General features: G+C 69.6%; 103 protein-coding genes, 2 tRNA genes and 4 pseudogenes (1 of these 109 cut by a window edge). 55 read left to right on the top strand and 54 right to left on the bottom strand.

Features of this window, described 5'->3' with window-relative positions; genetic code table 11:
- The 15 genes and pseudogenes from FVA80_RS00790 to FVA80_RS00720 all read left to right on the top strand — a co-directional run.
- A protein-coding gene (locus tag FVA80_RS00790; RefSeq protein ID WP_147908231.1) for a hypothetical protein crosses the window boundary here: on the top strand, positions 1-130 show its 3' portion. 242 nt of this gene lie to the left of the window's left edge; only the last 130 of its 372 coding nucleotides appear in the window; its start codon lies beyond the left edge, outside the window; the stop codon is at positions 128-130.
- 177 nt (positions 131-307) lie between these two features.
- A complete protein-coding gene (rplU, locus tag FVA80_RS00785) occupies positions 308-622 on the top strand; it encodes a 50S ribosomal protein L21 (protein ID WP_147854182.1) in 315 nt (104 codons plus the stop codon).
- Positions 623-686: 64 nt separating this feature from the next.
- Positions 687-953, top strand: a complete 267-nt coding sequence (gene rpmA, locus FVA80_RS00780; RefSeq protein WP_147908232.1) for a 50S ribosomal protein L27 — start codon at positions 687-689, stop codon at positions 951-953.
- Between the two features lie 185 nt (positions 954-1,138).
- A complete protein-coding gene (locus tag FVA80_RS00775) occupies positions 1,139-1,744 on the top strand; it encodes a GNAT family N-acetyltransferase (RefSeq protein ID WP_147908233.1) in 606 nt (201 codons plus the stop codon).
- A gap of 121 nt (positions 1,745-1,865) precedes the next feature.
- Complete coding sequence (gene obgE, locus FVA80_RS00770; protein ID WP_147854180.1) at positions 1,866-2,900, top strand: GTPase ObgE; 1,035 nt, start codon at positions 1,866-1,868, stop codon at positions 2,898-2,900.
- Between the two features lie 343 nt (positions 2,901-3,243).
- Entirely contained in the window at positions 3,244-4,359 is a 1,116-nt protein-coding gene (proB, locus tag FVA80_RS00765) for a glutamate 5-kinase (RefSeq protein WP_147908234.1), read from the top strand.
- Positions 4,360-4,521: 162 nt separating this feature from the next.
- Positions 4,522-5,818, top strand: a pseudogene (locus tag FVA80_RS00760) (glutamate-5-semialdehyde dehydrogenase).
- Positions 5,819-5,885: 67 nt separating this feature from the next.
- On the top strand, positions 5,886-6,527 hold the full coding sequence (locus FVA80_RS00755; RefSeq protein WP_246692483.1) for a nicotinate-nucleotide adenylyltransferase: 642 nt from the start codon (positions 5,886-5,888) through the stop codon (positions 6,525-6,527).
- Between the two features lie 147 nt (positions 6,528-6,674).
- The gene (gene rsfS, locus FVA80_RS00750; protein WP_348644653.1) at positions 6,675-6,974 is read left to right on the top strand and encodes a ribosome silencing factor; all 300 of its coding nucleotides are present in this window, start codon (positions 6,675-6,677) and stop codon (positions 6,972-6,974) included.
- 222 nt (positions 6,975-7,196) lie between these two features.
- Positions 7,197-7,693: pseudogene (gene rlmH, locus FVA80_RS00745) on the top strand (23S rRNA (pseudouridine(1915)-N(3))-methyltransferase RlmH).
- A gap of 69 nt (positions 7,694-7,762) precedes the next feature.
- Positions 7,763-9,067, top strand: coding sequence for a peptidoglycan DD-metalloendopeptidase family protein (locus FVA80_RS00740; RefSeq protein ID WP_147908251.1), 1,305 nt, complete (start codon positions 7,763-7,765; stop codon positions 9,065-9,067).
- Positions 9,067-10,407, top strand: coding sequence for a S41 family peptidase (locus FVA80_RS00735; protein WP_147908238.1), 1,341 nt, complete (start codon positions 9,067-9,069; stop codon positions 10,405-10,407). Before FVA80_RS00740 ends, FVA80_RS00735 begins: the two co-directional genes overlap by 1 nt.
- Positions 10,408-10,578: 171 nt before the next feature.
- Positions 10,579-11,814, top strand: coding sequence for a divergent polysaccharide deacetylase family protein (locus FVA80_RS00730; RefSeq protein ID WP_147908239.1), 1,236 nt, complete (start codon positions 10,579-10,581; stop codon positions 11,812-11,814).
- Positions 11,815-11,886: 72 nt separating this feature from the next.
- Complete coding sequence (locus FVA80_RS00725; RefSeq protein ID WP_147908240.1) at positions 11,887-12,453, top strand: RNA pyrophosphohydrolase; 567 nt, start codon at positions 11,887-11,889, stop codon at positions 12,451-12,453.
- 21 nt (positions 12,454-12,474) lie between these two features.
- A complete protein-coding gene (locus tag FVA80_RS00720; protein WP_147908241.1) occupies positions 12,475-13,107 on the top strand; it encodes a DUF2939 domain-containing protein in 633 nt (210 codons plus the stop codon).
- Positions 13,108-13,291: 184 nt separating this feature from the next.
- Here FVA80_RS00720 and FVA80_RS00715 read toward each other — a convergent pair whose 3' ends face one another.
- On the bottom strand, positions 13,292-13,687 hold the full coding sequence (locus FVA80_RS00715) for a photosystem reaction center subunit H (RefSeq protein WP_147908242.1): 396 nt from the start codon (positions 13,685-13,687) through the stop codon (positions 13,292-13,294).
- 21 nt (positions 13,688-13,708) lie between these two features.
- On the bottom strand, positions 13,709-14,143 hold the full coding sequence (locus tag FVA80_RS00710) for a response regulator (protein ID WP_147908243.1): 435 nt from the start codon (positions 14,141-14,143) through the stop codon (positions 13,709-13,711).
- A 207-nt stretch (positions 14,144-14,350) separates the two neighbouring features.
- Between FVA80_RS00710 and FVA80_RS00705 the strand changes: the two genes are divergently transcribed.
- The 4 genes from FVA80_RS00705 to FVA80_RS00690 all read left to right on the top strand — a co-directional run bounded on the left by FVA80_RS00705 (position 14,351) and on the right by FVA80_RS00690 (position 17,991).
- Entirely contained in the window at positions 14,351-15,025 is a 675-nt protein-coding gene (locus tag FVA80_RS00705; protein ID WP_147908244.1) for a YoaK family protein, read from the top strand.
- Positions 15,022-16,035 (top strand): WD40 repeat domain-containing protein, encoded by a 1,014-nt coding sequence (locus tag FVA80_RS00700; RefSeq protein ID WP_147908245.1) that lies wholly within the window; start codon positions 15,022-15,024, stop codon positions 16,033-16,035. Before FVA80_RS00705 ends, FVA80_RS00700 begins: the two co-directional genes overlap by 4 nt.
- Before the next feature lie 83 nt (positions 16,036-16,118).
- Positions 16,119-16,643 (top strand): DUF2937 family protein, encoded by a 525-nt coding sequence (locus FVA80_RS00695; RefSeq protein WP_147908246.1) that lies wholly within the window; start codon positions 16,119-16,121, stop codon positions 16,641-16,643.
- A gap of 115 nt (positions 16,644-16,758) precedes the next feature.
- On the top strand, positions 16,759-17,991 hold the full coding sequence (locus tag FVA80_RS00690) for a peptide ABC transporter permease (protein ID WP_147908247.1): 1,233 nt from the start codon (positions 16,759-16,761) through the stop codon (positions 17,989-17,991).
- Between the two features lie 8 nt (positions 17,992-17,999).
- Here FVA80_RS00690 and FVA80_RS00685 read toward each other — a convergent pair whose 3' ends face one another.
- Complete coding sequence (locus FVA80_RS00685; protein ID WP_147908248.1) at positions 18,000-19,004, bottom strand: alpha/beta hydrolase; 1,005 nt, start codon at positions 19,002-19,004, stop codon at positions 18,000-18,002.
- 130 nt (positions 19,005-19,134) lie between these two features.
- Entirely contained in the window at positions 19,135-20,445 is a 1,311-nt protein-coding gene (locus tag FVA80_RS00680; protein ID WP_187193560.1) for an RsmB/NOP family class I SAM-dependent RNA methyltransferase, read from the bottom strand.
- 206 nt (positions 20,446-20,651) lie between these two features.
- Between FVA80_RS00680 and FVA80_RS00675 the strand changes: the two genes are divergently transcribed.
- Entirely contained in the window at positions 20,652-20,837 is a 186-nt protein-coding gene (locus tag FVA80_RS00675) for a hypothetical protein (RefSeq protein ID WP_147957769.1), read from the top strand.
- A 188-nt stretch (positions 20,838-21,025) separates the two neighbouring features.
- On the opposite strand, the gene panE is transcribed toward FVA80_RS00675, so the two are convergent.
- The 3 genes from panE to FVA80_RS00660 form a co-directional block, all read right to left on the bottom strand.
- Positions 21,026-21,970, bottom strand: a complete 945-nt coding sequence (gene panE / locus FVA80_RS00670) for a 2-dehydropantoate 2-reductase (protein WP_147909780.1) — start codon at positions 21,968-21,970, stop codon at positions 21,026-21,028.
- A gap of 176 nt (positions 21,971-22,146) precedes the next feature.
- Complete coding sequence (guaB, locus tag FVA80_RS00665; protein WP_147909779.1) at positions 22,147-23,640, bottom strand: IMP dehydrogenase; 1,494 nt, start codon at positions 23,638-23,640, stop codon at positions 22,147-22,149.
- 162 nt (positions 23,641-23,802) lie between these two features.
- Entirely contained in the window at positions 23,803-24,693 is an 891-nt protein-coding gene (locus FVA80_RS00660; RefSeq protein ID WP_147909778.1) for a DUF3313 domain-containing protein, read from the bottom strand.
- Between the two features lie 206 nt (positions 24,694-24,899).
- On the opposite strand from FVA80_RS00660, the gene FVA80_RS00655 reads away from it, so the two are divergent.
- Entirely contained in the window at positions 24,900-26,348 is a 1,449-nt protein-coding gene (locus FVA80_RS00655) for an MFS transporter (RefSeq protein WP_147909777.1), read from the top strand.
- Between the two features lie 5 nt (positions 26,349-26,353).
- Here FVA80_RS00655 and FVA80_RS00650 read toward each other — a convergent pair whose 3' ends face one another.
- The 4 genes from FVA80_RS00650 to FVA80_RS00635 all read right to left on the bottom strand — a co-directional run bounded on the left by FVA80_RS00650 (position 26,354) and on the right by FVA80_RS00635 (position 30,140).
- The gene (locus tag FVA80_RS00650) at positions 26,354-26,884 is read right to left on the bottom strand and encodes a DoxX family protein (protein WP_147909776.1); all 531 of its coding nucleotides are present in this window, start codon (positions 26,882-26,884) and stop codon (positions 26,354-26,356) included.
- A 75-nt stretch (positions 26,885-26,959) separates the two neighbouring features.
- Positions 26,960-28,231 carry a multidrug effflux MFS transporter gene (locus FVA80_RS00645; protein ID WP_187193559.1) on the bottom strand — a complete coding sequence of 424 codons (1,272 nt, stop codon included), beginning with the start codon at positions 28,229-28,231 and terminating at the stop codon, positions 26,960-26,962.
- Between the two features lie 87 nt (positions 28,232-28,318).
- Positions 28,319-29,617 carry an MFS transporter gene (locus tag FVA80_RS00640; RefSeq protein WP_147909775.1) on the bottom strand — a complete coding sequence of 433 codons (1,299 nt, stop codon included), beginning with the start codon at positions 29,615-29,617 and terminating at the stop codon, positions 28,319-28,321.
- Positions 29,618-29,654: 37 nt separating this feature from the next.
- Entirely contained in the window at positions 29,655-30,140 is a 486-nt protein-coding gene (locus tag FVA80_RS00635; protein ID WP_246692217.1) for a MarR family winged helix-turn-helix transcriptional regulator, read from the bottom strand.
- Between the two features lie 92 nt (positions 30,141-30,232).
- Between FVA80_RS00635 and FVA80_RS00630 the strand changes: the two genes are divergently transcribed.
- Positions 30,233-35,077: an NAD-glutamate dehydrogenase gene (locus FVA80_RS00630; RefSeq protein WP_147909774.1), complete on the top strand. Its 4,845-nt coding sequence runs from the start codon at positions 30,233-30,235 to the stop codon at positions 35,075-35,077.
- Positions 35,078-35,092: 15 nt separating this feature from the next.
- Here the strand turns inward: FVA80_RS00630 and FVA80_RS00625 are convergent, their stop codons facing one another.
- The 3 genes from FVA80_RS00625 to FVA80_RS00615 all read right to left on the bottom strand — a co-directional run bounded on the left by FVA80_RS00625 (position 35,093) and on the right by FVA80_RS00615 (position 38,028).
- Complete coding sequence (locus tag FVA80_RS00625) at positions 35,093-36,268, bottom strand: MFS transporter (protein WP_147909773.1); 1,176 nt, start codon at positions 36,266-36,268, stop codon at positions 35,093-35,095.
- A gap of 145 nt (positions 36,269-36,413) precedes the next feature.
- Positions 36,414-37,412: a LacI family DNA-binding transcriptional regulator gene (locus FVA80_RS00620; protein WP_147909772.1), complete on the bottom strand. Its 999-nt coding sequence runs from the start codon at positions 37,410-37,412 to the stop codon at positions 36,414-36,416.
- Between the two features lie 112 nt (positions 37,413-37,524).
- Positions 37,525-38,028 (bottom strand): MucR family transcriptional regulator, encoded by a 504-nt coding sequence (locus tag FVA80_RS00615; RefSeq protein WP_147909771.1) that lies wholly within the window; start codon positions 38,026-38,028, stop codon positions 37,525-37,527.
- A gap of 332 nt (positions 38,029-38,360) precedes the next feature.
- Between FVA80_RS00615 and FVA80_RS00610 the strand changes: the two genes are divergently transcribed.
- Positions 38,361-40,133, top strand: coding sequence for an outer membrane beta-barrel protein (locus FVA80_RS00610; protein ID WP_147909782.1), 1,773 nt, complete (start codon positions 38,361-38,363; stop codon positions 40,131-40,133).
- 7 nt (positions 40,134-40,140) lie between these two features.
- Here the strand turns inward: FVA80_RS00610 and FVA80_RS00605 are convergent, their stop codons facing one another.
- Positions 40,141-40,845: an SDR family NAD(P)-dependent oxidoreductase gene (locus tag FVA80_RS00605; RefSeq protein ID WP_147909770.1), complete on the bottom strand. Its 705-nt coding sequence runs from the start codon at positions 40,843-40,845 to the stop codon at positions 40,141-40,143.
- 74 nt (positions 40,846-40,919) lie between these two features.
- The gene (locus FVA80_RS00600) at positions 40,920-41,393 is read right to left on the bottom strand and encodes a nucleoside deaminase (RefSeq protein WP_147909781.1); all 474 of its coding nucleotides are present in this window, start codon (positions 41,391-41,393) and stop codon (positions 40,920-40,922) included.
- Between the two features lie 164 nt (positions 41,394-41,557).
- Here FVA80_RS00600 and FVA80_RS00595 point away from each other — a divergent pair, with 164 nt between their 5' ends.
- The 4 genes and pseudogenes from FVA80_RS00595 to rsmD all read left to right on the top strand — a co-directional run bounded on the left by FVA80_RS00595 (position 41,558) and on the right by rsmD (position 44,659).
- Positions 41,558-41,749 carry a CsbD family protein gene (locus FVA80_RS00595; RefSeq protein ID WP_147857530.1) on the top strand — a complete coding sequence of 64 codons (192 nt, stop codon included), beginning with the start codon at positions 41,558-41,560 and terminating at the stop codon, positions 41,747-41,749.
- Positions 41,750-41,864: 115 nt separating this feature from the next.
- The gene (locus tag FVA80_RS00590; protein WP_007558816.1) at positions 41,865-42,041 is read left to right on the top strand and encodes a DUF1328 domain-containing protein; all 177 of its coding nucleotides are present in this window, start codon (positions 41,865-41,867) and stop codon (positions 42,039-42,041) included.
- A 143-nt stretch (positions 42,042-42,184) separates the two neighbouring features.
- A pseudogene (locus FVA80_RS00585) lies at positions 42,185-44,105 on the top strand (pseudouridine synthase).
- Entirely contained in the window at positions 44,102-44,659 is a 558-nt protein-coding gene (gene rsmD, locus FVA80_RS32100) for a 16S rRNA (guanine(966)-N(2))-methyltransferase RsmD (RefSeq protein WP_147908484.1), read from the top strand. The pseudogene FVA80_RS00585 and the gene rsmD overlap by 4 nt, the downstream one beginning before the upstream one ends.
- A gap of 440 nt (positions 44,660-45,099) precedes the next feature.
- On the opposite strand, the gene FVA80_RS00570 is transcribed toward rsmD, so the two are convergent.
- The 3 genes from FVA80_RS00570 to FVA80_RS00560 form a co-directional block, all read right to left on the bottom strand.
- Positions 45,100-45,552 (bottom strand): helix-turn-helix domain-containing protein, encoded by a 453-nt coding sequence (locus tag FVA80_RS00570; RefSeq protein ID WP_147908485.1) that lies wholly within the window; start codon positions 45,550-45,552, stop codon positions 45,100-45,102.
- A 386-nt stretch (positions 45,553-45,938) separates the two neighbouring features.
- Entirely contained in the window at positions 45,939-46,883 is a 945-nt protein-coding gene (locus FVA80_RS00565; RefSeq protein WP_246692216.1) for an alpha/beta hydrolase, read from the bottom strand.
- Positions 46,880-47,422, bottom strand: a complete 543-nt coding sequence (locus tag FVA80_RS00560; protein WP_147908486.1) for a phasin family protein — start codon at positions 47,420-47,422, stop codon at positions 46,880-46,882. The genes FVA80_RS00565 and FVA80_RS00560 overlap by 4 nt, the downstream gene beginning before the upstream one ends.
- A gap of 251 nt (positions 47,423-47,673) precedes the next feature.
- On the opposite strand from FVA80_RS00560, the gene FVA80_RS00555 reads away from it, so the two are divergent.
- Complete coding sequence (locus tag FVA80_RS00555) at positions 47,674-49,338, top strand: AMP-binding protein (RefSeq protein WP_147908487.1); 1,665 nt, start codon at positions 47,674-47,676, stop codon at positions 49,336-49,338.
- 165 nt (positions 49,339-49,503) lie between these two features.
- Here FVA80_RS00555 and FVA80_RS00550 read toward each other — a convergent pair whose 3' ends face one another.
- From FVA80_RS00550 to FVA80_RS00495, 12 genes are all read right to left on the bottom strand, one after another.
- Positions 49,504-49,836 (bottom strand): DUF6285 domain-containing protein, encoded by a 333-nt coding sequence (locus FVA80_RS00550; protein WP_147908488.1) that lies wholly within the window; start codon positions 49,834-49,836, stop codon positions 49,504-49,506.
- A 2-nt stretch (positions 49,837-49,838) separates the two neighbouring features.
- Complete coding sequence (locus FVA80_RS00545) at positions 49,839-50,849, bottom strand: phosphotransferase family protein (RefSeq protein ID WP_147908489.1); 1,011 nt, start codon at positions 50,847-50,849, stop codon at positions 49,839-49,841.
- Between the two features lie 3 nt (positions 50,850-50,852).
- On the bottom strand, positions 50,853-51,620 hold the full coding sequence (locus FVA80_RS00540; RefSeq protein WP_147908490.1) for an SDR family NAD(P)-dependent oxidoreductase: 768 nt from the start codon (positions 51,618-51,620) through the stop codon (positions 50,853-50,855).
- A gap of 1 nt (position 51,621) precedes the next feature.
- Positions 51,622-52,800: a beta-ketothiolase BktB gene (gene bktB / locus FVA80_RS00535; protein WP_147908491.1), complete on the bottom strand. Its 1,179-nt coding sequence runs from the start codon at positions 52,798-52,800 to the stop codon at positions 51,622-51,624.
- A 261-nt stretch (positions 52,801-53,061) separates the two neighbouring features.
- Positions 53,062-54,267, bottom strand: coding sequence for an acyl-CoA dehydrogenase family protein (locus tag FVA80_RS00530; protein ID WP_147908492.1), 1,206 nt, complete (start codon positions 54,265-54,267; stop codon positions 53,062-53,064).
- Between the two features lie 36 nt (positions 54,268-54,303).
- Positions 54,304-56,283 (bottom strand): DNA mismatch repair endonuclease MutL, encoded by a 1,980-nt coding sequence (mutL, locus tag FVA80_RS00525; RefSeq protein ID WP_147908493.1) that lies wholly within the window; start codon positions 56,281-56,283, stop codon positions 54,304-54,306.
- Between the two features lie 78 nt (positions 56,284-56,361).
- Complete coding sequence (locus FVA80_RS00520) at positions 56,362-56,715, bottom strand: hypothetical protein (protein ID WP_147855164.1); 354 nt, start codon at positions 56,713-56,715, stop codon at positions 56,362-56,364.
- A gap of 80 nt (positions 56,716-56,795) precedes the next feature.
- On the bottom strand, positions 56,796-57,782 hold the full coding sequence (locus FVA80_RS00515; RefSeq protein WP_147908494.1) for a branched-chain amino acid ABC transporter permease: 987 nt from the start codon (positions 57,780-57,782) through the stop codon (positions 56,796-56,798).
- A 23-nt stretch (positions 57,783-57,805) separates the two neighbouring features.
- Positions 57,806-58,693, bottom strand: a complete 888-nt coding sequence (locus FVA80_RS00510) for a branched-chain amino acid ABC transporter permease (RefSeq protein WP_147855162.1) — start codon at positions 58,691-58,693, stop codon at positions 57,806-57,808.
- Positions 58,694-58,721: 28 nt separating this feature from the next.
- Positions 58,722-59,939: an ABC transporter substrate-binding protein gene (locus tag FVA80_RS00505; protein ID WP_147908520.1), complete on the bottom strand. Its 1,218-nt coding sequence runs from the start codon at positions 59,937-59,939 to the stop codon at positions 58,722-58,724.
- A 94-nt stretch (positions 59,940-60,033) separates the two neighbouring features.
- Positions 60,034-60,777, bottom strand: a complete 744-nt coding sequence (locus FVA80_RS00500; protein ID WP_147908495.1) for an ABC transporter ATP-binding protein — start codon at positions 60,775-60,777, stop codon at positions 60,034-60,036.
- Complete coding sequence (locus tag FVA80_RS00495; RefSeq protein WP_147908496.1) at positions 60,770-61,528, bottom strand: ABC transporter ATP-binding protein; 759 nt, start codon at positions 61,526-61,528, stop codon at positions 60,770-60,772. The genes FVA80_RS00500 and FVA80_RS00495 overlap by 8 nt, the downstream gene beginning before the upstream one ends.
- A gap of 272 nt (positions 61,529-61,800) precedes the next feature.
- Between FVA80_RS00495 and FVA80_RS00490 the strand changes: the two genes are divergently transcribed.
- From FVA80_RS00490 to FVA80_RS00480, 3 genes are all read left to right on the top strand, one after another.
- On the top strand, positions 61,801-62,691 hold the full coding sequence (locus FVA80_RS00490) for a 2-dehydro-3-deoxygalactonokinase (protein ID WP_147908497.1): 891 nt from the start codon (positions 61,801-61,803) through the stop codon (positions 62,689-62,691).
- Positions 62,688-63,323, top strand: coding sequence for a 2-dehydro-3-deoxy-6-phosphogalactonate aldolase (locus FVA80_RS00485; protein WP_147908498.1), 636 nt, complete (start codon positions 62,688-62,690; stop codon positions 63,321-63,323). Before FVA80_RS00490 ends, FVA80_RS00485 begins: the two co-directional genes overlap by 4 nt.
- 124 nt (positions 63,324-63,447) lie before the next feature.
- Positions 63,448-64,608 (top strand): alanine racemase, encoded by a 1,161-nt coding sequence (locus tag FVA80_RS00480; protein ID WP_147908499.1) that lies wholly within the window; start codon positions 63,448-63,450, stop codon positions 64,606-64,608.
- Positions 64,609-64,617: 9 nt separating this feature from the next.
- Here FVA80_RS00480 and FVA80_RS00475 read toward each other — a convergent pair whose 3' ends face one another.
- The 5 genes from FVA80_RS00475 to FVA80_RS00460 all read right to left on the bottom strand — a co-directional run bounded on the left by FVA80_RS00475 (position 64,618) and on the right by FVA80_RS00460 (position 67,544).
- A complete protein-coding gene (locus FVA80_RS00475; protein WP_147908500.1) occupies positions 64,618-64,860 on the bottom strand; it encodes a hypothetical protein in 243 nt (80 codons plus the stop codon).
- A 179-nt stretch (positions 64,861-65,039) separates the two neighbouring features.
- Positions 65,040-65,213 carry a hypothetical protein gene (locus FVA80_RS30255; protein ID WP_187193556.1) on the bottom strand — a complete coding sequence of 58 codons (174 nt, stop codon included), beginning with the start codon at positions 65,211-65,213 and terminating at the stop codon, positions 65,040-65,042.
- Between the two features lie 182 nt (positions 65,214-65,395).
- Positions 65,396-66,313 carry a histone deacetylase gene (locus FVA80_RS00470; protein ID WP_147908521.1) on the bottom strand — a complete coding sequence of 306 codons (918 nt, stop codon included), beginning with the start codon at positions 66,311-66,313 and terminating at the stop codon, positions 65,396-65,398.
- Complete coding sequence (locus FVA80_RS00465; protein ID WP_246692215.1) at positions 66,313-67,254, bottom strand: FAD-dependent oxidoreductase; 942 nt, start codon at positions 67,252-67,254, stop codon at positions 66,313-66,315. Before FVA80_RS00465 ends, FVA80_RS00470 begins: the two co-directional genes overlap by 1 nt.
- A gap of 205 nt (positions 67,255-67,459) precedes the next feature.
- A tRNA-Leu gene (locus tag FVA80_RS00460) sits at positions 67,460-67,544 on the bottom strand.
- 137 nt (positions 67,545-67,681) lie between these two features.
- Between FVA80_RS00460 and FVA80_RS00455 the strand changes: the two genes are divergently transcribed.
- Positions 67,682-68,263 carry a YqaA family protein gene (locus tag FVA80_RS00455; RefSeq protein ID WP_147853841.1) on the top strand — a complete coding sequence of 194 codons (582 nt, stop codon included), beginning with the start codon at positions 67,682-67,684 and terminating at the stop codon, positions 68,261-68,263.
- Between the two features lie 2 nt (positions 68,264-68,265).
- A complete protein-coding gene (locus FVA80_RS00450; RefSeq protein ID WP_147908502.1) occupies positions 68,266-68,754 on the top strand; it encodes a disulfide bond formation protein B in 489 nt (162 codons plus the stop codon).
- Between the two features lie 21 nt (positions 68,755-68,775).
- Here the strand turns inward: FVA80_RS00450 and FVA80_RS00445 are convergent, their stop codons facing one another.
- From FVA80_RS00445 to FVA80_RS00430, 4 genes are all read right to left on the bottom strand, one after another.
- Entirely contained in the window at positions 68,776-69,231 is a 456-nt protein-coding gene (locus FVA80_RS00445) for a DUF1178 family protein (protein WP_147908503.1), read from the bottom strand.
- Between the two features lie 8 nt (positions 69,232-69,239).
- Entirely contained in the window at positions 69,240-70,097 is an 858-nt protein-coding gene (locus tag FVA80_RS00440) for a carbon-nitrogen hydrolase family protein (protein ID WP_147908504.1), read from the bottom strand.
- A complete protein-coding gene (gene grxC, locus FVA80_RS00435; RefSeq protein ID WP_147908522.1) occupies positions 70,090-70,359 on the bottom strand; it encodes a glutaredoxin 3 in 270 nt (89 codons plus the stop codon). The genes FVA80_RS00440 and grxC overlap by 8 nt, the downstream gene beginning before the upstream one ends.
- A 133-nt stretch (positions 70,360-70,492) precedes the next feature.
- Positions 70,493-70,849, bottom strand: coding sequence for a response regulator (locus tag FVA80_RS00430; protein ID WP_007558883.1), 357 nt, complete (start codon positions 70,847-70,849; stop codon positions 70,493-70,495).
- Between the two features lie 209 nt (positions 70,850-71,058).
- Between FVA80_RS00430 and FVA80_RS00425 the strand changes: the two genes are divergently transcribed.
- On the top strand, positions 71,059-71,961 hold the full coding sequence (locus tag FVA80_RS00425) for an N-formylglutamate amidohydrolase (protein WP_147908505.1): 903 nt from the start codon (positions 71,059-71,061) through the stop codon (positions 71,959-71,961).
- Positions 71,962-72,295: 334 nt separating this feature from the next.
- Here the strand turns inward: FVA80_RS00425 and galU are convergent, their stop codons facing one another.
- Complete coding sequence (gene galU, locus FVA80_RS00420; protein WP_147908523.1) at positions 72,296-73,162, bottom strand: UTP--glucose-1-phosphate uridylyltransferase GalU; 867 nt, start codon at positions 73,160-73,162, stop codon at positions 72,296-72,298.
- 275 nt (positions 73,163-73,437) lie between these two features.
- On the opposite strand from galU, the gene FVA80_RS30250 reads away from it, so the two are divergent.
- The 3 genes from FVA80_RS30250 (at position 73,438) to FVA80_RS00410 (ending at position 76,342) form a co-directional block, all read left to right on the top strand.
- Entirely contained in the window at positions 73,438-73,602 is a 165-nt protein-coding gene (locus FVA80_RS30250; protein ID WP_187193555.1) for a hypothetical protein, read from the top strand.
- Between the two features lie 4 nt (positions 73,603-73,606).
- Complete coding sequence (locus FVA80_RS00415) at positions 73,607-74,812, top strand: lytic murein transglycosylase (protein WP_147908506.1); 1,206 nt, start codon at positions 73,607-73,609, stop codon at positions 74,810-74,812.
- A gap of 99 nt (positions 74,813-74,911) precedes the next feature.
- Positions 74,912-76,342, top strand: coding sequence for an SGNH family hydrolase (locus tag FVA80_RS00410; protein WP_147908507.1), 1,431 nt, complete (start codon positions 74,912-74,914; stop codon positions 76,340-76,342).
- A 50-nt stretch (positions 76,343-76,392) separates the two neighbouring features.
- On the opposite strand, the gene FVA80_RS00405 is transcribed toward FVA80_RS00410, so the two are convergent.
- On the bottom strand, positions 76,393-77,826 hold the full coding sequence (locus tag FVA80_RS00405) for a glutamate synthase subunit beta (protein ID WP_147908508.1): 1,434 nt from the start codon (positions 77,824-77,826) through the stop codon (positions 76,393-76,395).
- 101 nt (positions 77,827-77,927) lie between these two features.
- Positions 77,928-82,643 carry a glutamate synthase large subunit gene (gene gltB / locus FVA80_RS00400; RefSeq protein WP_147908509.1) on the bottom strand — a complete coding sequence of 1,572 codons (4,716 nt, stop codon included), beginning with the start codon at positions 82,641-82,643 and terminating at the stop codon, positions 77,928-77,930.
- A 614-nt stretch (positions 82,644-83,257) separates the two neighbouring features.
- On the opposite strand from gltB, the gene FVA80_RS00395 reads away from it, so the two are divergent.
- The gene (locus FVA80_RS00395; RefSeq protein WP_246692214.1) at positions 83,258-84,040 is read left to right on the top strand and encodes a hypothetical protein; all 783 of its coding nucleotides are present in this window, start codon (positions 83,258-83,260) and stop codon (positions 84,038-84,040) included.
- A 108-nt stretch (positions 84,041-84,148) separates the two neighbouring features.
- Here the strand turns inward: FVA80_RS00395 and fdhD are convergent, their stop codons facing one another.
- Positions 84,149-84,931, bottom strand: coding sequence for a formate dehydrogenase accessory sulfurtransferase FdhD (gene fdhD / locus FVA80_RS00390; protein ID WP_246692482.1), 783 nt, complete (start codon positions 84,929-84,931; stop codon positions 84,149-84,151).
- 358 nt (positions 84,932-85,289) lie between these two features.
- Here fdhD and coxB point away from each other — a divergent pair, with 358 nt between their 5' ends.
- The 10 genes and pseudogenes from coxB (at position 85,290) to FVA80_RS00345 (ending at position 94,662) form a co-directional block, all read left to right on the top strand.
- Positions 85,290-86,129, top strand: coding sequence for a cytochrome c oxidase subunit II (gene coxB / locus FVA80_RS00385; RefSeq protein ID WP_147908512.1), 840 nt, complete (start codon positions 85,290-85,292; stop codon positions 86,127-86,129).
- 50 nt (positions 86,130-86,179) lie between these two features.
- Complete coding sequence (ctaD, locus tag FVA80_RS00380; protein WP_147908513.1) at positions 86,180-87,808, top strand: cytochrome c oxidase subunit I; 1,629 nt, start codon at positions 86,180-86,182, stop codon at positions 87,806-87,808.
- A 202-nt stretch (positions 87,809-88,010) separates the two neighbouring features.
- Positions 88,011-88,961, top strand: a complete 951-nt coding sequence (locus FVA80_RS00375) for a heme o synthase (RefSeq protein ID WP_147908514.1) — start codon at positions 88,011-88,013, stop codon at positions 88,959-88,961.
- Between the two features lie 5 nt (positions 88,962-88,966).
- Positions 88,967-89,131 (top strand): hypothetical protein, encoded by a 165-nt coding sequence (locus FVA80_RS30245; RefSeq protein WP_187193554.1) that lies wholly within the window; start codon positions 88,967-88,969, stop codon positions 89,129-89,131.
- A gap of 8 nt (positions 89,132-89,139) precedes the next feature.
- A complete protein-coding gene (locus FVA80_RS00370; protein ID WP_147908515.1) occupies positions 89,140-89,748 on the top strand; it encodes a cytochrome c oxidase assembly protein in 609 nt (202 codons plus the stop codon).
- A gap of 141 nt (positions 89,749-89,889) precedes the next feature.
- Positions 89,890-90,750, top strand: coding sequence for a cytochrome c oxidase subunit 3 (locus tag FVA80_RS00365; protein WP_147908516.1), 861 nt, complete (start codon positions 89,890-89,892; stop codon positions 90,748-90,750).
- Positions 90,751-90,899: 149 nt separating this feature from the next.
- Complete coding sequence (locus FVA80_RS00360) at positions 90,900-91,274, top strand: DUF983 domain-containing protein (protein WP_187193553.1); 375 nt, start codon at positions 90,900-90,902, stop codon at positions 91,272-91,274.
- Positions 91,271-92,035 (top strand): SURF1 family protein, encoded by a 765-nt coding sequence (locus FVA80_RS00355; RefSeq protein WP_147908517.1) that lies wholly within the window; start codon positions 91,271-91,273, stop codon positions 92,033-92,035. The genes FVA80_RS00360 and FVA80_RS00355 overlap by 4 nt, the downstream gene beginning before the upstream one ends.
- A 212-nt stretch (positions 92,036-92,247) precedes the next feature.
- Positions 92,248-93,360: a dimethylsulfone monooxygenase SfnG gene (gene sfnG, locus FVA80_RS00350; RefSeq protein ID WP_147908518.1), complete on the top strand. Its 1,113-nt coding sequence runs from the start codon at positions 92,248-92,250 to the stop codon at positions 93,358-93,360.
- A 46-nt stretch (positions 93,361-93,406) separates the two neighbouring features.
- A pseudogene (locus FVA80_RS00345) lies at positions 93,407-94,662 on the top strand (SfnB family sulfur acquisition oxidoreductase).
- Positions 94,663-94,773: 111 nt separating this feature from the next.
- Here the strand turns inward: FVA80_RS00345 and FVA80_RS00340 are convergent.
- From FVA80_RS00340 to FVA80_RS00330, 3 genes are all read right to left on the bottom strand, one after another.
- Positions 94,774-95,661: a cation diffusion facilitator family transporter gene (locus FVA80_RS00340; RefSeq protein WP_147910702.1), complete on the bottom strand. Its 888-nt coding sequence runs from the start codon at positions 95,659-95,661 to the stop codon at positions 94,774-94,776.
- Between the two features lie 97 nt (positions 95,662-95,758).
- Positions 95,759-95,980 carry a hypothetical protein gene (locus FVA80_RS00335; protein ID WP_147910703.1) on the bottom strand — a complete coding sequence of 74 codons (222 nt, stop codon included), beginning with the start codon at positions 95,978-95,980 and terminating at the stop codon, positions 95,759-95,761.
- A gap of 5 nt (positions 95,981-95,985) precedes the next feature.
- Positions 95,986-96,234 carry a hypothetical protein gene (locus FVA80_RS00330; RefSeq protein ID WP_147910704.1) on the bottom strand — a complete coding sequence of 83 codons (249 nt, stop codon included), beginning with the start codon at positions 96,232-96,234 and terminating at the stop codon, positions 95,986-95,988.
- 98 nt (positions 96,235-96,332) lie between these two features.
- On the opposite strand from FVA80_RS00330, the gene queA reads away from it, so the two are divergent.
- Together queA and tgt are read left to right on the top strand one after the other, a co-directional pair.
- Positions 96,333-97,397 (top strand): tRNA preQ1(34) S-adenosylmethionine ribosyltransferase-isomerase QueA, encoded by a 1,065-nt coding sequence (queA, locus tag FVA80_RS00325; protein ID WP_147910705.1) that lies wholly within the window; start codon positions 96,333-96,335, stop codon positions 97,395-97,397.
- The gene (gene tgt / locus FVA80_RS00320) at positions 97,394-98,533 is read left to right on the top strand and encodes a tRNA guanosine(34) transglycosylase Tgt (RefSeq protein WP_147910706.1); all 1,140 of its coding nucleotides are present in this window, start codon (positions 97,394-97,396) and stop codon (positions 98,531-98,533) included. Before queA ends, tgt begins: the two co-directional genes overlap by 4 nt.
- A 9-nt stretch (positions 98,534-98,542) precedes the next feature.
- On the opposite strand, the gene FVA80_RS00315 is transcribed toward tgt, so the two are convergent.
- The 3 genes from FVA80_RS00315 to FVA80_RS00305 form a co-directional block, all read right to left on the bottom strand.
- Entirely contained in the window at positions 98,543-99,598 is a 1,056-nt protein-coding gene (locus tag FVA80_RS00315; RefSeq protein WP_246692212.1) for a hypothetical protein, read from the bottom strand.
- 193 nt (positions 99,599-99,791) lie between these two features.
- Positions 99,792-99,868: transfer RNA gene (locus FVA80_RS00310), tRNA-Pro, on the bottom strand.
- A gap of 82 nt (positions 99,869-99,950) precedes the next feature.
- Positions 99,951-100,541, bottom strand: coding sequence for a 4'-phosphopantetheinyl transferase superfamily protein (locus tag FVA80_RS00305; protein ID WP_246692211.1), 591 nt, complete (start codon positions 100,539-100,541; stop codon positions 99,951-99,953).
- 261 nt (positions 100,542-100,802) lie between these two features.
- Between FVA80_RS00305 and FVA80_RS00300 the strand changes: the two genes are divergently transcribed.
- From FVA80_RS00300 to FVA80_RS00285, 4 genes are all read left to right on the top strand, one after another.
- Positions 100,803-102,059, top strand: a complete 1,257-nt coding sequence (locus FVA80_RS00300) for an MFS transporter (protein ID WP_246692210.1) — start codon at positions 100,803-100,805, stop codon at positions 102,057-102,059.
- 65 nt (positions 102,060-102,124) lie between these two features.
- Entirely contained in the window at positions 102,125-104,566 is a 2,442-nt protein-coding gene (gene ligA, locus FVA80_RS00295; RefSeq protein WP_147907125.1) for an NAD-dependent DNA ligase LigA, read from the top strand.
- 70 nt (positions 104,567-104,636) lie between these two features.
- Positions 104,637-105,506, top strand: a complete 870-nt coding sequence (locus tag FVA80_RS00290; protein ID WP_147907124.1) for a 3'-5' exonuclease — start codon at positions 104,637-104,639, stop codon at positions 105,504-105,506.
- Positions 105,507-105,596: 90 nt separating this feature from the next.
- Positions 105,597-106,292, top strand: a complete 696-nt coding sequence (locus tag FVA80_RS00285; RefSeq protein WP_147907134.1) for an aspartate/glutamate racemase family protein — start codon at positions 105,597-105,599, stop codon at positions 106,290-106,292.
- Positions 106,293-106,489: 197 nt separating this feature from the next.
- On the opposite strand, the gene FVA80_RS00280 is transcribed toward FVA80_RS00285, so the two are convergent.
- Positions 106,490-108,688 (bottom strand): 3-hydroxyacyl-CoA dehydrogenase NAD-binding domain-containing protein, encoded by a 2,199-nt coding sequence (locus FVA80_RS00280; RefSeq protein WP_147907123.1) that lies wholly within the window; start codon positions 108,686-108,688, stop codon positions 106,490-106,492.
- 113 nt (positions 108,689-108,801) lie between these two features.
- Here FVA80_RS00280 and FVA80_RS00275 point away from each other — a divergent pair, with 113 nt between their 5' ends.
- The gene (locus tag FVA80_RS00275; RefSeq protein WP_147907122.1) at positions 108,802-109,581 is read left to right on the top strand and encodes an EAL domain-containing protein; all 780 of its coding nucleotides are present in this window, start codon (positions 108,802-108,804) and stop codon (positions 109,579-109,581) included.
- A gap of 33 nt (positions 109,582-109,614) precedes the next feature.
- On the opposite strand, the gene FVA80_RS00270 is transcribed toward FVA80_RS00275, so the two are convergent.
- The 3 genes from FVA80_RS00270 to dnaA all read right to left on the bottom strand — a co-directional run bounded on the left by FVA80_RS00270 (position 109,615) and on the right by dnaA (position 113,167).
- Positions 109,615-110,124: a hypothetical protein gene (locus FVA80_RS00270; protein WP_147907121.1), complete on the bottom strand. Its 510-nt coding sequence runs from the start codon at positions 110,122-110,124 to the stop codon at positions 109,615-109,617.
- Positions 110,125-110,245: 121 nt separating this feature from the next.
- Positions 110,246-111,454 carry an acetyl-CoA C-acetyltransferase gene (locus FVA80_RS00265; protein ID WP_147907120.1) on the bottom strand — a complete coding sequence of 403 codons (1,209 nt, stop codon included), beginning with the start codon at positions 111,452-111,454 and terminating at the stop codon, positions 110,246-110,248.
- Positions 111,455-111,673: 219 nt separating this feature from the next.
- Complete coding sequence (dnaA, locus tag FVA80_RS00260; protein WP_147907119.1) at positions 111,674-113,167, bottom strand: chromosomal replication initiator protein DnaA; 1,494 nt, start codon at positions 113,165-113,167, stop codon at positions 111,674-111,676.

The raw sequence follows: 113,167 nt of genomic DNA, 5'->3' as shown, positions 1-113,167 counted from the left end.
GGCCACGCAGGTCCGGCAGCAACTCGCCGCGGACGGGCGAGAGGCGTGGTGCACGCAGGCGCTGGCCGCGTTCGGCCCCCAGGGCAGCGTCGCCAAGGGCATTCTCGCGACCGGCGCGCTGATCCGCTGATCCCGTCCAGGATTGACACGGAGCCACCCCGCCCCTACTGACCCGGCATGGCGCGCGGCCTCCTCGACGAGGTCCGCGCGTTTCGCGTTGTCCGGGTCCGCCCGTGCAATGACTTCAAACAAGAAGCCGGTCCAGGGGCAGCCGCCCCGGAGGCCGTTCGAGAACACGAGAGCAACGATGTTCGCAGTCATCAAGACGGGCGGCAAGCAGTACCGCGTCGCCGCCAACGACACCATCACCATCGCCACCCTGCCTGGCGAAGCCGGTGAAACCGTGACCTTCGGTGAGGTCCTCCTGTTCGCTGACGGTGCGGGCGCGACGCAAGTCGGTGCGCCGACCCTGTCGGGCATCAGCGTCACGGGCGAGATCGTGAGCCACGGTCGCGACAAGAAGGTCATCGCCTTCAAGAAGCGCCGCCGCCAGAACTCGCGCCGCAAGCGCGGTCACCGCCAGCACCACACCGTGGTGCGTATCACCGCCATCTCCGCGTGATCGAGCGCGGGCCTCCGGCGAGGCCCGCGATCCGCGCGACCCACACGCATTCGGAGCAGATCCCATGGCACACAAGAAAGCAGGCGGCTCGTCCCGCAACGGCCGCGACTCGGCCGGCCGTCGTCTCGGCGTCAAGAAGTTCGGCTCGGAAGCCGTGATTCCGGGCAACATCATCGTGCGCCAGCGCGGCACGAAATGGCATCCCGGCAGCAATGTCGGCATGGGCAAGGACCACACGCTGTTCGCGCTGGTCCCGGGCCATGTCCGCTTCGAGACGCGCCGCGGGCGCGAGTTCGTAGCCGTAACCCCGCTGGCCCAGGCCGCGGAATAACAGGCGGGCGCCCGAGCGGCGAAGCTGGCGTCCCGCCCGGTGTCCCACACCGGACCGGAGACGTCGATGCCGAGCCCCTGACGGGACGGATCGGACGGAACACCGGGGAGGATGGGGCACCATCCTCCCCTTCGTCGTCTTGAGGCGGTGCCCCGGAACCGGGAACGCCGCCCTGCGAGGGCACGATGTTCCCCGATCTCACCCGCGACGACGTTTTCCGGATCGAGACGCGCAGGCTCTGGCTGCGCTGGCCGACCGCCAAGGACAGGGACGCGGTCCTGACGCTGGCGGGCGACCGCTCCGTGGCCGAGATGACCGCCCGGATCCCGCATCCGCTCGACCGGCACGCCGTCGATGCGTTCCTGCTCGAGACGCGGGTCGCCAACACGGCCGGCCGCGGCCTGACGCTGGCGCTGACCGAGCGGTCGGCCCCGGCCAAGCTGATCGGCCTGGTCGGGATCTCGGGTGGTGGTACGCCGGCGCATCTGGGCTATTGGCTCGGCCGGCCCTGGTGGGGCAACGGCCTGATGGGCGAGGCCGCGCGGGCCCTGGTCCATGCCTATTTCGCCTATGCGGGCGGGGGCCGGATCGAAGCTTCGGCGCTGCCGGCGAACCCGGCCTCCCGGCGTGTCTTGGAGAAGGTCGGTTTCCGGGTGATCGGGCGTGGCCCGCGCGCCTGCCCGGCCCGTGGCGGCGACCGGGAGGTCGACCTGTTCGGCCTCGACCGCAACGACTGGGTGGCCCATGTGGATGCTTCCGATTCCCCAGCGGAACTCGCAGCGGCGTCCTGAATCACAGCGTTCCGGCCTCCCCGAATGGAGGGGCCGGGCGCGGCGTCGAACAGTCCGACGCACCCACTCTATGCCGCGACGACTCCCGGGTTGCCGAGGCTAGCCAGCGACGAGATGCACCGTGAAATTCCTCGACGAAGCCAAGGTCTATGTCCGCTCCGGTGACGGCGGTCCCGGCTGCGTCTCGTTCCGGCGGGAGAAGTTCATCGAGTTCGGCGGCCCGAACGGCGGCGACGGCGGCCGGGGCGGCGACGTCTGGGTCGAGTGCGTCGAGGGGCTCAACACCCTGATCGACTACCGCTACCAGCAGCACTTCAAGGCCAAGAAGGGCGAGCACGGCATGGGCTCGAACTGCCACGGCGCCAATGGCTCCGATGTGGTTCTGAAGGTCCCGGCCGGCACGCAGATCTTCGCCGAGGACGGCGAGATCCTGATCGCGGACCTCACCGAGGTCGGCCAGAAGATCCGGCTCGCAAAGGGCGGGAACGGTGGCTTCGGCAACGCCTACTTCACCACCTCCACGAACCGCGCGCCCAAGCACGCCAATCCAGGCCTCGAGGGCCAGGAGATGTGGATCTGGCTGCGGCTCAAGCTGATCGCCGATGCCGGCCTCGTCGGCCTGCCCAACGCCGGCAAGTCGACCTTCCTGGCGAGCGTCACCGCGGCCAAGCCGAAGATCGCCGATTATCCGTTCACCACGCTGCATCCGGGCCTGGGCGTCGTCCGCTCGGACAACCGCGAATTCGTGCTCGCCGACATTCCGGGCCTGATCGAGGGCGCCCACGAAGGCGTCGGGCTCGGCGACAAGTTCCTCGCCCATGTCGAGCGCTGTCGCGTGCTCCTGCACCTGGTCGACGGCACCACCGAGCATGCCGGCAAGACCTACAAGCTGGTCCGCGGCGAGATCGAGGCCTATGGCAATGGCCTGGCCGACAAGCCCGAGATCGTGGCGCTCTCGAAGGCCGACGCCCTCGATGCGGAGACGCTCAAGAGTCAGGTCGCCAAGCTGAAGCGCGCTGCCGGCCGGGCGCCGCTGGTCCTGTCTTCGGCCAGCCGCAAGGGCGTCCCGGAGGCGCTTCGGGCGATCCAGACCGAGATCGATGCGCGCATGGCTGAGGAGGCGAATGCCCGGCCCGTCGTCGCTTGGGAGCCGTGAGTGACGGGGCGGCACGCGCGCGTTCGTGGCGTACCGGTACCTTCGACGACGGGGAGCGGCTCCGTTAGTCTCCCAGGCCCGACTCGGACCGGGCAGATGCACGAAGCCCTGATCTTTGCCTACGCTTGCCGATCTGCACGGAACGCCGTTCGATAGGCCCGTGATCGACGCGCTGCCGGGCCGCCGTCTCAACGTTCGATGAGGCGCAGTCCAGCGTAGCGCGCAAGCTGAGCATGCCGGATGTGCCCGCGGTCGTGACATACTCGCGGTCGCGTCCCGGCCGCTGTTCATTCGCAAAAACATCGTCCAAACCGCATCCCGTGCCTCGTCTCTGCGAAGAATTATGATCCCGGCCCTCGAAGAATTCCGCCGCGTCGTCATCAAGGTCGGGTCGGCCCTGCTGGTTGATCGCAATGCCGGCCGGCTGCGCCATGCCTGGTTGGCGGCTCTGGCCGAGGACATCGCGGAGTTGCATGCGCGCGGCGTCGACGTGCTGGTCGTCTCCTCGGGCAGCATTGCGCTCGGTCGGACGGTGCTGGGCCTGCCGCCGGGGATCCTGCGGCTGGAGGAGAGCCAGGGCGCAGCCTCCGTGGGGCAGATTACCCTCGCCAGGCACTGGGCCGAGGCGCTCGGGCATCACGGCATCGTGGCGGGCCAGATCCTGGTGACCCCGCAGGACACCGAGGAGCGACGCCGCTACCTCAACGCCCGGGCCACCGTACTGAAGCTCCTGGAGATGCGCGCCGTCCCGGTGGTCAACGAGAACGACACGGTGGCGACCTCCGAGATCCGCTACGGCGACAACGACCGGCTGGCCGCCCGGGTCGCCACGATGATCGACGCCGACGTGCTGGTCCTGTTCTCGGACATCGACGGCCTCTACACCGCGCCGCCCCTGTCGGATCCCGATGCGCGGCACCTGCCCGTGGTCGAGCGCATCACCCCGGAGATCGAGGCGATGGCCGGCGGCCCGGCCTCGGAGCTGTCCCGGGGCGGCATGCGCACGAAGGTCGAGGCGGCCAAGATCGCGGCCTCAGGGGGCACCCACCTGGTCATCGCGGACGGACGGGGCAAGAACCCCCTGAAGGCGGTGCGGGAGGGCGCGCGTTGCACGTGGTTCCTATCCGGCTCCACCCCGACCGCGGCACGCAAGACGTGGATCGCCGGCTCCCTGGAGCCGCGCGGGACGCTGACCATCGATGCCGGGGCCGCCAAGGCGCTGCTCGGCGGGGCCAGCCTGCTGCCGGTGGGCGTCCGGGCGATCGAGGGCAGTTTCTCCCGGGGCGACGCGGTGCTGATCCGGGATCCGGACGGGCGCGTTCTGGGCCGCGGCCTCGTGGCCTACGACAGCGCCGAGGCGGCGCTGATCATCGGCCATCCGAGTGCGCGCATACCGGATTTGCTCAACTATCCCGGCCGCGCCTGGATGGTGCACCGCGATGATCTGGCTCTGTTTTGAATTGAACTGACTCAGATCAATTATTCGCGTGCGGTCGATGGTGTGAACCCTGTCACGATTGCCGTGCCGACACACTTGTAGGCCCATCGCCCGATGTGCAAATACGACACTCTCCCCCTGTCGGGCCGGTTTTCGCGGCCCTCGAACACTGAGGACGCCAGCGTGCCCGTCCTGAACTTGAGATCGGATTTCGCCGAGGCCGAGGCGCTGCCGGAGCAGATGGCGGCGATCGGTCGGCGGGCGCGCGTCGCCGGCCGGCGCATGGCGCTCGCCTCGGCCCAGACCAGGACAGGGCTCTCCGGCTGATCGCCGAGCGCCTGCGGCCAACGCCGCGGAGATCCTGCGGGAGAACGCCCGCGATGTCGCCGCCGCCCGCCAGGCCGGCCAGAGCCCGGCCCTGATCGACCGGCTCGCCCTCGATGCCGCCCGCGTCGCGGCGATCGCGGATTCCGTCGACAAGGTCGGCTCCCTGGCCGATCCGGTCGGGCGCCAGCTCGCCGCGATCGAGCGGCCGAACGGCCTGCTGATCGAGCGCATCGCGGTGCCGCTCGGCGTGATCGGCGTGATCTTCGAGAGCCGCCCCAACGTCACCGCGGATGCCGGCGCGCTCTGCCTCAAGGCCGGCAACGCCGCGATCCTGCGCGCCGGCTCCGACAGCCATCGCAGCGCCATGGCCATCGCCAAGGCGATGAGCGAAGGCCTGGCCGAGGCCGGCCTGCCGGCCGACGCGATCCAGCTGGTCCCGACCCGGGACCGCGCCGCAGTCGGGCTTATGCTCGGCGGCCTCGACGGCTGCATCGACGTGATCGTGCCCCGGGGCGGGCGCGGCCTCGTGGAGCGCGTCCAGGCCGAGGCGCGGGTGCCGGTCTTCGCCCATCTCGACGGCGTCAACCACGTCTACGTCGCGGCCGGGGCGGATCTCGACATGGCACTGGCCGTGGTGCTCAACAGCAAGATGCGCCGGACCAGCGTCTGCGGCGCGGCTGAAACGCTGCTGGTCGATCGGGCCTGTGCGGCGACCCACCTCGCGCCCCTCATCCGCACCCTGCTCGATGTCGGTTGCGCGGTGCGCGGGGATGCCGAGGTTCAATTGGCGGATTCCCGGGTGACGGCGGTCTCGGAGGATGACTGGCACACCGAGTATCTCGACGCGATCATCGCGGCCCGCGTGGTCGATGGGATCGACGCGGCGATCGAGCATATCGAGACCTACGGCTCGCATCACACCGACGCGATCATCACGGGTGACCGCGCCGAGGCCACGCGCTTTTTGGCGGAGGTCGATTCGGCGATCGTCACCCACAACGCTTCGACCCAGTTCGCCGACGGCGGCGAATTCGGCTTCGGGTCCGAGATCGGCATCGCCACCGGTCGGATGCATGCCCGCGGCCCGGTGGGCGTGGAGCAGCTGACCACGTTCAAGTACCGGGTCCACGGCAGCGGCCAGATCCGCCCGTGATCCCGTTCGAGGCGTTCGCCCCAGAAGACCCGGCGTGCGGCTGACCCTGCCGCCGAGCGCGCCCGGTATGCGGATCGGCCTCTACGGCGGATCCTTCAATCCCGCCCATAACGGACACCGCCACGTCACCGTGACGGCGTTGCGGCGCCTCGGGCTGGACCGGGTCTGGTGGTTGGTCAGCCCGGGCAACCCGCTCAAGAGCCGGATCGCCCTGCCATCCGTGGAGGCACGCTGCGCGCAGGCCCGCGATATCGCCCGGCACCCGCGCATCGCGGTGACCGGGATCGAGGCGGCCCTCGGCGTACGATTCACGGTCCAGACCCTGCGCCACCTCACCCGGCGCTGCCGCGGTGTGCACTTCGTCTGGATCATGGGCGCGGATTCGCTCGCCACCTTCCACCGCTGGAAGGGCTTTGCGGAGATCGCGCGGCTCGTCCCCATCGCGATCATCGACCGGCCAGGCTACACCATGACGCCTCTGAGCGCCCGGGCGGCCCATCGGCTGGCGCAGGCCCGGGTGCCGGAGGCGGCGGCGCACACCCTGCCGGTGCGCCCGCCGCCGGCCTGGACGTTCCTCCACGGACCCCGATCGCCCCTGTCGTCGACCGAGATCCGCAATGGCCGCGGGGGGACTCGGGGACCTCCGTACGCGACGCAGTTGCAATCGCCGCACGTTACCGCCAATTTCATACCGGTTCGCGTGCCCTGAGAGGGCTGCGCGGCAACACGAGGAATCAGGACGCTGCCCGAGACTATTCGCACGGAGACCATCCGCACCAATGCCCCCGTTCCGGAAGAGCCCGGGATGGCGCGCTCGGACGACCTGAAGGCGCTCGCCCTCTCGTGCCTCGACGAGATGAAGGCCGAGGAGACCATCGCGATCGACCTGGCGGGAAAGACCTCTCTCGCCGACACGATGATCATCGCGTCCGGCCGGTCGCAGCGCCATGTCGGCTCGATTGCCGACAAGTTCATCCAGGAAATGAAGAATCGCGGCTACGGCAACGCCCGGGTCGAGGGCATGCCGGCCTGCGACTGGGTGCTGATCGACGCCGGAGACGTGCTCGTGCACATCTTCCGTCCCGAGGTGCGCGGCTTCTACAATCTGGAGAAGATGTGGGGCGCCGACCGCCCGCTGGGTCTGGCAGCGGATTAATTTCAGGGGGGCTGACGCTCGTCAAAACCGTCTCCGTCATTCCGGGACCGCGCAGCAAAGCGCGGAAGCCGGAGCCGCCGAGGAGTCGGACGCGATCGTCCCGCATGGCCCCATTGGTTTGGTGATTCTCAATTCCGCGCTCTCGCCCGCGGCGAGCCCCGGAACGAGGTGTCATCGGGCCAACATCGCCTCGACAGCCGACACAACAAGAGATCCCGCCCCGTGCGCCTCGTCCTGGCAGCGATCGGCCGTCTGAAGGCCGGACCGGAGCGAGAGCTCGCGTCCCGGTATCGCGACCGTGCCGCCCAGCTCGGCCGCGGCCTCGGCTTCCCCGCCTGCGACGGCGTCGAGATCGTGGAATCCCGGGCCCGCCGGGCCCCGGACCGCTGCGCCGAGGAGGCGTCCGCCCTGCTCGCCCACCTGCCGCCCGGCGGCGGGTGCTGGTGGCCTACGACGAGCGCGGCCGCTCGGACGTCGCCAGCGAAGCCCTGGCCGAGCGGATCGCCGGATGGCGCGACGCCGCCCGGCCGGCCCTGATGGTGGCGATCGGCGGGCCGGACGGCCTCGATGCCTCAATTCGGACGAAGGCGGAGCTGATCCTGTCCTTCGGGGCCGCCACACTGCCCCACGGACTCGTGCGCGTGCTCGCCCTGGAACAGATCTATCGCAGCCTGACCATTCTGGCGGGTCACCCGTATCACCGCGGCGAGCCGGGCTAGGGCGCTGTGCGGATCGATGATGGTGCCAAGAGCGGTGTCCTCCAGCGGTCGGCCCTGCGCGCCGCCCTGATGCTCGCCCTGGCCTGCGTGGCGGTCCCGTCGCGGGCCCAGGAGCCAGCCACGACCGCGGAATCCGAAAAGATCCAGCGTACCAACGAGGAGCGCGACCGGCGGGCCGAGAATCTCAAGCGCGTTCAGGATGCGCTCGCCGCCAGCGCGGGCCAGCGCACGCAGTTCGAGGGCGAGATCGCCGCCATCGGCTCGGACCGTGCCAAGCTCGACAGCGCCCTTTTGGACGCCGGACGCCAGGCGCAGGCGACCGAGGACCGGCTGAGCCGCCTGGAAGACCGCCTGAAGGCGATGACCGAGAGCGAGGCCGCGATCCGCCGGTCCCTGCACGCCCGCCGCGGCATCGTCGCCGAGATCCTGGCAGCGCTCCAGCGGATGGGCCGCCGCCCGCCGCCGGCCGTCCTGGTGAGCCCGGAGGACGTGCTGGCGGTCATCCGCACGTCGATGCTGCTCGGCGCCGTGGTGCCGGAGCTGCGCGGCGAGGTCGACACCCTGGCCGCCGACCTCGCCGAGATGATCCGCCTGCGCGGCTTGATCGCGCAGGACAAGGAGGGGCTGGCCAACGATCTCGCCGGCTGGGCCCGGGAACAGCAGCGCCTGCAGGCTCTGCTCACCGCCCGGCGCGCCCGGCAGGCGGAGGTCGAGGGCGGCCTGACCGCGGAGCGCAAGCGCGCGGTCGAACTCGGCGCCCAGGCGAAATCCCTCAAGGACCTGCTCGACCGCACGGAGGCCGAGGTCGCGGCGACCCGGCGCTCTGCCGACGAGGCCAAGGCGGCCGCCGAGCGCGAGGCCCGGGTGACGCAGGAACGTTTCGCCGCGGCCGGGGTCCGGGATCCGGCGCGCCTGGCTCCGAAGGTGCATTTCGCGGAGGCGCGGGGCGAAGTGCCGCGGCCGGTGAGCGGGCGGCTGGCGCGGGGCTTCAACCAGCCCGATGGCAACGGCGGGATTACCCGGGGCGTCTCCTTCACGACGCGGCCGAAGGCGCTGGTCGCCTCCCCGGCCGACGGATGGGTCAAGTTCGCGGGGCCGTTCCGGTCCTATGGGCGTCTCTTGATCATCGATGCGGGCGACGGCTACTATCTTCTGCTGGCGGGGATGGATCAGATTAGCGTAGAGGTCGGCCAGTTCGTTCTCGCGGGTGAACCGGTGGGCAGCATGGGCGAGGGCGGCGCGGGCCCGTCGGGGTCCGAAGGCGATCCATCGCTGTACGTCGAGTTCAAGAAGGACGGCGGCTCCGTCGATCCGGAGCCGTGGTGGGCGAAGAGCCCCAGTGACAAGATACTTGGCGAGAAGGTTCGCGGCTGATGCGCAAGACGTCCCTGATCATGCTCGGCGCCTTCCTGGGTGCCGGCACCTCCATGGTGGCGACCCAGACCGACTTCCTGTCGGGACCGCGGGCCGTGGCCGCTTCCGCCGAGACCTATCGCCAGCTGAGCCTGTTCGGCGACGTCTTCGAGAAGGTCCGCACCGACTACGTCGAGAAGCCCGACGAGTCGAAGATGATCGAGGCGGCCGTCAACGGCATGCTGACCTCCCTCGATCCGCATTCGAGCTACATGGACGCCAAGGCGTTCCGTGACATGCAGACCACCACCCGCGGCGAGTTCGGCGGGCTGGGCATCGAGGTCACGATGGAGGACGGCCTGATCAAGGTCGTCACCCCGATCGACGACACTCCCGCCGCCAAGGCGGGCCTGCTGGCCAACGACATCATCACCCAGATCGACGACGACCAGGTCCAGGGCCTGACCCTGAACCAGGCGGTCGACAAGATGCGCGGCCCGGTGAACTCGGCCGTGAAGCTCAAGATCTCCCGTAAGGAGTCGAAGGACCCGATCGACGTCACGCTCACGCGCGACGTGATCAAGATCAAGCCGGTGCGCTCCAAGGTGGAGGGCGGCGACGTCGCCTACATCCGCCTGACCCAGTTCAACGAGCAGACCTTCGACGGTATGCGCGCGGCGATCGAGAAGCTCTCCGGCGAGATCGGGGCCGACAAGCTCAAGGGCTACGTGGTCGACCTGCGCAACAACCCGGGTGGCCTGCTCGACCAGGCCGTGATGGTCTCGGACGGCTTCCTCGATCGTGGTGAGATCGTCTCCACCCGCGGCCGTAACCCGGACGAGACCCAGCGGTTCTCGGCCAAGGCCGGCGACCTGACCAAGGGCAAGCCCGTGGTCGTTCTGGTCAACGGCGGCTCGGCCTCGGCATCCGAGATCGTGGCCGGCGCCCTGCAGGATCACAAGCGCGCGACCATCATGGGCACGCGCTCCTTCGGCAAGGGCTCGGTGCAGTCGATCATCCCGCTCGGCGGCTCCGGCGCGCTGCGGCTGACCACGGCGCGTTATTACACGCCGTCGGGCCGCTCGATCCAGGCAAAGGGTATCGAGCCCGACATCGAGGTGCTGCAGGACGTGCCCGACGAGCTGAAGGGTAAGGACGAGACCAAGGGTGAGGCCGGTCTGAAGGGCCACCTGAAGCAGAAGGATACCGACGAGCGCGGCGGCTCCTCCGCCTACATCCCGCCGGATCCCGCCAAGGACAAGCAGCTCCTGTCGGCCATCGACTTCCTGCACGGTATCCAGAAGGGCGCCGCCAACAGCGGCACCCCCGCCCAGCAGCAGAAGCCCAGCCTGCCGAACTGATTTCTTTCCACCCACCGAAAATAAATCACCCCGTCCGGCAGGCCTGCCGGGCGGGGTTTTTCGTTCCAAACAGTGATGTTAGCAAAAGATTAACCATACCGACCGGCAATACGTGATGGGATACGCGCCGCTGCTATCGGGCGTGGGACGCGATTCCGCATCGAGTGCCGCTTGACCGAGTCCACCGACGATATCCTCACGCGCCCCCTAGGGGTGCCGGAGGCGCAGGCGCCGGAGCGGCCCCAAGGTCGGTTCGCACGCTTCGTCGCGCCGCTGCGCCGGCCGAGGATCGCCGCGGGGGCGCTCGCCGGCGCCATGCTGTTGGCCTGCGGGCTCGTGCTCGCCTTGGGGGATCCCCGTGGCGGCGAGCCGCGCGTCGAAGTCGCGATCACGGTGCGCGAACCGGCCTCCCGGCCGGTGGTCGCCCCGGTTGCGGCCGCCCCGGAACCGCAGGGCGTGGTGGTGGTCAACGCGGGCGGCGCACAGCAGCGCACCGCCGAGGAGATCGAGACCGCGTCGGGCGTGACGGTGGTGCGACCGCCGGGCTCCAGCCCGAGCGAGGCCGTCGTGATCCGCGTCCCGCCGCCGAGCGCGCCGCGGCTCGCGCCGGCGCCGGATGCGCGCATCAGCGAGCAAGGCCGCCACGGCACGATGCCCAAGCTCGGCGACGGCCGAACCCGCGCCCTCGACGTCTATGCCCGGGCCGAGGAGCCCGGCACCGGGCCTCGCATCGCGGTCCTGGTCACGGGCCTCGGTGTCGGGCAGGCCGCCACGGCTGGCGCCACCGTGCGCCTGCCGACCGCAATCAGCCTCGCGTTCCTGCCCTACGGCGGCGAGGCGGAGCGCGCCGCCGCCCGGGCGCGGGATGCCGGCCACGAGGTCTTCCTCCAGCTGCCCATGGAGCCGTTCGACTATCCCGACAGCGATCCCGGGCCCCAGACGCTGCTCACCGCCCTCAAGGGGGTCGAGAATGCCGACCGTCTCGCCTGGTCGCTGGCCCGCTTCCCCGGCTATGTCGGCGTCGCGAACTACATGGGCGCGAAGATGATGGCCGACCCGGCCTTCGACCCGATCCTGCGTGAGATCGGTGCCCGCGGCCTTGGCTTCCTTGACGACGGGACCGGGCCGAAGCCGAGCTTCGCCAACAAGAGCCGCACCCCGGTCGCCCGGGCGGAGATCGTCCTCGACGCCGTTCCGCGGGCCGACGCCATCGATGCGGCGCTCGGCCAGGCGGAGGCGCGAGCCCGCGCGACCGGATTCGCCCTCGTGACGGCCAGCGGCTCGGCGCTCGGCGTCGACCGGATCGCGCGCTGGGCGCGGGACCTCGATACCCGCGGCATCCGGCTGGTGCCGGCGAGCGTGGCGCTGCGCGGGGCGGTGGAGAAGCGAGTCAGCACGGCGAATTGACGGCCTCCCGGCCGCGCTTTTGCCGCCGCCGCCGTTGCCGCGTGACTTGCGCCTGACCTATGGTCGCCCGCGATGACCACAGATTCCGACTCAGGCGCTGCGCTGCCCTACCGCCCCTGCGTGGGCGTCGCGTTGATCGCGCCCTCGGGCGGCGTCTTCGTTGGCCGCCGGACGAAGGATGCCGGACCGGAGCACGTCGCCGGCCCGTACATGTGGCAGATGCCGCAGGGCGGCATCGATCCCGGCGAGGATCCCGAGGCGGCCGCCCGCCGGGAGCTCTACGAGGAGACCAACGTACCACCCGATGCGATCCGCCTGCTCGGCGAGATCCCGGACTGGCTCGCCTACGACCTGCCGCCGGCGGTGATGAAGCAGGCCTGGAAGGGGCGCTATCGCGGCCAGACCCAGAAGTGGTTCGCCTACGGCTTCCTCGGCAGCGAGGACCTGATCGACGTGCTGACCCCCGGTGGCGGCGCCCACAAGGCCGAGTTCGACGCCTGGCGCTGGGCGCGGTTCTCCGAGCTGCCGAACCTGATCGTGCCGTTCAAGCGCCCGGTCTACGAGGGTGTGGTCGCTGCTTTCTCGGGGCTCGACGGCTGGGCGGCCGAGACCGGTGCGACCGCGCCGGCGCAGCCGTGACGTCCCGGGGGGGATCGTAGGGTGGTACGCTGGCTCGCGATTCCGCTCGCGCTCGCGCTGGCGTGGCTCGCCTTCACGGTGAGCCCGCTCTGGTCGCTCTACGACCTGGCTCAGGCCGTGCGCCGGCATGACGTGGCCTATATGGAGGGCCACGTGAACTTCCGGACCCTTCGGCTGTCCCTGGTCCGCCAGATCACCGCGGCGGTGCGCACCGCCTCCGACACCGACCTGGATCTGGAGCCCCGCGACCGGCAACGCCTCAACGACGTCGCGTACGGCCTGGCGCTGGCGCTGGCCGAGACCCTGGTCACACCCGAGACGGTGATGGACCTGCTCGACAACGGCTGGCCCGACAAGCTGGACATCGAGCGCCCCGCCAGCTTGAAGCCGGAGGGTTTGGCGATCCGGAATGCAGGACGACTCCTGCCCTATTACGCCGCCCTGGAGATGCGCGGGTTCCGGGCGGTGGTCATTCCGGTCCCGCCCGAGGGGCCCCGGGCCGAGCGCAACCGTATCCGGCTCCGTCTGCGCGGCTTCAGCTGGCGGCTGGTGGACATCGAGATGGCCGACATCCTGCGCGCGCAGATCGCCGCCAAGCTCGGCCGTGCGCTGGCCCGCGCCAAGGCCGGCGCGAGTGCTGCGGAGGAGCGGTAGGAGTCCGTCTCCGGTGTGTTGCGCCGCCGCCCTAATCCGGCGGCGAGATAGTTACACCAAACCTTCCGGACCCCAGCCACCCGTGAAACCCCCAAAGGCCACGTTCGAGGCTTTGTAGCGCTCCGGGGTGTGGTCGGTCGTCGGAGGAAGCGTCGATCGCTGCTGCGCGGGGTGACTCCCGGCTTCAATTCGCCTTGGGAGCCGTCTTCGGAGCCGCTGCCTTCTCGTCCGCCGGTGTCTTCGCCTTGGGCTCGCGCGCCTCGACCAGGCTCTCGGCCTCGTCCTCGTCGGTGTTGCCGCCCTGCACGATCGTCTTGTCGGGATTGGAGAGCAGCGACTTGGCGATGCCGAGCAGCACCTCGCACTCGCCCGGGAATTTGTAGGTCTCCAGCACGATCGCCGCGTCGCGCAGCGTGCGCAGGTCGCGCACCGTCTGAGCGTTGGCGTCCTCGCGCAGTTCCTTCTTGGCCGCGATTCCCTCCTCGATCTGCGCGCCCTTCACGTCGCACGCGGCCCGGGCCGGCACGGCGACGGCCGCGAGGGCGAAGGCGAGACCGGTGGCGAAGAGGGGGGGCCGCATGGCGGGATTCCTTGGGGTGGGTCAGGCGTGATGGGGATGGTGCGCGGCGCGCAGGATGTCGTTCGTGAGCGCAACGAGCTGGCTGGGGCGGTACGGCTTCGGAACGAACACCGATTCGGAGACGGCGTCGGCGGGCGACAGGCAGGCACGCCCGCCGGACGTGTAGATGACGGGCAGGTCCGGGCAGACGCTGCGGGCCCGGCGTGCCAGCGCCAGCCCGTTCGTGTTGCGGGCGAGGTCGATATCAGTGAAGAGCATGTCGACGCTCTCCCGTGCCAGGATCGCTTCGGCCTCCCAGGCATCCGCGGCGGTGAGCACCCGATATCCCTCTTCGAGAAGCGCTTCGGCCGCGAGCTCGCAGACGGTCGGCTCGTCCTCGACCACCAGGATGGTGGCGGCGGCCGAATCCAGGGCGGGCATGGACGGGCAGGCGAAGGCGGCGACGAACGGCATCATGACGCAACTCCCACTCACCCGGCGGGGGCGCTGGAGCCCCGTGCCGGATCGAAGGAGCAACGGGCCCCTGCGCCCCGGCGTTCGCCGTGATTGCATCGAATTGCCCGGACTTGGTGCACGGCCCGTTAACCCCGCCCCTGCGCAGATGAACGGAGTGGCCGAAATGGTTAATGGCTCGTTACCGGGATGCTGCGGGAGGCTTGATCCGTGAACCGCTCCTGGCAATTGGGCACCGGCCTGCTCCTCACGGGGCTGGCGGGATACGTCGATGCGCTGGGCTTCGTGCGGCTGGGCGGCCTGTACACCTCGTTCATGAGCGGCAACACCACGCAATTCGCGGTCTTCGGCGCCGAAGCGAAGCTGCAGAAGATGGTGATGCCGGCGATTCTGATCGCGGCGTTCCTGACCGGCTCGGTCCTGGGCAGCGGCCTGGCGATCCTGGTGCCGTCGCGCTGGAGCACCCCGGTGGTGCTCGCCTACGAATCGCTGCTGATCCTGGGCGGCCTGGCGCTCGGTCTCGCTTCCCCCGAGCTGGGCCTTGCCGCGTTCTTCGTAGCCGTGGCCATGGGCGCGCAGAACGCCGTGCTGGCGCAGGTGCAGGGTTTCCGGGCTGGTACCACCTTCGTCACCGGAGCCCTGTTCAGCCTGGGCCAGAAGATCGCCCGGGCGCTGACACGCACGGGCGACCCGCTCGGCTGGATCGGCGACGGGCTGGTCTGGTTGTCCCTGTTGCTGGGCGCCTTCCTGGGGGCGCTGGCCTACGATGCGTTCGCCCTCTACGCCCTGATCGCGCCGGCGGCGGTCTCGGGGGTGCTCGCGCTGATCACCGCGTTCCTGGTCCTGCGCGCCGGCCAGAGGACCACGAAGGTCGAGTTTCCATGAGCGATTCCGTCAGCCATCCGTCCCTCACCGAACACGTCGCGCCGCTGGAGGCGGGCGCCCACGTGGTCGCGGCGCAGTTCCTGAAGGACGCCCCCGCCCTGGCGCTCGGCGACGGCACCGTGGCCCTCATGCAGGGGGATGCGCTGACCCGGATCGCCGCCCATCCCGACAGCGGGATCCTGGTGGCGGCCGGGAGCAGCGACCGCCTCGTCACGGGCGGCGACGACGGCCGGGTCGTCGAGATCCGGGCCGGTGGCGCCGTACAGGAGCTCGGCGCGGCCAAGGGCGGTGTCTGGATCGACGCTCTGGCGCTGCATCCGGACGGCGCCGTGGCCTGGTCGGCCGGTCGCGCGGTCGTCGCCCGGGATGCCAAGGGCCGGGAGCGCAGCTTCACGGCGCCCTCGACGGCCCGGGGGCTGGTCTTCGCCCCGAAGGGCTACCGTCTCGGCGTCGCCCACTACAACGGCGTCAGCCTCTGGTTCCCGAATCTCGAGACGCCCGCCGAGGTCGTGAGCTGGAAGGGCTCGCATATCGACGTCACGTGGTCACCGGACGGCCGCTTCGTGGTCTCGACCATGCAGGAGAACGCGCTGCACGGTTGGCGCCTGCAGCCGGATCGCGGCCACATGCGGATGTCGGGTTATCCTGCCAAGGTCCGCTCCGTGTCCTGGTCTTCCGATGGGCACTGGCTTGCCACCGGAGGCGCCGAGGCTGCGATCGTCTGGCCGTTCGATTCGAAGGAAGGCCCCACCGGTAAGGCGCCGCGGGAATGCGGCGTCCGCCCCGCCCGGGTGACGCGGGTCGCGTTCCACCCCAAGGCGCCGGTCCTGGGAGTGGGCTACGAGGATGGCTGCATCCTGCTGGTGCGCTTCACCGACGCCTCGGAGCTGCTGGTGCGGCGCGCCGTGCCGGGCAGCGGGATCACGGCACTCGCCTGGGACGCACGCGGCAACCGCATGCTGTTCGGCTGCGCCGACGGCCAGGCCGGACTGCTGACCCTGCCAGCGTGATCTGCCGGTGCCCCGTTCTTTTGGTTATCGGCCGAAGCCATGCTTTTTAGGCCGCGTCCTGTCTCCGACCCGGAGGGTCTGACGTGTTCCGCGTGTTCCGCACTCTCGGCCTCGCCCTCGGCCTGCTCGGCGGCTTGATAGCCGCCCAGGCCCCCGAATTCGCGCAGCAATACGCGCAGCGCCTCGGTGGCGCGGTGGACGAACTGCGCCGTCAGGTGGCGGTGCTCGAATCGGACGCGCAGGCCTCCGGCACCACCCGCGACGGCGCGGTCGACCGGCTGCGCACCAACCCCGACCAGCTGGTGGCCCGGCGCGGCGAGGCCGCACAGGCCGACATCTCTCGGCTGGCAAGATTGAGCGCGCAGGAGCAGGCCCTCGCCTCGGCGACGAGCCCGCTCGGCAAGGTGGTGGCGATGCTGCGCGACCCCGACCTGCCGGTAGCGCAGGCCGCCTACCAGGATTTCAGCCCGGCTGTGCCGACCAATGCCGACGGCCTCGCCGCCGGTCTGATCGGGTTCCTGACCGCCTGGGGCGGCTGGCGCGTGCTCTCGGATGTCGGCCTGCGGTTCGCCCGCAAGCGCCCGCGAACGGCGACCCGGACGGCCTGATCCGCCACCGGCGCGACGCGCTGACCCGGGAGTGTTGCTCAGGGTCTACAGCGGCTTGCGCGGAGCTTGCGTATCGAGCGTGATCCGGCCATCTGGGTCCGAGAGAAGGCGCAAGATGCCGCGGGCGTCGAACTCCCCCACGATCGATCCGGCGCTCGACGCCGCCGCCCTGCTGCGGCGCGTCGGCTTCTTCGGCCTGTTCGTCATCCTGCCGGTGCTGGCGCAGGTCGCCCGCCGCGCCACCGTGATCCTGGCGCCGATCGCCGTGGTGCTGCTGATCATCGCCAGCGCGATCGACCGGCGCCAGCGGCCGGTCCGGCCGGGCGTGTCCCGGTTGCTCACGGCGCCGGCCTTCCTGGCCGGCATGCTGGTGGTGCTGTGGTCGGTGCTGTCGCTGACCTGGACGCCGTTCCTCGGCCCGGCCGTGGAGCGTCTGGCCAACCTCGCGGCGACGATCGGGTTGGCGCTGCTCGGCTATTTCGCCCTGCCGGACCGGATGCGCTCGGCCAATCTCTACCTGCTGCCGTTGGGACTTGTCGCGGGCGCGATCGTTGCGATCGTGCTGGGGCTGTTCGGGGCGCACATGGCGCCGCCCGGCATCGACGACGACGGAGCCCTCGATCGCGGCTTGATCCTGCTGATTCTTCTGGTCTGGCCGGGGCTCGCCTGGCTGCGATCACGGCGGCGTGACCGCGAGGCGCTCGGACTCGCCCTGCTGGTCGCCCTGGCGCTGACGGTCCAGCCGGACGCCACCCAGATCGCTGCGCTGGCGGTCGGCGCGCTGGCCTTCGCGGTGACGAGCTACCGGCCGAAGCTCGGCGTGATGCTGACCGCGACCCTGTCGGCCGCGCTGCTCGCCGTGGCGCCGCTGCTGCCGTTCCTGGCCCGGCCGATCGGCGCGGTGTTGTTCGGGCCGCTCTCGCCCGCGGTGCTGTCATTGAAGAGCTGGCAGAAGGTGGTGACCACCGATCCGGTGCGGCTGATCACCGGCCATGGCTTCGAGACGGCACTGCGCGGGCGCCTGGTCGGTATGCTGCCGCTGAACGCGCCGACCACGGCCCTGTTCGAGTTCTGGTACGAACTCGGGATCGTGGGCGCGCTGTCCGCCGCCTTCGCGCTCTACGCCTCGATCCGCCGGGCCGGCCGGGACATCCCGGCCCTGATCCCGGGAGCGATGGGGTGCTTCTCCGCCGCCTTCACGGTCGCCTGCCTGGGTGTCGGCCTCACGGCGATCTGGTGGCTCAGCATCGTCGCCATCGTCATCGTGGTGTTCGTGGCGGTCGAGCGCGGCCAGTTCCGCACCAACCGCCCCAAGGTCGCCAAGCTTCCCCGGCTGCGCGCGGACTGATCCTCGGCTCACCGGTTCAGGAAGCCGTGCAGGCGGATCCAGGCCAGGAACAGGCCCGGCCACGCGGCAGCCGGCGTACCCGGGGCGCCCAGGCCGAAACCGTGCCCACCGCGCTCGAACAGGTGCAGTTCGGCCGGCACCCGCGCCCTCCGCAAAGCGGCGAACATCAGCAGCGGATGGTCGGCCACCGCCACCGGGTCGTCGATCGCCTGGACCAGGAAGGTTGGGGGCGTCTGCGGCCCGACCTGCAGGTCCACCGAGTAGGTCTTCATCTCGAGCGGGGTGACCTCGTCGCCGACCAGGATCCGTCGCGTCGCGGTGCCGTCGAACGGCTTGCCCATGGTGATGACCGGGTAGATCAACCCTGCCAAGACAGGCCGAACCGGCTGCGCGTCGGCCTCGTCCACCGGGGTGTAGAGGTCGCTCGCGGTGCCGACCGCGGTCTCGCCCATCAGGTGGCCGCCCGCGGAAAAGCCCAGTACGCCGACCCGGGCGGGGTCGATCCCGTATTCCGCGCCCCTCGCCCGGACCAGCCGCAGCGCCCGCTGCGCATCCTGCCGCGGCGCGTCGGGGCCCGCGCCCCAGCCCTCCGCGGGCAGGCGGTAGACCAGCAGGAAGACTGTGATCCCCGCTGCGTTGAGGACGCGCCCGACCGGCACGCCCTCGTTGCCGAGCGCGATGAACTGGTAGCCGCCGCCGGCCGCCACGATGATCGCCGCGCCGTTGGGATTGGCCGGCCGCATCGCCAGCAGGCATGGCTTGGCCACCCGGGTGACGTCGCCCGAGCGGCCCTCGACATAGCGGTAGCCGTCCGGATCGGGCCCGCTGCCGCCCCCCGGAGGCTGGCCGGGCCACAGATCGATCACCTGCAGGTCCGCCCCGGGCAGCGAGCGTGGCAGCGCGCGGATCGCCTCGTGGGGCGCCGGCTCCGGCGGCTTTTCCTGCGCCTTTGCCGCGCGCAGGCCGAAAGCGGTGGTCAAGCCTGCGAGCAGCAGGCGGCGGTCGAGATTCATGGACCGGTCCCGGGGGCCGCTCAGGACAGGGCCCGGATGGCGGGACGGGCGGACTCGGGCATGGCGCTCTCCTGAAACATTCCTCGCCCAACGTCGTGGGACGCGGGGACGGTTCCGGAGAGGCGCGTCCTCAGGCGCGCCGGGTGATCACGGATACGTAGAAGCCATCGGTGCCGGTCCGCAGCGGGGTCATCTGCAGGCCGTGTTCCGTCTTGCGAACAGAGGATGCGAGGCTTGGCGGTCCCGCCGCCAGCACGGTCTCGGCCGGCACGGCATCGAAGCGGCCACGCCAGCGGGACAGCAGCCCGGCCACCGCCGCGTCGTTCTCCGCGGGCAGGAGCGAGCAGGTGATGTAGACGATCCGCCCGCCGGGCCGGACCAGCTTGGCTGCGCGGTCGAGGACCTGGGACTGCTCGGCGATGCGCAGGGCCAGGCTGCCGGGCCGCAGCCGCCACTTGGCATCCGGGTTGCGCCGCCAAGTCCCGGAGCCGGTGCAGGGTGCGTCGACCAGCACCCGGTCGATCTGGCCGTCCAGATCCTCCAGCACGTCGGCGCGGGCTTTGCCACTGCGCGGTGTCCGGACTTCGGCCGCGGCCCCGGAGCGGCGCAGGCGCTCGTGGATCGGCGCGAGCCGGCGCGGATCGCCGTCCGTGGCGATCAGGCGGGCGCCGTTACGGGTCTGGGAGGCCAGCGCCAGGGTCTTGCCGCCACCGCCGGCGCAGAGGTCGACGAGGGTCTCGCCCGCGTGCGGATCCACCAGGAGGGCGGCGAGCTGCGAGCCTTCGTCCTGGATCTCATACCAGCCGTCCAGGAACTCGGCCTCGACGTGGAGCGCCGGGCCGCGGCCGTCAGCGCCGATCGGGATCCGGACGCCGAGTGGTGCGTGCGGGGTCGGGGCGGCATCGAAGCCGCTCAGCGCAGGCATCAGGTCGTCACGGCTGCCCCGTAGGGCGTTGACCCGGATATCCAGGGGCGCGCGCCGGGCGAGCGCCTTCAATTCGGGGATCAGGTCGTCGCCCAGCGCGGCCTCCAGCTCGGGCAGCACGAAGGCCGGGGCATCGCCGGCCACTTCGGGCGGGGCTTCGTCCAACGTGCCGGATTCGAGGCGCGCGCGCTCGTCGTCGCTCAGCGGCTCGGGGGCGAAGCGCTCGCCGGAGAACAGCGCGGCCACAGACGCGGCGGCGAGCCCCTGCTGCAGCCGCAGGGAGCCAATCAGCACGGCGCGCGGCGCCTCGGAATCCATGATCCAGGCGGCGGAAGCCCGCCGGCGCAGGGCGTCGTAGACCAGACTGGCGATTCCGGCCCGGTCGCCGGAGCCGGCGAAACGGTGGGCGAGGCCCCAATCCTTCAGCGCGTCGGCGGCGGGGCGGCGGCGCTCCGCGATATCGGTCAGGACTTCGATGGCGGCGGAGCAGCGGGCGGCGGGGGTCAGGGTCGACATCCTTTAAAACGGCGCTCGGCCGACGCGAAACGGCCACGCTTGGCCCACGATGCCGCCGCGGTGCGGCCGAGCTTCCAGCACGATCCCGGCTCAGACCGGGTCGCGGGCGGTCCCGCGATGCGGGCCAGCCCCGTGTCGTATGGCATCCTCCCGCCGCGGACCAGTGCGTTCCGCGGACGGAGGTCTGTCCGGGAGTGCCTCAGATCATGTCTTCCCTCGTTCGCGTAACCCGCTCCGTGACCCTCGCCGGATTCGCCGCCGCCGCCCTCGCCGCCTGTGCGAGCGCCCCGGCCGCCCCCGATCTCACCCCGCCGCCGCGCCGGCCGCTGGATGCCAAGACGCAGCTCGAATACGGCAACCCGCCTCCGCCGCCTCCGCCCGGCCGCTACTGAGAAGCGACGACTCGCCCATCCCCACCTCATCCCGGTGTGACGGAGCGAAGCGGAGGCCTTGGGGGAGGCCTCCGGCCGGCAGCGCGAAAGCCGGAAGCGCCCTTCCAGGGTTGCCGTCGCAGACATCCGGGACCAGCGGATCTCTCGATCGTGTCGCTGGATAAAACCGGACGGTTGCGGCGCGCGCCTCAGGCCGCCTCCCTAGCTCGCCGGGCCTCATAGGCCTTCAAGCCGGCATAAACCTGACCGAGCAGCGGGAAGGCCGCCTCCGGACTGAGGCGGCCACCCCGGGCGATCAGGTCGCCGATCACGTGGTCTGCCTCGATCCGGCCGCTGTTCTCGATGTCGCGCAGCATCGAGGCCGTGAAGGTCGAGCCCTCCGCGGTGAGCTGCGCCCGAGCCCGCTCGGCGACGACTCCGCGCGGCTCGAACCCACTCGCCGCGGCCACCGCCGTGCATTCGGCGTGAAGGGCGGCGATGAAGGCCGTGCCGCCGGGCGCAGCCACGATGTCGCCGACCGCGGCCCGCATCAGCGTCGTCGCGCCCGCGAGCGTCGCCAGGAACACCCATTTCTCCCACATCTCCTGCAGGATCACGTCGCTGAGGCGCGCCTGGAACTTCAAGCCGCGCATCAGGTCATCGACGGCCTCGATGCGGGCCGAGCGCGACCCGTCGCGCTCGCCGTAGGTGATGCTGCACAGCTCGCTCATGTGCCGGATCGCGCCGTCCGGCGCGAGGGTCGCCGCGATGGCGCAGGAGCCGCCCAGCACCCGCGCAGCGCCGAACTTGGCGTCGAGCGCGTCGAGATGGGACATCCCGTTCAGCAGCGGCAGGATCGCGGTGCCCCCGCCTATGGCAGGCGCGAGGTCGGCGAGGGCGCTGTCGAGGTCGTAGGCCTTGCAGGAGAGCAGCACGAGGTCGAACGCGCCCGCCTGGGCCAGCGTGTCGGCCGTGACGGTGGGCGGCGCGGGCAGATGCAGGTCGCCCAGTGGCGAGTGCAGCACCAGCCCGTTCACCGCCAGTTTCTCGGCCCGGGCCGGCCGGACCAGGAAGGTCACGTCCGACCCCGATTCCGCGAGCCGCGCCCCGTAATAGCCGCCGGTCGCCCCGGCTCCGACGATCAGCGTGCGCATTGGGTCTCTCCGGGGCGAGATCGTTGTCGGCCGCATCGGTCCGTGCCGGCCCAGCCATCGGAGGTCGCCCACCGGATCGAGTCAAGGCGGTGATGATCGGTGGGCCTAGGCTGACGTGCCTGTCCCCTCGCCGCCGCGGGCGAGGGGACGCTTCGTGGCCAAATCGAACGTGGGCGTCAGGTCCGCGACGGGTAGTTCGGGCTCTCGCGGGTGATGGTCACGTCGTGGACGTGGCTCTCGCGGAGGCCGGCATTGGTGATGCGGATGAACTGCGCCCGCTCCTGGAAATCCGGGATGGTCGCGCCGCCGACATAGCCCATGGCGGCGCGCAGGCCGCCGGCGAGCTGGTGCAGGACGTTGCCGACCGGGCCCTTGTAGGGGACCTGGCCCTCGATACCCTCCGGCACGAGCTTGTGGGTGTCGTTGACTTCGGCCTGGAAGTAGCGGTCGGCCGAGCCGCGGGCCATGGCGCCCACTGAGCCCATGCCCCGGTACGACTTGTACGAGCGGCCCTGGTACAGAAACACCTCGCCGGGCGCCTCGTCGGTGCCGGCCAGCAGAGAGCCGAGCATCGCCACCGAGGCGCCGGCCGCGATCGCCTTGGCGAGGTCGCCGGAATACTTGATGCCGCCGTCGGCGATGACCGGGATGTCGGCCTCGCCGGCGGCCTCCACGGCCTCCAGCAGGGCGGTGAGCTGGGGCACGCCCACGCCCGCCACGATGCGGGTGGTGCAGATCGAGCCCGGGCCGATGCCGACCTTGATGGCGTCCGCACCCGCGTCGATCAGCGCCTTGGTGCCCTCGCGGGTGGCGACGTTGCCGGCGATCACCTGGACGGCGTTGGAGAGCTGCTTCACCCGGGCGACGGCGTCGAGCACCTTGATCGAATGGCCGTGGGCGGTGTCGACCACGATCACGTCGCAGCCGGCGTCGATCAGGCGCTCGGCCCGCTCGAAGCCGCTGTCGCCCGTGGTGGTCGCGGCGGCGACCCGCAGCCGGCCCTGCTCGTCCTTGACGGCGAACGGGTAGGTCACGCGCTTCTCGATGTCCTTGACGGTGATCAGGCCGATGCAGCGGTAATGGTCGTCGACCACCAGCAGCTTCTCGATGCGGAACTGGTGCAGGAGGCGCTTGGCCTCGTCCTGGGTCACGCCCTCGCGGACGGTGATCAGCCGATCCCGGGTCATCAGCTCGGCAACCGGCTGTGCGGGGTTCGTCGCGAAGCGGACGTCGCGGTTGGTCAGGATGCCGACCAGCTTGCCCCGGGAGCCGTTGGGCCCGCGCTCCACCACCGGGATCCCGGAGATGCGGTTGCGCTTCATCACCTCGAAGGCGTCGGCCAGGGTCTCGTCGGGATGGATGGTGATGGGGTTCATCACCATGCCGGACTCGTACTTCTTGACGAGACGGACTTGCTCGGCCTGCTCTGCGGGCTCCAGGTTGCGATGGATCACCCCCATGCCGCCGTTGGCCGCCATGGCGATGGCCATCGGCGCCTCGGTGACCGTGTCCATGGCGGAGGCGAGGATCGGCAGGTTCAGCGGGATCGAGCGGGTCAGCCGCGAAGCGACGTTGACCTCGGTCGGCATCACCGAGGAGGCGGCGGGCCGCAGGAGCACGTCGTCGAAGGTCAGGCCTTCGATGATCGTGGCGGAATCGACTCGGGCCATGTGCCAACTTTCCTCGGACGGCCGCGCTTTGAGGGGGTGCGCAGCGGGATCGGGTTGGCAAGTGCCAGTATCATGGGGTCCGCGGCCGCGCCAATGCGCCGTCGCGGCGCCGCAGCGGGAAATCGCGCATGGCTCCCCCGCTTTTTTGTACCGGCGGTCGGGTCAGCGTGTTGCCGGAACGGCAGCGCCCCTGTCGGTGTATTCGGGCGGCAGGCCGATATAGTCGCCCAGGATGCCGTCGATGCCCGGCGCCCGGCCGTAGGCCTCGCAATCGGGGTCGAGCGGTGCCTCGCCGAGCGTGGTGATCCGGATGCGGTCCCAGGTCGGCAGGGTGTTGGGGGCGTTGAACGGGTCGTCGCCGGTGGCCAGCATGAAGCCGAAATCCTGGCCGAACTCGCCGGCGAGGTCGTAGGCGTCGCTGGCGCGCGAGAAGCGCGGCTGGCTCGTGAACGAGTTCGCGGCCCCGCCCCAGACCATCGCGGCGCGCTGCTCGCGACGACGATCCAACGCCTCGGCCTCGACCGTGAGGCTGCCGAGCCCGATCGGGATGCGCGGGATCGGGATGCGGCCGATACCCTCGACGGCGCTAAGCCCCACCTGCGAGGCCACCGTCACGCCGGCCGAGCCCGCGATGGTCGCGCCCGCGCCGAGCAGGTCTGTTGGCTCGACCCGGGTGACCTGCGCCCGCACGGTGAGATCGGCGTCGCGACCGGTCACCACGTCGTAGCGCAGCGACAGGTCGTAACAGAGCGCGCGGTCGGCCGCGTTGGCGATCAGGCGGCGTTCCGCCTGAGTGAGCGGCGCGGCGCCCGCGACGTCGGCGTGGAACGCGGTCGGGATGATCCGCACGGTGCGGGCCTTGGCCAGGGCCGGCCGGTCCACGTAGAGCCGCGAGGCCGAGGCGACGGCGCTGCTCGCCTGCAGCCGATCGTAGCGGGTGAGCGAACCGCGGTCGTTGAGCAGCACGGTGCCGCAGGCCGTGACCGTCGACAGGAGCGCGACGGCGGCGGCGAGCCGCGACAGGGAACGGCGCTTGCTCGGACTGGGCTGCATCGAGTGTCTCGTGGCCGGCACCGCGCCGGTATCGACGGCCGGAAGACCGCTCGCGCTAAACGTAGCCATTGGATCACGCGCACAAAAGGTGGTGTTCGGTCACGACGCAACCCCTGTTGCGTTGCGGATACAGGCGCGAAACACGACCGTGCGAGTTCGCGGCCCCGCCGTGCAACCGTCTCGGCACGACACGCGTCTGCTGTCCGATGCCTGCCTCGACCCAAAGACCGCTCTGGATCGTCCCCCTGACGGTGGCCACCGCCCTGTTCATGGAGAACACCGATTCCACGGTGATCGCCACGGCGCTGCCCAGCATTGCGGCAAGCCTCGGCGAGGATCCGATCGCCCTGAAGCTGGCGCTGACTTCCTATCTGGTCAGCCTGGCGATCTTCATCCCGGTGAGCGGATGGATGGCCGACCGCTATGGCTCGCGCACGGTCTTCCGGGCCGCGCTCGTCGTGTTCATGCTGGGATCGCTCGCCTGCGCGGCGGCTAACGGGCTGGCGTGGTTCGTCGCGGCGCGGTTCCTCCAGGGCATGGGCGGGGCCATGATGGTGCCGGTCGGGCGCCTCGTTGTGCTGCGCAGCGTGCCGAAGTCGCAGCTGGTGACCGCCCTGGCCTACCTGACCTTCCCGGCGCTGGTCGGCCCGGTGATCGGACCGCCGCTGGGTGGGCTGATCACCACCTGGTTCGACTGGCGCTGGATCTTCTTCATCAACCTGCCGATCGGCGTCGCCGGAATCGTGCTGGCGAGCCTGTACTTCGAGGATGTGCGCGAGCCGGAGCGTCCGCCCCTCGACCTGATCGGCTTCTTCGTGCTCGGCACCGGCCTCGCCGCCCTGATGCTGGGGCTGGCCTCGATGGGACGCCATCTGCTCCCGGCCTCGGTCTCCTGGGGATGCCTGGCCGCGGGGGCGATCCTTCTTCCGCTCTACGTCGCGCATGCGCGGCGGGCCGCCCACCCGATCGTGCGGCTTGACCTGATGAACCGCCCGACTTTCCGGGTCGCGATCCTGGGCGGCAGCCTGTTCCGGGTCGGGACCGGCGCGATCCCGTTCCTGCTGCCGCTGATGCTGCAGGTCGGGTTCGGGCTCGACGCCCTGCATTCAGGATTGATCACCTTCGCGGCGGCGGCCGGCGCGATGTTCGTGAAGACCCTCGCGCCCAAGATCCTGCGCCGCCTGGGATTCCGCGCCGTGATGGTCTTCAATGCCGTGCTGGCTTCGGCCTTCCTGGCGGTGAACGGGATCTACACCGCCGACACGCCGCACTGGATCATGATCGCGCTGCTGTTCCTGGGCGGCTGCTCGCGCTCGGTGCAGTTCACCTGCGTCAATGCCATCGCGTATGCCGACCTCGAATCCCGTGAGATGAGCGCGGCCACGAGCTTCGCCAGCGTCTGCCAGCAGCTGTCGCTGAGCCTCGGCGTGACCCTCGGCGCGCTGGCGCTCGAGGGCGCCGCCGGCTTCCACGGTCGAACGCAAATCGAGGCCGGCGATTTCGGCCCGGCTTTCTTTGCCGTGGCTGTGCTCTCGGCGGCCTCGGTGCTGGCCTTCCGCAAGCTGACGCCGGATGCCGGGGCCGAGATCTCCGGCCGCAGGATTGTCGCGGCGACCCCGCCGGCGTCGGCCGAGATGAAGCCGCGGGCGAACTGACCCGATCAGGCCGCGGCGCGGGCCGGCGCGCGACCGCCAGATTTCTTGCTGGCGCCGCCCCGCGCCGCAGAGATCTTGGTCGGTGCCTTGGTGGGCGCGCGCTTCGGAGCCGGCCGCTCCGTCGCGAGGCCAGCGCGCCAGCCCTGCCAGCTAAAGGCGCCGGGACCGGTCAGGGCGTAGATCAGGAACCCGCCCGCGAGGCCGAGATCGGCCAGCATCAGCGTCCGCTCGGCGACCGCCGCCGGCCCGACATATTGCCAGAACGCGTGCAGCATCACGGCCGTCACCGCCGCGAAGACCGCGAGGGCCAGCCCTGTCAGGCGCGGCAGCACACCGAGGATCAGGGCCAGCGGGCCGAACACCTGCACCACCACGGCGGCAGTCGCAACCGCGTTCGGGAATGGCATGCCGCTGCCGGCGAGGGTCAGCGCGAAGCCCGAGACGTTCAGCGCCCGCGCGATTCCGGTTGGCAGGAGTGCGGCGGCCAGGAGCAGGCGCGCGGCGAGAAGGGTTCCGTCCTGGGCGCGGGCGATCATGGTCGAGTCCGGTCGGCTGTTAGGGCTGACCGGAGGGTGCCGTATTGGTTTGAAGGCTGGGTTAAGTCCGAACGCTCAACCCGCCACCCCGCCCCGGAACAACCGGCCGCGCTCGGTCCAGAGCACCACCAGCAGCGCCAGGCCCCCGAGGGTAGCGTAGCCGATCCCGACCGGCAGCACGGTCCCGTCGAAGGCCTGGCCGATCACGTAACCCGAGAACGCCCCCAGCATCGTGGTGTAGAACCCGACGAACGACGAGGCCGTGCCCGCGATGGCGCCGAGCGGCTCTAGCGCCAGGGCGTTAAAGTTCGGCAGCGCGAAGCTCATCAGGAACTGGTTGGCCGCCAGGATCGACAGGAACGCCGCGAGCGGCGGGTGGCCGTGATAGGCGAGCCCGACGCCGACCTGGGCCAGGGCCACCAGCGTGAAGGCGATGATGCCGGCATGCGAGAGCGCCCGCATCCCGAGCCGCCGGACGATCCGGGCGTTGATCAGCGTCGCCGCCCCCATGGCGCCGGCCACCAGCCCGAAGGCCAGGGGGAACAGCGGCCCGAGATGGTACAGCCCGGTGTCGAACACCTGCTGGGCCGATCCGACATAGCCCATGATGCAGCCGGTGAGCAGGCCGAGCGCCGTGGCGTAGCCGATGGAGACCCGGGTCGTCACCGTGGTGCGCACCGCGTCCCAGGTCGCCCCGAGGGAGAGCGGGCGACGATATTCCGGGTGCAGGGTCTCCGGCATCCGCAGCGAGAACCAGGCGGTCAGCCAGAAGGCCAAAGCCAGCATCGAGACGAACACGTAGACCCACGACCCCAGCGCCAGCATCAGGCCGCCGATCGCCGGGGCGATCATGGGGACGATCAGGAAAACCATCATGGTGAGCGACATCACGCTCGCCATCTCGCGTCCGGCGAACCGGTCGCGCACGATCGCCACCGAGAGCACGCGCCCACCCGCTGCGCCGATGCCCTGGATGACCCGGGCCGCCAGCAGCCAGCCGAAGCTCGGCGCCACCATGGCGAGCCCGCAGCCCACGACGTAGATCGCAAGGCTCGCCAGGAGGACCTTCCGGCGCCCGAAGGTGTCCGAGATCGGCCCGTAGGCGAGCTGGGCGATTCCGAATCCCGCCATGAACACGTAAACGAGGAGCTGCAGCCGGTTCGGATCGGGCACGGAGAACCGGGCCTCGATCGCCGGGAAGGCCGGCAGCAGGTTGTCGATGGAGATGGCGGTGACCGCCATCATCAGCGCGATGATGGCGACGAACTCGGTGAAGCCCGGTCCCGACCGGGTCTGCGCGGCAGGAACGTCCTGGACCGGCGGGTTAGGCCGGATCGCGATTGTCACAATACGCCCTCGTGCTGCGAAGGAATCGCCCGACGGAGGCGCCCCCTTCGCGGCACGCTTATGGCCGACGTGCCTGCGCGGTGCAGCTCAGGCCGGCAGCGGGCGCAGGGCCGGCTCCCGGGGGTTGCGCCCGACGAAGCCCGCCATCAGGGCAGCGACCAGGCAGAGCAAGCCGGCCGACACGAAGGCGCCGAGATAGGTCCCGGTATCGGTCCGGACCATGCCGGCGAGCCAGGCGGCCGAGGCGGCGCCGATCTGGTGGGCGGCTGCGATCCAGCCGAACATCAGCGCGGCATTCTCCTCGCCGAAGGACTTTCCGGCGAGCTGCACGGTGGGCGGCACGGTGGCGATCCAGTCGAGCCCGTAGAACACCGCGAACAGGGATAGGCCGTAGAAGCTGAGGTCGAACGAGTAGGGCAGGAAGATCAGCGACAGGCCGCGCAGGCCGTAATACCAGGCCAAGAGCTTGCGGGAATCGAACCGGTCGGTGAGCCAGCCCGAGGCCGTGGTGCCGATCAGGTCGCAGATACCCATCACCGCGAGCAGGCCCGCGGCCGTGACCTCGGCGATCCCGTGATCGATGCAGGCCGGAATCAGGTGGGTGCCGATCAGCCCGTTGGTCGAGGCGCCGCAGATGAAGAACGTGCCCGAGAGCAGCCAGAAATCCTTCGATTTGAGGCCGGTCCGCAGACCGCGAAGGGCACGCACCGCTGGGTTCTCGGTGAGCACCGGGGTCGGCGTGATCGTGGTCTCGCCGTAGCGGGGCAGGCCGAGATCGGCCGGCCGGTCGCGCAGCAGCAGGGCCGCCAGCGGGATCAGCAGCAGGGTCACGGCCGCAACCAGAAGCGAGACCGAGCGCCAGCCCGATCCGACGGCCAGCGAAGCCAGCATCGGCAGGAAGATCAGCTGCCCGGTGGCGCTGCTGGCGGTGAGCAACCCGACAACGAGGCCGCGCCGCTTGCCGAACCAGCGGCCCGCCACGGTGGCGCCGAGCACGTTGGCGACCATGCCGGAGCCCGATCCGACCACGATGCCCCAGAGCAGCACCATCTGCCACGGCGCCGTCATCAGGCTGGTGGCGGCCGTGCCGACGGCCAGGACGAAGAGCGAGCAGCACACTGCGGTGCGCAGGCCGAAGCGCTCGATGATCGCCACCGCGAACGGCCCGATCATGCCGTACAGGAAAATGTTGAGCGCGATGCCGACGCTGATCGTGGCGGCCGTCCAGCCGAATTCCCGCTCCCACGGAACGATCAGCACGCTCGGCGTCGCGCGCACCCCCGCCCCGATCAGCAGCACCAGGAAGGTCACCGCGACCACGATCCAGGCATAGTGGAGGCGCGGCACGGGGGGCGGCGCGGGCAGCGTCTCGACGGGAACGGGCATGTTCGGGCTCCGGGGTGTTGAGACGGCCGGCGGCGTGTCAGGGGGCGGCTGTGAGGGCTTCGGTCAGAGCCGCGACGGCGGCGGGTTCGATTCGCGCGTTGATGCGCCCTTGCGCGACCCGCCAATGGGGGATTGCCGCCGCCAGGGCGGCGCGTCCGGCGTCCGTCAGCGAGACCACGCGAGCGCGCGCATCCGCTTCGCCGGCTTCGATCCGCACGAGGCCGCGCCGCTCCAACGGATCGAGGTTGCGGCCCATCGTGGTGCGTTCCAGGGCGGCTTCAGCGGCGAGCCGCGTCACCGGGCTGGGACCCAGACGGTCGAGCAGGCGTAGGATCGCGAATTGGGTGACGCGCAGCCCGCAGGGACGCAGCGCCTCGTCATAGATCGTGGTCACCGCCCGCGTGGCACGGCGCAGAGCGGAACAGGTGCAGGGCTCGCTCGGACGATCCGTCATCACGATGCGTGTATATGCACGGATATGCCGCGCGACAAGCCGGCCCTGACGGTTCGGCCGGTTCGACATGCAGCGATAGGGAAATCCGTCACGCTGTCATCGACACGGCGGATCTCCCTGATAACGCTGCGCCGGCAGGCTCCCGGTTCGTGAGAGGCGCGATGACACTCGAAACTTCCACGGCGTTGTCGTCCTCGGAACAGAAATCGGCCCGGTCCGGACTCATCGAGGCTGCGGCCGAGATCGTGGCACAGAGGGGCGGCCCCGGCGGCTTCGTCCGCGACCTGTTCGGGCGCGTGACCCCCGAGGACGTGGCCCCCTACCCGGGCGATTCCTTGGCCGAGCTCGCGGTCCGCGCCCGCGCGTTCCTGTCAGAGCCGCGCAAGCCCGGCGATCCGGCCCGACTGCGCCTGAGCGACACCGAGCTTGTTCGGGACGGCCGGTCGCGCGAGGTGACGATCATCGAGGTCATCAACGACAACCGGCCGTTCCTGTTGGATTCGACCCTGGCCGAGCTGACCGAGCAGGGCCTGACGCCGGATCTCGTCGCCCACCCGATCCTCGGGGTCGAGCGCGACGCGTCCGGGGCGCTGGTGCGCGTGGTCGGCGAGACGACCGCGGATGCCCATGGCAGCCTGGCGCGCGAAAGCTTCATCCACCTCCATCTCGGCCGCCTCGACGGCGAGGCCCGGGCGCGGCTGGAGGAGGCCCTCGCTCAGGTCTATCGGGACGTGGCCCTGGCGGGCGACGACCACGACGCGATGCTAGCCCGCATCTCCGCACTGTCCGAAAGTCTGGGCCGCGCCCCCTCCCCGCTGCCGGAGGCCGAGGTCGCCGAGGCGCGCGCCTTCCTCGACTGGCTGACGGACGGGCAGTTCCTGGTGCTGGGCATGCGCCAGCACGGTATCGAGGGTGACGGCCATCCGCTGATCGAGGGCTCCAGCCTCGGGGTGCTGCGCGATCCGGGCGCCACGCCGCTGCGCCGGGGCCGGACGCCGGTCGACTACACGCCCGAGATCCTCGCCTTCCTGGAAGAGCCGCAGGCGCTGATCATCACCAAGGCGAGCGCGAAGTCCCGGGTCCACCGGGTCTCCTATCTCGACTATGTCGGCGTGAAGCTGTTCTCGAACACCGGCAAGCTGTCGGGCGAGGTGCGGATCGTCGGCCTGTTCACGGCCGCGGCCTATACCAGCCCGGCGCGCGAGGTGCCGGTCCTGCGCCGCAAGGTCGAGGCGGTGGCCGAGCGGGCCGGCCTGGACCCGACCAGCCATGCCGGGCGCAGCCTCCTGGCGGTCCTGGAGACCTATCCGCGGGACGAGCTATTTCAGATCGATATAGACCGGCTGTACCGGTTCACCCTGGCGATCGCCAACCTCGCCGACCGGCCGCGGCTGCGCGTGCTGTCGCGCCCGGACCGGTTCGGCCGCTTCGTCTCGCTGCTGGTGTTCGTGCCGAAAGACCGGTTCGACTCGACGGTGAGCGCCCGGATCGGCGCCTACCTGGCCGAGGCCTATGGCGGCCGCCCGAGCGCGGCCTACTCGGAACTGCCCGAAGGCCCGCTGGCCCGGACCCACTACATCATCGGTCTGCCGGAGGAGGGCATGCCCGAGCAGGACCCCGCGGCGCTGGAGGCCGGAATCGCCGCCCTGGTCCGCACCTGGGGCGACGCCCTCAGTGCGGCCCTGGCGGAGGCCCACGACGGCGGCCGGGCTCGCCGGCTCGCGTCGCGCTACGCGGAGGCGTTCACGGCGGCCTACCGGGACAACTTCCAGTCCGGTGCGGCGGTCGCCGACATCGCCATCCTGGAGGCACTGAGCGACGTGCAGCCGCGTGCGGTGCATCTCGCCCGCCGGGCGGGCGATTCGGATGCGCAGGTCCGCCTAAAGGTGTTCTCCCGCGGCACCGCGATCGCCCTCTCCGACCGCGTGCCGGTGCTGGAGAACCTCGGCTTCCGCGTCATCGATGAGCGAACCTACCAGGTCCGCCCGGCCGGGCTCGACGAATCCGCCCGGGTCTGGCTGCACGACATGCGGATCGAGCGGGCCAGCGGCGCCGCGATCGACCTTGCTACGCTGGAGCAGCCCCTTGAGGAGGCGATGCTGGCGCTGGCCGACGGTGCGGCGGAATCGGACGGCTACAACCGGCTGGTGCTGGAAGCCGCCCTGCCCTGGCGCGATGCCGCCCTGCTTCGGTCGCTCGGGCGCTACCTGCGCCAGCTGCGCATCCGCTACGGCCAGGACTACATGGCCGGAACGCTGAGCCGGCATCCCGGGATCGCCCGGGCGATCGTCAGCCTGTTCCGGACACGCTTCGATCCGCTGATCGACGGCGACCGGGCCGCACGCGAAGCCGAGACCCGTGCCCTGATCGAGGAGGCGCTCGGCGACGTCACCAGTCTGGACGACGACCGGATCCTGCGCCGGTTCGTCAATCTGGTCGAGGCCGCGGTGCGGACCAACTTCTTCCAGAAGGCCGAGGGTGATCGCCCCCGGGAGACGATCAGCTTCAAGTTCGCCTGCGCCAAGGTGACGGCGATGCCGCTGCCGCGGCCGTTCTTCGAGATCTTCGTCTATTCGCCCCGGGTCGAGGGCGTGCACCTGCGCTTCGGCTACGTCGCCCGCGGCGGCCTGCGCTGGTCCGACCGGCCGGAGGATTTCCGCACCGAGATCCTGGGCCTGGTGAAGGCGCAGCAGGTCAAGAACGCCGTCATCGTGCCTGTGGGCGCCAAGGGCGGCTTCTTCCCCAAGCGCCTGCCCCCGGCCTCGGACCGGGCGGCCTGGATGCAGGAGGGCACCGAGAGCTACCGGCTGTTCATCCGCACCCTGCTCGAACTCACCGACAACATCGTGGATCAGGCGATCGTGCCGCCGCCGGACACTGTGCGGCACGACCCCGACGACGCCTACCTGGTGGTGGCGGCCGACAAGGGCACCGCCACCTTCTCGGACATCGCCAACGCGCTTTCCCTGGAGAAGGGCCATTGGCTCGGCGACGCCTTCGCGTCCGGCGGCAGCCAGGGCTACGACCACAAAGGCATGGGCATCACCGCCCGGGGTGCCTGGGAGGCGGTGCGCCGCCACTTCCGCGAGATCGACGTCGACGTCCAGGCCGACCCGATCACCGTGGTCGGAGTCGGCGACATGTCCGGCGACGTGTTCGGCAACGGCATGCTGCTGTCCGAGAGCATCCGCCTGGTGGCGGCCTTCGACCACCGCGACATCTTCCTCGACCCGAACCCCGACGCGGCGAAGAGCTTCGCCGAGCGCAGGCGCCTGTTCGACCTCGGCCGCTCGTCCTGGGCGGATTACGACACGGCGCTGATCTCACAGGGCGGCGGCGTGTTCGCGCGCAGCCTCAAGACCGTGCCGCTTTCTCCGGCCGTCCAAGCCGCCCTGGGGTTCGACCGGGCCGAGGCGACGCCGACCGAGCTGATGCAGGCAATCCTGAAGGCGCCGGCCGACCTGCTCTGGTTCGGCGGCATCGGCACCTACGTCCGCGCCACCACCGAGACCGACGAGGATGCCGGCGACCGCGCCAACGACGCCGTGCGCATCACCGGGCCGGAGCTGCGGGTGAAGGCTGTCGGCGAGGGGGCCAATCTCGGCCTCACCCAACGCGGGCGTATCGAGGCGGCCCGGGCCGGGATCCGGCTCAACACCGACGCGATCGACAATTCCGCCGGCGTGAACACCTCCGACGTCGAGGTGAACATCAAGATCGCCCTCATGGTCCCCGAGCGGGATGGGCGGCTCGACTATGCGGCGCGCAACACATTGCTTGCCACGATGACCGACGAGGTCGGACGGTTGGTCCTGCGCAACAACGAATTGCAGACCCTCGCCCTGTCGCTCGCCCAGCGCGGCGGCCTCGGCGAGACCGGCTTCGCGATGCGCACCATGCAGGCGCTGGAGGCCGAAGGGCGCCTCGACCGCGCCGTGGAATACCTGCCCGACGATGCGACGATCACCGAGCGGATGCGCCGCGGCGAGGGGCTGACCCGGCCGGAATACGCCGTGCTGCTCGCCTACGCGAAGCTGTCGCTGTACGACGCGATCCTGGCCAGCACGGTGCCGAACGACCCGTATTTCGATCGCGAATTGCAGCGCTACTTCCCGAAGGCGCTCCGCGAGCAGTTCCCCGATGCCGTGAAGGGCCACCGGCTGCGCCGCGAGATCATCTCGACGGCGCTCGCCAACATCATCGTCAACCGCGGCGGCCCGTCCCTGGTCACCCGGCTGATCGACGGCACCGGGGCGGACGCCGCGACCATCGCCAAGGCCTACGCGATCACCCGCGACGCCTTCGGGCTGATGGAGTTGAACCTCGCTATCGACGGTTTGGGCGGCGGCCTGTCCGGACAGGACCAGCTCGGCCTCTATGCCGAGGTGCAGGGCCTGCTTACCAACCGGATCGTCTGGTTCATTCGCAACCTCGACTTGACCGGGGGTCTCGCCCCCCTGGTTGCGCGCTACCGCGACGGCGTGGCGGCCGTGGAGGCGGCGTTGCCGAAGGTGCTCGACGCCCAGGCGCTCACCGCCATCGGCAACCGCGCGTCGGAGCTCGAAGGCCACGGCATGGCCCGGCAGCAGGCCCGGCGGCTCGCCTCCCTCGACGCCCTGATATCCGCGCCCGACATCGTGCGCGTCGCCGAGGCCAGCGGCCGCCCGGTCGAGGAGGTGGCGGCGACGCATTTCGCCCTGGAACACGCGTTCCGCCTCGACGAGCTCGCCGCCGCGGCGCGAACCGTGCCGGTGGCCGATACGTTCGACCGGGTCGCGCTGGAGCGCGCGGTGGCCGGCATCGCCGCCGCGCACCGCAAGCTCACGGCCGAGGTGGTGGCCGATCTCGGCGCCGGGCCCGAGGCGGTCGAGGCCTGGGCCAAGGCCCGGGGCGCGCCGCTGGTCCGCATCCGTGATGCTGTCGACGCGATCAGCGCCTCGGGCCTCACTGTCTCAAAGGCCACGGTGGCGGCGAGCCTGCTCGGCGATCTGGTCCGGGCGGATTGAAGGGTCGCCCGGTGGTCAGGCGCCCGGCGTCGAGGCGGAGAAAATCCGGCGGCCGCTTCGGCTGACGGCGGTGACCGTCAGGCCGAGGCCCAGGATCGAGACGGCGGCTGCGAGCAAGGGAAGCTGGCCGTAGCCCGCCCCGAACGTCAGGGCGGTGCCGCCGATCCAGGCGCCGGTGGCGTTGCCGAGGTTGAACGCACCCTGATTCAGCGTAGAGGCAAGGTTCGGCGCGTCGCTGGCGGCCTCGACCACCCAGATCTGCAGCGGCGAGACCAGCGCGAAGGCGAGGCCGGACCACAGGACCAGCACGGCGACGGTCGGGATGGCGTGGTGGGCGACCGCCGCCAGGACCAGCAGCACCGCGACGATGCCGATGAACCCGCCGATGATCGTGGCCATCAGGCCCCGATCGGCGAAGTGGCCGCCCGCGAGGTTGCCGACCGTGAGGCCGATACCGGCGGCGAACAATACCCCGGTGACGCCCTGCGACGAGAACCCGGTCACGCCGGTGAGGAACGGCGTGATGTAGGTGAACACCGTGAAGAAGCTGACCGAGGAGAGGGTCGAGATCAGCATCGGCCGCAGCACCGGCCAGCGCCCCAGCGCCCGGAACTCCTTGACCAGGCCGCCGCGGGTACCGGGCAGGCCGGCGGGCACGAACAGCTGGATCGCCAGCCCGGCCAGCAGGCCGATCACCACCACGGCCCAGAAAGTCGAGCGCCATCCGGTGACCTGACCCAGGGCCGTTCCCAACGGCACACCGAGGACGTTGGCCAGGGTCAGCCCGGCGAACATCAGCGAAACCGCCTGGGTCCGCTTCTCGCGCGGCACCAGATCGCGCGCCACCACGGCGCCGATGCCGAAGAACGCCCCGTGCGCGAAGGCGGTGACGATCCGGGCCGCCATCAGCAGGCCGTAGCTCGGCGCCAAGGCGCAGCCGACGTTGCCGATCAGGAAGACCGCCATCAGGGCGAGGAGGGCCGTCTTCCGGGGCAAGCCCGCGGTGGCGATCGCCACGATCGGCGCGCCGACAACGACGCCCATGGCGTAGCCGGACACGAGGTAGCCGGCCTGTGGGATGGTGACACCGAAGCCGTGCGCCACCTCTGGCAGCAGGCCCATGATGACGAATTCGGTGGTGCCGATGCCGAATGAAGCGACGGCAAGGGCGAGGATCGGCAGGGACAGCACGTCGGCTTCCTTCGTTCAGACGGCGGGCGTCGCTTTGTGCAACGCAGCATGATGAAGGATGGAGCAGCGCGCGCTTTTGCATAGCGATGCACACGCGACGCACGGTTGCGCCGCGCGCAAGGTGCCGGCCGTCGATCCCCGGCGATCAGGCCCGGGTGCTGCCGCGCTCGATCAGCCGCGGCGGGATCAGCACACGCTCGCCGAGGGCAGATTCAGGCTCGGACATCCGGGCGATCATGGCCAGCGCCGCCTCGACCAATGCCGGCACGTCCTGGTCGAAGCTCGTGAGATCGTAGCCGCTCCACCCCGCCGCCGGAATGTCGTCGTAGCCGATCACGCGGACCTCGTCGGGGACGCTACGGCCGGCGCGCCGCAGCGCGTCGATCGCGCCCAGAGCGCAGAGGTCGTTGGCGCAGAAGACGCCGTCGAACGGGGCGTCCGCGCGGATCCGCATCGCCGCCTCGGCGCCGCCCTCATACGTGTAGGCGGATCCCGCGACGCGCGGCTCCGGCAGTCCTGCCGCGCGCAGTCCGTCGCGAAAGCCCGCGAGCCGCTCGGCGCTGGCCGGGCTGTCCGCCGGACCGGCGATGAAGGCCGGATGGCGCACGCCCCGATCGTGAAGGAGCGCGGCGGCTTGCCGACCTCCCAGCGCGTTGTCCGAGCCGACCGAGCCGATGCGCTCGGCCGTCACCGGGGTATTGAACGAGACGACCGGGATTCGAGAGGCCGAGAGCGTCTCGGCGGCGTCCTGCGACAGGACCGCCAGGGCGCTGACGATCGCGTCGACCCGGTACTGAGCCAGGCGCGCCGCCACCGCGTCGAGGGTGTAGTCGCTGTCGACCGGGACCAGCACGATCTGGTTGCCGGCTTCCCGGAGCCGCGCCGCAAAGATCTGGACGACGCGCGCGTAGAACGCGTTCTCCAGGCCCCCGACCACGAGGGCCACGAGGCCCGACCGATCGGTCAGCATGATCCTGGGGATCAGGCTCGGCTGAAAGCCCAGGGTCTCGGCCGCCGCCAGGACCTTGTCGCGGGTCCGGGCCGACACGCTGGCACCCGGCGTGAAGGTGCGGGACACCGCCGATTGCGAGACCCCGGCGAGGCGGGCGACCTCGACCGATGTCGGGTAGCGCTTCGAGACCATGATGTGCGTGCATCGCTTCGGGAGAGAACGCGCTTAGGTTGCGCGCCCCGTCCGGCGTGTCACGCTCCGAAGCGTCCCCTGACAAACGGAGGCCGTGCGTCCGGGTCGAATCCTACTCGGCTGGGACCTTCTTGCGTCCCCGCGTCTTCGGTGCGGTCGGAGCCGGCTCCTCCGGCGCAGGCGCGGCCGCCGCTCCCCGGGACTTGCGCCGTTGCTGGCCGAGGCCGAGGGCGCGGGCGAGTTCGGACCTCTGGGCCGAGTAGCTCGCCGCCGTCATCGGGTAGTCCCGCGGCAGGCCCCATTTCTCGCGATACGCCTCCGGGCTGAGCCCGCGCAGCGTCAGATGGCGGCGCAACGTCTTGTAGGGCTTACCGTCTTCGAAACTGACGATGTAGTCGTGCGTGATGGATTTCCGGATCTGCGCCGGGCTCATCTTTTCCACGACGGTCGTCGCCGATGACCCCGAAGCCGCGAGGCTGTTCAGGGCCGCGTGTATGCCGCCGATCAACCCTGGAAGTTCCGAGGGTGGCACCGAATTGTTGGACACATAGGCCGCGATGATATCGACCGCTAGGTCAATGTGTTCGGCCTGCTCAGCTTCAGCGCTATCGCTCACGTTGAACCTCTGTCGTAGCAACTATCCGGTGCGGCGTATCCCGTACGGAATATGACGAATTCTGGGATAGGCTAACGGATCCGCGATAAAAGCTCAATCTCAACTTTCTTGCAGTATCGAAATTTAGGAGTGACTGCACCGGGGCTGTAACAGCCGTCGGGGCTCGGTGTTGACCGCGCATTAACCAAGCGGGCGCTAGCTTGCGTTAACCATATCGGCGACCGCGCAGGCGGCGGCGTGATCTGTTGATCCCGGCTCTTGGCGCCCGGGGCTTAGGTGGAGGCCAAGAACAGGTGCGGATGGCGGGCGCTGATCGGCGGCGACGGCAGGAGATGCGGCTGGCCTTTGCGGCGCTGACGCTCGCGCTCTCCGCATCGCCGTCCGCAGGCCAGCGCTTCGACGCGATCAGCCCGGTCACCGGCCAACCCGACAATCCCGGGATCGGGCAGGACACGGCGCCCAACGGCCTTCCCGCGCTCCGGCGGCGCGTGCCGGACGGACTGTCCCGCGACGAGGGACCCGCATCCACCGGTGGTGACGCCACGAGCGGCGAGCGGACCGGCGGCGACAGCCTGCGCTCCCCCCTCTCCCCGGCGATCCCGACCCAGACTCAGCCGGGGCTCTCGCAGCTCGGCACCCGCATCACCGGCGGCGGCCAGCGCACTGGTGGGTCCACCACGGCCCCAAACAACCGGACGCCGTCGAGTCTGCTGCGCACCCGAGCCGCGCCGCCCCGGCGCATCGGCTCCCCGACCCGCCGGGTCACACAGGAGGTGACACAGGTTCCGGCCCCCGCTCTGCGCCTTACCCCGGTGGTCCAGCAGGCCGTCGTCGGCGTGCCGGTGTCGCAGGTCCTGGCGTCGCGCCCGATCCTTCCGCTCTTCGCGATCACTCCGGCGCTAGGCCTGCTGACGCCCGGCTTCATCCTCGGCACGGACCTGGCGCGGCCGATCCCGACCGACCCGGCCTACGCACCGATCGGCTATCGGATCGGGACCTTCACGGTGCTGCCGAGCTTCACGCAGAGCATCGGCTACGATTCGAACCCGGACCAGACCAGCCGTCAGCTCGCCAAGGGATCGGTGGCCCTGCGTACCGAAGCGGCCGTCGACTTCCGCAGCGACTGGTCGTCGAGTTCGTTCCAGGGAGCGTTGCGCGGTTCCTACCTGGAGACGCCCCAGAACGAGGCCGCCAGCCGGCCGGCCGCGGACGGAACGGTGCGCCTGCGTATCGACGTCAACCGCGACCTGCACGTCGATGCCGAAGGCCGGTTCTTGGTCGACACGCAGCGCACGTCGAGCCCGAACCTGCAGGCAGCCGCGGCGACCAGCCGGCCGCTGCTCGCGGTCTACGGCACGTCCCTCGGTGCCACGGAGACGTTCAACCGGCTTTCCGTGACCCTGCGCGGCTCGGTCGATCGCTCCCAGTTCGACAACGCTCAGCTCCCGGGCGGCGTGACCATCAACCAGGCCGACCGCAACCTGAACCAGTACAGCCTGCAGCTGCGCACGGCCTACGAGGTCAGCCCGGACCTGAGTCCATTCGTGGACCTCCTCGCCGATACCCGCGTCTACGACCTGCGCCGCGACACCAACGGCATTCAACGCGATTCCGACGGCATCGCTCTCATGGTCGGAGCGAGCTTCGGGCTGGCCCGCTCGATCACTGGCGAAATCTCCGCCGGCATCCAGCACCGCTCCTACGTCGACCCGTCTTTGCGGGCGATCGACGCGCCGCTGGTCAATGCCGCGCTGGTCTGGTCCCTCAGTCCGCTCACCACGGTCCGCCTCACCGCGGCGACGGGTGTGACCGAGACCACCGTGCTCGGCTCCAGCGGCATCTTCACCGAGGTCGCGACCCTGGAGCTCCAGCACGATCTGCTGCGCAACCTGTCGATCGTCTTCGGGGGCTCGTTCCTGAAGAACGACTATCAGGGCAGCACCATCCGCGAGAACGGCTTCTCCGCCACGGCGCGCCTCGACTACCGGTTTACCCGCTGGCTGACCTTGCGCGGCACCTACATCTACCAGCAGATCGACAGCACGGTGGCGGGCTCGAGCTTCCGCGACAACACCTTCCTGCTCGGCGTGCGCGTAAATCCCTGAACCACCCTCAGAATCGCTCGACCCAGGGGCGCAGCTCGAGCTCCGTCGTCCAGGCGCTGCGATCCTGGCGCAGCAGGTCGCGGTAGGCGCGGGCGATGGCATCCGGATCGAGATGGCTGTCGGGGGCGTCCACCGGCTCACCGCCGCGCGCCGGGTTCCGGATGGCGCCATCGATCACCACGTGGGCGACATGGATGCCCTGCGGCTGCAGCTCGCGGGCGAGGCTCTGGCCGAGTCCCCGCAGGGCGAACTTGCCCATCGCGAAAGGCGCTGAGCCGGCAAAGCCCTTCACGCTGGCCGACGCGCCTGTGAGCAGGATCGCCCCGTTCCGGTGCGGCAGCATCCGGCGTGCTGCTGCCTGCGCCACCAGGAAGCCGCCATACGCGGACACCATCAGCGACTGCGCCACCGCTGCCGGATCGAGGTCGACCACCGGGCCGCGCAGCCGACCGCTGGCATTGTAGACCACCACGTCGGGCGGGCCACCCAGCGCCGGCTCCATCCGGGCGAACAGGGCCTCGACCTGGCCGGGGTCGCTCGCATCGCAGGCGTGGATTGCGGCGGCGGTCTCGGCCGCCAGCGCGGCGAGCTTGTCGATATTGCGGGCCGCGAGGCCGACCTTCAGCCCGTCCGCCGCCAGCAGTCGGGCGAGCGACGCGCTGAGGCCCGAGCCGGCTCCAACGATCAGCGCGCGGGAATAATGCGGTGTCATGGGCGGACGCTCCGTTCGATCCTGTCAGGATGCCGCGCGGCGCCGCTTCTTCAAGCCCTCGCTCGCTTCAGCCCTCACGCGCGGCGCACGGCGAAGAACCTGCGCAGCAACAGGGCCGCCTCGGTCTCGCGGAACCCGCCATAGACCTCCGGGGCGTGGTGGCAGGTCGGCTGGTTGAAGACACGCGGGCCGTGCTCGACGCCGCCGCCCTTGGGGTCGGGGGCGCCGTAATAGAGCCGCCGGATCCGGGCGAACGAGATCGCGCCGGCGCACATCGGACATGGTTCGAGGGTGACGTAGAGATCGCAGCCGGTCAGGCGCTCGTCGCCGATGGCCGCACAGGCGGCGCGGATCGCCAGGATCTCGGCGTGGGCGGTCGGATCGTGCAGGGCCCGCGGCTGGTTATGGGCGACGGCCAGCACCACGCCGTCGCGCACGATCACCGCCCCGACCGGAACCTCGCCGGCCTCAGCGGCCGCGCGCGCCGCTGTGAAAGCGCGGTCGAACGCCCCCGCGGTGTTCGCGGTTTCGTGCTCAGCGTCCTGGATCGGATCGACCGTCACGGTGTTTATCACCCCATCGCCGGGACAGGCACCGACCGGCGCCGGAAACCGATCCAGGTCAATGTTAATGCCTGGAACATTCCTCTCATCGTCACCGTTGCCTTTACGATTGCGGCGCCGCCGCGAGAGATTGTACGGAAGGAAACGCCATGAGCAGCACCACGGACAAGATCAAGGGCGCCGCCAACGAGGCCCTCGGCAAGGCCAAGCAGGGTCTGGGCGACGTGACCAACAATGACAAGATGAAGGCTGACGGCGCGGCTCAGGAGCTCAAGGGCAAGGCCCAAAGCACCGTGGGCGACGCCAAGGGCGCCGTGAAGTCGGCGACCGACAAGATCTGATCGTTCAGGCAAGATCTGATCGCTCGGGCAAGATCTGATCCTTGAGGATCGACGGGATCGGAATCCACATCTCGCGGGTTCCGATCTTGAACCGGCTGAACTTCGCGAGGATGCCATGATCGGTTGGGCTATCACGTTTCTCGTCGTCGCCCTCGTGGCGGCGCTCCTGGGTTTCGGCGGCATCGCCGGCACGGCCGTCGAGGCGGCCAAGATCGTCTTCTTCGTGGCGATCGCCCTGTTCCTGATCTCCGCCGTGTTCGGCGTGATGCGGGGGAGATCCCCGAGGCTTTGAACGGCGCGCCGCGGCGCGGATCTTTCGGGGCGGTCCGGCCGGGCCGCCCCTTTTGCGTTCGCGGGCTGCGCGTTGTCGGGTTGTGCATCCGTGGATGCTCAACCCGTCTCGCCTGTCCGGGCCGGCTCTGATATGGCCGGCTCATGAGTGACTTGCCGAAAGACGACGGTCCGGGGGCTTCTGCCCAGCCGGACACCGACACCACGCGGACCGAGCGCTGGACGCCCGCAACCGACGCGGGCAGCGAATCCGAGACGAAGCCGAAGGGTAAGTCTTCGCAGAGCGAGCCGCGGCCGCCTCAGCAGCCGGTCGCTGCCGAGCCCGTTGCCGAGGACGCCGCTGAGGCCGCGGAACCGGAGGCCGAGGCGTCGACCCCTCCGGGCGAACGCATCGCCAAGGCGATGGCGCGGGCGGGCATCGCCTCCCGCCGCGACGCGGAGGCGATGATCCTGGCCGGTCGCGTGAGCGTCAACGGCGAGACCCTGACCTCCCCGGCGCGAAACGTCTCCGACGACGATACGATCCTGATCGACGGCGAGCGCATGCCGGCGCGCGAGCGCAGCCGCCTGTGGATCTTCCACAAGCCGCGCGGCCTCGTGACCACGGCCCGGGACCCGGAAGGCCGCCAGACGGTGTTCGAAGTCCTGCCCGAAGATCTGCCACGGGTGGTCGCGGTCGGCCGGCTCGACATCAACACCGAAGGCCTGCTGCTTCTCACCAACGACGGCGGTCTCGCGAAGGTGATCGCCCATCCCGATACCGGCTGGCTGCGCCGCTACCGCGTCCGCGCCCACGGCGACACCGACCAGGCCCAGCTCGACAAGCTGGCGAAGGGCGTGACCATCGACGGGATGGAGTACGGCCCGATCGAGGCGACCCTCGATCGCGTCCAGGGCGACAACCTCTGGCTCACGCTAGGCTTGCGCGAGGGCAAGAACCGCGAGGTCAAACGCATCCTCGAGCATCTCGGCCTTTCGGTGAACCGGCTGATTCGCCTGTCGTTCGGGCCGTTCCAGCTCGGCGACCTCGAAGTCGGCTTGGTCGAGGAGGTGCGCATGCGCGTGCTGAAGGACCAGCTCGGCAAGGCGCTGGCCGAACAGGCCGGGGTCGATTTCGAGAGCCCCGTGCGCGAGCCGATCGGCGCCTTCGGCAGCCCCAAGAAGGCCGAGCGCGCACCGGCGCCCTCGAACACCCGCAATGCCGCGCGTCCCGCGCCGGCGCCCCGGGTCTCGACCGGTGGGGCTGGCTCCGGTCCGCGCCGCTCCGCGTGGCGGTCGGATGAGGAATCCGGCAAGCCGCGGGCGGCCCGCGTACCGCGACGGGGCGAGGATCCCCGCGCGTCCCAGGCAGCCGCGGCCGAGCGCGGTCACGAGCGGGTCGGCTCGATTCGCACCGGTGATCGTCGCGTCGTGGTCGAGCGCCTGTCGGCGAGCCCAGTTGCACCGGCGCCGGAGGAGCAGCCCCGGCGTCGCTACGCCGATCGCGGCGCCCCCGATGGCGCACAGCGGGGCGCGCCCGGCCGCTCGGATCGCGAGAGCTGGGGCAATCGCGGGCCGGCTCCGCGGACTGACAGAGGTGCGAGCGATCGGCCGCGGTTCGGTGACCGTTCCGGGCCACGCGACGCCCCCCGGGGCGCGCCTGGCCGACGGGACGACGCGCGACGGGACGACACGCGACGGGACGATCGCCGTGACGGCAGGCCGCCCGAACGCCGGGATCGGCCGTTCGGAGGTTCGACTGCAGACGGCCCGCCCCGCGGCAATGGCGGTTTCCGGAGCGAGCGCTCCGGCCCTGGGGGCAAGCCGGCCTTCGGCGGACCGAAGCCGGCGGGCGCGCGACCCGGCGGCAAGCCCGGTGGATTTGGCGGCAAGCCCGGCGGGTTCGCGGGGAAGAGCGGGGCTTCGCCGGGAAAAGCTCTGGCGGTTTCGGGGCAAGAGTGCTGGCGGGTTTGCCGGCAGGGGCCGGGCGGCAAGCCGGGCGGGCGTCGGGCGGCTTCAGGGCGGCGGCAAGCCCGGCGGCGGTGGTGGCGGCGGTGGCGGTCGTCCGCCGCGCGGAGGCCGATGAGGATCGTCGGCGGCGCGTGGCGCGGCCGCAAGCTCGCGACCCCGCGCTCCGACGCGATCCGGCCGACCTCCGACCGGCTCCGGGAATCGCTGTTCAACGTGCTGACCCACGCCTACGACGAGGTCGTCGCCGGGGCGCGGGTGCTGGACCTGTTCGCCGGCACTGGAGCGCTGGGCTTCGAAGCGCTGTCGCGCGGCGCGGCCTACGCCCTGCTGGTCGATGAGGGGGCCGAGGCCCGGGCGGTGATCCGGTCGAACATCGAGGCGTTCGGCGCCGAGGGCGTGACTCGGCTGTTCCGGCGCGACGCGACGCGCCTCGGTCCGGCCGGGACCACGGCTCCGTTCTCGCTGGTCTTCTGCGATCCACCGTACAATCGTGGGCTTGCGCCCCAGGCGCTGGCGAGCGCGGCCGGCGGGGCCTGGCTGTCGCCGGGCGCCCTGGCCGTGGTGGAGGAGGCGGAGGGCGTTCAACTGGACTGGCCCGAGAACTTCACCGCGCTGGAGCGGCGGGTCTACGGCGACACGGCAGTATCGGTGGCGCGCTTCGCCGGCTGACGGCGCGTCGGTCGCGAACTTCCGCCCCGCGTTCGGGTCTGAAATGTATCGCGAGCCCGATCGCCGGCGGATCAGCCCGTTCGACGCGGTGCCGACGACGGGGCTCGATCAGGACGGTTCGCGAGTTCACACGGTTCGCCGACTCCGGCTCGTCGGCCAAGCGCAACGCGGGAGATCTCTCGCAAGCATCGCAACCCCTTCGGCATGGGGCTGGTCGTCTTCGAGTCCAGGCGGGCTCGCCTGTCCCGTCGAAACGATGTGCTCAGCGCAGCCCCAGCGCCGACTACCGAACGGTGACGACCTCCTCAGAGGCCGCAAGGTCGAGATCGGCGTAGAGGTTCGTCAGGTCCAAAGCAGACATCGCCGTCGCCTCCAGAAACAACTTCGCGAGACGACGTGTGCGAACGGCCGGGGCCGGTCAGCCGATGTCGGTCAGGCTATCAGGCCGACGGTGCGGCGGCGCCGTTGGTGACAATCCGCTGCGGGGCGCTGTCCGCGGCAGCGGGACCATGGCCGATCCGGGCCGCGGACTTCACGAGCGCAATGACGTCCCGGCGCATCTGATCGTCGCCGATCTGGTTGTAGGCGCGGAGCAGTTCCACGGCACCGGCGATCCGGAGCAGCGTCGGGCCGTTCTCGGAGGCGGCCTCCGGCTCGGGTTCAAAGAAGCTCGAGACCGGGACGCCGAGGCGCTCGGCAATCGCCTGAAGGCGCCCCGCGCCGACGCGGTTCTTGCCGGTCTCGTACTTCTGGACCTGCTGGAAGCTGACGCCCAGTGCGCTCGCCAGTGCGGATTGGCTCAGCCCGTTGGCCGCGCGCAGGAACGCGATGCGGCTGCCGACCCCGTGATCGATGGCCGTGGTCTGTTTCGGCTTGGGGGTTGGGTTGGACATGGTGGAGAGTCCGAACTTCTTCAGGTTGCGGCAGGCGTGTGGTCGTGCGGAACTTAGCCGCCGCTCACAACCCACAGGTGCAACATTGAGCGGCCAAGGTCCAGCCGAGCCGCATGTTGATGCCACAGTGCAGCCGAGTGTGCAACGAATGGTCACGCTTGCGCGACCATGCAGTGTGAGCATAGCCGCCTCGGTTTCTCAATGACTTCAAGGCGATCGACACAGAGTGCGACGGCCCATCAATTCTGACGACACCGACTACGCAGACGGGGACTTCTCGCAACCGGTCGCCTTTGCACGATTGCCTACTGCGCAAGTGATTCGGTTTTGCCTAAACTGACGGGATGCGGATCGGCGCCGATGCGCTCGGCGCGGATCCTTGGCGATCACGCGGCCGGGCCGAGCCAGTCGGTGACGATGCGAAGTTGTTCCGCGTCGAGCAAGGCCGGGGCGTGGCCGCAATCCGGGATATCGATGCGCTCGGTGGCCGGGCCACGCCGGGTCATCTCGTCCGCGGTCGAGGCGAGGAGCAGCTCCGAGCGCTCGCCGCGCAGCAGCAGGACCGGGCAGGTGATCGCGTCCCAGTCGCGCCACATGCTGACGCTGTAGACCCGGCCCGGCCGGAAGGCGTCACCGATGCCGGGATCGTAATGCGGGCGCCAGCCGCCGTTGGGCTCGGGGAAGAAGCTGTGCTTGGCGATATGCCGCCACTGTTCGTCCGTGAGCGGGCCGAAGGCTGCCAGGACGGTCCGAAGCCGCGACTCGCCCGAGGCCAAGTTGTGGTGAAGCCGCGGAGCATCGCGCAGCCGTGAGCCGATATGGCGGATCGGCGCCCAGGGCAGGAACGGCCCGATATCGTTGATCACCATCCGGCGTATCGGGGTGTTGGCGGAGGCCGCCAGCACCATCCCGGTGAGGCCGCCGAGCGACGTGCCGACCCAGTCGATCTTGCCCGTGATCCGCAGGTGACCGATCAGCGCCGCCATGTCGGCGGCGTATTGGGGCAGGCCGTAGAGTTCCGGATCCTTGAGCCAGCCGCTCAACCCACGCCCGGGCAAATCGGGACAGACCACCCGGTAGCCCATCTTCGCCAGCATGTAGCCGAGGGGGTCGAAATCCCGGCCCTGCCGGCTCAGGCCGTGGACGCACACGACCACGTGCGGGCTGTCCGGGTCGCCCCATTCGACATACGCGATCCGGTGGAAGTCATGCGGCGCGTAGGCGGCGAAATGACCGGTCCGGAACGGAACGTCGGCGCGGCTGAGGTCGTCGAGGCGCGGCATCGCCTCGGGCGCGCCCGCTTCAGGCCTCTCGGCGGCGGAGGAGGTCACGGGGTATCCGTGCGGGATGCGGCCTCACGCGCCAGGCGGGTCGTAGTCTGGTGCAGGTCGACCATCTGGTCGGTGAGGCGACGCGACTGCTCCTGCATGAACGTCACGTGCAAAGCCGCCATCTCGCGGGCGTCGGCCGCCTTCGCGAGGCGCTCGGCGAAATCCAGTGAGGCGCGGACGTTGGTGTCCGAGGCGACCAGCATGCGGTGCCCGATCTCTCGCATCGCCGCCATGGAGTGGCCGGCATTGTCCTCGAATGCATTGTAGAGGCGCGCGCCGGCAGCCTCCCATTGCTCGCGCATCCTGCGCGTGCCTGCGATGTTGCTGTCGGAGAGCTGGTGCGCGGTCTCCCGGCTCGAGCCCATGACCGAGCGCCAGCCCTCGAACGTCTGGGCCATCGAGGTTTCGAAGGCGTTCAGCGCCATCTCGCCGGCCTCGGCGAACTGTTCGTAGGCCTCGCGAACCCGCGCAAGACTGCCCTCGGCCATCTCGCGCCCGGCCTGTGGCGGCCGAACCATCGGCAGATTGTCGTCCTTCACGAGCTCCTCCCCCCGTCGACTGCCATGACCGCCCGGTCAGGCACCGGGTCCGGCATCCGTCAGGGCGGGGCCGCCGTCAACCGCAGCGGCGTGACAGACCTCGGACCGCCCCGCCGGGTACTCCGCGCCCGTGCGGCCCATGATGACCGGCACCGGCTGTAACCAGCGCCCCGATTGACAGTCCGGAGGGACGCGACGTCATCTCTCTGCCTGCGCACGCCACGCCAGCCGCCCGATCAGAAGGCCCACCGATGACGGAGACAGTTCCGCCCCAAGCGGGCGCCCGGGACTCCGATTCTCATCCGTTCGAGACCGGGCTCGACCGGAGCCCGGCGAACTACGTCCCGCTCACGCCGGCCAGCCTGCTGGCCCGGGCCGCCGCCTCCGTCGGGGCGCGGGTCGCGGTGATCGATGGGGATCGCCGCCTGTCCTACGGCGAGCTGTACGCGCGGTGCCGCCGCCTCGCCTCCGGCCTGGCCGGGCGCGGGATCGGGCACCTCGACACGGTGGCGATCCTAGCGCCCAACGTGCCCGAGATGATCGAGGCGCATTTCGCCGTGCCGATGCTGGGCGCGGTGCTGAACCCGCTCAACACCCGCCTCGATCCGGCGACGATCGCGTTCTCCCTCGACCATGGCGGCGCCCGGGTGCTGATCGTGGAGGCTGAGTTCGGTGCGCTGGCCGCCCGGGCGCTCGCCGACCGCGCGAAGCCGCTCCTGGTCGTGGAGATCGGCGCCACCGGCATCGCCGGCGCGGTCCCGTACGAGACCCTGCTCGCCGAGGGCGACCCGGACTATGCCTGGCCCGGGCCGGCCGACGAGTGGCAATCGCTCTGCCTGCTCTATACGTCGGGCACCACCGGCGATCCGAAGGGCGCGGTCTACAGCCATCGCGGCGCCTACCTGCAGGCGCTCGGCAATGCGGTCACGTTCGGCCTCACCACCGAGAGCGCCTATCTCTGGACCCTGCCGATGTTCCATTGCAGCGGCTGGTCGTACCCCTGGGCGAGCGTGGCGGCCTGTGCGACGCAGATCTGCCTGCGCAAGGTCGAGCCGGCGGCGATTTTTTCGCTGATCGCCCAGCACCGCGTGACGCATTTGTGCGGCGCGCCGATCGTGCTCTCGATGATCGCCCACGCGCCGGCTTCGGCCCGCGTGCCCTTCCGGCATCGGGTGCGCTGCGCGGTGGGCGGGGCCGCGCCATCCTCGACCATCATCCGCACCATGGAGGAACTCGGCTTCCAAGTGACGCACCTCTACGGCGCCACCGAGAGTTACGGCCCCGCCACCGTCTGCCTGGAACAGCCCGACTGGGCCGACCTCCCGGAGCAGGACCGCTACGCCCGGATGGCGCGCCAGGGCGTCGCGCTGGCGACCCTGGAGGGTGTCGTCGTGTTCGATGCCGCCACCGACCGGCCGGTGCCGCAGGACGGCACCACGGTCGGCGAGATCTGCCTGCGCGGCAACACTGTGATGAAGGGCTATCTCGGCAACCCCGAGGCCACCGCGCGGGCGCTGGCCGGAGGCTGGTACCGCACCGGCGACCTCGCGGTCTGGCACTCAGACGGCTCCGTGGAGATCAAGGACCGGGCCAAGGACATCATCATCTCGGGCGGCGAGAACATCTCCAGTCTCGAGGTCGAGGAAGTGCTGATGCGCCATCCCGCCGTGATGCTGGCGGCCGTGGTGGCACGCCCGGATGAAACCTGGGGCGAGAGTCCCTGCGCCTTCCTGGAGATGAAGCCCGGCGCGGCGGCTCCCACCGACCGCGAGCTGATCGATTTCTGCCGGGAGCGGATGGCCCGGTTCAAGGTGCCCAGGACGGTGGTGTTCGGCCCCCTGCCGAAGACTTCGACCGGCAAGATCCAGAAGTTCATCTTGCGCGAGCAGGCTCGGGAGCTGTCGGATCCTGTCTGAAGCCGGGTACCCCAGCGGCCACCTCAACCCGAGGTGCTGCGCAGCTGCCTCGAAGGAATCCTCCAGTTCGTCGAACGATCGCTGGAGGCTTCCTTCTTCGAGGGCCCCGCTTCGCGGCGGCGTCTCAGGGTTAGGCGCTGGGCTGGATGTCTCCCGATATGAGCGTCACGCCGCGGGCTTCGACGGCTTCCAGATGTCGGCGGCGGCCTCCGTCGCGGCGCTGAGGCGGGTGTGCAGTTCCGGGTCGGCATCGCGCGCGCCGGCTCGAATTGTACCGATCAGGTCGTCCAGGGCGTCATGGCCGGCGCCGCCCAGCAGTCGAGCGCCGGTCTCGCCGAGCCGGTCGGCCTGGGCGATCTCCCGGGCAGCGATTCCGATCGCGTTGGCGACCATCAGGGCGACGTAGCGGGGGCGGCCGGTGAGGCCCGGGGCGACCTCCTCGGTCAGCGCCCGGCGGGCGGCGTCGAGGAGAGCGGCGCCGGAGGGTTCGTCCTGCATGCTCAGCTCCAGTTCTCCGGGGCGGTCGCCCGCAAAATCGTGCGTTCCAGCTCGGGCACCATCCGGCCGGTGAGCGCCAGTTCCAATGAGAATTCCCGGCCCGAGACGTGGCGGGCACCCTGTTCCAGGGCGATCACCGCCCAGCGCAGATGCGCCATCACCTCCCAATAGGCGACGCTGTCCGGATCGATGGTCCGGCCGCTCTCCTGCGTGTAACCCCGGTAGAACGACGCCCGGGAGCCGATGCCGCCGGCCTCCAGATCCGTTCGGCCGAACCGCCAGCAGGTTGCGCAGAACCAGCCGAGATCCTGCGCAGGATCGCCCCAGCCGGCGAACTCCCAGTCGAGGATCGCGGTCAGGCCCGACGCATCCACCATGTAGTTGCCGGTGCGGAAGTCGCGATGCACCAGGGACGGCGCCCGACAAGCCGGGGCCCGCACCTTGCCCCAGCGCAGACCCCACTCGATCGCCGGGCGCTTGGCGCCAATCCCGTCGAGGCTGGCACGCAGGCGGGCGATCTCGGCCAATGCCGGCTGCGGCTCGGGCGCCCCGAGGAAGGCGAGTGCAGCCGGCACCTCGCGCGGGTCGAGCGCGGCGTGGATCCGGGCGAGTTCGCGGCCAAGGGTCTCGGCCAGGATCTCCCGGTCGCCGCCGAGGCTCAGGTCCTTGGCGATGCGCGGCCCCAGGCCCACGCCCTCGACGAGGCCCATCAGCGCGAAGGGCGCTCCGACGATTGCGGGATCGGCGCAGAAGGCGACCGGCTCCGGCACCCGGACGCCGGCTTTCCAGACCGCGTCCAGGATGTGGAACTCCTCCGCCCGGGAACGGCTCGACGCGATGGTCGCGGCGGCGTCCATGCGCAGCACGAAGCCCCGAACGGTGTCGCCGATCCGGCAGCGGACCAGCCGGTTCTCCTGGATCGAGCCGCCGCCGAGGGGTTGGACCGCCTCGATGGCGAGATCCGGACAGCCGAGATGCGAGGCGATCCAGTCGCGCAGCTGCGCCTGTTCCATCCGCTAAAGCCCCGAGACGAGGTGGCCGCCATCGACCGCGACGACGCTGCCGGTCATGTACGAGCCCGCCCCGGAGGCGAGCAACAGCAGCGGCCCATCGAGTTCGGATGCCTCGCCCAGCCGGCGCTGCGGGACGCGCTTGATCAGCGCCTTGCCGGGTTCGGATTCGAAGAACGCATCGTTCAAATCGGTGGCGATGTAGCCGGGGGCGAGGGCATTCACCCGGATCCCGTGGCGGGCCCATTCCAGCGCGAGGCTCTTGGTGAGCTGGACGACCCCGGCCTTGGAGGCGGCGTAGGGCGCCAGCCCACCGGCGACCCGCAGGCCGAGGATCGACGCGATGTTGACGATGCTGCCGCCGGAACCATGCCGGACCATGCGCCGCCCGGTCGCCTGCGCGACGAGCCAGACGCCCTTCAGGTTGGTGTCGAGGACGAAGTCCCAATCGGCCTCGTCCAGCTCGAGGGCCGGCTTCGTTGCGGTGACGCCGGCATTGTTGACGAGCACCGCCACGGGCCCGAACCGCGCCTCGGCGGCATCGAGTGCCCGCTCGACGCTCGCGGCGTCGGTGACGTCCATCACGATTGCCTGCGCCTCGCCGCCCTCCCCTTCGACCCGGGCGACGGTCTCGGCCAGCGCGTCGGCCCGGCGGGCGCAGAGCGACAGGCAGGCGCCGGCTTTAGCCAGCGTGCCGGCGAAGTGGCGGCCGAGGCCGCTGGAGGCCCCGGTGACCAGCACGTGCCGGCCGGTGAGATCGAACAGGCCGGCCATCTCAGTGCAACCGCTCGATGGCCATGGCGATGCCCTGTCCGCCGCCGATGCACATGGTGACGAGGCCGTAGCGGCCGTTCACCCGGGCGAGTTCGTAGAGCGCCTTGACGGTGACGATCGCCCCCGTGGCGCCGAGCGGATGGCCGAGCGCGATGGCGCCACCGTTCGCGTTGACCTTGGCGGGGTCGAGATCCAGGGCGCGGGAGACCGCGCAGGCCTGGGCCGCGAAAGCCTCGTTCGATTCGATCACGTCGAAGTCGGCAGCGCGCAATCCGGTGCGCGCCAGCAGGCGCTCAACGGCCGGCACCGGACCCATGCCCATCTCGGACGGATCGACCCCGGCATGGGCGTACCCGACGATCCGGGCGAGGGGCTTGGACCCATCACGCTCGGCCGCGGCGGCACTCGCCAGCACGACGATCGCGGCGCCGTCATTGAGGCCGGAGGCGTTGCCGGCGGTGACGCTGCCGGTCTTGGAGAAGGCCGGACGAAGCTTGGCGAGATCCTCGACGCTGGTGGCCTTCGGGTGCTCGTCGGTCTCGAACGCCACCGTCTCGCGCTTGCGCTGGACCGCGACGGCCAGGATCTGCTCACGGAATCGGCCCTCGCCGATCGCATGGGCGGCCCGGGCCTGGCTCTCGGCCGCGAACGCGTCCTGCATGGCCCGGGAGATGCCGTAGCGCGCGGCCACGTTCTCGGCGGTGACGCCCATATGGCCGTTGCCGAACGGGTCGTTCAGCACGCCGACCATGTAGTCGACCAGGGTCGCGTCGCCCATGCGCTGGCCGAACCGCCCGGTCGTCAGGAGATGCGGCGACCGGCTCATGCTCTCGGCGCCCCCGGCGACCGCCACCTCGGCGTCGCCCAGCATGATCGCCTGCGCGGCCGAGACGATCGCCTGCAGCCCGCTGCCGCACAGGCGGTTGACCGTGAGCGCCGGCACGGCCTCGGGGATCCCGCCCTCGATCGCGGAGACCCGGGCGATGTAGGCGTCGCGCGGCTCGGTCGGGATGACGTTGCCGATCACGACGTGGCCCACCGCCTCCGGCGCGGTCCCGGACCGCTTCAGCGCTTCCGCGATGCATTGCGCTGCCAGCTCGGCCGGCGGGATCGCCGAGAGCGAGCCCCCGAAAGTGCCGATCGCGGTGCGCACCGCGCCGGTGATCACGACATCTGTCATGTCTCGCGGACCTTTCCTCTCGTCGGCTGAACACCGATCCTGGCGTTCCCGCTACCGAATTCTAGTCTTCACCGGCGAATGAGCAGACAAACGGTCCTCTCACCGGCGCCCTCATCCGGAGGCGCCCGTGTCAGGGCGCCTCGGAGTAGCCAAGCATTCCGTTGCGCGATCCCCGGGGCCTCCATCAAGGCGGCTTCGCCGCACATCACGAGTGCGGACGGTGGGTTGTTCTTCCACCCTGCCGAGGTGGAAGAACAACCGTCACCCCTCCACACCCCAGGTCCAAAAAGAATCACCCTCGGCTTCGAGGTTGCGGTTGAGCACCATCTTGTGGACTTCGTCGGCACCGTCCACCAGACGGGCTTGGCGTGCGTAGCGGTAGATCCATTCGAGCGGCGTGTCGGTGGAGTAGCCCCGGGCACCGTTGATCTGGATGGCGATGTCGGCTGCCGCGTGCACCAGGTTGGCGACGTGGACCTTGGCCATCGAGACCTCCTTGCGGGCAAAGCTGCCCTGGTCGAGCGCCCAGGCGGCCTTCATCACCAGCAGGCGGCCGATCTCGATCCGCATGGCGAGGTCGCCCAGCATCAACTGGATGCTTTCGCGGTCGGCAAGACGGATGCCGAAGCCGTGGCGCTCCCCCGCATAGGCCCGGGCGATCTCGACGCAGCGCTTCGACAGGCCGAGCCAGCGCATGCAGTGGGTCAGACGCGCCGGGCCGAGGCGGATCTGCGTCAGCTTCAGCCCGTCGCCCTCGTTCATCAGGACGTTCCCGGCGGGGATCTCCAGCCCGTCGAACAGCAATTCGCAGTGGCCGCCGTGCTCCTCCGGGCCCATGATCGGGATCCGGCGCAGGATCTCCCAGCCGGGCTGATCCTTGTGGAACAGGAAGGCGGTCAGCCCCTTGCGCGCATCGTCGGATGTACGCGCCATCAGGATGAAATGCGCGGCCTCCTCCGCTCCGGTGATGTACCATTTGCGGCCGGTGACCACGTAGGTGTCGCCCCGCCGCTCGGCCCGGGTCTGAATCATGCCGGGATCGGAGCCACCGCCGGGATGCGGCTCGGTCATCGCGAAGGCCGAGCGGACCTCGCCGCGAACGATCGGGTCGAGCCAGCGGGCCCTCTGGTCCGGGGTCGCGACCTTCTCCAGCACCATCATGTTGCCGTCGTCGGGGGCGGCCGAGTTGAACACGACCGGTCCGAAGATCGAGCGGTTCATCGCCTCGTAGCAGACCGCCATGCCGACCTTGTCGAGGCCGGCTCCACCGGTCTCGGGCTTTAGCTGCAGGCACCACAGCCCCTCGGCCTTCGCGAGTCTGCGCAGCCGCGCCAGCTCGGCGAGGCTGATATTGCCGTGCCCGTCATAGGCCTCCGGGTCCGATTCCAGCGGAACGATATGCGCGTCCACGAAGGCCGCGATCCGCGTGCGGTATTCCTCGACGCGGCGGGAGATGGTGAAATCCATGGTCGCGGGCTCCGATGGATGCCTGTTTGCGGGAACTTATCGGCGGCCGAACAGCCGTTCGATGTCGGAGAGCTTTAACTCGATCGAGGTCGGGCGGCCGTGGTTGCACTGCCCGGAATTCGGCGTCGCCTCCATCTCGCGCAGGAGCGCGTTCATCTCCTCCGGACGCAGGCGGCGGCCGGCGCGGACCGAGCCGTGGCAGCTCATGCGCGACAGGATCGCGTCCAGGCGCCGGCCGAGCGGGCCACCCTCGGTGGCGGGGGCGCCGCCCTCCTCGTCTCCGCTGGCCTCCAGCGCGTCGAGAATGTCGGTCACGAGATCGCGCACGGAGGCGCCGACCAGCGCGGCCGGCACTTCGCGCACCAGCACCGCACCGGTACCGAACGCCTCGATCGACAGGCCGAGCCGGTCGAGGTCCGGGGCCGCGGCGACCAAGCGCTCGGCGGCGTCCGGGCTCATCTCGACCACGTCGGGGATCAGCAGGCCCTGGCGGGCGATACCACCCCGGGCCCGCTCCGCCTTCATGCGCTCATAGACCAGACGCTCGTGGGCGGCGTGTTGATCGACGATCACCAGGCCGTCCCGGGTCTGGGCGAGGATGTAGGTCTCGTGAATCTGGGCGCGGGCAGCGCCGAGCGGGTGATCGACGGCCTCGGCCGCCTCGACCACCGGCCGGACATCCGCCTGGGGCGGGGCCGCGAGATCCGCCTCGGGCGAGTGCGCGAACGGCGCCTGCGGAGCCTCGCCGAACCCTTGCGCGTCGCCGAAGACGGGCACCGGCTCGCGGTCGTCCGGCTCGGTTGCCGGTTGCCAGCTGTCAGGCCGCCAGGCTTGGGCTCGGCTGTAGCCCGACGGCGCCGCCACGGAGGGCGTGTTCGCCGGGAAGAAGCTCGGGCGGGCGGACCGGAACAGGCTCGGCACGGCGGCGCCGGTATGGGTCGCCAGCGCGGGGCCGGCCGGACGCAGGGCGTCGAGGGTCCGGCTGGCCCCGGTGGTGGCCGAGCGGGCGCCGCCCCGGCGCAGGGCGTCGTGGATCGCGCTGACCACGAGCGCCCGCACGAGACCGGGCTCGCGGAACCGCACCTCGGTCTTGGCCGGGTGGACGTTGACGTCGACCAAGTCGGGATCGCACGCGATGGCGAGCCCGAGCACCGGGTGCCGGTCTGAGGCCAGCGTGTCGGCATAGGCGCCCCGCACCGCGCCGAGCAGCAGCCGGTCGCGCACTGGGCGGCCGTTGACCACGAGGTGAATATAGCCGGCCGCCCCGCGGTGATAGGTCGGCAGGCCGACATGGCCGGTGACCGCGAATCCTTCCCGGGCGAGCGATACCGGCAGCGCGTTGGCGGCGAAATCCGCGCCCAGCACCGCTGTTAAGCGGCGGAGCTCGCCCTCGGGTCCGGTCTCGGACGGCAGCAGCAGCGGCTGCCCGGCATCGGCGCGCAGCGTGAAGCGGATGCCGGGCTGGGCCACGGCGAGCCGACGCAGGGTCTCCGCGATGGCGGCGTTCTCGGCCCGGTCGGATTTCAGGAACTTCAGCCGCGCGGGCGTCGCTGCGAACAGCTCGGTCACCTCGATCCGAGTGCCGCGCTGGGCCGGGGCCGGACGGACCGGACCCTTAAGGCCGGCCTCGACGGTGAGGCTCGCCCCGGCATCGGCGCCCTCGGGACGAGTCGTGATCGCGAGCCGCGACACGGCACCGATCGAGGGCAGCGCTTCGCCGCGGAATCCCAGCGTGTCGATGGCCGAGAGATCGCCGCCGGGCAGCTTCGAGGTCGCGTGGCGTTCGACGCACAATGCGAGGTCGTCCGGGCCCATGCCGCGGCCGTCGTCGATCACCCGGATCAGCCGGCGACCGCCGTTCTCCACCACCACGTCGATGGTACGGGCGCCGGCATCGATGGCGTTCTCGACCAGCTCCTTCACAGCCGAGGCGGGGCGCTCGACCACCTCGCCTGCCGCGATGCGGTCGACGAGGATCGGGTCGAGACGGCGGATGACGGGCGCAAGGGTGGACATCGACGCGCACGATAGCGGCTGGGCGGCGGCGCTCCTAGCGGACCGGATGACAGGGATCGTGTCGCGACGCCGCGGCGCTCAGGCGCGGCGACTCGATCCGCCCAACGAGATGCGGCTGCCCGCAGGCCGGGCGCCGTGGCTCGGCGCCTTGTAGGGGCGGCGCGACGCGTCGTAGAGGGCGGTACCGACGACGCCGGCGGCCCGTCGCAGCGTGGCGCCGTCGCAGGTCGCCGCGACGCGCACGCCGATCTCGTGGGTATGGCTGCGGCCATACAGCCAGACCGCGAGGCGTGCCCGGGTCGCCTCGGGGATGCCGTCGAGGATGTACGTCGCGGTGTCGGCGTCGGCCTTGATCAATTGTCCGACGGTTTCCGGCGGGATCGGGCAATCCGCCGCCGGATCGTCGATGCTCAGCGGCTGGGTCTTCGTCATGGTCAAACCTGTCAGCCTGGGAACTGCAGGTTGAGCGGGCGTGGTTAATGATCCGTCAACGAACCGGCACCCGCCGCGTCTCACAGCGGCTTGCGGATGATCCGGGCGATCAGGCCGACGATGCCCTCGCGGAACAGCAGCACGCAGAGCACGAAGACGCAGCCCTGAATGATCGTCACCCAGGCGCCGAACTGCGCCAGATACGTTTCCATCGTGACGATCACCAGCGCGCCCACGATCGGCCCGAACACCGTGCCCATGCCGCCCACCAGCGTCATCAGCACCACCTCGCCGGACATCGACCAGTGGACGTCGGTGAGCGAGGCGAGCTGGAACACGATCGCCTTGGTCGAGCCCGCAAGCCCCGCGAGCGTCGCCGAGAGCACGAAGACCGCGAGCTTGTACTGGTTGGCGCGGTAGCCCAGCGAGATCGCCCGGGGCTCGTTGTCCCGGATCGCCTTGAGCACCTGCCCGAACGGCGAGTGGATGATCCGGTAGATCAGCAGCATCCCGGCCATGAAGACCACGCAGACGACGGCATACATCGCCCGGTCGTCGGCGAGACTCAACACCCCGAACAGGTTGCCGCGCGGCACCGCCTGGATCCCGTCCTCGCCGCCGGTGAACTTCGCCTGCAGCGAGAAGAAGAACGCCATCTGGGCGAGCGCCAGTGTGATCATCGAGAAGTAGATGCCCTGCCGGCGGATCGCCAGCGAGCCGAAGACCAGCCCGAGCATGGCCGCGGTGGCGGTGCCCGACAGGATCGCCAATTCCGGCGTGAAACCGAGGCTCTTGGCCGTGTAGGCGCAGAGATAGCTCGCCATGCCGAAATAGGCGGCGTGACCGAACGAGAGCAGGCCGCCGTAGCCGAGCAGCAGGTTGAAGGCGAGCGCGAACAGCGCGAAGCACAGCACCTTCATCAGGTAGACGGGATAGAGGATCAGCGGCGCCGCGGTCAGCACGACCGCGATGCCGAGAAAAATCATCCAGTGCAGCGCCTTGTCGTTGCGGCGCGTCGGCAGCGCTGCGGCGATCGGGGCGACGTCGATGGCGGCGGTGTCGGCCATGGGGATCGAGCCTCTGATCTCTTTCAGGCCGTGCGCCCGAACAGGCCGGCGGGTTTGACGAGCAGCACCAGCACCATGATCACGAAGATCACGGTGGCCGACGCCTCCGGGTAGAACACCTTGGTCAAGCCCTCGACCAGGCCGAGGGCGAAGCCGGTGATCACCGAGCCGATGATCGAGCCCATGCCGCCGATCACCACCACGGCGAAGACCACGATGATGATGTCGGCGCCCATGTTCGGGTTCACCGAGTAGATCGGGGCGGCGAGGACCCCGGCGAAACCCGCGAGCGCCACGCCGAACCCGTAGGTCAGGGTCAGGAAAAGCGGCACGTTCACCCCGAAGGCCTGGACCAGGGTCGGGTTCTCGGTCGCGGCCCGGAGGTAGGCGCCGAGCTTGGTCTTCTCGATCACCAACCACGTCGCGATGCAGACGGTGAGCGAGGCCACCACCACCCAGGCCCGGTAGTTCGGCAGGAACATGAACGGCAGGCGCTGGCCGCCCGACAGCTCGGCCGGGATCGCGTAGGGCAGCCCCGACACGCCGTACTGGTTGCGGAACAGGCCCTGGATGATCAGCGCCAGCCCGAAGGTCAGGAGCAGGCCGTAGAGGTGATCGAGCTTGTAGAGGCGCGCGATCAGCACCCGTTCCAGCAGAATGCCGAAGGCCCCCACCACCAGCGGCGCCAGCCCGAGCGCCCACCAGTAGCCGAGCCCGACATAAGTCAGCAGCATCCAGGCCACGAACGCGCCCATCATGTAGAGCGCGCCGTGGGCGAAGTTGATGATGTTGAGGAGCCCGAAGATGATCGCGAGACCGAGCGACAGAATCGCGTAGAACGAGCCGTTGATCAGGCCGAGCAGCAACTGTCCGAACAGCGCCTGGGTCGGCACGCCGAAGATCGTGGTCATAGCCGTCCTCCGTGCCGGACCCGCACCGTCAGCCCTTCACCAACGGGCAATTGCCGTCGTTGAGCGGCCGGAAGACCTGATCGCCCGGGATCGTCTCGAGCTTGTTGTAGAGGTCCCACTCACCCTTCGACTCCGAGGGCTTCTTCACCTCGAACAGGTACATGTCGTGGATCTTGCGGCCGTCCGCGCGGATGGTGCCCTTTCCGAACAGCGGGTCGTCGGTGGGCATGGACTTCATCTTGGCGACCACAGCGGCACCGTCGGCTCCGGATTTCAGCTCGGCCATCGCCTTCAGGTAATGAAGCACGTCGGAGTAGACGCCCGCGTGGTTGGCGGTCGGCTTCGAGTTGCCCTTCATCTGCTTGGCGAACCGGTCCGAGAAGGCGCGGGTCTGGTCGTTCAGGTCCCAGTAGAACGGCTCGGTGAGAACGAGGCCCTGCGCGACCTTGGTCCCGAGCGAATGCACGTCCGAGGAGAACACGAGGAGCCCGGCCAAAGCCTGGCCGCCCTCGGTGATGCCGAACTCGCCGGCCTGCTTGATCGCGTTGATCGTGTCGGTGCCCGCGTTGGCGAGCCCGATCACCTTGGCGCCGGACCCCTGCGCCTGCAGCAGGAACGACGAGAAGTCCGAGGTCGGGAACGGGGTCTTGACCGAGCCGATGACCCTGCCGCCGTTCTTGGTGATCACCGCGCTGGTGTCGCGCTGCAGGGTCTGGCCGAAGACGTAGTCGGCGGTAAGGAAGAACCAAGTGTTGCCGCCGCGCTTGACCATTGCGCCGCCGGTGCCGTTGGCGAGCGCCACCGTGTCGTAGACCCAGTGGATCGTGTTCGGCGTGCATTGCGGGCCGGTGAGGTCGGCGGTCCCGGCGCCGGTATCGATGAAGACCTTGTTCTTCTCTTTGGTCACTTGGCTGATCGCCAGGGCGACCGACGAGGTCACGCCGTCGGTGATCATGTCGACGCCGTCGCGGTCATACCATTGCCGGGCGATGCCGGCCCCGACATCGGGCTTGTTCTGGTGGTCGGCGGAGACGATCTCGACCTTCAGCCCGTGCTCTGCCGGCTTGAAATCCTCCACCGCCAGCTTTGCGGCGACGACCGAGCCTTCGCCGCTGATGTCGGAATAGGCGCCCGAGCGGTCGCCCAGGATGCCGATCTTCACGTTCGTCTGCGCGCTCGCGCCGCCCATCATCAGGGCACCCGCGAGGGCAGCGAGGGACACGGACCCGATGAGACGTCCGAACATCATGGTCTTCCTATCCTCCAGCGGCGCAGCGGATGACCGCCTGCCGAGCGTCCGACGCCGTTCTCCGGCGCTGATCAGGTATTGGTCGTCCGCCTCAGACGCCGAGATAGGCGTGAAGCTTGTCGATATTTGCGTCAAGCTCGGCATTCGAGATCATGTCGACCACCCTGCCCTGCTCGATGACGAAGTGCCGGTCGGCCAAGGTCTGCGCGAAGCGAAAATTCTGCTCCACCAGCACGATGGTGTAGCCCTGTGACTTCAACTGTTGGATCGTCCGGCCGATCTGCTGCACGATCACCGGCGCGAGACCTTCGGTAGGCTCGTCCAGCAGGATCAGCTTGGCGCCGGTCCGCAGGATCCGGCCGATGGCGAGCATCTGCTGCTCGCCGCCCGAGAGCTTGGTGCCCTGGCTGCCCGCACGCTCCTTCAGGTTCGGGAACAGGGTGTGGATCTCGGCCACCGTCATGCCGCCGGGCTTCACCCGCGGCGGCAGCATCAGGTTCTCGTGGACCGTGAGACTCGCGAAGATGCCGCGCTCCTCCGGGACGTAGCCGAGGCCGAGCCGGGCGATGTTGCGCGAAGCCATTCGGATCGTCTCGACACCGTCATAGACGATCGATCCGGATCGCTTACCCAGGATGCCGATGATCGCCCGGAGCGTCGTGGTCTTGCCGGCGCCGTTCCGGCCGAGCAGCGTGATCACCTCGCCGGCCCGGACATCGAGGTCGATGCCGTGCAGCACGTGGCTCTCGCCGTACCAGCCCTCCAGGCCGCGGACTGTGAGGAGGGCATCGGTCGCCGCGGCCGGCGCGGGTCTCTTCACGGCGGCCTCAAGCATGTCCCGACCCGATATAAGCCTCGACCACGCGCGGATCCTTCGAGACGGTGGCGTAATCGCCCTCGGCCAGGACCTGTCCGCGCGCCAGAACAGTGATGCGGTCGGACAGCGACGCGACCACCGAGAGATTGTGCTCGACCATCAGGATCGTCCGATCCTTCGAGACCCGCCGGATCAGCTGCGCCGTCCGGTCGACGTCCTCGTGGCCCATGCCGGCCATCGGCTCGTCGAGCAGCAGCATCTCGGGATCGAGCGCCAGGGTCGTGGCGATCTCGAGGGCGCGCTTGCGGCCGTAGGACAGTTCCACCGCGAGCGAATCGGCGAACTCTGACAGGCCCACGGCCTCGACGAGCGCCAACGCCTCGCCGTTGAGCGCCCGCAGCACCTTCTCGGGGCGCCAGAAGTCGAACGAATCCCCCCTGCGCCGGCGCTGGAGCGCGATGCGGACGTTTTCGGTGACCGTCAGGTGCGGAAATACCGCCGAGATCTGGAAGGAACGCACGAGGCCGAGCCGAGCCACGTCGGCGGCGCGCAGCCCGGTGATGTCCCGATCCTTGTACCGGATCGTGCCCGCGGTCGGGATCAGGAACTTCGTGAGCAGGTTGAAACAGGTAGTCTTGCCGGCACCGTTCGGGCCGATCAGCGCATGGATCGTCCCGCGCTCGACTTCCAACTTGACGCCGTTGACGGCCCGGAATCCCTTGAATTCCATCGTCAAGCCATCGGTCGCCAGGATCACGTCCCGTGCCAAGCGCGTCCCTCCCGCGTATGATTTATTGCCTGCCATATCGCCGATCCGGCCCTGAACAGTCCATCGCAAACGCTCGGCGCGGCGGGACAATCCCCGGCTCATGATATGCTGATGCTTTCCGGGGTCGGGCCAACATCCCGTCGGGATGATGATACCGGCGCGGAGGGCACCTGACGGCCGGTCGATCCGGGCCGACCGGGTGTCGGCAAGCCGCTTGACCCAACTTCGGCCGAGCCTGTAACTCATACAAATCACGGGCAGGGAGGGCGCGCATGGTCGGCCAAGCGGCCTACATTGCCGTCGACTGGGGCACCACCAACCGGCGCGCCTACGCGATGTCGGCGGAGGGCGTCGTGATCGACACCCAGCAGGACGATCGCGGCGTCCTCGCGCTATCGCCCAACGATTATCCCGGCGCCATCGCGCGGCTGCGGGAGCGCTTCGGCGCGCAGGTCGTGGTCGCAGCCGGCATGGTCGGCTCGACGCGCGGCTGGCGCGAAGCTCTCTATATCGATGCGCCTGCAGCGTTGCGGGACCTCGCCGCGGCGAGCCTCGCGGTCGCCCCCGACGTGCGGATCATCCCGGGTGTCGCGCTCCGGAGCGGCCCGCGGCCGGACGTGATGCGTGGCGAGGAGGTCCAGGTGCTGGGCGCGATCAGCAGCGGCGCCGCGCCGCCGACGGCGTTGTTCTGCCAGCCCGGCACGCACAACAAATGGATCGCCACGGTGGACGGCGCGATCACCGATTTTGCCACCGTGATGACCGGCGAACTCTTCGCCCTGGTCCGCACCCACGGCATCCTGGCCGGCATGCTGGACGGTGCGGTCGCGGACGGTCCCGCCTTCCGGGACGGGCTCCGCCGCGGGCGCGAGGCGCGCAACCTCGCCGCCGCCTTGTTCGAGGTCCGCGCCGGGGTGCTGCTCGCCCGGCTGGCGCCTGACGATGCCGCCGCCTACGCCAGCGGCCTCATGATCGGCGCGGATGTCGGCACGCGCACCGATCTGGCCGAGCGTCCGGTGCACCTGCTCGGCGGCGGCGCGCTAGCCGCGCTCTACACTGTTGCGATCACGGAAGCTGGCGGCCATGCCGTTGCCGTGCCGGACGGCGCCACGACGGCCGGCATCCACGCCATCTGGCAGGCCATCTCGAAAGCGCGGGCATGACGATCCTCGACCGTTTCGAAGTCGCTTTCGCGGCCTGCCCCCTGGTGGCGATCCTGCGCGGACTCACCCCGGACGAGGCACCCGCGATCGGCGACGCGCTGGTCGAGGCCGGGTTCACCCTGATCGAGGTGCCGCTGAACTCGCCCGATCCGCTCCGAAGCATTGGGCTGCTGGCCGAACGCTTCGCCGGGCGTGCCCTGGTGGGAGCCGGCACGGTTCTGACGCCCGGTCAGGTCGGCGACGTCGCGGCGGCGGGCGGGACCCTGATCGTCTCGCCCAACACCGACCCGGCGGTGATCGGCGCGTCCGTAGCCGCGGGCCTCGTCTCACTGCCCGGCTATCAGACGCCGAGCGAGGCATTCGCCGCCCTCGCAGCCGGCGCGACCGCCCTGAAACTCTTCCCCGCGGACATCGCGACCCCGGCAGCGCTCAAGGCGCACCGGGCCGTGTTCCCGGCCAGCGCCCGCGTGCTCGCCGTCGGCGGCGTCAAGCCCGATAGCGTATCCATTTGGCGGCAGGCCGGCGCGGTGGGCTTCGGGCTCGGTTCGAACCTCTATCGCCCCGGCAAGCCTGCAGATGAGGTCGCCCGGGACGCTTCAGCCTTCATCGCGGCGATCAGCGGACCTGCCTGATTGCGCGTAGCCCTACCGAACCGGGGCTGTCCGTCGAGTATCGTCAATCCTCGTAACCCGAGCGCGACAGAGATGGCGCTGCGGTCTAGAAACGCGCCCGCGTGGAGCAGGCGGGAGCAGGCGGATGGCGGACGGGCGGATCGGACGGGCGGACGGCTTCGACGGACTCGAGACGCCCTGCCTTCTCCTCGACGCGGACAGGCTGGCTGCCAACGTCGCGACCATGCGGGCGGGGCTCGACCGGCTGGGCGTAACGCTGCGGCCGCACCTGAAGACCGCGAAATCGCTCGCCGTCGCCCGCATCGCCATGGCGAGCCCGTCCGGACCCGCGACGGTCTCGACCCTCCGGGAGGCCGAGCACTTCGCCGAGGGGGGCGTGCGCGACCTGATCTACGCCGTCGGGATCGCGCCGCAGAAGCTCGACCGTGTTGGGGCGATCCGGCGGCGCTGGGATGCGGACCTCGCCATCGTGCTCGATTCGGCTGAGCAGGCCGACGCCGTGGCGGCGTGGAGCCGCCGGAACGACGACCCGCTGCCGGTGCTGATCGAGGTCGATGCCGACGGTCATCGTTCCGGCGTCGATCCGCGCGATGCGGATACGCTGGTGGCGATCGGCCGGGTGCTCTCCGACGGTGCCTCCCTGCGCGGCGTGCTGCTGCATGCGGGCGACAGCTACGGCCTCACTGATCCCGCCGCGCTGAAGGCGGCAGCCGAAGCCGAACGCGCCGCCGCCGTGGCGGCGGCCGCGATCCTGCGCGGCGCCGGCCTGCCCTGCCCGGTTGTCAGCGTCGGCTCGACGCCGACCGCGCGCTACGCCGACAACCTCGACGGCATCACCGAGGTCCGGGCCGGCGTATTCATGATCGGGGACCTGTTCCAGGCAGGCGTCGGCTCCTGCCGGGTCGACGAGATCGCCCTGACCGTTTTGACCACGGTGATCGGCCACCAGCGGGAGAAGGGCTGGATCATCACGGATGCCGGCTGGATGGCGCTGTCCCGCGACCGCGGTACGGCGCGTCAGGCCATCGATCAGGGCTACGGCATCGCCTGCGACGGGACGGGACAGCCCTACCCGGACCTGATCGTACGGGACGCGAACCAGGAACACGGGATCCTGGCCCTCCGGCCGGGCTCGTCAGCGCCCCTCCCCGACCTGCCGATCGGGGCACGGCTTCGGATCCTGCCCAACCATGCTTGCGCCACCGGCGCCCAGCACGACCACTACCATGTCGTCGCCGACGGCGGGCTGAGCGGGGCGGTCTGGCCGCGCATCAACGGCTGGTAATGTCGGGTCTTACCGCCCGTTCGAGACAGTCCGCACCGGACGGTCCGACTGGTCCATCACCGTGCGGCAGCCGGCGCTCAGATTCGGTCGCTGCTGGCGCAGACAGACCGTGATCGCTGCCACGTTGGGGATCTGGGCTGCGCAGAGACGCATCACGTCCGGGGTGCAGGCCGCGCGGTCGGCACGGGATTGCGCCAGCGCGGGCGCTGCGCCGGCGATCAGGGCGAGCAGAGCGAACGTGGCGGACTTCATCGACGGGAATCCTCAGGCGGATGATGGATGGGCTTTAACGGCCAAGCCTCGAAGTGCGGCGTGAACGCCGCGACACACCGAAATATCCATCGCGCGACCGACCTATTCTGCCGCAGCGCCGCGGATCGTCACCGCCATGCGGCACCTCAGCCGGATATCCTGCAGCGCGTCTCGTACGGTCAGGGTCTTGCCACCGGCGTGATCGCCCCGGTTGCCACAGGCTCGATCTGTGACGCGGCGGCATTGGCCGGCGCCTTCTGCCGATCGAGCTTGTCCGCCGAGACGAGAGCCGCGGTGATCAGGGCCACCGCCGCTATCGTCGCCTTCAAGACCTCCCAGATTCGCGTAAGCATGGCTGAGTCCCAATGGCGTCACTGGATCTTCAGCATGTCTGCCTGGGGCGAAGCTGTTCAACACGCCCGCCCGGCGTCGTCTCATCGATCCGTGACTTCCGGATCTTCGGCGGCGACCCTTCCCAAAACCTTTCCGGGCCGCCGGTCCACACTCATCCGCCGGGACCTGATGCATCCGGGCCTCACCTGGAGGCGGAGTCCGCCGCAGCCTCCGCGGCCATCGCCTCGAAGACCAGTGAATGCCGCAGCGCCAGCGCCTCGACATCGTAGGTGTAGCCGCCGCCGATCACCGCAACGACCGGGATAGCGCGGGTGCGGGCCTGCGCGATGACGAACCGATCCCGGGCGAGCAGGCCCGCATCCGTCAGGCAGAGCCGCCCGAGGCGGTCGTCGCGGTGCGGATCGACTCCGGCATTGTAGAACACTAGGTCGGGCGCCAGCGCGTCGAGGAGCGGCGGCAGCCGGGCGCGCAGCACGTCGAGGTAGCCGCCGTCATCGAGACGGTCCGGCAGGCCGATATCGAGGTCCCCGGCGATCTTGTGCGCGGGATAGTTGTTCTCGCAGTGGATCGAGAGCGTGAACAGTTCCGGGCAGAGCGCCAGGCAATCCGCGGTGCCATCGCCTTGGTGGACATCCAGATCGACCACCAGGACACGCCTCACCGCGCCCTCCGCCTGCAGCGTGCGGGCGGCGACGGCCACGTCGTTCAGCACGCAGAAGCCTGCACCCTGAAGCCGCCGTGCGTGATGGCTTCCACCGGCCGCGCTTCCGGCCAGCCCCTCGGCCAGGGCCAGGCGGGCGGCCAGGAGCGTCCCGCCCACGGAGGCGCGCGAGCGGCGGACCAGGGCAGCATCCACGGGTAGGCCTATGGCGCGCTCGATCTCCGGCGGGACCGCGACGGCGAGGACGGAAGCCACGTAGGCGGGGTCGTGCGCCTGGACCAGGATCTCGGCCCCGGCGAGCTCCGGGGTGACGAAGCCGAGCGGCGCCAGCCCCTTGGCCACCAGCGTCTCGGCCAGCAGGCCATATTTGCGCATCGGGAAGCGATGGCCCGCCGGAAGGCTCGATTCGTAGGCCGGGTGGAAGGCGATGGGCGGGATCACGCGGCCGGGCCGAGATCGCCGAGGATCGCCTGCGCAAGCGCCAGGCCGCTGTCATGGGCCGCTTCGATCCGCGGCCCGAGACACCAGTCGCCGGCCGCTCCCAGTCGGAGCGCGGGATCGTACTGGCAGGGGCGACCCAAGGCGGTCTCGACCTGGGCGAAGCGCCAGCGATGCGCCTCCGCGTAGCTCGGCCGAAGCGGCGCGGCCAGACACGCCGCCGCAGCCCGCGTCAACTCGGACACGACCGCATCCCGCGACAGTTCCAGATGCGCGCGCGACCAATCGGGCTTCGCGTGTACGGTCAGGCGGATGCCGGCGGGACGGCCGGGTTTCGACGAGTCCGTCGCGATGAGCCCGAGCGGACCGTCCTTCGGCTCGATCAGGGCTGCCGTGGGCGCCTCATCGACCGCGAGCATCAGCGACCAGCACGGTGCGTAGGAGACATGCTGGATCTCGGGCATCGCGAAACCGGAGGCCGCCAACAGCGTAACGGTCTGTGGCGCCGGGAAGGTGATCGCCAGCGCCGCGAACGGGCCGTGATGCCCGCCCGCGCTGTCGGTCAGTCGCCAGGACGCCTCGTCGCGGACGATACGCGTGATCGTCGTACCGCTGGACACGGGAAGTTCGGCCAGAAAGTCCCGGACCGGCGCGGTCATGCCCGGCACGCCGACGCGGCGCATCGCCCCGCCCCAGGGCGCCGTGATCCCGCGCATGTCCCAGTCGGCAACCCGCGCGGCGAAGGCATCGCCGTGCGCACGTAGGAATTGCGCGCCATGGTCGAACTGCATCGTGCCCGAAAGGCGGGTCGCCATGCGGCCGCCGACGCCGCGTCCCTTGTCGAACACCTGCACGGGCAGGCCGGCCTCGGCGAGATGACGCGCCGCCGTGGCGCCGGCCATTCCAGCGCCCAGGATCGCGACGCGTCTGTTGTGGCTCACGATACCGCCCCCGGCGCAACGCGGACCCTGCATCCGCGTAGACGGCAGAGATAGGGGATGATCCGTCGGGCGTCAGAGCGAACAGGCCGCGACGCAAGCGCTCGCGCGTGAGCAACGATGCGGCCACAACCGGAGACTCTCATGGGCGACGCAGCGAAAGGCCCGGTCCGATGCGCGCTGCTCGATCGCTCGGAAGCCGAGACGATGGTGCGGGTAGAGGGAATCGAACCCCCACGCCTTGCGGCTGGCGATTTTGAGTCGCCCGCGTCTACCAATTCCGCCATACCCGCGCGCGTCGGGCTCTTCGCATAAGTGTGGCCTCCACGCCAAGGGTGCGCGGCCGGGTTTTTTGCCGACACTGCCGATCTGGCCAAGGCGCGGCGCCTGTGCTCAAAGGACGGCCGCTTCCTCACGACCCGGACCCTGAATGCTCCGCCGGCTCTACGCGTGGATCCTCGCGCTCAGCGGCAGGCCCTCCGCGCCCTACGTGCTCGGGGCCGTCGCCTTCGCCGAAAGCTCGTTCTTCCCGGTCCCGCCGGACGCGATGCTGGTCCCGATGGCGGTCAGCCGTCCGGATCGGGTCTGGCTCTACGCGACGATCGCCACGGTGGCCTCGGTGCTCGGCGGGCTGGTCGGCTACGCGATCGGGGCGCTGCTGTTCGATTCCCTCGGCGAGTGGCTGATCCGGCTGTACGGGCTGCAGAATTCGGCCGCGACCTTCCAGGATTCCTACGCCCGCTACGGCCATTGGGTGATCCTGTTGAAGGGGCTCACGCCGATCCCGTACAAGCTCGTCACGATCACGTCGGGCTTCGCCCATTACAGCCTGTTCTGGTTCACGGTGCTGTCGATCGTCACCCGCGGGGCCAGGTTCTTCATCCTGGCCGGACTGCTGGGCCGCTACGGCGTCCAGATCCGCGGCGTGCTCGATCGGCATCTCAACGTGGTCGTGGCGATCTCGGTCGCCGTGATCGTCCTCGGCTTCCTGCTGTTCAAGGTGATCCTGTAGCCATGAACTTCGCGTCGGCACTGCGCCTCAAGAAGGCGGGTCTTGGGCTGGCTCTCGGCTCGGCATTGGTCCTGGCCGCCGTTCTGGTGCTGCAGTACGGCTACGGCTATGCGCCGTGTAAGCTCTGCCTGACCGAGCGCCTGCCCTTCTACGCCGCCCTGCCCCTTGGGCTCGCCGCGCTGTTCGCGCCCGAGCGCCTGGCTCGCCTGGCGCTCGGGCTCGCCGCCCTGGGGCTCCTGTATGGCGCCGGGCTCGGCGTCTACCATGGTGGCGCGGAATGGGGATTCTGGCCGGGCCCGAGCGATTGCGGCGGCGGCACGGGTGCGAACCCGGGACAGGTCGGCGAATTCCTGAATGCGCTTCAGAACACGAAGGTCGTGGATTGCTCGGTGGCGGCCTTGCGCATCCTCGGGATCTCCCTGGCCGGGTGGAACGCCGTCGTCGCCTTCGTCCTGGCCTCGTTCGCCGGCACCGCAGCCCTGCGGTCCTGAGCTCCCGCGGTACGGTGCGCCTCAGTTGCGGTCGTCGGGCATGATCGGGATCGGCGCGACGTCGATCCCCTCATCGATGAGGGCGCGCGCTTCGGCCGGGCTGGCCTCGCCGTAGATCGAGCGGCCCTCGGCCTCACCGTAGTGGATCTTGCGCGCCTCCTCTGGGAAGCGCGTCCCGACATGCTCGGAATTGGCCACGACCTGCTCGCGCAGCGCCCGCAGCATCGCCCGTACCTGCCGCTCGGGCTCCGCGATCATCGCCATCGGAGCTTCGGCCTGGGGCGCCGCCGGCGCCGGACGCTCATTGCGATCGCTGCGGGCCACGTTGGGCGCCATCAGCGCCTTCGTGACATTCGCGCTCTCGCAGATCGGGCAGGTCACCAGCCCACGCTCCGCCTGCGCATCGTAGGATTCGGAGGACGGGAACCAGCTGTCGAAGCCGTGCGCGGATTCGCAAACGAGACTGTACCGGATCATGGGTGTGCTTACTGTACGGCCTGAACCTGAGGCCCGATGCGCTCGATTGTGAACGCGCGCGTGTGTTGCAGGGCGGGAATCCGCGCCCGAGCGTCAGCGACCTGAGCGAGGTCGATCTCGGCCAGGATCACGCCCGGCTCGGACCCGCCGGCATCGGCGAGCACCCGCCCCCAGGGATCGACGATCATGGAATGGCCGAAGGTCTCGCGGCCGTCCTCGTGGATTCCACCCTGGGCCGCCGAGATCATGAAGGCGCCTGACTCGATCGCCCGCGCCCGCTGGAGGATGTGCCAATGCGCCTCACCGGTCTGGCGGGTGAAGCAGGCCGGTGCGGTGAGCACCTCGGCCCCAGCCTCTGCGAGGGCGCGGTACAAGGCCGGGAAGCGGATATCGTAGCAGATCGTCAGGCCGAGCGTCGCCCAAGGGGTCGCCGCCACCACCGCGCAGGCGCCGCCGGTATAGGTGGCCGATTCACGCCAGCGCTCGCCGCTCGGCAGGTCGACATCGAACAGGTGCAGCTTGTCGTAGGACCCCAGGATCTCCCCATCCGCGCCGATCAGGAAGGCCCGGTTGGCAATCTTGTCGCCCGACCGCACCGCCAGCGAGCCGATATGCACCATCACCCCGGTGTCCCGGGCGGTCTGCCGCAGGCCGGCCAGGGTCGGATCCTGCTCGGCCTCGGTGACGTGCGCGAACAGGCGCTCGCGGCTGCGCTCGACCAGCGACGTCATCTCGGGAGTCTGGACGTAATGCGCGCCGCGGTCGGCAGCCTCGCGCACCCCGGCAACAGCCGCGTCGCGATTGGCGCCCGGGTCGCGGCCCGAGCGCATCTGCACGCAGGCGGCGGTGAAGCGCCTCTCAGGCATCGGCCTTGTCCGTCAGCAGCGGATCGAGCTTGCCGGCACGATCCAAGGCGTAGAGATCGTCGCAGCCGCCGACATGGGTCGATCCGATGAAGATCTGCGGTACGCTGGTGCGGCCACCGGCGCGCTCGACCATCACGGCCCGGCCACCCTGGGCGCGCTCGACGTCGATTTCCTGGAAGGCGACGCCCTTCTCCTTCAGCAGGCTCTTGGCCGCCGAACAGTAAGGGCACCAGGCCGTGGTGTAGATCGTGACCGGCTGCATGGCGGGCGTCATCTCGCGCGGGAACTCCCGTCATATAGGAGTACGCCCGTCGATTTACCTATGCCCGTGTGGTCACAGCCGAACCGAGCCGCAACCGCAGCGGCCCCTGGTGAATCCAGAGCCGATCGGCCGGTCAGGCGGCCATCAGCTTCTCGACCTCGTTGACGAGATCGCGCAGGTGGAACGGCTTCGACAGGACCTTGGCATCCTTCGGAGCCTTCGAATCCGGGTTGAGCGCCACCGCGGCGAAGCCGGTGATGAACATCACCTTGATGTCCGGGTCGAGCTCGGTGGCGCGCCGCGCCAGCTCGATCCCGTCCATCTCGGGCATCACGATATCGGTCAGCAGCAGCTCGAACGGCTCCTCGCGCAGCCGGTTGTAGGCCGAGAGGCCGTTGTCGAAGGACAGGACATCGTAGCCCGCGTTCTGCAGCGCCTTGGCCAGGAACCGGCGCATGTCGTTGTCGTCTTCCGCCAGCAGGATTTTCATCGGCCGTTTCCGAGCCCTCGAGTCGAAATGTTGATCCCATAAAGGGACGCGATGGTAAACAAGGTGTTAGGATTGGAGCCCGCAGCCGGCGCCGCGTGTCTCGAAAACGGCCCTGTGGGCCGTCGGCATCAGGGTGGACAGGCGATCATCCGCATACCACACTGCGTATCCGCCGCGCTTTTCCAGACGCCGGGGTGTGCACGCAACCCATGACCGCGCCCGAAACGGTACAGCCCGACGCCCTCGGTTTCGCCCCGGCTTTCGCGGTCGAAGAACCGGCGACGCACATCCTGCCCTTCGTCTTCAATACCGGCCATTCCGGCGCCGTCTACCCCCCCGATTTCGTCGCCGCCTCGCGCCTGGACGCGCTCACTCTGCGCCGCTCCGAGGATGCCCATGTCGATCGCCTTTTCGCCTCCGTGGTCGAACTCGGCGCACCGCTGCTCCGGGCGAATTTCCCGCGGGCTTTCCTGGACGTGAACCGCGAGCCCTACGAGCTCGACCCACGCATGTTCGACGGCCGTTTGCCGCCCTTCGCCAACACCCGGTCGATGCGGGTCGCGGGCGGGCTTGGCACCGTTCCGCGGGTCGTGGCGGACGGCCAGGAGATCTACGCCCGGCGCCTGCCGGTCGGCGATGCGATCGCCCGCATCGAGGCCCTGTACAAACCCTACCACCGAGTCCTGCGCGGCCTGATCCAGCGCACGGCGCGGACGCACGGCCATTGCATCCTGATCGATTGCCACTCGATGCCGTCCTCAAGTCTCGGACGCGATACCGAGATCAAGGCCGACATGGTCCTGGGCGACCGCTACGGCACCGCGTGCGCGCCGGGCCTGATCGAGGCGTTCGAGGCCGCGTTCCGCGCCAAGGGTTTCCGGGTGGTCCGCAACAAACCCTACGCGGGCGGCTTCATCACCGAGCATTACGGCGAGCCCAACCTCGGGCGGCATGCTCTGCAGATAGAGGTCAACCGGGCGTTGTACATGGACGAGGCGAGCCTCACGACGACGCCTGATTTCCCGAGCCTCGTGAAGGCACTGCGGTCGGTTGTGGCCGGCGTGGCGGCCGATCTCGGTGACCTTACGCCCAGCCGGATCGCCGCCGAGTAGGCTGCACACAGTCCACGTCCGGCGCCGCCACGAAAATCGGCGTTCGAAACGGCCTTCCTCACCCATAGCCTTGGGAAGGTCCGCCGCGGCGAGACCACGGGCCCGTCGATCAATCGACGGAGCACGCAACGAGGAGGTCGAGACAAGAAAAAAGGCCACTCCCGAAGGAGCGGCCCGAAGTCTAGGGAGGAAACGCCCAAGAAGGGCTACGGGACCGCGACGCCATCGCGATCTCGCAATGCACAAATTACAGTGCGGCGCACAAGACGCAAGGGCAAAATCGTCTCCGCCCGCGCGTCGAATGCATGGCTCAAGCGCGCAACGCGCAAAGGCCTCAGCTCTGCTTCAGGAGTTTTTCCATCTCGGCGCGCAGCGGGCCGGCGAGATCCGGCCGCTCCAGCGCGTAAGCCAGGTTCGCAGTCAGGAACCCGATCTTCGAGCCGGTGTCGTAGGTCCGGCCCTCGTAGTGCATGCCGAAGAAGTCCTGCGTGCCCATCAGGTCGATCATGGCGTCGGTGAGCTGGATCTCGCCGCCGGCGCCCTTCTTCCCGTGCTCCAGGATCCCGAAGATCTCGGGCTGGAGGATGTAGCGGCCGGAGATGATGAAATTCGATGGTGCGGTGCCCTGTTTCGGCTTCTCGACCATGCCGGTGATCTCGAACGACTGACCGTAGGTCTCGCCGACGCTGACGATACCGTATTGGTGCGTCTCTTCGGGCGCCACCTCCTCGACCGCGATGACGTTGCCGCCATGGCGCTCATAGGTTGCGAGCATCTGCTGCATGCAGCCGCGGCTCAGCATATCCGGCAGCAGCACCGCGAAGGGCTCGTCGCCGACGATCTCCCGGGCGCACCAGACCGCATGACCGAGGCCGAGGGGGGCCTGCTGGCGGGTGAAGCTTGTTTGGCCGGCCTTGGGCAGATCGCGTTTCAGCTCTTCGTAGGCAGCGGTCTTCCCGCGTTCCTGAAGGGTGTGCTCGAGCTCGAAGGCAATATCGAAATGGTCCTCGATCACCGCCTTGCCGCGTCCCGTGACGAAGATGAAGTGCTCGATGCCGGCTTCGCGCGCTTCATCGACGACATGCTGGACGACCGGCCGGTCCACGACCGTGAGCATTTCCTTCGGGACCGCCTTCGTGGCGGGCAGGAATCGCGTGCCCAGCCCCGCGACGGGCAGGACAGCCTTGCGGATCGGTTTCATCAAGCGGCAACCTCGGAAACAGAATGGGATGACACGGTCAATGGTTCAGGCAGTGAGATAGCCTAACACGATGCTTCGCAAGGCCTCTACGTCGATAGTATGAGGCAAAGCACCGTAAATATCCCGTCTGCGACCACCTAAAGTGGCCGTTACCAGATGATATCTCACCGGGCGTTTGAACGCGCGATGAAGCGGGGTGGGCGCCTTGCCTGCCCGTGCCCGGTTCGGGCAAGGCTCCCGGCAGCTTCCCTCGGAGCGGCTTCGGAGCGGACGACATGACGGGTCTGGTGACAGGCGGGGCCGGATCCATCGGCGGCCGCATGGTTTGGGACCTGCTGGATACCGGCCGCACGGGAATCGTGCCGAGCGACGACCGGGCCACCGGGCTCGACCAGTCGCTGGCCCGAACGGGCAAATCCAGTCCGCGAACCGGGGCTTGAGGCGATGCCGTCGCGCCGCACCCTGCTCGCTGCCGCCCTCTCCCTCTGCCCCGCGGTAGCCGGGGCCGCGAAGCCGACGGCACCGAACGGCGCCTTCCAGGCGTTCATCGCGTCCCTGCGTCCGGAGGCCGAAGCCCGCGGCGTCTCGGCCGAGACCTTCGCGGCCGCGTTCCGGGGCATCACGGCACCCGATCCCGGCGTCCTGGCGCGGACGCGCCAGCAGGGCGAGTTCGTGCGGCCGGTCTGGGATTACCTGGTCGGCGCGGTCTCGGCAGGCCGCATCGCCCACGGACGCGCACGAGCGGGCACCCTCGCGCGCACGCTGAAAGCGATCGAGGCGCACTACGGCGTCCCGGCGCCGATCGTGCTGGCGTTCTGGGGCGTCGAATCCGATTTCGGCGCGAGCGCCGGCAACCTTTCCACGATCCGGGCGCTGGCGACCCTGGCGGAGGCCCGGCATCGCGGCACGCTGTTCCGCGACGAGTTGCTGGCCGCCCTGGCGATCCTCCAGCGCGGCGATATCGCGCCCGAGCGCATGAGCGGAAGCTGGGCGGGGGCCATGGGGCAGGTGCAGTTCCTGCCGTCCACCTACCTAGCCCACGCGGTCGATTTCGACGGCGACGGCCGCAGGGACATCTGGACCAGCGAAGCGGATTCGCTCGGATCGATCGCGGCCTATCTCAAGGACCTGGGCTGGGATCCGACGCTGTCCTGGGGCTATGAGGTGCGTCTGCCCGACGGTTTCGACCTGAACGCCTATGCCGGGCCGATCTCCGGCTTCGCCGCGCGGGGTGTCCGGCGGACGGACGGAAAGCCGTTGCCCGGGCGTGGGGACGCCGCGCTGTTCCTGCCCGGCGGTCTCGGGGCGCCGGCTTTCCTGATCACCGGCAACTTCGAGGTGATCCGCCAGTACAACACCTCGGATTCCTACGCGCTGGCCGTCGGCCACCTCGCCGACCGCCTGGACGGCGCCCCCGCGCTCGCGGCGCCCTGGCCTACAGGACCACGCCTCGACGGAGCGGGATTGCGCGCGCTGCAAACAGGTCTGGCGACCGCCGCCTTCTACGAGGGCCCGACCGATGGCCGCGCCGGGCCGAAGCTGCGCGACGCCGTGCGGCGCTACCAAATCGCGGCCGGCCTGCCGGCGGATGGGTATGCCTCGCCGGCGTTGCTCGCCCACGTCCAGGGCCGGCACGATCCGGCGCGGTAATCGGCCTCCGAGGGCGGGTTTAGACGCGCAAGTCGGTCTCCCGTATAGTGCCGCCTACCGACCGGTGTTTTTCGGTCGCCTTCAAGGTGCGGGATCTGCATGGGAGTCGCAGTCTGGCGTCGTACGGCGCGTCCGGCCATCCTCGGATTCGCCGTCCTGTTGAGCCAAGCGGGCCTGTCCCTGGTCGGCGGCACACCCGCTCAGGCACAATGGGGCGACAGCTATCAGCGGCCCGAGGGCGGCGCCTATTACGAGGCCCCGCCGCGGCGGCGCCCGCGCGATGCCTATTATCGCGACGACGGCTCCAGCGCCCGCCAGCCCCGCTACGCACCGCCCCAGGAAGCGCCGCGGCAGTTCTACTGGCCGTGGGAGGACCGGCCCCAGCCGGTCGCTCCACCGCCGGAGCGCACCTACCGGGCGCCGCGTCCGCGCAGCACGATCGGAAACGCGGACGCGCAGCGGCCCTCGCCGTCCGTCAAGCGCCGGGAGCGGCCCGCCCGGGCGCCGGTGGCGCCGAAGCCCGCCATCGCCAAGACCGCGCCGAACGTCCAGATCGCGGTGTTCGGCGATTCGCTGGCCGACCACCTTGCCCACGGTCTGGACGACGTCTTCGAGGACAACGCCGACATCGCGGTCGTCGATCGGGCGAAGGGCGACAGCGGACTCGTGCGCAGGGACGTGGTCGATTGGCCCAAGAGCGCCGAAGACTACCTGCGCACCAATCCCAAGGTCCGCTACGCGTTGGTCATGCTGGGCGCCAACGACCGCCAGCCGATCCGTGAAGGTGACGAGACCGTCGATCCGCTCACCGATCGCTGGAAGGCCCTGTACCGCGCCCGGGTCGAGGCCCTCGTGAAGGTGTTTGCCGACCACAAGGTGCCGCTGGTCTGGGTCGGGCTTCCGCCGGTGCAGAGCGAGAGCTTGAGCCGGGATCTCGCGAGCCTCAACGACATCGTCCGGGACACCGTGACGAAGGCCGGCGCGACCTATGTCGACATCTGGCCCGGCTTCGTCGACGACCGCGACCGCTACGCGGCCTCGGGCCCGGATCCGGAAGGTCAGATCGCCAAGCTGCGGACCGCCGACGGCGTGCACTTCACCAAGGCGGGCGACCGCAAGCTGGCGCATTTCGCCGATGTCGAGCTGAAGCGCCTGATGGGAACGGCCACGCCGGCGCTGACCGATCCGCCGCCCACCGCGACTATCGCGCCGGGGGCGCCGAGCGCGACGCCCGGTCCGAGCCTCGACGGTTCCGGCCAGCCCACCGACACCGCGGCGATCGATCGGCAGATCACCGCGATGCTGCCGAGCCTGCCGGAACCTCCAGGCGTCCCAGCGCTGCCGGTCAAGCCCGCGGCCGGGCCGGTCGTGCCCCTCGGGCGCACCGAGGTCTCCCCCGGCGGGACGCTGCTGACCGGCCGTCCGCGCGATTCGGACAACCTCGGCACCGTGGAGCGGACGCTGGTCCGCGGCAATGCGCCGATGCCCCAGCCCGGCCGCGCCGACGATTTCCGCTGGCCCCCCGGCTGAGTGGTGATCCCGGCGCTGCGCTCGCACCGAGCGCCGGGACTGAACCTACCTCACCGCGGTAGGACGCTCGCACCCATCAAGGCTTCGTCGATGGCACGGGCCGCCTGACGGCCCTCTCGGATCGCCCAGACAACCAGGGACTGACCCCGGCGCATGTCGCCGGCGCTCCAGATCTTCGGATCCGAGGTGCGGTAATCCTCCTCGTTCGCCTCGACGTTCCCGCGCTTGCTGACGCTGATGCCGGACTGGTCGAGCAAGCCCTTCTGCACCGATCCGGCGAAACCGATCGCCATGAAGACGAGATCGGCCGGCAGGATGAATTCGGTCCCGGGCATCGGCTGCCGCTTGGCGTCGACCCGGGCGCAGACCACGCCGGTCAGCCGGCCCTTCTTGTTGCCGTCGAGCCGCAGCGTCGCCGCCTGGAACTCGCGCTCCGCACCTTCCGCCTGGCTGGACGAGGTCCGCATCTTGGTCGGCCAGTACGGCCACACCGTCAGCTTGTCCTCGCGCTCGGGCGGCCGGGGCCGGATGTCGAGCTGCGTCACCGACAGCGCGCCCTGGCGGAACGCGGTGCCGACGCAATCGGAGGCGGTGTCACCGCCGCCGATCACGACGACGTTCTTGCCCGACGCCAGGATCGGGGCTTCGCCGTTGCCGCGCATCGGCTCCGCGGCCACGCGCCGGTTCGACTGGATCAGGTAAGGCATGGCGTAGTGGACGCCCTCGAGTTCCTGCCCGGGCAGCTGCGGGTTGCGGGGATCCTCCGCACCGCCGCAGAACATCACCGCATCGAACTCGGCCTTCAGCTCGTCGACCGGCTTGGTCACGCCGACGTTCTGGTTGTAGTGGAAGACAACGCCCTCGCCCTCCATCTGCCGGACGCGGCGATCGATGTGGCGCTTCTCCATCTTGAAGTCGGGGATGCCGTAGCGGAGCAGGCCACCGGCCGTCGGCTCGCGCTCGAACACGTGCACGTCGTGGCCGACCCGGGCCAGCTGTTGGGCCGCCGCGAGACCCGCCGGGCCGGAGCCGACGACGGCCACGCGCTTGCCGGTGCGCATCGACGCCGGCTCGGGCTTGATCCAGCCCATGTTCCACGCGCGGTCGGCGATCGCCTGCTCGATCGTCTTGATCGCCACCGGCTGATTCTCGAGGTTGAGCGTACACGCCTCCTCGCAGGGCGCCGGGCAGACGCGACCGGTGAATTCCGGGAAGTTGTTGGTCGAGTGGAGGTTGCGCGACGCCTCCTCCCAATCGGACTGGAACACGAGGTCGTTCCAGTCCGGGATCTGGTTGTGGACCGGGCAGCCGGTCGGGCCGTGGCAGAACGGGATGCCGCAATCCATGCAGCGCGCGGCCTGTTTGGTCAGGTCGTGCTCGTCGAGCGGCAGCGTGAACTCGCGGAAGTGCCGCACGCGATCGGCTGCGAGCTGGTACTTCTGCTCCTGCCGGTCGAACTCGAGGAAACCCGTGATCTTGCCCATCGATCAACCCTTGAGGCCCGCAGATCGACCGATGCTGCAGCCTATTAAACCGTCATTCCGCGATCGGCGCCCGCGTCGCACGGGCGCCGATACCGATAGCCTTACTCCGCTGCCACCGGCATCCGCGCCATCTCCATCTCGCGCAGCGCGCGGCGGTATTCCACCGGCATCACCTTGACGAACTTGGTGCGGAAGCTCGCCCAGTCGTCGAGGATCTGCTTCGCCCGCGGGCTGCCGGTATACTTGAGATGGTTGGTGATGAGCTGGCTGAGGCGCTCCTCATCGTGGCCGGACATGTCGGCCAGGATGTCGACGCGCCCCTTGGTCTCGAGATCGCCGTCTTGGTGGAAGCGGCGCATCAGGTCGTCTTCCTCCTCGACGGGCTCGAGATCGACCATCGACAGGTTGCAGCGGGCCGAGAACGAGCCGTCCTCGTCAAGGACGTACGCGATGCCGCCCGACATGCCGGCCGCGAAGTTGCGTCCGGTCTCGCCGATCGACACCACGACCCCGCCGGTCATGTACTCGCAGCCATGGTCACCCATGCCTTCGACCACCGTGATCGCGCCGGAATTGCGGACCGCGAAGCGCTCGCCCGCGGAGCCGCGGATGTAACACTCTCCGGCGATCGCCCCGTACAGCACGGTGTTGCCGACCATGATGGTCCGGTCGGGTGGCGACCGCAGCGCATCGCTCGGGCGGATGATCAGCTTGCCGCCCGAAAGGCCCTTGCCGACGTAGTCGTTGCCGTGGCCGGTCAGCTCGATGGTGACGCCGGCCGCGACCCAGGCGCCGAAGCTCTGGCCGGCGGTGCCCGACAGCTTCACCACGATAGTGTCGTCCGGCAAGCCCTCGTGACCGTGCGCCTTGGCGACCATGCCGGACAGCATCGCACCGGCGGCCCGGTCCGAGTTGCGGATCACGTCGGTGACGACCACCGGCTCGCCGGTCTCGATGGCGTTCCGGGCCCCCTCGATCAGGCGCCGGTCCAGGACCGTGTCGATCGGGTGGTGCTGCTTCTCAACGTGCCGGATGGCGATGCCGTCCGCCACCTTGGGGCGATGGAACAGCTTGGTGAAATCGAGCCCGCGCGCCTTCCAGTGGGCTATGGCCTCGACCTTGTCGAGCACGTCCGAACGCCCGACGAGCTCTTCCAGCTTGGTGAAGCCGAGGGAGGCCAGGATCTCGCGCACCTCCTCGGCCACGAAGAAGAAGTAGTTCACCACGTGCTCGGGCGTGCCCTTGAAGCGCTTGCGCAGCACCGGATCCTGCGTGGCGACGCCCACCGGGCAGGTGTTGAGGTGGCACTTGCGCATCATGATGCAGCCGGCCGCGATCAGGGGAGCGGTCGAGAAGCCCATCTGGTCGGCGCCGAGCAGGGCCGCGATGACCACGTCGCGACCGGTGCGGATGCCGCCGTCGGCCTGGAGGGCGACGCGGCCGCGCAGGCCGTTGAGCACCAGCGTCTGCTGGGTCTCGGCGAGACCGGTCTCCCACGGTCCGCCCGCATGCTTGAGCGAGGTCAGCGGCGCGGCGCCGGTGCCGCCGTCGTAGCCCGAGATGGTGATGTGGTCCGCCCGCGCCTTGGCGACGCCGGCCGCCACGGTACCGACGCCGACCTCGGAGACGAGCTTCACCGACACGTCCGCGGACGGGTTCACGTTCTTCAGGTCGAAGATCAGCTGGGCCAGATCCTCGATCGAGTAGATGTCGTGGTGCGGCGGCGGCGAAATCAGGCCGACGCCCGGGGTGGCGTAGCGGACCTTTGCGATCTTGGCGTCGACCTTGTGGCCGGGCAGCTGGCCGCCCTCGCCGGGCTTGGCGCCCTGCGCGACCTTGATCTGCATCATGTCGGCGTTGACGAGATATTCCGTCGTAACGCCGAATCTGCCCGAGGCGACCTGCTTGATCGCGGACCGGCGCGAACGCCCGTCCGGCAGCGGCTTGAATCGCTCGACCTCCTCGCCGCCCTCGCCCGAGTTCGAGCGACCGCCGAAGGAGTTCAGCGCGATGGCGAGCGTCTCGTGCGCTTCCTTCGAGATGGACCCGTACGACATCGCCCCGGTGGCGAAGCGCTTGACGATCTCGGAGGCCGACTCGACCGAATCCAGCGGCACCGGCTGGCGGATGAGTTCGGTTGCGCTCCTGAGGCGGAACAAGCCCCGCAGGGTCTTGAGCTGGCTCTCCTGCCGGTTCACCAGCGCGGCGTATTCGCGGTAGCGCTCCGGCACGTTAAGGCGCACCGCGTGCTGGAGCGTCGCGATCGTGTCGGGCGTCCAGGTATGAGCCTCGCCGCGCAGCCGGTAGGCGTACTCGCCGCCGACATCGAGGGCGTTGCGGTAGATCGGGGCGTCGCCGAAAGCGTCGCGGTGACGGCTGACGGTCTCCTCAGCGACCTCGGCCATGCCGACGCCCTCGATGGTCGTGGCCGTGCCGAAGAAGTCGCGGCCGACGAAGGTCGAGTTGAGCCCGACCGCGTCGAAGATCTGGGCGCCGCAATACGACTGGTAGGTCGAGATGCCCATCTTCGACATGACCTTGAGCAGGCCCTTATCGATCGCCTTGATGTAGCGGTAGATGATCTCGTCATCGGTGAGGTCCGGCGGGAACTCGTCCTTCATCGCCAGCAGCGTCTCGAAGGCGAGATAGGGATTGATGGCCTCCGCGCCGTAGCCGGCCAGGCAGGCGAAGTGGTGCACCTCACGCGGCTCGCCCGACTCGACCACGAGGCCGACCGAGGTGCGCAGACCCTTGCGGATCAGGTAGTTGTGCACCGACGCGGTCGCCAGGAGGGCCGGGATCGGCACCCGATCCGGACCGACCGCGCGGTCGGTCAGCACGATGATGTTGTAGCCGCCGCGCACCGCCGCCTCGGCCCGGTCGCAGAGGCGGTCGAGCGCCCCGTCCATGGCCTGCGCGCCCATCTCGGCCGGGTAGGTCATGTCCAGGGTCTTGGTGTCGAACCGGTCCTCGAAATGGCCGATCGAGCGGATCTTCTCCAGGTCGCCGTTGGTCAGGATCGGCTGGCGGACTTCCAGGCGCTTGCGCCGGGACGCGCCCTCCATGTCGAGCAGGTTCGGCCGCGGCCCGATGAACGAGACGAGGCTCATCACCGCCTCTTCGCGGATCGGGTCGATCGGCGGGTTGGTGACCTGCGCGAAGTTCTGCTTGAAGTAGGTATAGAGCAGCTTGGACTTCTCGGAGAGCGCCGAGAGCGGCGTGTCCGTCCCCATCGAGCCGACCGCCTCCTGGCCGGTGACGGCCATGGGCTGCATCAGCAGCTTGAGGTCTTCCTGGGTGTAGCCGAAGGCCTGCTGGCGATCGAGCAGGCCCACGTCGGAGCGCGTCTCCCGCGCCACGACGGGCTTGAGATCTTCCAGCACGATCTGGGTGTTCTTGACCCAGTCGGCGTAGGGATGCGCGGCGGCGAGCTCGCCCTTGATCTCCTCGTCGGAGACGATCCGGCCCTTCTGCAGGTCGATCAGAAGCATCCGGCCCGGCTGCAGGCGCCAGGACTGAACAATCTTCTCGTCGGGGATCGGCAGCGTGCCCATTTCCGAAGCGAGCACGACCAGCCCGTCATCGGTGACGATGTAGCGGGCCGGGCGCAGGCCGTTGCGGTCGAGGGTGGCGCCGATCTGGCGGCCATCCGTGAAGGCCACGGCCGCGGGGCCGTCCCAGGGCTCCATCAGGGCGGCGTGGTACTCGTAGAAGGCGCGCCGCTCCTCGCTCATCAGCGGGTTGCCGGCCCAGGCCTCCGGGATCAGCATCATCATGGCGTGGGCGAGCGGGTAGCCGCCCTGCACCAGGAACTCGAGGGCGTTGTCGAAGCACGCGGTGTCGGACTGGCCCTCGTAGGAGATCGGCCAGAGCTTCGAGATGTCGTTGCCGAACAGGTCCGAATCGACGCTCGCCTGCCGGGCCGCCATCCAGTTGACGTTGCCGCGCAGTGTGTTGATCTCGCCGTTATGGGCGACCATCCGGTAGGGGTGCGACAGGCGCCAGGTCGGGAAGGTGTTGGTCGCGAAGCGCTGGTGGACCAGGGCGATCGCCGAGACGAAACGCTCGTCCTTCAGGTCGAGGAAGTAGTCGCCGATCTGGGTGACCAGAACCATGCCCTTGTACACGATGGTCCGGGTCGAGACGGAGACCGGGTAGAACTCTTTCACCCGCGGGTCGTCCAGGGCGTAGACCTTGTTGGAGATCACCTTGCGGGCGACGAAGACGCGCCGCTCGAACGTGTCCTGGTCGGAGACGGAGCCCGGTCGGCCGATGAACACCTGCCGGTGATGCGGCTCGGTGGCCTTCACGGCGACGCCCAGATCCTCGGGGTCGACCGGGACATCGCGCCAGCCGAGGAGCGGCAGGCCCTCGTCGGCCAGGGCCGCCTCGATGATTCCCTGGATGATCGCCCGGGGCTCCTCGGCCTTGGGCAGGAAGAACTGGCCGATGGCGTACTGCCCGGCGGGCGGTAGCTCGAAGCCGAGGCGCGAGCACTCGTCCGCGAAGAAGCCGTGCGGGATCTGCGTGAGGATACCGCAGCCGTCACCCATCTTGGGGTCGGCACCCACCGCACCGCGGTGGTCCAGATTCTCGAGGATCTTCAGGCCCTGCTGAACGATGGCATGGGTCCGGCGATCGTGCATATCGGCGATGAAGCCGACGCCGCAGGCATCACGCTCGTTGGCCGGATCGTAGGCGCCCTGGGCTTTGGGCAGAGCGGGATCGCGCACCGTGATCGGCATCGCGCCGCCGCGCGGGGCGGAAGCCTGGAACTTGGAAGCAGCAAACTCTTCGGCGGGTCCGCGCTGTGCCATGCTTCGTCTCGTCCTTCCCTCGATCCCCTTCGCCGCACCTCGGCCCGCGAGCATGTTCCATGCCCGTGAGTCGCAACCGTGCGGCGTCCCGACCCGATGCCGCAGGCGATCCGGTCGGTCCCCGCGAGGACGTGCCCGTCGACCTTCGTTCATCGAAAACCCGGACCGCTCCAGGAGCGGCGTGCTGGCGCGCTCGAGACCGCCAGCCGGACTTCCCGCTGGCGCGCGGGACGGCGACGGCCGGCATGCGCGGCCAATGGGACAGTTCTGCTGTCCTAAGTCGCGAAATTGGCAGATTGAAACCGTTTCAGCAAGGGATCGCGCCGGCATGCGGGCGCGGCATCCGCGACTGCACTTAAACCGCCGTTCATCAATCGCTTCCGCAATCTCGCCCGAATCACGCGGTCTACGACCTGTGCCGAGCACAAGCGGCATGCGGGGCAACGACCTCGCCGGCATGGTCGAGGTCTGGGCAAACCGGCCCGGACCATGCCGGAACCGGATACTCTGCCGGGTCTCCAGAACGGGAACGCATCAGAGTGATGATCGAGAACGGAACGTCTCGCCGCGCAGCGCAGCGGGTTCTCAGTGCAGCCCTTCTGTCGGGCGGATTGATGCTGGGCCTCTCCCAGGGCGCCCGCGCGCAATTCGCCTTCGAGGACGAGATCCTGCCGCCACGGGTGATCGCATGGCGCCTGGCTGATCGCGGCTTCAGCGGTGTCAGCCGTCCGCGGTTCGACGGGCGCGTCTACGTCGTCGACGCCGTGAGCCCGACGGGCGCCCCGGTCCGTCTGTTCGTCGATCCGGCCGCCGGCGCGATCGTGGGACGCCAGCGCATCGGTGCGCCCGAGAGCTACGCCCGGTTGGAGCAGCCGCGCGCCGGCTTTGGATGGACCGAGGAGAATGCGGCGCCGCAGCGTCTCCTGCGGCCGGCGATGCCCGACGGCGTCCCGGCTCGGGCCGCGCGTCCGGCACGCCGCCAGAGCCCGGAGGCACTGCGTCCCGAGTTCAATCCCGATGGCCTGAATCCAGATGGCCGTGCGCGGCCTGAGGCGCCCCGCAAGGTCGCCCGGGCCCCGGCGCCTGGGCGCGCGCCGGAGCTGAAGCCGGCACTTCGCAACGTTCCGGAGGCGCCAGCTCCGAAGGTCGCCCCCGTGGAGGCATCCAGGGTGGATCCTGTGCCTGAGCCGAAATCCGCAGCCATCGAAAAGGCGCCTCCGGCCGGTCCGGCCCAGGCGGGACCGGCCAAGCCCGCAGCGGGCACGGTTGCCGAGGCGGCCAAGCCCCCAGCTGCCGATTGGAAGGATCCGCCGCCGGACAAGAAGCCGGTGCGAATCATCGGCGGTGCGACGATCGTCCCCGGCGCCTCCGAGAAAGAGCCCGCCGGAGCCCAGTAGTGCTGGCCCGAACGCTCGCCGCCGAAATCGATACCGGTTCGACGCAAGCGAGCGTGTCGACGCGAGGACTGAGAGACGTCCTCGATCGCGACGTGATCTGGGACTGCTCTAGTCGGTGGGGCTCAGACGCTCCGAGCCGGTAAAGACGGTCAGCGTATCCGCGCGGGCAATGGCGCAAAGTGTGATCCCGTGCGCTTGGGCACGCTCCAACGCCAGCGAGGTCGGCGCCGAGATCGCCACGATCACGGCCGCACCGAGGCGCGCGGCCTTCTCGACCATCTCGAACGAGCACCGGCTGGTGATCACCAGGAAACCGTCTGCTGGATCGGTGCCGGCCCGCATGGCGGCGCCGATCAGCTTGTCCAGAGCGTTGTGGCGGCCGACATCTTCGCGGACGGACGCCAGGGTGCCGTCGAGCCGAGCCCAGGCGGCGGCGTGCACGGCGCGGGTCTCGGCGCCCAGCACCTGCGCCGCGTCGAGCCCGGCGAGAGCCCGGGCGATCGCCGGGAGCGAGACCTGGATGTCGGGGGCGCCCCGCATGTCCGCGCGTGGCAATTCCGCCAGATCCTCGATGCCGCAGACACCGCAGCCCGTCCGCCCGCTGATGGCGCGCTTGCGCGCGAGGTGCTCGCGCAGACGTCCGGGGGCCAGCTCGACATGGAGGCGCAGCCCGTCCGGGCCAACCTCCACGCGCGTGCTGCGAATCTCGTCGGCGGATTCGATGATCCCTTCCGTCAGGCTGAAGCCGTAGGCGAAATCCTCCAGGTCGGCCGGCGACGCCATCATGACGGCATGCGGCACGCTGCCGTAGACCAGGTTGACCGGCGCCTCGACGGCGAGCACCCGCGTCCCCGCCCGGGGCGCGGCATCGGCGTAGGCCACGACCTGCATCGGAGCCGGGACCGCGCTAGCCGGCAGCTTGGCCGGAAAATCCTGGGGTGTCGTCAACATCCACGGCTCCGAAAGGCCCATCCGGTGCTGCGATCGCACCGGATACAAAGCCACGCTAGCGAATCGAACGTAGCGAAAGACCGGTGCAGGGCGTCTAAGAGGCCACCCGAATCAGCCGGAAACCACCCTCTGCGACGCTTGTGCGGTTGCACCTGGCACGTCCTTGTGATCTGAAGCCGCGATCGGATACATGCCGGATGACACAACCGGCAGTCCGTCACGTCGGCACCATCCCGCGCTCATTCAAGACGGGAAAGTCCGACGGGAAATCAAATTGCAGGGGAGCAACGAGAGGCAGATGCGGACGGTGCGGACGATCACCCGATCACCCTTGAGCCTCGCCGCCCTCGGCGCCCTGCTCGCCTCGACATCCGGGGCGCTCGCCGCCGGATTCGGTCAGCCGGTGCCGTGGGAGATGAGCCGGCAGATCCCGGTTACCGAGAACGCGCGCGACATCCTCAGCTTCGAGATCGGCCTGCACTGGCTCTCGCTCGTGATCTCGGTCTTCGTGCTGGGGCTGATCCTCTGGTGCGTCTTCCGCTTCAACGAGAAGACCAACCCGACCCCGTCGCGCACCACCCACAACACCGCGATCGAGATCGCCTGGACGATCGTGCCGGTGCTGATCCTCGTCGCCGTGGCGATCCCGTCCTTCCGCCTGCTGCGCACGCAGCTGGCGGATCCGAAGGCCGACATGATCGTCAAGGTCATCGGCCATGCCTGGTACTGGTCCTACGAGTACCCGCAGACCGAGGCCGGCGGCGGTTTCACGTTCGATGCCAACATCGACGAGGACAAGCAGCCCCGCCTGCTCCAGACCGACAATGAGATGGTCGTGCCGCTTGGCAAAATCGTGAAGATCCAGGTCACTGCGGCGGACGTGCTGCATTCCTGGGCGATGCCGGCCTTCGGCTTCAAGATCGACGCCGTACCGGGCCGCCTGAACCAGATGTGGTTCCGGGCCGACAAGGAAGGCACCTTCCACGGTCAGTGCTCGGAGCTGTGCGGACAGCGTCACGCCTACATGCCGATCGTCGTCCGCGTCGTCAGCGAGCAGGCCTATGCCGACTGGCTGAATGAAGCGAAGACGAAGTACGCGCGCATCGACAACGGAACGAGCTTCGCCGAAGCCCGCTGAAGTCCGGTTGACCGAATAGAACCCGTCAGATCCACAAGGCACCCGAATCCATGGCTACAGCCGCAGCCCATGCCGAGGCCCACGAGGTCCACGACCATAAACCGTCGTTCTTCGCCCGCTGGTTCCTGTCGACGAACCACAAGGACATCGGCACGCTCTACCTGCTCTTCGCCTTCTGCGCCGGCATGATCGGCGCGTTCCTCTCCTTCGGTATCCGGATGGAGATGGAACAGCCGGGGCTGCAGTTCTTCTCCAATCCGGCGACGTACAACGTGTTCGTCACCGGACACGGCCTCATCATGGTGTTCTTCATGGTGATGCCGGCACTGATCGGCGGCTTCGGCAACTGGTTCGTGCCCCTCATGATCGGCGCGCCCGACATGGCGTTCCCGCGCATGAACAACATCTCGTTCTGGCTGACGGTGGCGGGCTTCTGCTCCCTGCTGTGCTCGCTGTTCGTCGAGGGCGCCCCCGGCGCATCCGGCGCCGGCACCGGCTGGACCGTCTATCCGCCGCTCTCCACTGCCGGCCATCCCGGTCCGGCCGTCGACTTCGCAATCTTTGCCCTGCACCTGTCCGGCACCGGCTCGATCCTGGGGGCGATCAACTTCATCACCACCATCCTGAACATGCGCGCCCCGGGCATGACGCTGCACAAGATGCCGCTCTTCGCCTGGGCCGAGCTGGTCACCGCCTTCCTGCTGCTGCTCTCGCTGCCGGTGCTCGCGGGCGCCATCACGATGCTGCTGACCGACCGTAACTTCGGCACGACCTTCTTCGACCCGGCCGGCGGCGGCGACCCGATCCTGTACCAGCATCTGTTCTGGTTCTTCGGTCACCCCGAAGTCTACATCATGATCCTGCCGGCCTTCGGCATCGTCTCGCACATCATCGCCACGTTCTCGCGCAAGCCGGTCTTCGGCTACCTTGCGATGGCATACGCCATGGTCGCGATCGGCGTCGTCGGCTTCGTCGTGTGGGCGCACCACATGTACACCGTGGGCCTGTCGCTTCAGACGCAGTCCTACTTCGTGTTCGCCACGATGGTGATCGCGGTGCCCACGGGCGTGAAGATCTTCTCCTGGATCGCCACCATGTGGGGCGGATCCATCCGCTTCACCGCCGCCATGCACTGGGCCGTGGGCTTCATCTTCCTGTTTACCGTCGGCGGCGTCACCGGCGTGGTGCTCGCCAACTCGGCGGTCGATAAGTACCTGCACGACACCTACTACGTCGTGGCACACTTCCACTACGTGCTGTCACTTGGCGCTGTGTTCATCATCTTCGCCGGTGTCTACTACTGGTTCCCGAAGATGACCGGCCACATCATCCCGGAATGGGCTGGCAAGCTGCACTTCTGGCTGGCCTTCATCGGCGCGAACGTCCTGTTCTTCCCGATGCACTTCCTCGGCCTGGCCGGCATGCCGCGTCGTTACGCCGACTACCCGGACGCCTTCGCGGGCTGGCACAAGGTCTCCACCTATGGCGGCCACATCTTCGGCCTCAGCATGTTCGTCTTCGTGATCGGCGTCGTGCTGGCCTTCCGCTCGAAGGAGCGGGCCGCCGACAACCCGTGGGGCGAAGGTGCCACCACCCTCGAGTGGACGCTCCCCTCCCCGCCGCCGTTCCACCAGTTCGAGACGCTGCCCCGCATCGTTGACGAGCCGGGCGCGCACTGACCAGTCGCCGCGAGGGCCGCATCCGCGGCCCTCGCCCTTCCCCGGAAGCCGCCACGGCGACTTCCCGGCAAGGGCGACCAAGACGGGTGATCCGCACAAGCCGAGTGTCCCGCTCGCGCTGACCCTTGGAACGAATCGATTTCGAAACACGACTCGGCCGTGACGCGCGTGGCCGGGCGCCGACACAACAGCGGCAGACGCGATGACGAGCCTGACGAACACGATCAGACCGGACGCACCGGCCCCGGCCTTTACGGCGGTCGGCGGCGACGTGCCGGACTATTTCGCGCTGCTCAAGCCGCGGGTGATGGTCCTCGTGATCTTCACCGCGCTGGTCGGCATGGTCGTCTCCCAGGGCCACGTTCCGCCGGCCATCGGCGTGATCTCGCTCTTGGCCATTGCGGTCGGCGCCGGGGCGTCGGGCTGCCTCAACATGTGGTGGGATGCCGACATCGACGCGGTCATGACCCGCACCGCGCAGCGGCCGATCCCGGCCGGGCGGATCTCGCCCGAGGAGGCGCTCGGCTTCGGGCTGTTCCTGTCGGTGGCATCGGTTCTTGTGCTGGGCCTCGCGGCGAACTGGCTCGCCGCCGGTCTGTTGGCCTTCACCATCGTGTTCTACGCGGTGATCTATTCGATGTGGCTGAAGCGGGCGACCGCGCAGAACATCGTCATCGGTGGCGCCGCCGGTGCCCTGCCGCCGGTGATCGGCCAGGCCGTCGTCTCCGGCTCGGTCGGGATCGAGTCCCTCGTACTCTTCGCGATCATCTTCATCTGGACGCCGCCGCATTTCTGGGCGCTGGCACTGATCAAGGCCGAAGAATACGCCCGCGCCGGCATCCCGATGATGCCCAACGTCGCCGGGCCGGCTTCGACCCGCCGGCAGATCGTCTGGTACTCGGTGTTCCTGTTTCCCCTCGGGCTTGCGCCCGTGGCGCTCGGGTTCGGCGGCCTGCTCTACGCGGTGATCGCCGTGATCGGCGGGCTCGGAATGCTGGCCTTCAGCGTCCGCGTCCTGAGGAATCGCACCGGCGATGCCGAGAAGCGGGCTGCGATGGGCATGTTCGGCTTCTCGATCCTGTACCTGTTCGCGCTGTTCTCGGCGCTGCTTGCCGAGCAGAGCTTCGGCCTCTTCCTGCCGGTCCTGGTCTAATCGCCATGCCGGATCCGGAAGTCCCCTATCGCCAGCTCACGCCCGTCGAGGAGGCGCGCCGGCGTAAGCGCTCGGTGGCCATCGCGTTGGCCCTGGGTGCGTGGGTCCTGCTGTTCTTCGTGCTGACGATCGTCAAACTCGGCCCGCAGATCCTCAGCCGTCCGCTCTGAGGGGCACGATGACAAAACCTCATCCCGATCCGCTTCGCGGCGCCAAGCGCACGGCGATCGCGTGTGCCGGCCTGGCGGTCGGCATGGTTGGCCTCGCCTTCGCGTCGGTGCCGCTCTACGACGCGTTCTGCAAGGCAACGGGCTACGACGGCACGCCGCGCCAGGGCCCGGCCCTTGCGTCGGCTGCGCGCACCGACGACAGCATGGTGGTGCACTTCGATACCAACGTCGCACCAGGCCTGAGCTGGAAGTTCGCCCCCGAAGCCAACACCGTCGAGGCGAAGCTCGGCGAAACCAAGACGGTTTTCTTCCGGGTGCAGAACACTGGCGCCAAGCCATCGACCGGCGTCGCGACCTTCAACGTCCAGCCCGGCCTGATGGGCAGCTACTTCGTCAAGATCGCCTGTTTCTGCTTCAACGAGCAGACGTTGCAGCCCGGCGAGACGCTGGACGTGCCGGTGGTCTTCTACGTCGACCCGGCGGTGCGGGAGGATTCGAACACCGCGCATCTTTCCGAAATGACGCTGTCCTACACGTATTTCGCCTCCAAGAACGGCCAGCCGGTGACGGCGGCGGTCGCGACCACGGGGGCTTCGGGCACGAAGCGCGATTTCTGATCGCGAACGCGTGACAACACAGGTCGGCACCGACTAAGTGTGCTGACAAGCTTGGGGGTCCCGTATGTGGCGCCCAGCCAAAGAGCGATAGGCCGGATGCCGGGAACGGCGCGGGGCGTCAGGGTGAGGAGCGACGGGACGATGGCCGAGGCGCACGCCAAGAATCACGATTTTCATATTTTAAGCCCGAGTCCGTGGCCGCTGATGGGCGCCTTCTCGGGCTTCCTGATGGCGTTCGGCGCCGTGTTCTGGATGAAGAGCCTCCAGATCGGTACCCTGACCCCGGGTCCCTACATCTTCGGGGCTGGCGTTTTCGGCGTGCTCTACACCATGTTCGCCTGGTGGAAGGACGTGGTGCACGAGGCCAATTCCGGCGATCACACCCGCGTGGTCCAACTCCATCACCGGTATGGCATGATGATGTTCATCGCCTCCGAGGTGATGTTCTTCGTCGCTTGGTTCTGGGCCTACTTCGAGGCGGCCCTCTACACCGCCGACCCGATCCAGGCCTCCCGGGTCGAGTTCACGGGCGGCGTCTGGCCGCCCAAGGGCATCGAGGCGTTCGATCCGTGGCACTTGCCGCTGCTGAACACCCTGATCCTGCTGACCTCCGGCACGACCGTCACCTGGGCCCACCATGCCTTGCTGCATGGGGACCGCAAGGGTCTCAAGTACGGCCTGTGGCTGACCATCGTGCTGGGCGTGCTGTTCACGGCCTGCCAGGCCTACGAGTACAGCCACGCCGAATTCGGCTTCGCGGGCAGCATCTACTCGTCGACCTTCTACATGGCGACGGGCTTCCACGGCTTCCACGTCATCATCGGCACGATCTTCCTGGCCGTATGCCTGTACCGGACCTACGCGGGCCAGTTCACCCCACGCCAGCACCTCGGATTCGAGTTCGCCGCCTGGTACTGGCACTTCGTTGACGTCGTGTGGCTGTTCCTGTTCGCCGCGATCTACGTCTGGGGCTCGGGCGTATTCCACGGCGCCGCGCACTGAGCGCTGCTATCCCGTCACCGCATGGCGGGGGTGTGAAAGGGCGGCTCAGGCCGCCCTTTTTCGTGTGAGACTCGGCGTGATCCCCATATCGAGGGAATGGCTGTGAGGCGGCGCGCATGCGCTCGCCTGGGCCGGTCTGGAGTGCTCACGTGGACCAACGAACCTATCCGCAGCTGCCGCCCGTCCCCACCGGCCTCCGCGGCCGGTGCCCCCGCTGCGGCGAAGGCCATCTGTTCAAGGGCTACCTGACCCTGCGGCCGTCCTGCGAATCCTGCGGGCTCGACTATTCGGGTTTCGACTCGGCGGACGGGCCGGCTTTCTTCGTGATGTCGATCGTCGGCCTTCTGGTGGTGGGTCTGGCTCTGTGGCTGGAGATCACCTACGAGCCGCCGATTTGGGTCCACGCGCTGGTAGCCGGCAGCCTCTCGATCGGTCTGAGCCTGATCCTGGTCCGGCCGCTCAAGGGCATGCTGATCGCCCTCCAGTACAGCAACAAGGCCGAGCAGGGACGTTTCGAGCAGTGAGTCGCACATCGCCGCGTGCGGCCGCCTGGCGTGACCTCGTCGCACCCGGGCTCGCATCCCTGATCGCGCTGGCGATCCTGCTGGGTCTCGGGACGTGGCAGATCGAGCGCAAGACCTGGAAGGAAGAGCTGATCGCCCGCATCGTCCGGCAGACGAAGGCGGAGCCTGTGGCGCCCCCTGAACCCGGCACCTGGGATCCCGGCCGGGACGAGTTCCGCCATGTGCGGGTCTCTGGCCGGTTCGACAACGATCGCGAGGCGCTGGTCCACGGACTTGCGGCCGGGGAGACGCCGGGCCGGGCGCTCCAAGGCTATTACGTGATCACGCCGTTTCAGCGCGCGGATGGCGGTGTCGTCCTGATCAACCGCGGCTTCGTGCCCACGGAGTTGAAGGCCCAGGCCGACCGCCGGGATGGCCTCATCGAGGGCCCGACCACCGTCACCGGGATTCTCCGGGCCAGCGAGGCGCGGGGGATGTTCGTGCCGGAGGCGGATCCGGCACGGGGCGAATGGTTCACCCGCGATGTCGCCAGCATCGCTGCCGCGCGCGGGGTCGCCGACGCGGCACCCTACCTGATCGAGGCCGACGCGGTGCCGGGTCAGACCACCTGGCCACGGGGCGGTCAGCTGAAGGTCGATCTTCCGAACAACCACCTGCAATACGCCTTCACGTGGTTCGCGCTGGCGCTTTGCCTGATCGGCGTGTTCAGCATGTTCGCTTATCGACGCCTGAACGATTCGGATGGCGTCGGCACAGTGTGAGAATAAACCCGCCGCTGAGTGAGTTCGGCGCAGAAGAATGCAACAGGACGGGCGTCTAAAACGGCATCGCGTTCCTTTGACCCGGCATCGTCAACGCGGAATACTTTGCGTGTTCATTAGCCGTCGCGCAAGCCTGCATCTTGTATTCAGTTTGTCGCGATCCTTCGAAGACGCCGCGGGGCAACGTCCCCGCGCGACAGAGGTAGCGCGCCATGACCGACCGTTTCAAAGACACGCCGCCTGATCCGATCCGCTTTGCCTACTGGGTGCCCAACGTCTCGGGCGGCCTCGTGATCAGCAAGATCCCGCAGCGCACGAGCTGGGATGCCGACTACAACCGGCGCCTGGCACAGATCGCGGAGGAATCCGGCTTCGACTACGCCCTGACCCAGATCCGCTTCACGGCTGGCTACGGCGCCGAATATCAGCACGAATCGGTGGCGTTCAGCCACGCGCTGCTGGCCGCCACCTCCAAGATCAAGGTGATCGCCGCGCTGCTGCCAGGCCCCTGGCATCCCACACTGGCGGCCAAGCAGATCGCAACGATCTCGCAGCTGAGCGGCGGCCGGATCGCCGTCAACATCGTGTCGGGCTGGTTCTCGGGCGAGTTCCGCGCGATCGGCGAGCCCTGGCTCGACCACGACGAGCGGTACCGGCGCTCGGAAGAGTTCATCCGCAGCCTCCGGGGGATCTGGACCCAGGACAACTTCACCTTCCGGGGCGATTTCTATCGCTACACGGACTATACCCTGAAGCCGAAGCCGGCCGACCCGCTGCCGGAGATATTCCAGGGCGGCTCGTCCCGGGCGGCGCGCGACATGGCAGCGCGCGTCTCGGACTGGTACTTCACCAACGGCAACACGCCGGAGAACATCCGCGCGCAGGTCGACGATGTCCGCGCGAAGGCCGCCGCAATCGGCAACAACCCGCGCATCGGCGTGAATGCCTTCGTGATCGCCCGCGATACCGAAGAGGAGGCCCGCGCCGTCCTCCAGGAGATCATCGACCACGCCGATCCGAACGCCGTGAAGGCGTTCGGCCACGAGGTGAAGAATGCCGGGAAAGCCTCGCCCGAGGGAGAAGGCAACTGGGCCAAGTCGGATTTCAACGACCTCGTCCAGTACAATGACGGCTTCAAGACCAACCTGATCGGCACACCGGACCAGATCGCCGAGCGGATCCTCGCGCTGAAGGATGCGGGGGCCGACCTCGCGCTTCTGGCCTTCCTCCATTTCCAGGAGGAGGTCGCGTATTTCGGGGCACATGTGATCCCCCGGGTCCGCGCACTCGAAGCCTCCCGCGAGACGCGCGCCGAGGCGGCCTGATTGCTGCCCGCCCGAAAGATTTCCGCCCCGTTCGGAGTGAGCCATCATGAACATCGCCGTCGACGCGCGAGCGCTCGACCCCCTGCCGCGCCAAGGTGTGCCGGGGCCAGCCAGCCCGCCCTCCCCGCCCATGTGATCCGTGACGACACGGAGGCGCTGGCGGTCGCCCGGAACCTCGCCGCGGAGTTTCGACGCGGCGCCTCGGAACGCGACCGGAACCACGCGCGGCCCCTGGCGGAGCTCGACGCCTTGTCCCAGAGCGGGTTGTGGTCGATCAACGTGCCGAAGGCGTTCGGCGGCCCGGAGGTGTCCTACAAGACCCTCGCGCAGGTCGTCGCGATCATCTCGGCGGCCGATCCGGCGATCGGTCAGATCTCGCAGAACCACCTCGGTATCGTGGCGTCGATCCGGACGGTCTCGGACGAGGCGCAGCAGCGTCTGCTGTTCGGGGCGGTTCTGCGCGGCACACGGTTCGGCAACGCGTTCTCCGAGCGCGGCACCAAGCGGGCCGCGGATTTCGACACCCGGTTCACCGATCACGGCGACCACGTGATCGTGCGCGGCCAGAAGTTCTACGCCACCGGGGCATTGCTCGCTCACCTGGTGCCGATCGTCGCCCTCGATGCGGAGGGACGGGCCTGGTACGCCATCGCCGAGCGGAACGCGCCAGGACTCACCGTGATCGACGACTGGTCCAGCTTCGGCCAGCGCGGCACGGCGAGCGGCACGGTGCTGATCGAGAATGTCCGGGTCGAGAAGACACACTTGGTGCCGGCCTGGAAGGGCTACGAGGCGCCCCGGTCGGACGGCGCCATCTTCCAGATCATCCAGGCGGCGGTCGATGCCGGCATCGGCCGCGAGGCCCTGGACGACACGATCGCGTTCGTGCGCGAGAAGGCGCGCCCGTGGATCGACAGCGGTCAGGAGCGGGCCTCCGACGACCCCTACACGATCCAGGCGGTCGGCGACCTCACCATCCGGCAGCACGCAGCGGAAGCCCTGCTCGACCGGGCCGGGCTCGCCCTCGACGCGGCGGTCGCACAGCCGGATGCGGAGCGTGTCGCGGCGGCCCAGCTCGCCGTCGCGGAGGCGAAGGTGCTGACGACCGAGGTTGCGCTGGCCGCCTCCAACAAGCTGTTCGAGCTCTCCGGCACCCGCTCGACGCTGGCTGCGGAGAACCTCGACCGCCACTGGCGCAATGCCCGGACCCATACCCTGCATGATCCGGTGCGCTGGAAGGTCGCCATCGTCGGCAATCACGCCCTGAACGATGTCGCGCCGCCGTTCCACGCCTGGAGCTGACGCAGGTCCCGGCGGCCGGGCTGCTGGCACGGATGGAGCGTCGTCCCCGGATCATACCGCGGGCGACGTTTCTGGCTGGGTTTGATGCGCCGGCGTAGGGCTCGCGTGCTCCTAGAGAACCGGCAGGCCCCGGGCTTTGGCTTCCTCGCCCGGCTCCACGTGAATGGTCACGACCGCACCTGGGATCGTGGTTTCCAGGGCGCTCTCCAGCCGGTCGCAGATGGCGTGCGAGGCCTCGACCGTCATGCTGCCCGGAACCACGAGGTGGAAATCGATGAACGTGGCTTGGCCGGCCGAACGGGTGCGGACGTCGTGGGCTTCGAGCGCGCCCTCCCCGTGCTGCGAGATCAGCGAGCGGATCTGGCAGACCACGTCGGGGGACGCGGCCCGATCCATCAGGCCATCGACGGATTCGCGCACCATCCGGAAGCCCGACCACAGGATGTTGAGTGCCACGAGCCCGGCCACCGCCGGGTCGAGGGCCGGGTAGCCGGTTACCCAGACCGCGGCGACGCCCAAGAGTACGCCGCAGGAGGTCACGACGTCGGCGAAGACGTGGCGCGCATCTGCGATCAGGGCCGGCGAGCGCCACGCGCGGCCCCAGCGCATCAGCGCCCATGCCCAGGCGGCGTTGATGACGCCCGCCCCGAGATTGATCGCCAGACCCACCGCTGGCGTGTCCAAGGGTTTTAGGGCGAGCAGGCCGAAATACGCCTCCCGCAGGATCAGGACGGCGGCCACCACGATGAGGGCGCCCTCGATCACCGCGGAGAAAAACTCCGCCTTGTGGTGGCCGTAGGGATGCTCGGCGTCGGCCGGACGCGCGGCGACACGCAGGGCCACGAAGGCGCCGATCGCCGCCACCACGTTGATGATGCTCTCGAGCGCGTCGGAATACAGCGCCAGGCTGCTGGTGAGCCAGGCCGCGTAGAACTTCAGCCCGGTGACCACCAAGCCGATGCCGGCGCTGAAGAGGGCTGCTTTCTGGGTCCGGTCCATGGGATGCGCCGATCACGAGTCGACGTGCCCATACGGGATGCAGCTTGCCTCAGGCCACGGCAAAGCTTCGACGCTGCCGAAAGAGTCTTAGCTTCGGCTATGCTTCGGTCGGACCGGGAGCCGGACTGCGGGCCGCCTCGCGCTGGCGGCTCCGCTCGGCCTTGGCCCGCGCCTCGGTTGCCTTGCGCATCAGGCGACGCCGCTGCCACGCGAAGCGCACGGCGGTGGCCATCGTGTCGAGCCGCGCGGCTTCGCGGTCCCAGTACCCGACGAGCTGGCCGTCGAGGGTCATGCGGGCGGGACGGCTGATCCTGACCATGACGTTCAGTCCCGTGGCGCTGGCGGCTCGCCGGTCTCGGCCACGATCAGCGCGTCCGCGTCACCGTTGAAACTCCCGAGCCCGGAGTTCGGCACCGGTACGGCCGGGCTTCCGAAGGGCTCGCTGGGATAGGCCTCCGCGAACTTCGACCGTGCCTGATCTGGATCGTCGGCCTTAAGCACGATCTGTTCGGTGCCGGGCAGCGGCCAGCGCGGGTCTGCGGCATCACGGGGGCGCACGGCGTACCAGGGCATCGTTCGGGCGTCTCCGTCCTCGGTGTGGCGTGAACAGGCGGCGCGGCGAACCGGTTCCGAGGTTGAAACCGCGTCCGGTTCGGTGCAGGCACCCGGCGATGCGCGTGGACCTGTTCGATTTCGACCTGCCGGAGAGCTGCATCGCCCTGCGCCCGGCCGAGCCGCGCGACGGTGGGCGGCTCCTGGTCGTACGCCCCGGCGAGGATTTGGCGGACCGCACGGTGCGCGACCTGCCGGCAGCGCTGCGCTCCGGCGATGCCCTGGTCTTCAACGACACGCGGGTGATCCCGGCGCGGCTCAACGGCGTGCGCACGCGCCCGGGGGCGCCGGGCCAGCGCACGGAGGTGATGCTGCACCTGCGGGAGGCGTCCGCGCGCTGGCGCGCCTTCGCCCGCCCGGCCAAGCGATTGACCCCCGGGGACGCGATCCAGTTCGGTGCGCTCCAGGCCATCGTCGCCGATAAGGCGGAGGCCGGCGAGATCGTGCTGGATTTCGACCGCGGCGGCGCCGAACTCGACGCGGCGATCGCCCAGGAAGGCGCGCTGCCCCTGCCGCCCTACATCGCCGGCAAGCGCCCCACCGACGCCCGCGACGCCACCGATTATCAGACTGTCTACGCACGGCATCCCGGTGCCGTGGCGGCACCGACGGCTGGGCTGCATTTCTCAGACGCGCTGCTCACGGACCTCGACGCGGCCGGCCTGCGGCGCCACCACGTCACCCTGCATGTCGGCGCCGGGACGTTCCTGCCGGTCAAGGCGGACGACACCGACGCCCACCGGATGCACGCCGAGATCGGCATCCTCGATGCCGGTACGGCCGCCACCCTCAATGCCGTCCGGGCCGCGGGCGGCCGGATCGTCGCGGTGGGCACGACGGCGCTACGCCTCCTCGAGAGCGCCGCGAGCCCCGACGGCACGCTCTCGGCTTTCTCGGGGCCGACCGACATCTTCATCACGCCCGGCTACCGCTTCCGCGCGGTCGACGCCCTGGTGACGAACTTCCACCTACCGCGCTCGACCCTGTTCATGCTGGTCTCGGCGTTCTCGGGCCTCGACACGATGCGGGCGGTCTACGCGCACGCGATCCGGAGCGGCTACCGCTTCTACTCTTACGGCGACGCCAGCCTGCTGTTTCCGGGCCCGCGCGCGGATATCCCATGACCGAGACCCTGCCCTTCGGCTTCACCCTGCACGGGCAGGACGGCACCGCCCGCACCGGCGCCATCGCGACGCCGCGCGGAGAGATTCGCACGCCGGCCTTCATGCCGGTGGGGACCGCCGCGACCGTGAAGGCGATGTATCCGGGGCAGGTGCGGGAACTGGGCGCCGACGTGGTCCTGGGTAACACCTATCACCTGATGCTCCGTCCGGGCCCGGAGCGGATGGCGCGGCTCGGCGGCCTGCACAAATTCATGAACTGGGACCGGCCGATCCTGACCGATTCCGGCGGCTTCCAAGTGATGTCGCTCTCGGCCCTGCGGAAGATCGACGAGCAGGGCGTGACCTTCCGCTCGCATATCGACGGCACCGCGCACCACATGAGCCCGGAACGCTCCATCGAGATCCAGGGTCTGCTCGGCTCCGACATCCAGATGCAGCTCGACGAATGCGTGCGGCTTCCAGCCGAGCATGCGGCGATCGAGAAGGCCATGCACCTCTCGCTGCGCTGGGCCGAGCGCTGCCGGGTGGCGTTCGGCGAACAACCCGGCAAGGCGATGTTCGGCATCGTGCAGGGCGGCGACATCCCGGCGCTCCGCGTCGAGAGCGCACGCGCGCTCAGCGACCTCGACCTGAAGGGCTACGCGGTGGGCGGGCTCGCGGTGGGCGAGCCGCAGGCGGTGATGTTCGCCATGATCGAGACCGTTGAGCCGCACCTGCCGCAGGCCAAGCCGCGCTATCTGATGGGAGTGGGCACGCCGGACGACATCCTCGGGGCGGTGGCCCGGGGCATCGACATGTTCGACTGCGTGATGCCGACCCGCGCAGGCCGGCATGGTCTGGCCTATACCCGCAACGGCCGGGTCAACCTGCGCAACGCCCGCCACGCCGAGGATACGGCGCCGCTGGACGAGACCTCGACCTGCCCGGCGGCGCGCGACTATTCCCGGGCCTATCTCCACCACCTCGTCCGGTCGAACGAGATCCTGGGGATGATGCTGCTCACCTGGAACAACCTCGCCTACTACCAAGACCTGATGGCAGGCGCCCGGGCGGCAATCGGCGCGGGGCGGTTCACGGAGTATTGCGCCGCCACCCGCGAGGGCTGGGCGCGGGCCGAACGCGCTTCTGCCGGCTGAGGATCCGCGTCACGGATGCGCCAGCACGCGATAGGTGCCGTCCGGATCGTCGGTCCCGAGGCGGACGGCGTCTTTCAGGTCCGCCACGATCCGCGCCGCCACCGGCAAGCGGTAGTGCAGCGCATCCCAGTAATTGTCGTCCCGCGTGGTGATCGGCGAGGGACGGCGGAAATCCACCACCACGGCGCCGTGCCGGGCACCGATCTCCGCGACCCGCGCCTTGCAGGCCGCCTCCCGGCGGCCGGCCGGCGTGCCGGGCACCCCCTGTGCGACCGCGTGAACCGGCATGAAGGCGACGAGCTTCGTCGCGGTCCCGGGCAGTCGAGCGAGCAGGGCATCGAGCCGCGCCAGTGCCGGCATCGGCGCATCCGGCGGATCGGCGGGCGTCGCAGGATCGCGCGCGCCGGCACGGATATGGGTGCGGGCGCGCTCGGGATCGTACAGCACCTCGGGCGGCGTGAAGACCGCATAGCCGTCGGACCTCAGCCGCGTCTGCACGAGGCCGAGGCGCGCCAGTCCGGTCTGCGCAGCGATCGTGAGCGAGCGGAGGCTGACCTGCCGGAGCACGCCCCAGGGTGTGCCGGCCTCGTAGAGCCAGTCCGGAAATGCGTTGGCGCTGCGGGCCGGCGGATCGGCCGCGCACCAAGTCGCGTCGAGCCCGAATAGGATCGCCTTCACCGGCCGGTGGGCCACGAACAGCTCGGCCAGCCGAATTTGCTCATCCGGTGTCGCGGCGTTGACCGCCAGGTTGGCAAAGCGCGCCGCGAAGGCGGAATCGAGGGCGCCCGGGTCCAGCAGCCGCGCTGTCGAGGTGCCGAACACGGCGGCGTCGAAGGCACCGCCGCGGGCGATCTGCGGATAAGACAGCCGCTGGTTCGTATCCATGATCGGACCCGGCGGATGGCCGGGTGCCGCCCGTAATCCGTAGGGGTCGAGGATCGCGATGCCGACAACCACGAAGATCCCAACCAGCGCTGCGCCGATGAGGAATTGTCGCGCATAGTCCACCCACACGGACGCCGCCGCGGCGACGGGGATCGGACCGGCTGGTGTTTCCAAGGCCATAGGCAGGGCGCATACTCGCTTCGGACCGAGCCGTCGCGGGAATTAACGGTCCGTGCGGTGGACGGGATCAGCAAGGCGATGGCGGATAAGCAATCGCCGTAGCGAGGGGCGTAACCCGCACCCACGCTTTGCGGCCCAGGCCGCCAAGTGCTGAAGGAAGAAAGCGGGAAGACCGTCAGCCCCGAGAGGAGCTTGGTCGGAGTGGCAGGATTTGAACCTGCGACCCCCACGTCCCGAACGTGGTGCGCTACCAGACTGCGCTACACTCCGAAGGCCGATTTGCGTGTCCGCAACTGCCGGCAGCGGGCTTATAGCTGCGCCTTTCCCGTACCGCAAGGGCGGTTTTGGGCGGTCAGCGCAGACGGGTCGTCCAATCTCCCGCCAGATGCCGGACAGTGATCTCGGACGCCGCGCAGCGCAGCGCGGCCGTCGCGGCATATCCGGGACCGCAATCGAGTTCGGTGAGGGTCCAGTCGCCGGCCTGCTGCATGCGGAGGAGCCTTGGGCGGGCGGGCGGCACGCTAACGCTGAATCGGTCGAGCGACATCGAGAGGCCGGCACCCAGCGCCTTCACCACGGCCTCCTTGCGCGTCCACAGGCCGAAGAAGGCGGCCTCGAACGTCTCGTGGGAGTGGAAGGCGAGGGCTGCGGCCTCATCCGCCGCAAAATGCCCGCGCGCGATGTGCAACGCGTCCGGGATCGGCCGGATCGCCTCGACATCGACGCCGATGGCCGCGCCGCGCGCTACGCCGACGACCGCGCGTTCACCGGAATGGGACAGGTTGAAGTCGAAGGCGCCGTGCGCGGCACCGGCCAGGCGAGGCTTTCCGGCCCCGCCGGCCTCCACGCGAATCGCGCCCGGCGCGCTGCCCAGCGCCTCTCCGAGAATCAGTCGCAGGGCCGCGTGGCTCGCCTGGAACCGAATGCGGTCCGCCGCCCGCATGAACCGCGCGGCGCGGTGGCGCTCGTGTGTATCCAGGACGGGCGCACACCGATCGAGCTGACCCGGCGACAAAGCCAGATCGACGATCCAGATGTCGGCCGCGCTCACGCGACCCATCGCGAGGTCCGGGCGTACGACGTAGGCTGTTCAGGGTGGGGCGGCACGGGTTCGATCCGGTGGCGGCGGGGGGAGGAGCATCGTCGTGCGGCACCGGGCCGGCAAGTGCAGGGCGACTTGAGGGTTCGGCCGGCTCCGACAGGCGTGGCATTGCCGAGCCTCGCGGGGCGGCGCGCCCGCTACGGCGTCTTCTTCGCGACCTACCTCTATCAAGGTCTGATCGCCGGCTTTTCACTCACCGCCCTGGCCAACCACCTTACGGCGCGTGGGGTGTCGGCAACCGAGGTCGGGGTTCATTTCGCCCTGGCGGGGCTGCCCTGGACGCTCCAGCCGATCCTGTGGGGGCCGCTCGTCGACCGGTCCGGCGACCTGCGCATGGGCCGGCGCCGGCCCTTCGCGGTGGCCGCGCTTCTCGGGTGTCACGCGGCGGTGGCCCTGATGCTACTGCTCGACGCGGAACAGGTGGGCCTGCTCGGCATCGCCTTCCTGGTCCACAGCCTGTTCGCCTCGCTGCTGGATACCGCATGCGACCGGATGATCATGGACCACGTACCCGCGGAAGAGTTGGGCCGGGTCAGCGCTTGCACGCGCGCGGGCTTCGTCGTCGGCACGAGCCTCAGCGCGGCGATCCTCGGCTGGACGCTCGCCACGTACGGGCTGACCGTCAGCCTCTCCGTGCTGCTCGGGGCGGGTCTGCTGGCGAGCCTGCCGATGCTGCTCGTGCGCGAAGCACCCGCAGACGCGTTGCTGTCGCTCGACCGGCGCGGACCGGAGCCCCGACGGGTCCCGTTCCTGCGCTTCCTCCGCCGCCTCGGGATCGCGCTGCGCCGAAAGCGGGCGCTGCAGTTGCTGGCCCTGTGTTTCGGCCTCGACGGGGCCCTTGGGCTGTTCGAGCTGCCCTTCTCGGTCGACCTGCTCCAAGGCCGCGGCTGGGAGCCCGCGGCCCTGTCCCAACTCCAGGCGGGGCTGGCGCTCGTGAGCGGCACCGCGGGCGCGTTCACCATCGGCCTGTGGTCCGATCGGGTCGGGCCGGTGCGGCCGCTGAGAATCCTGCTCGTGGCGAGCGCGGCGACCTTCGTGCTGGCGGGGGTGCTGATCGGTGCCGGCCTTCTCGGCTCCGCGGCACCGCTCATCCTGGCCCTGACCAACGCCTTGCCGGGTCTCTTGATCGTCGCGCTGATGCCCGCCCTGCTCCAGGCCAGCCGCGGACGCGCCGGCGCGGCGACGCAGTTCGAGGTCTACATGGCGGCGATGAATCTCGGCTCGGTCGCCGGGACGGCTTCGGCCGGATGGCTCGCCCCGGTGATGCCGCTGTCCGCCGTGGCAATCCTGGTCGCCACCGTGTTCCTGGGTGCGGCCCTCCTGGTCGGCCGCGGCGAGTTGCTCGCGCCGGGCGGTTGAGGGAAATCGGGGATGTCGCAGGGCGGCCGACTCCCCCCGGGCCCGCGATGCGCTAGAACGCCCACATGCCAGCTGCGAAGCCCGACACGCCCGACCTCGACCTGACAGCCGAGGAGGCGCGCACCGAGCATGCCCGGCTCTCGGACGCGATCCAGGAGGCCGACAGGCTCTACTACCAGGAGGACGCGCCCGAGATCTCGGACGCGGAGTACGACCGCCTGCGCCGCCGGCTGGAGGAGATCGAGACCCGGTTTCCCGATCTCGCCGGGACCGGGGCGGCCAGCACGTCGGTCGGCGCCAAGCCGTCCGAGAAGTTCGCCAAGGTGCGGCACGCCGTGCCGATGCTCTCGCTGGGCAACGCCTTCGATGCGGAGGAAGTCGCCGAGTTCGCGGCTCGGGTCCGGCGCTTCCTGGGCTGGCCCGAGGACGCGCCCCTGGCCTTCACGGCGGAGCCGAAGATCGACGGCCTGTCGTTGTCGCTGCGCTACGTGAACGGCGCGCTCGAGACGGCAGCCACCCGCGGAGACGGCGAGGTCGGCGAAAACGTCACCGCCAACGCCCGCACCGTCCACGACATACCGGCCTCGCTCGCGGGGACCGGATGGCCGGAGATCTGCGAGATCCGTGGGGAGGTTTACCTGTCCCACGCCGATTTCGCCGCGATCAACGTGCGCCAAGAGGCGGCCGGCAAGCCGCTCTTCGCCAACCCGCGCAACGCCGCCGCCGGCAGCCTGCGCCAGCTCGATCCCGGCATCACGGCGTCCCGGCCGCTGAAGTTCTTCGCCTATGCCTGGGGCGAGCTGTCGGCACCGATCGCCGAGACCCAGTCCGGCGCCCTCGAACGGTTCGCCAGCTGGGGCCTGCCGGTGAACCCCCTGACCCGCACGTTCACCGACATCGACGCGATGCTCGGTCACTACCGCCGGATCGAGGCGGACCGGGCCGGGCTCGGCTACGACATCGACGGCGTCGTCTACAAGGTGGACGACCTCGCGTTGCAGAAGCGGCTCGGCTTCGTCTCCCGCTCGCCGCGCTGGGCGCTGGCGCACAAGTTCGCCGCCCAGGAGGCGACGACGGTGGTGGAGGACATCGTCATCAATGTCGGCCGCACCGGCTCGCTCAACCCCCTCGCGAAGCTGCGGCCCGTGACGGTGGGCGGCGTGGTCGTGTCCAACGCGACGCTCCACAACGAGGGGTACGTGAAGGGCGTCGGGGGCGACGGCGCGCCGATCCGCGACGGCCGGGACATCCGCGTCGGCGACACCGTCACCGTGGTGCGGGCCGGCGACGTCATCCCGAAAGTGATGGATGTCGACCTCGCCAAGCGCCCGGCGGATTCGCAGCCCTACGCCTTCCCCGAGACCTGCCCGGCCTGCGGCAGCCGCGCCGTGCGGGCGGTCAACCCGCGCACCGGACGCCCGGACGCGATCCGGCGCTGCACCGGCGGCCTGATCTGCCCGGCGCAGGGGGTCGAGCGGCTGAAGCACTTCGTCTCGCGCAACGGTTTCGATATCGAGGGTTTCGGCGAGACCTACATCGAGGTGCTGTTCGAAGCCGGGCTGGTGCGCCAGCCCGCTGATCTGTTCCGCCTGGATTTCGAGACCCTGAAGGCGGCCGTCGTGGCCCGGCGCGAGGCGCTTTCGGCCGAGCGGCGCGCCGAGGCCGGCGCCATCGAGCCGCCGAAGAAGGCCGCCAAGAAGAAGGGCGACGACGAAGACAAGGCAATCAAGAACCTGCTGGCCGGGGTCGAGGCCCGCCGGTCGGTCCCGATGAACCGGCTGCTGTTCGCCCTCGGCATCCCGCAGATCGGCGAGGCCACCGCCAAGGCGCTGGCCAAGCGGTTTTCGGACATGCCGTCCCTCATCGCCGCGATCAAGGACGCGGCGGCCGTGCAGCCGGGGCCGGACTGGGTCGAGCTGCGGTCCGTGGACAGGATCGGCGACACGACCCGAGACCGCCTGCTCGATCTCGGCTTTCCTGACGACGCACATTCCGACGCACCGTCCGATGCGCCGCGCGCGCGGCTCAGCGCCCCCCAGCGGGAAAACCTGCTGCAGCATTACGGCGATGCCGATGCCGTGCGGGCCGCCCTCGCCCGGGCCGCCGAGCAGAAGCCCGGGGACGCTTACCGGCTGTTTGCCGACGATGGCGAGATCGGGCCCGTGGCGACCGACGCGCTGATCCTGTTCTTCTCCGAGCCGCACAATGCCGACGCCGTCACGGCCCTGATCGCGGAAGTCACGGTCGCGCCGATGGAGCGTCCGGCGGCCGCCTCGGCCTTCGCCGGCCAGACCGTGGTCTTCACCGGCACCCTGGAGAAGATGACCCGCAACGAGGCCAAGGCCGTGGCCGAGCGGCTCGGCGCGAAGGTCTCCGGATCGGTTTCGGCCAAGACCGACCTCGTGGTCGCGGGCCCCGGGGCCGGCTCGAAGCTCAAGGATGCCGAGAAGCACGGCGTCCGGGTCGTGTCGGAGGACGATTGGCTCGGGATGGTGGCGCAGGGTTGAAGCGCTGGTCGCGGGGGCTTAGACGGTTCGGGAACACCCCGAGAACGTTCCACGGCATGGTCCACCCGCGATGACGGTCCTGGCCCTCGACTTCGAGACGGCCAACGAGCGGCGCGACAGTGCCTGCGCGGTGGGTCTTGCCTGGATCGCGGACGGGCGCGTCGTGCGCCGGGAGAGCCACCTGATCCGGCCGCCGGAGATGCGGTTCTCGCCGGGCAACATCCGGGTCCACGGCATCCTGCCCGCCAATGTGGCCAACGAGCCGGATTTCGCTGGCGTGATGGCGCCCTATCTCGGCGATCTGACCCGCGGGCTGATCCTGGCGCACAACGCCAGCTTCGACATCGGCGTGCTCCGCGCGGGCCTGGCCCGGGCCGGCCTGCCGGTTCCGGCTCTGTCCTATCTCTGCACCGTCCAGATCGCCCGCCGGGTCTTCCCGGCACCGGAGGGCTGCGGCCTCGGCAAGGTGGCCCGGCGCCTCGGAATCCGCTTCGAGCACCACGACGCCGGCGAGGATGCCTATGCCTGCGCGGCGATCGCCCTGGCGGCCATGCGCCAGACCGAGACGCCGGACGTCCACGGTCTCGCGGCGGCGATCGGCGTCCCGGTCACCCGGGTGACGGGCGGCCCGTCCCTCCCCCGCCGGGCTGCGGGAGCGATCAGCGACCGCGCGCTGGCCGCTTTCCCGGCCGCCCCCTCGGCGCTGAGCTTCTCCGTGCGGGGCTCGACCGGCAAGCGATACGACATCGTGCTGGAAGAGCGGACGGGCGGCCCGCAACTCAGATGCACCTGCACGGCGGGCCGCTACGGCATGCGCTGCCGCCACGTGAAGGCGCTGGAGGTCGGAGACATCACCGACCTGCTCTCCGACAACGCTGGCGACGTTGAGCTGCTCGCGCGCATGCTCGGCGCGCAGGCGCGGGTGGCGGGCGTCGCCTGAGCGGATCGGCGGCGCGCCTGCCATTTGCGTTTCACGGACAGCCAAGCTCAAGATGAGCTGAGCCGTTGCGTTCGGCGAATCGGGGGCTTGATGCGGACGATCGGATTGATCGGGGGCATGAGCTGGGAAAGCTCGGCGGAGTATTACCGCATCCTCAACCAGGGCGTTCGCGATCGACTTGGGCCGACCGCTTCGGCCCGTTGCGTCTTGTGGTCGTTCGACTTTGCGGAGATCGAGGCGCTCCAGCACGCGGGCGCTTGGGACGGTCTGACCGCCAGGATGGTCGATGCCGCCCGGCGCCTCGAAGCCTGCGGAGCTGAACTGCTGCTGCTCTGCACCAACACGATGCACCGGATAGCGCCTGCCGTGGAGGCGGCGGTGCGCGTGCCCCTCCTCCACATCGCCGATCCCACGGCGGAGCGGATCAAGGCGGCCGGCTTCCGGAAGGTGGGGCTGCTCGGCACCGCGTTCACGATGGAGCACGTGTTCTACAAGGGCCGGTTGGCCGCACGGCACGGCCTGGACGTCATCGTGCCCGGGCAGGATGACCGGGCGAGGATCCATCGGATCATCTACGAGGAATTGGTCGCCGGAATAGTGAGGGCCGAATCGCGGGAGGCCTACCGCGCGATCATGGCCCGCTTGGTCGAGGAGGGGGCCGAAGCCATCATCCTGGGCTGCACGGAGATCATGCTGCTGGTGCAGCCGGCCGACAGCACCGTCCCCCTGTTCGATACCACCGCGCTCCACGCCGAGGCGGCGATCGAGGCGTCGCTGCGCGACTGAGAGAAGGCTCTCGGACGACCTGGCTCCCCAGGGCGTGGTCTCGGAAATTCGAGCCGCAACGACGCGACCGCACCCGCATCGCGCTCGAGCTTCCATGCGAATGCGTGACCGATCACGGACCCGCGAACGAGGCCGTCCCCGAAGCAAGCGGGAACGGCTCACAAACTCAGGCCCGGGCTCGCGGTCGCCGGCGGACGTCAGGCCGCGCGCTTCGCATCGCCGTAGAACGTTCCGCCCTGCTCGGCCATGGCGGCCAGGGTGTCGGGGACCCGGAAGCGGGGGCCGTGCTTGGCCTCCAGGCCGCGGGCGAGGGCCACGAAGGAGGCCGCCCCCATGAAGTCGATGTAGGACAGGGTGCCGCCCGTGAAGGGGGCGAAGCCGAAGCCCAGGATCGAGCCGACATCGGCCTCCCGGGGATCCGTGACCACACCCTCGCCCACGGTGCGGGCGGCTTCCAGCGCCTGCACCACCAGGAGCCGCTGCTTCAGCTCGTTGAAATCGACCGCCTCCGGGGTGATCCGGTTGGGCTGCAGGTCGGCCAGACCCGGCCAGAGGCGCTTGGGTGCGCCTTCGGGGTAATCGTAGAACCCCTTGCGGTTCTTGCGTCCGAGCCGGCCCTGGCCCTCCACCATGGCGGTGAGGATCGTCTTCTGGGCGGGGTCGACCGCATCCGCCCCGACCTGCGCCTCGGTGGCCTTGGCGATCTTGAGCACGAGGTCGAGGGCGACCTCGTCGTTGAGCGAGAGCGGCCCGACCGGCATGCCGGCCTGGCGCCCTGCGCTCTCGATCATGGCGGGCGGCACGCCCTCGGCGAGCATCTTGTGCCCCTCCAGGATGTAGGCGCCGACGCAGCGGTTGGCGAAGAAGCCGCGGGCGTCGTTCACGACGATCGGCGTCTTCTTGATCAAACGCACGTAATCGAGGGCGGTGGCGAGCGCCGCGTCCCCGGTGGCCTCGCCCTTGATGATCTCGACCAGCATCATCTTCTCCACGGGCGAGAAGAAATGGATGCCGACGAACCGGTCCGGCCGCTGCGAGTTCTTCGCCAGGCCGGAGATCGGCAGGGTCGAGGTGTTGGAGGCGAAGATCGTATCGGCGCCGATCACTGCCTCGACCTTCTGGATCACCTCGGCCTTCACCTTGGGGTCCTCGAACACCGCCTCGATCACGAGGTCGCAACCGCTGAGCGTGGCGTAATCCGCCGTGGTGGTGATCCGGCCGAGCAGCGCGTCGCGGTCCGCGGTCTTGGCGCGGCCCTTGTTGATCTGGCCGGTAATCAGCGTGTGGGCGTAGGCCTTGCCCTTCTCGGCGGCCTCGATCGACTGGTCGACCAGGACGACCTCGATCCCGGCCTGGGCCGTGACGTAGGCGACGCCCGCGCCCATGAAGCCGGCGCCAATCACGCCGACCCGCTTCAGGTTGGTGGCCGGGACGTCCTTCGGCCGGCGGGCACCCTTGTTCAGCTCGCCCATGGAGATGAACAGCGTGCGGATCATCGCCGCCGCCTCCTTCGAGCGCAGGATATGCGCGAAGTACCGGCTCTCGACCCGCAGGGCGAGGTCCATGGGCAGCTGCAGACCCTCGTAGACCGAGGCCAGGATCGCCTTGGCGGCCGGGTAATTGTCGTGCGTCTCGCGGCGGTAGATCGCGTTGGCCGGCGGCCAGATCATCATGCCGGCGGGCGAGTAGACCTTGCCGGAGGGTGCCTTGAACTTCGGCACGTCCCAGGGTGCCACCGCCGAGCCGCCGTCGCGGATCCAGGCCTTGGCGCGCTCGACGATCTCGGCCTGCGGCGCCACCGCGTGGATCAGCCCCATGCCCTTGGCCATCGGCGCGCGGATCTGCTCGCCCTTGAACAGCATCTGGAGCGCGTCGCCGGTCTGCATCAGCCGCGCGACCCGCTGGGTGCCGCCGCCGCCCGGGAACAGCCCGACCTTGATCTCCGGCAGCCCGAGCCGTGTCTTAGCATCGTCCGAGGCGATGCGGTGGTGGCAGGACAGGGCGAGCTCGAAGGCGCCACCCAGGCACAAGCCCTGGATCGCGGCAGCGAACGGCTTGCCGCAGGTCTCAAGCCGCCGGAACAGCAGCGACAGGCGCCGCGACGCCTCGAAGAAGTGGCGCATCGCCACCTCCTCGCCCTGCTCGGCCTTCAACTGCTCATAGGCCCGGCCGAGCCCCTGCAGCATCGTGAGGTCGGCGCCACCGGAGAAGTTGTCCTTGCCGGTGGCGATCACGCAACCCTTGATCGCCGCGTCCGAGGCGACCCGCTCGATGATCTGCTCGAGCTGATCCATCACCGCTTCGGTGATCACGTTCATCGAACGGCCCGGCATATCCCAGGTCGCCACCGCAACGCCGTCTCTATCGGTCTCAAAACGGAAATCGGTCAGCGTCATCGTGCCGTCCTCCCAAAGTCACGCCGTCTAAAAGCCGGTGGTTGTACGTTAAGGTTGCATTGAGCGCCGTAGCGCATGATCCGCCGGTCGGGGGGTACCGACGGATTCGGCATATGACGAAGGACATTGGCTGCCGCGCATGCCGCGACGGGGCCGCCCTCGATTTCGACTTCACAATGGCGTTTCAGCCGATCCTCGACCTCGGATCCGGGCACGTCTGGGCCTACGAAGCCCTGGTGCGCGGGCCCAACGGCGAACCGGCCGGCACCATCCTCGACCGGGTCACCGACGCGAATCGCTACCAGTTCGACCAGGCCGCGCGCGTCAAGGCGATCGAATTGGCCGGGCGCCTGTTCCCGCGGGACAGCGACACGCGGCTGTCGATCAACTTCATGCCGAACGCGGTCTACGAGCCGAACGCCTGCATCCGCGCCTCGCTGGAGGCCGCGCGACGCGTCGACTTCTCGTATCGGCGGATCATGTTCGAGTTCACCGAACAGGAGCGGTTCCGCGACATCGAGCATGTGAAGCGCATCGTCGCCGCCTACCGCAGGCAGGGCTTCCTGACGGCGCTCGATGATTTCGGCGCCGGCTTCGCGGGGCTGAACCTGCTGGCGAATTTCCGTCCCGACCTGATCAAGATCGACATGGAGCTCGTGCGCAGCATCGACACGGATTCCGGCCGCCACGCGATCGTGTCCGGAATCATCGCCATCGCCCGCGCGCTCGGCGTCACGGTTCTGGCCGAGGGCGTCGAGACCGCGGGGGAACTCGATGCCCTGCGCGGTCTCGGGATCACGCTCGTGCAGGGCTATCACTTCGCCAAGCCCAAGCTCGAAGACCTGCCCCGGGTGGACGGCTTCGCCCATCGGGCGGCCGCGCGCGCGGCCTGAGACCAGCCGATCGCGCGCGGGGAACGGCATCGGCTACTTCGGCGCCGGTGCAGGGGGAGCCGCCGGGGGCGGCACCGGCGGCGCACCGGTCTTCGGGGCGTTGTCGGTGGCGGCGGCCACCGCCAGCATGTTGAGCAACTTCGTCACCGAGTTCTGCGAGATCGCCGTCACCGCCGAGTTGGGGTCGGCGTTCATCGTCTGGAACTTGAGGTAGGTCGGATCGGCGTAGATCTCGTCCAGATGCTTCAGCTCCGCGAGCGTGAACTTCTGGGCATATTCCTTCGACAGCCCCTCGATCATGATGCCGCGCTGCTTCTCGAACTCGTCCGTGAGCTCCTTGCGCACGGCCTCGGCGCGCGATTCCGGCATCGCCGCAACGGTCTTCTCCAGGGCGACGTTGAAGCCGGTCTGAAGGTTCTTGATCAGGGTCTTATTCACCAGCGACGTGGCTTCGGTGATACGGTCGGACGCATCGTCGGCACGTGCGGCCAGCGGTATGCTCAGGGAGACGCCCAGGCAGAGCGTCGCGATCAGGCGGTTCAAGGGCTCGACTCCCAATGTTTTATCGTCCGGCCCGGATTCGGGCCGACCGTCGCCCGCGCCTCTAGCAGCGTTCCCGGGCTTTGGGGAGCGGCCGTGACCGGCCCCCGCGCCGCACCGTCGCTCAGACGCGCTCGATGATCGTGGCGGTGCCCATGCCGGCACCGATGCAGAGCGTCACCAGCGCGCGCTCCTTGCCGGTGCGCTCCAGCTCGTCGAGCACCGTTCCGAGGATCATCGCGCCGGTCGCCCCGAGCGGGTGGCCCAGGGCGATCGCGCCGCCGGTGACGTTGACGATTTCGGGATCGAGGTCGAACGCCTGGCAGAAGCGCAGCACCACCGCCGCAAAGGCCTCGTTCACCTCGAACAGATCGATGTCGGAGAGGCTCAGCCCGGACCGGGCCAGAACCTTGCGGGTGACGTCCACCGGCCCCGTGAGCATCAGGGCCGGATCCGAACCGATGTTGGCAAACGCCCGGATCCGCGCCCGCGGCCGCAGGCCCGCGGCGGCGCCGGCCGCCTGCGAGCCGATCAGCACGGCGGCGGCGCCATCGACGATGCCCGACGAATTGCCGGCATGGTGGACGTGGTTGACCGTCTCGACATCCGGGTGCGCGTCGGTCGCCACCGCGTCGAACCCGCCCATCTGGCCCATCTGGACGAAGGAGGCCTTCAGCGCGGCGAGCGACTGCATGTCGGTGCCCGGCCGCATATGCTCGTCGCGATCGAGCAGCGTGATGCCGTTCACGTCGCGGACCGGGACCACCGAGCCGTTAAACAGCCCGTCCGCCCAGGACTTGGCCGAGCGCGCCTGCGATCGCACCGCGTAGGCGTCGCAATCGTCCCGCGAGAACCCGTACTTGGTGGCAATCAGATCCGCCGAGACGCCCTGCGGCATGAAGTACGACTTGATGGCGATCGCCGGATCGACCGGCCAGGCGCCCCCGGACGCGCCGATGCCGATGCGGCTCATCGATTCGACGCCGCCCCCCACCGCCATCTCGTGCTGGCCGCTCATCACCTGCGCGGCGGCGAAATTCACAGCGTCGAGGCCCGACGCGCAGAAGCGGTTGATCTGGATGCCCGGGACGTGGTCGCCATAGTCGCTCACCAGCGCGGCGGCGCGGGCGATGTCGCCCCCCGCCTCGCCCACCGGGTCGACGCATCCCAGGATCACGTCATCCACCAGGGCGGTATCGAGGCCGTTGCGGTCCTTCAGGGCCCGCAGGGCGGTCTCGGCGAGGCGCAGGGCCGTCACCTCGTGCAGGGCTCCGTCCGCCTTGCCACGGCCGCGCGGCGTGCGGACGTGATCGTAGATGAAGGCTTCGGGCATCGGCGTTCCCCAGCGTGTTCTTGCCTGTTGGCGACGCGGCCTTACCGGGCCGACTCGCTGGGCGCCAGTCTGCCACGGCGGATACGCGTCGCACCATCCCGGACCGTGGCGAATCGGCCAAGCGTGAAGCCCGCGTAAAACAGGACCGCGCCCGATCGGGGTTCGATCGGGCGCGCTCGTTAGGATGGTTGAGGGGTGGCCTGGGGCCCGTTTGGGATCCTAGTCCTGAAGCATCCGCTTCAGCAGCTCGACCTCGTCGCCCAGAACCGTATCCTCGCCGATCTGCTTCTCGATCTTGCGCACCGCGTGCAGCACCGTGGTGTGGTCGCGTCCACCGAACCGGCGACCGATCTCGGGCAGCGAGCGCAGGGTCAGCACCTTCGACAGGTACATGGCGATCTGGCGCGGCTTGACCACGGCGGCGGTGCGCCGCTCCGACAGGATGTCCGAGCGCGAGACGTTGTAGCGCGAGGCGACCAGCTTCTGGATATCCTCGATCTTGATGCGCTTCGGCTCGCGGTTCTTCACGAGGTCGCGGATCGCGCTCTCGGCGGTCTCCATCGTGACGGCGGTGCCGGTGAGCGTGGCGTGGGCCAGCAGACGGTTGACCGCGCCTTCGAGGTCGCGGCCGTTGGCCGTGATCGCCCGGGCCACGTAGGTCGCGACCTGCGGCGACACGTCGAAGCCCGGATGCGCCGCCCGCACCGCGGCGAGCCGCGCCGACAGGATCGAGACGCGCAGCGCCTCGTCGAGGGCCGTGATTTCGACCACGAGGCCGCCGCCCAGGCGCGAGCGCACGCGCTCGTCCAGCGCCTCCAGCTCGGTCGGGGGCCGGTCGGACGCCACGACGACCTGCCGGCCGGCATCGATCAGCGCGTTGATGGTGTGGCCGAATTCCGCCTGGATCGACTTGCCCTGAATGAACTGGACGTCGTCCAGGATCAGCAGATCGATGCCGCGCAGACGCTCCTTGTAGGCGAGGGCCGACTGGGTCTTCAGGGCGTTCACGAAGCCGTACATGAAGCGGTCGGCGGTCAGGTAGATCACCCGGCGGCCGGCCTCGCGGGCGGCATGGCCGATGCCGTGCAGCAGGTGGGTCTTGCCGAGGCCGACGCCGGCATGGAGGTAGAGCGGGTTGTAGAGCGCGCCCTCGCCCTGGTGCCGGGCGACCCGCTCGGCGGCGGCATGGGCCAGCGCGTTCGAGCGGCCGATCACGAAGCTCGCGAAGGTCAGCCGCGCGTCCAGCGGCGTGCCGCTGAGGTCACCGCCCGCATCGGCGGAGCGATGCTCCGACGGCGTGGCGACGGCCGCAACCGGTGTCGGCGTCCCGGTGGCGTGGAGCCGGGCCAGCGGGCCGCTGGCCGGTCCGGCCTTGGGCGCGCCGACGGCGGCCGGACGGACCGGGGCGGCCGTGCCGCGCACGCCGACTTCGATCCGGCCGATCTCCTCGGCCTCGGCCTTGAAGGTGCCGAGCACCCGGTCGAGGTAGTGTGATTCGATCCAGCTCTTGAGGAAGCGCGTCGGCACCGTCAGCCGCGCCGTCCCGGCGGTCACGCCCTCCAGTTCCAGGCGGGCGAACCAGCTGGCGAACACATCCTCGCCCAGCTCGGCGCGCAGCCGACGCTTCACCCGCGCCCAGGCGGGCCCGAAATCCATGTTGCCGCCGCTGCGGCCGCCCTCGTCGTCGCTCGCCACCGTTCCGTCGACACGCAT

Source organism: Methylobacterium sp. WL1 (assembly GCF_008000895.1).
Lineage (GTDB): Bacteria > Pseudomonadota > Alphaproteobacteria > Rhizobiales > Beijerinckiaceae > Methylobacterium.
This window is presented reverse-complemented; position numbering and strand designations above follow the sequence as displayed.

Coding starts and splice junctions, on each gene's coding strand:
- rpmA (WP_147908232.1), top strand. CDS start 687: ATGGCACACAAGAAAGCAGGCGGCTCGTCCCGCAACGGCCGCGACTCG.
- rplU (WP_147854182.1), top strand. CDS start 308: ATGTTCGCAGTCATCAAGACGGGCGGCAAGCAGTACCGCGTCGCCGCC.
- FVA80_RS00640 (WP_147909775.1), bottom strand. CDS start 29,617: ATGCCCGTTCCCGTCGAGACGCTGCCCGCGCCGCCCCCCGTGCCGCGC.
- FVA80_RS00475 (WP_147908500.1), bottom strand. CDS start 64,860: ATGAAGTCCGCCACGTTCGCTCTGCTCGCCCTGATCGCCGGCGCAGCG.
- sfnG (WP_147908518.1), top strand. CDS start 92,248: ATGACCGACCGTTTCAAAGACACGCCGCCTGATCCGATCCGCTTTGCC.
- FVA80_RS00315 (WP_246692212.1), bottom strand. CDS start 99,598: ATGGCCTTGGAAACACCAGCCGGTCCGATCCCCGTCGCCGCGGCGGCG.
- ligA (WP_147907125.1), top strand. CDS start 102,125: ATGCCAGCTGCGAAGCCCGACACGCCCGACCTCGACCTGACAGCCGAG.
- rsfS (WP_348644653.1), top strand. CDS start 6,675: ATGAAGGCCGAGGAGACCATCGCGATCGACCTGGCGGGAAAGACCTCT.
- FVA80_RS00375 (WP_147908514.1), top strand. CDS start 88,011: ATGACGAGCCTGACGAACACGATCAGACCGGACGCACCGGCCCCGGCC.
- FVA80_RS00555 (WP_147908487.1), top strand. CDS start 47,674: ATGACGGAGACAGTTCCGCCCCAAGCGGGCGCCCGGGACTCCGATTCT.
- FVA80_RS00550 (WP_147908488.1), bottom strand. CDS start 49,836: ATGCAGGACGAACCCTCCGGCGCCGCTCTCCTCGACGCCGCCCGCCGG.
- FVA80_RS00630 (WP_147909774.1), top strand. CDS start 30,233: ATGACACTCGAAACTTCCACGGCGTTGTCGTCCTCGGAACAGAAATCG.
- FVA80_RS00485 (WP_147908498.1), top strand. CDS start 62,688: ATGACGATCCTCGACCGTTTCGAAGTCGCTTTCGCGGCCTGCCCCCTG.
- FVA80_RS00775 (WP_147908233.1), top strand. CDS start 1,139: ATGTTCCCCGATCTCACCCGCGACGACGTTTTCCGGATCGAGACGCGC.
- mutL (WP_147908493.1), bottom strand. CDS start 56,283: ATGTCCACCCTTGCGCCCGTCATCCGCCGTCTCGACCCGATCCTCGTC.
- panE (WP_147909780.1), bottom strand. CDS start 21,970: ATGCGCACGCTGATCGTCGGAGCCGGGGCGACCGGCGGCTATTACGGG.
- FVA80_RS00440 (WP_147908504.1), bottom strand. CDS start 70,097: ATGCCTGAGAGGCGCTTCACCGCCGCCTGCGTGCAGATGCGCTCGGGC.
- tgt (WP_147910706.1), top strand. CDS start 97,394: ATGACCGAGACCCTGCCCTTCGGCTTCACCCTGCACGGGCAGGACGGC.
- FVA80_RS00590 (WP_007558816.1), top strand. CDS start 41,865: ATGATCGGTTGGGCTATCACGTTTCTCGTCGTCGCCCTCGTGGCGGCG.
- FVA80_RS00395 (WP_246692214.1), top strand. CDS start 83,258: ATGCTGGGCCTCTCCCAGGGCGCCCGCGCGCAATTCGCCTTCGAGGAC.
- FVA80_RS00280 (WP_147907123.1), bottom strand. CDS start 108,688: ATGACGCTGACCGATTTCCGTTTTGAGACCGATAGAGACGGCGTTGCG.
- guaB (WP_147909779.1), bottom strand. CDS start 23,640: ATGGCCCGAGTCGATTCCGCCACGATCATCGAAGGCCTGACCTTCGAC.
- FVA80_RS00335 (WP_147910703.1), bottom strand. CDS start 95,980: ATGGTCAGGATCAGCCGTCCCGCCCGCATGACCCTCGACGGCCAGCTC.
- FVA80_RS00365 (WP_147908516.1), top strand. CDS start 89,890: ATGGCCGAGGCGCACGCCAAGAATCACGATTTTCATATTTTAAGCCCG.
- FVA80_RS00595 (WP_147857530.1), top strand. CDS start 41,558: ATGAGCAGCACCACGGACAAGATCAAGGGCGCCGCCAACGAGGCCCTC.
- FVA80_RS00715 (WP_147908242.1), bottom strand. CDS start 13,687: ATGCGGCCCCCCCTCTTCGCCACCGGTCTCGCCTTCGCCCTCGCGGCC.
- FVA80_RS00305 (WP_246692211.1), bottom strand. CDS start 100,541: ATGCGGGCGGCGGACCGCATTCGGTTCCAGGCGAGCCACGCGGCCCTG.
- FVA80_RS00370 (WP_147908515.1), top strand. CDS start 89,140: ATGACAAAACCTCATCCCGATCCGCTTCGCGGCGCCAAGCGCACGGCG.
- FVA80_RS00275 (WP_147907122.1), top strand. CDS start 108,802: ATGACGAAGGACATTGGCTGCCGCGCATGCCGCGACGGGGCCGCCCTC.
- rsmD (WP_147908484.1), top strand. CDS start 44,102: ATGAGGATCGTCGGCGGCGCGTGGCGCGGCCGCAAGCTCGCGACCCCG.
- FVA80_RS00430 (WP_007558883.1), bottom strand. CDS start 70,849: ATGAAAATCCTGCTGGCGGAAGACGACAACGACATGCGCCGGTTCCTG.
- FVA80_RS00290 (WP_147907124.1), top strand. CDS start 104,637: ATGACGGTCCTGGCCCTCGACTTCGAGACGGCCAACGAGCGGCGCGAC.
- proB (WP_147908234.1), top strand. CDS start 3,244: ATGATCCCGGCCCTCGAAGAATTCCGCCGCGTCGTCATCAAGGTCGGG.
- dnaA (WP_147907119.1), bottom strand. CDS start 113,167: ATGCGTGTCGACGGAACGGTGGCGAGCGACGACGAGGGCGGCCGCAGC.
- FVA80_RS00505 (WP_147908520.1), bottom strand. CDS start 59,939: ATGTTCGGACGTCTCATCGGGTCCGTGTCCCTCGCTGCCCTCGCGGGT.
- FVA80_RS00740 (WP_147908251.1), top strand. CDS start 7,763: ATGCTCGCCCTGGCCTGCGTGGCGGTCCCGTCGCGGGCCCAGGAGCCA.
- FVA80_RS00445 (WP_147908503.1), bottom strand. CDS start 69,231: ATGATCCGGTACAGTCTCGTTTGCGAATCCGCGCACGGCTTCGACAGC.
- FVA80_RS30250 (WP_187193555.1), top strand. CDS start 73,438: ATGACGGGTCTGGTGACAGGCGGGGCCGGATCCATCGGCGGCCGCATG.
- FVA80_RS00515 (WP_147908494.1), bottom strand. CDS start 57,782: ATGGCCGACACCGCCGCCATCGACGTCGCCCCGATCGCCGCAGCGCTG.
- fdhD (WP_246692482.1), bottom strand. CDS start 84,931: ATGCAGGTCGTGGCCTACGCCGATGCCGCGCCCCGGGCGGGGACGCGG.
- FVA80_RS00405 (WP_147908508.1), bottom strand. CDS start 77,826: ATGGGCAAGATCACGGGTTTCCTCGAGTTCGACCGGCAGGAGCAGAAG.
- FVA80_RS00650 (WP_147909776.1), bottom strand. CDS start 26,884: ATGATCGCCCGCGCCCAGGACGGAACCCTTCTCGCCGCGCGCCTGCTC.
- FVA80_RS00660 (WP_147909778.1), bottom strand. CDS start 24,693: ATGCAGCCCAGTCCGAGCAAGCGCCGTTCCCTGTCGCGGCTCGCCGCC.
- FVA80_RS00510 (WP_147855162.1), bottom strand. CDS start 58,693: ATGACCACGATCTTCGGCGTGCCGACCCAGGCGCTGTTCGGACAGTTG.
- galU (WP_147908523.1), bottom strand. CDS start 73,162: ATGAAACCGATCCGCAAGGCTGTCCTGCCCGTCGCGGGGCTGGGCACG.
- FVA80_RS00410 (WP_147908507.1), top strand. CDS start 74,912: ATGGGAGTCGCAGTCTGGCGTCGTACGGCGCGTCCGGCCATCCTCGGA.
- FVA80_RS00735 (WP_147908238.1), top strand. CDS start 9,067: ATGCGCAAGACGTCCCTGATCATGCTCGGCGCCTTCCTGGGTGCCGGC.
- FVA80_RS00690 (WP_147908247.1), top strand. CDS start 16,759: ATGCCGCGGGCGTCGAACTCCCCCACGATCGATCCGGCGCTCGACGCC.
- coxB (WP_147908512.1), top strand. CDS start 85,290: ATGCGGACGGTGCGGACGATCACCCGATCACCCTTGAGCCTCGCCGCC.
- FVA80_RS00265 (WP_147907120.1), bottom strand. CDS start 111,454: ATGCCCGAAGCCTTCATCTACGATCACGTCCGCACGCCGCGCGGCCGT.
- FVA80_RS00340 (WP_147910702.1), bottom strand. CDS start 95,661: ATGGACCGGACCCAGAAAGCAGCCCTCTTCAGCGCCGGCATCGGCTTG.
- grxC (WP_147908522.1), bottom strand. CDS start 70,359: ATGCAGCCGGTCACGATCTACACCACGGCCTGGTGCCCTTACTGTTCG.
- FVA80_RS00500 (WP_147908495.1), bottom strand. CDS start 60,777: ATGCTTGAGGCCGCCGTGAAGAGACCCGCGCCGGCCGCGGCGACCGAT.
- FVA80_RS00450 (WP_147908502.1), top strand. CDS start 68,266: ATGAACTTCGCGTCGGCACTGCGCCTCAAGAAGGCGGGTCTTGGGCTG.
- FVA80_RS00635 (WP_246692217.1), bottom strand. CDS start 30,140: ATGTCGAACCGGCCGAACCGTCAGGGCCGGCTTGTCGCGCGGCATATC.
- FVA80_RS00425 (WP_147908505.1), top strand. CDS start 71,059: ATGACCGCGCCCGAAACGGTACAGCCCGACGCCCTCGGTTTCGCCCCG.
- FVA80_RS00610 (WP_147909782.1), top strand. CDS start 38,361: ATGCGGCTGGCCTTTGCGGCGCTGACGCTCGCGCTCTCCGCATCGCCG.
- FVA80_RS00490 (WP_147908497.1), top strand. CDS start 61,801: ATGGTCGGCCAAGCGGCCTACATTGCCGTCGACTGGGGCACCACCAAC.
- FVA80_RS00570 (WP_147908485.1), bottom strand. CDS start 45,552: ATGTCCAACCCAACCCCCAAGCCGAAACAGACCACGGCCATCGATCAC.
- bktB (WP_147908491.1), bottom strand. CDS start 52,800: ATGACAGATGTCGTGATCACCGGCGCGGTGCGCACCGCGATCGGCACT.
- FVA80_RS00545 (WP_147908489.1), bottom strand. CDS start 50,849: ATGGAACAGGCGCAGCTGCGCGACTGGATCGCCTCGCATCTCGGCTGT.
- FVA80_RS00700 (WP_147908245.1), top strand. CDS start 15,022: ATGAGCGATTCCGTCAGCCATCCGTCCCTCACCGAACACGTCGCGCCG.
- FVA80_RS00655 (WP_147909777.1), top strand. CDS start 24,900: ATGCCTGCCTCGACCCAAAGACCGCTCTGGATCGTCCCCCTGACGGTG.
- FVA80_RS00285 (WP_147907134.1), top strand. CDS start 105,597: ATGCGGACGATCGGATTGATCGGGGGCATGAGCTGGGAAAGCTCGGCG.
- FVA80_RS00725 (WP_147908240.1), top strand. CDS start 11,887: ATGACCACAGATTCCGACTCAGGCGCTGCGCTGCCCTACCGCCCCTGC.
- FVA80_RS00710 (WP_147908243.1), bottom strand. CDS start 14,143: ATGATGCCGTTCGTCGCCGCCTTCGCCTGCCCGTCCATGCCCGCCCTG.
- FVA80_RS30245 (WP_187193554.1), top strand. CDS start 88,967: ATGCCGGATCCGGAAGTCCCCTATCGCCAGCTCACGCCCGTCGAGGAG.
- FVA80_RS00675 (WP_147957769.1), top strand. CDS start 20,652: ATGTCTTCCCTCGTTCGCGTAACCCGCTCCGTGACCCTCGCCGGATTC.
- FVA80_RS00415 (WP_147908506.1), top strand. CDS start 73,607: ATGCCGTCGCGCCGCACCCTGCTCGCTGCCGCCCTCTCCCTCTGCCCC.
- FVA80_RS00620 (WP_147909772.1), bottom strand. CDS start 37,412: ATGGTCTCGAAGCGCTACCCGACATCGGTCGAGGTCGCCCGCCTCGCC.
- FVA80_RS00755 (WP_246692483.1), top strand. CDS start 5,886: ATGCGGATCGGCCTCTACGGCGGATCCTTCAATCCCGCCCATAACGGA.
- FVA80_RS00685 (WP_147908248.1), bottom strand. CDS start 19,004: ATGAATCTCGACCGCCGCCTGCTGCTCGCAGGCTTGACCACCGCTTTC.
- queA (WP_147910705.1), top strand. CDS start 96,333: ATGCGCGTGGACCTGTTCGATTTCGACCTGCCGGAGAGCTGCATCGCC.
- FVA80_RS00680 (WP_187193560.1), bottom strand. CDS start 20,445: ATGTCGACCCTGACCCCCGCCGCCCGCTGCTCCGCCGCCATCGAAGTC.
- FVA80_RS00330 (WP_147910704.1), bottom strand. CDS start 96,234: ATGCCCTGGTACGCCGTGCGCCCCCGTGATGCCGCAGACCCGCGCTGG.
- FVA80_RS00480 (WP_147908499.1), top strand. CDS start 63,448: ATGGCGGACGGGCGGATCGGACGGGCGGACGGCTTCGACGGACTCGAG.
- FVA80_RS00605 (WP_147909770.1), bottom strand. CDS start 40,845: ATGACACCGCATTATTCCCGCGCGCTGATCGTTGGAGCCGGCTCGGGC.
- FVA80_RS30255 (WP_187193556.1), bottom strand. CDS start 65,213: ATGCTTACGCGAATCTGGGAGGTCTTGAAGGCGACGATAGCGGCGGTG.
- FVA80_RS00530 (WP_147908492.1), bottom strand. CDS start 54,267: ATGGATTTCACCATCTCCCGCCGCGTCGAGGAATACCGCACGCGGATC.
- ctaD (WP_147908513.1), top strand. CDS start 86,180: ATGGCTACAGCCGCAGCCCATGCCGAGGCCCACGAGGTCCACGACCAT.
- gltB (WP_147908509.1), bottom strand. CDS start 82,643: ATGGCACAGCGCGGACCCGCCGAAGAGTTTGCTGCTTCCAAGTTCCAG.
- FVA80_RS00455 (WP_147853841.1), top strand. CDS start 67,682: ATGCTCCGCCGGCTCTACGCGTGGATCCTCGCGCTCAGCGGCAGGCCC.
- FVA80_RS00520 (WP_147855164.1), bottom strand. CDS start 56,715: ATGACGAAGACCCAGCCGCTGAGCATCGACGATCCGGCGGCGGATTGC.
- FVA80_RS00540 (WP_147908490.1), bottom strand. CDS start 51,620: ATGGCCGGCCTGTTCGATCTCACCGGCCGGCACGTGCTGGTCACCGGG.